The following is a 115,343-nucleotide window of genomic DNA, read 5'->3' as shown; positions in this document are numbered from 1 at the left end:
AGTGTCTGTAGATCTTGTGAAATTTAATGAAATTTTATTTGCGACTTCTTGATTAAAACTTAGGTCACCTAGCTCTAGACGGGCAGCACTCTGGTGTAATCCATCAGAAAATAATTCTGATACATTAGGCGAGCGTGATGCTAGTGCATAGTTTAAGGAAACCGTAGTCGCATCATTTACCTCATAAGAGGCTCCTGCTGTTGCTGAGAAATTATGATACTCAAATTCTGGTTTTACAAATATTTGATTTTCAAATTCTTCAACAACAAACTGAGCAAAGTTTACATCATATTCCCTGGCTTCCCAGAGGCTAGTGATGTAAAACTTCTCTGCATTGATGCGGTTGTAATCATATCTTGCTCCTGCTTCTATAGTCCACATTCCAAAGTCTTTAGAACCTAACACATAAATACCAAAATCATAACCTTGGTAATCTGGTATTAGTCTCCTCACTCCGGTAACGGGGTCAGGAAAGTGATCTTGGTACCTTCCAGAAATACCCACCTTTGCGGTAATGGTATTATCTGCCGTGTAGTCAAAATCTATTTTCCCTCCTATAGTTTCAAGTTGTAAATCAATAGATGGTCTTAAGTCATCGCTATCGCGACGTATGTCAAACTCTAGTCTGTTATTGCGCTGGTAATCTACCTGAGCACTTAACTTCCCAAAGTTATCAAAGCGATAAAATGACTTTAGTTTTGCAATCTGATGTTTTACTTCCTGTCTAGGGGCATTAATATCATACGTAAATGGCTCCACTACAAAGGGCTCTTGGCTGTTTATAGCAACCGAGAGATCTGCAGCATTACCTACGTGCGATGAGCGTAAAATACCAGATTCTTTGTCAAAAATCGAGTAGCTAGCCTCTACACCGTAACGATATTTATTAACTCCTATACGTACAGAAAGGTCTCTCTCATACAGAGCTGTGTTACTTAGTACATAATCTGGCGCTTCAAAATCCCCAAATCGTTTCAAAGTTCCATTTATGCCTCCATACCAGCCGTTATTATATGATTTTATTAAAGAAGTAGTCAGAGAACCTCCACGACCATTGGTCGCTCCGGTTATAATTGTTCTTCCAAAAAGGGTATCCTTTACAGGTACCTGCTCTGGCTCTATGATAATGGTGCCTCCTATAGCATCACCACCATATTGCAATCCTGCTGCTCCTTTAATAACTGTGACTTCACCAGCCGCATTTACATCTATATTAGGAGCATGTTCTACACCCCATTCTTGATCTTGCAAGCGCGTGCCTTCTGTAATAAGTACTACCCTGCTGGAGTGTAGTCCCTGTATCACAGGCTTTACAACAGAGTTACCCGTGTTTAATGAGGTAACACCACTTAGATTTTTAAGCGCATCACCTAGTGATGCTGCGCTGTTATTTTCTAAGATGTTGTGGTCTACCACACTCTCTGTCGCTGTACGGCTTTTACTTTTATGAGCGTGTGCAACAACCTCTACATCGCCTAGAGACTCTAGGTGATGCTCCATATTAATAGTGCGAGTTGTATTACCGCTTAAAGTTACTTTTACAAGTTGTGTCTCACACGCAGGATGAGATACCTGTAGTGTATACTGGTCCTCACAAAGATCTGTAATCACATATTTTCCTTGGGCATCTGTTCTCACAGATCGCTCAGAACCTACTATAATAATGGTTGCTCCTTCAAGCACTTCATTATCGTGTAAATCTATAATGTATCCAGATAAAGTGTACGAGCACTCTTGTGCTGTAACTGTAATGCTCAGCAAGGCAATGCTAAGCCATAAATAAAATTTCATAAAATTTGTTTTGCTAATTATTGAATGTTATTCAATGCTTAACAAGACGGTGGTCCACGGTCTGAGGAACTTAGGACAATGTTTTTGTAAAATGCTTTAGGTAAAACATCTACTTCTTTTAAGTTGGGTAATGTGATTGTTTTGTACGCTTTCGCGAAAGCGTAAACTCCTACTTTAACAATATGAAGATCTCCTAGATCACAATCTAGAGTCTTCTCGTGTACGTGAGTTTTATTACCAAATGAACAGGTGTCGTAATGTGTGTGATTTTCTGTACTATGAATGAAAGAAACAATTGCAGGCAGCATAAATGCAAACATTACAAGTAATGCAGCTGCGCGATAAAAAGTATGTAATTTATGTTCTTTCAAAATCTACTTTGAGAATATAAAGCCTAATCCCATTCTCGAAACCATTTTTGTAGCAAACGCCTTAAAGAATGTATACTGACCAAATAACCAACCAAATATCACTAAAAGCACTTGATAAATAGGAAAAATTAACAAGATTCTAACAGGCCAATAGATCCAGCCGCTTGTGACATCTTTTCCTAAGCCTATCAAATCCATTAACGGATTTGATAACCTACCTGCTGTTGAGCCAGTTACGGCAAAAGCAAGAAATATTGCAATAAGTTCCCAGCGATATGTTACTCCCCATCTAGAATAGAGTTTTTTAAATAGCCAAAGCGTTATCCAAACAATAAGGAAAGCAATGGGCAGACTGAGTAAAATAGTTGCTACGGGTACAGAAGTGTCATATGCCGGCACATAAATAGCTCGAGCAATTAAATATGCCGAAAAAAGAGCAGCTATCAAACCGAGAATAATATGTATAAATTGCCAGTTTTGAGTGATTTCCCAGCGTTTTTTAAAGTCTTTCATAACGCTGCAAAAATACGATTATCGTAGTTTCTGATTGTTGCGTTCTTGAAAAAATTCGAACCAATTATATAATAGATAATTAACTTCATACCCATAATCGGTATTTGAATTATAATCTATGCGCTGGATATATAGATTAGGGTCGTACTGTGTTAGGTTATTTACTCTATTATTATATTCAGTAACATAAAATCTATTTTTGTTTTCTAAGAAAAACTGACCATAAAACCCTCTAGGACGTTGTGTAACGAGCCATGTATTAAAACCAGGTTCAATGATAATAATTTCATATTCGAGACTGTCATTTGCAATTCGTATTGTATCTGATGCATTATCTGCAGTATTGCCTATATCTTTTGTTCCACTTGTGGTTGCACAACCTATTATGGTTGCGGTGAGAATTGCTAAGTAAATTATCTTTTTCATATTCTTAAAGTTAAGGGTTTTACCTTGGATAGATATCTATTTTATCGAAGTGTTAACTATAATCGGTATGCATTATAAACTTACAGAGAAGAAATTTTTATTTAAACCTATAATGAGCAAGTGATACCTCTCACTGAGTAAACAAAAAAAGAGTGCCTAAAAGGCACTCTTTTTATAGGAATATATGGTTCAATAAATTATTTTCCAAAGAGTCCTCCTAGAAGTCCACCTATACCACCTTTTGCTTTATTGCTTCCTAGTACCATTCCAGCTACGTCATCTAAGATGCTTCCGTCGCCGTCAGAATCAAGTAATGTTGTAATAAGACTTTGGTTTTCTTGAGGTTGTCCTCCTAGCATGCTTCCTAAGAGCGCATTCATACCGCTTCCGTCACTTACGTTATTTTGCTGTGTTTGTTTTCCTAACACACCCATAAGTACTGGCGCAGCAACTTTAAGTATTTGTGCGATAGATCCAGCATCCATACCTGTTTTGCTACTTAATGCATTTTCTACTTGTGGCTGGTTACCACCTAGTAAGTGTCCTAAAATTCCAGCACCATCATTTACTACTTCGTCACTAGGTCCTCCGTTACCCATAAGATCTCCTAGTTGATCAAGAATACCACCACTATGTTTTCCACTTAAAGCTCCCATTAATCCAGCAGCACCTTCTGGAGTTTGTACATTTTTTTTCATTGCACCCATAAGTACTGGCAAAGCCATACTTAATACGTTTGCAGTATCTCCTTCAGATTGTCCAGCTTTTGCGCTAGCTCCTTGGATGAGCGTTTTTCCTATTGGTCCATTAAGTAGATCTAGTAATCCTGACATATTATTTTTAGTTTAAATTGTGAGATTTCAATTTACGAATTAATATAACTGGTTTTACAAACAAGTATAAAAAAAACACCCAAGAGGGTGTTTTGATTAATATTGTCGATAAAAAGCAAATTATGATAAGTTAGAAGTCAAATGTTTGATCTCGCTGCATTATTTTAAAATGCTCATAATCTGGTCTGCTAGCTCTGTACCTATGCGATCTTGAGCACCACCAGTTGCCGCACCTATGTGTGGCGTAAGGCTTACCTTAGGATTCATAAGTACTTGTACCGCTGGAGTAGGTTCGTTCTCAAAAACGTCTAGACCTGCAAATGATAATTTACCACTGTCTAAAGCTGCTATAAGAGCTACTTCATCAATAACGCCACCACGAGCTGCATTTACAATTGCTGCACCATCTTTCATAAGTTCAAACTCTGGCTTACCTATTACATAGTCTTTTTGTGCAGGAACGTGAAGAGTCACAAAATCTGCAGATTTTAGCACATCTTCCTTTGAAGAAGATTTTATTGTAAATGAAACCGACTGTCCATCAAAGAAAGGAACTTCAACAGTAGCCTCTTCTGTAAATGGGTCGTGAAAGATTACTTTCATCCCTACACCTAAAGCAATTTTTGCAGTTTCTTGACCTATACGTCCAAAACCGATAACACCAAGTGTTTTACCACGTAGCTCGGTTCCTTTCGCGTAAGCTTTCTTTAAACCTTTAAATTTTGTATCACCATCTAGAGGCATATTTCTGTTTGAGTCAAACAGAAAACGTACACCATTGTAAAGGTGAGCAAAAACAAGCTCTGCAACAGATGCCGAAGATGCTGCCGGTGTATTAATCACGTGAAGTCCTTTATCACGTGCATATTGTACATCAATGTTATCCATACCTACACCACCACGGCCTATAACTTTTATAGATGGGCAAGCGTCTATTAATTCCTTGCGCACTGTAGTTGCACTACGCACAAGTATAACATCTATTTCATTTGTGTTAATATAGTTCTCAAGTTGATCTTGAGCTACGTTTGTAGTAATTACTTCAAAGCCTCCTGCGGTAAGCGCGTCAACTCCTGTTTGTGATATTCCGTCGTTTGCTAATACTTTCATAGTATATAGTGTTGTATGCGTTTTTTTAATTATGCTTTTCTTTCTAGCTCGCTCATTACGTCTACTAGTACACCTACACTGTCCATAGAGAGGGCGTTATACATAGATGCTCTGTAACCTCCTACACTTCTGTGTCCATTAAGACCGTTTATACCGGCTTCTTTCCACATGGCGTCAAAGGCATCTTTAAGATCTCCATCTGTTAGTGAGAATGTAGCGTTCATTGTAGATCTATCTTCTTTGGCAGCAAATCCTTTAAATAATGGGTTAAGCTCAATCTCACTATAAAGCAGTGTTGCTTTTTTATTATTGATTTCTTCAATCGCTTTTACACCACCTAGATTTTTAAGCCATCTCATTGTAAGCATAGATACATATACTGCATAGACTGCAGGTGTGTTAAACATACTTCCTTTACTTATATGCGTTTCATAATTGAGCATAGAAGGTATTTGACGTGTCACTTTCCCTAAGATGTCTTCACGTATTACTACTAGTGTAGTACCTGCTGGTCCCATATTTTTTTGAGCACCTGCGTAGATAAGATCAAATTGTCCAAAATCTATCTCTCTAGAGAAGATGTCACTACTCATATCACATATAAGAGGACAGTCTACTTCAGGAAAATCTTTTATCTGTGTCCCGAAAATGGTATTGTTACTGGTAAGGTGCAAATAATCTAGTCCTTCTGGAATTGAGTATCCTTTGGGGATGTAATTAAAGTTTGCCTCTTTACTTGATGCAACCTCTACAATCTCTCCAAAAAGCTTAGCTTCCTTTATTGCTTTATCACTCCAAGTTCCAGTATTTATATAACCAGCCTTAGATTGCAATAAGTTATATGCAGTCATTAAGAATTGTGTGCTCGCACCTCCTTGTAAAAAGAGCGCTTTATAACCTTTACCTTCTAGACCTAATAGCTCTAAAGCCAGTTGTCTAGCCTCATCCATTACATCTACAAAGTCTTTACTTCTGTGAGAAATCTCCAGTATGGATAAACCAGAATCGTTAAAGTCTAATATAGCTTGTGATGCTTCTTTAAAAACATCTTGAGGTAAAATACAAGGTCCTGCGCTAAAGTTGTGCTTCTTCATGGTGTGCGTTTTTATGCGTTTTGTGCATTACAAAGATGCCCAAATCGTTAGAAAAACCCACAGATAAATCGATAAAATATTGGCTATAATGTTGTCAAAAATGTAATAGTATCAACCCCATCAGCATAATCATAAAGCTCAGGTTTTTGAGTTTTTCCGATAGGAGTGAGCTCCTTCACTTTTCCTTCAAGTGCAATATTTCCTACTACACATTGTATACGATCTTTATCTTTTTCAAGCTTTTCAACTAGGCTTTCTATCGATTCGTATTTTTCATAAAATAGCGAAGCAATAGGTGAGCCGTAGTTTTCATCTTCTTTAAGCATTAAGAAACCATTCTCTAACAGCTCAAAAAGGCTCATCAAATACACGGCTTTATTGTAGTCATAATTATTTGCATACTTTGCACCGTTCATGATGTCATTCCAGTGATAGATAGCCTTAAAAAAGGCGTCAAAATTATAATCAATAGGAACATAGAGTTTGGCTACGTTGCGGCATCCTAAACCGTAATATCTAAAAATATCTTCGCCTAATGCGATAAGCTCGTCTTCTGTTTCATTACCGGTGAGTATGGCAACAGAATTTCTGTTTTTACGAATAATATTAGGCTTTTTACCAAAGTAATATTCAAAATATCTAGCGGTATTGTCGCTGCCAGTTGCGATAACGGCGTCGTGCGCTGGTAATTTATCTTCGGTGAAGCTTATGGTTTCTTTAAAAGCAGGCTCTGCATATTCTAGATATTTTGCAAGAAAGGGGAGAAGATGCCTATCATTAGAGGATTGTTTACCTACAAATTTATGTCCGGCAATTAATACGCACATAAAGTCATGGAAACCTACTAATGGAATATTCCCAGCCATAATTACGGCAACGGTTTGTTGTGGTTGCGCTTTCGCGAAAGCGTTATCATACCCACTAAGCCACTCGGTAAGTTTTTCTTGAGTAAGGGATTCTGCCCATCCTTCAAGTGCAAAAAGTATATTTTCTTTAGTAAACCAACCGTTGTTTTCACTAGCTAGTTTAAACTGATGCTGCATTCCGTCAAAGAAAAGGTCATTATGTAATACTCCCTCTTTCCTTGTAATTGAGTCACGTGTAAACTGACTTAAAAATTTTCCTAGCTCAATAAAAGCGTTAATTCGTAGTTGAAGCGTCATAGGTTTTGGCAAATCGGTGTCTAGGCGTTATTTTTGTGCAAAGTTACCCAAAAAGAAAACTATGGCAATTATCATAACAGACGAATGTATAAACTGTGGAGCTTGCGAGCCTGAGTGTCCTAACACTGCCATTTATGAAGGTGCAGACGACTGGCGCTATGCAGATGGAACAGATCTAGATGGAACTGTTGTACTTCCTAACGGAAAAGAGGTAGATGCAAACGAGGCGCAAGAGCCTGTGAGTGATGAGATTTACTACATCATTCCAGATAAATGTACTGAGTGTAAAGGTTTTCATGATGAACCTCAATGTGCGGCAGTATGTCCGGTAGATTGCTGTGTTCCAGATGATGACCATGTAGAAACAGACGAAGTATTACTAGCTAAACAATCTTTTATGCATAAAGATGCGTAACAAGATTTATAAGTATAGAAAAAAAAAGTCACTCATAACGAGTGACTTTTTTTATATAATACTTTGACCTTAAATCAGTTTTACTAAAACTATGTTGTTTTAAGATAAATGATGGAGCTATTAAAGCTTTAAATATGCCGCATATTGTTCTTTAGTCAGAAACGTTTGCATGTTACCGTCTTTACGTTTGGCAAGTTTTGCAAGCTCTTCTTTCTTATCTGCAGCACTAAGACCTCCGGCTCTAAGTCTATCTTCTGTAGATTTAAAAGCTTTTATAGTCTTAGAAATATTTGCTACTTGCTCTGGACTAAGATTGAGTTTCTGTGTAAGCATATCAATCTCACTCACTTTTTCTGTATTTACAGTATTTACGCTAGGGCTTTGCGCTTGAACATTTGACATTCCAACAAAGGCAAAAAGGACTACTGCGATAATTACTTTCATATTATTTATTTTAAAAATTATAAGCTCAAGAGCTTTTCTATATTTTCTAGAGGTCGTCCAATAACGGCCTTTTTTTTGAGAACTACAATGGGACGTTCTATTAATTTAGGATGTTGAGACATTGCAGCTATAATTTCTAGATCACTAAGTTCTTTTCCTCTATAATTTTCTTTCCAGATAGCTTCGCCTTTTCTTACCAGTTGCATAGGTGTAATATCAAGCATTTTGATAATGGCAGTAAGCTCTTTATCTGATAGAGGATTGTCTAGGTATTTTATAACCTCAAATTCTTTTCCAGATTCTTCTAGCAATGCTAGACCTTGTCTACTTTTTGTACAACGAGGATTGTGATATATTTTAATCATTATATAATTATTGTAAAGTTACGTGTACACCTAGTGTTCTAAGTTGTACAGCTAGTGTTTTTGCATTTTTAAAGTGAATTCCGGCTATGCCAGAGCGTTTACAGCCCTCAATATTGTTAAGACTGTCATCTATAAAAACAGCCTCTGCTGGATTAATATTATACCTGTCTAGCATAAGGTCGTAAATTTCTTTAAAAGGTTTGCGTGTACCTTCATCACCAGAGACCAGAATTCCTTCAAACCACTGCAGCCAATGAAACTTTTCGAGCGCAACAGGAAAGGTTTCTCCGCTCCAGTTTGTTAATGCTAGCACTCTATAGTCCGGATTATCTACTAGTTCTTTTAATATTTTGAGCGTGTCTAGGTGTGTAAAACCGAGCATCTCCTCCCAGCGACCGTAATACATTTTTATGAGATCTTCATACTCCGGAAACATTGCGATGCGCTCTTGGGTTGCTTTTTCTAATGAATAGCCCGCATCTTGATTTACATTCCAGTCCCAAGCACAAATGTGTTCTAAAAACCAGTCCATTTTCTCTCTATCGCCTCTAAATTCTTTGAGATATACATACTCGGGGCTCCAGTCTATGAGAACGCCTCCTAAGTCAAATATGACGGTTGTGATTTTTGAATTTTCCATATTATTACTTTGTTATGAGGTGCGGTACATCATCTAGTTTCCAGTCTATCACTAATCCTCCGGCTAGTGATCTTGCAATTTCTGCCCCGTAAAGAAGTTCGGTGAGATAGAGAGCGGCTTCAAAACTTTTAGCACCTCCAACAGAGGTGATATACTTCCCATCGTGCACAAATAATACATTTTTTCTAATATCAAGATTAGAAAACGTCTCACGCATCTTATCGATGTCACTCGGGAAGGTCGTTGAGACACTGTTGTCTAGTAAACCTGCCTTTGCTAGTACAAAAGCACCATCGCAATGTGAGGTTACATACATAGCTTCTTTATCTACTTGTTTTACAAAGTTAATGAGTGCTTCATCCTCCAGATCTGTATCCAGGTGATGCTCTGCACTTGGTACAACTAGTATATCTATTTTAGGTAGGTCTTCGCTAGTATAGTCAAAGTCTGGTAGGAGATACATCCCCTCAAAGGTACGCACGGGTTGTAGGGTATTTGCTACTGTAAAAACATTCATCGCTTTTATATTCTCTCTGTAAATAGTATGCTGAAAAATGTCAAAAGGTGCCGTAAGCTCCGTGTTAAAAGTGCCATCCATAATTAAGAAGGCTACATTGTAGCGCGTTGAGTCTAGTACTGGTTTTGCTTTCGCGAAAGCGTTATCAACCTCATTAGTAACAGCGGGCTGTTCTATAGTTTTAGGTTCTGTATTGCAACCTATTAATATAAGCGTTGTAAGTAGTAGTATATAATATTTCATTAGGTTCTTTTTTTAATGATAAAGATACGAGTTCTCATAGGGTTTCTTTGGCAAGCATTCTCTTTACAATGTAGAGTAGGAGCCAGGCAATAAGTGTGAGCCCTATCAAAAATATCCAAGTGGTCTGAAAGCCATAATATGCAGTAATTTGCATCCCGCTGTTGTGACCAAAAATATGGGCTACAGAAAATGACATACTGTAAACACCCATATATGCTCCTTGTCTCCCTAGCTTAGATCTGTCTAACGCAAATTTGTTGCTAAAAGGGAAGGAAATCATCTCTCCAAAGGTTGCGATTACCATACCTATCACAACAACACCTACCCAAGTCTCCCACAGCAGTAATAGAAAACTTGCGCCCGTCATAAGCAAACCTACAATGGTACTTTGCACGTTAGTAAGCGCCTTTTTTTCCATCCAGGCTATGAGTGGCATTTCAAACACAACAATGAGTGCGCCATTAAGCGCTAGTATGAGACCTATGGCGTCTTCATCAAGTTTATAGGCATCCTTGTAATAAAGCGGTACAGTAGAAAAATATTGTACAAATATGATCCCAAAAAGCGCAAGTGCTATTAAGAATAATACATAAGGCGTATCCTTAAGAGGTTTTACTGGGTTCTGAACAACTACTTCTTTATCTAACTCTTTAGTCTTTTTAGGATTGAGTACTTGCATCATAAGTACACCCGCAAGCAAGCAGGTGATACCGTCTACATAAAACAATGTCTTATAGCCAGCGAGTGCTATAAGAAAACCACCTATAGCTGGCCCCACAGAAAAGCCTAGATTAATTGCAAGCCTAATGAGTGTTAATGACCGCGTTTTATTTTCTGGTTTTGAGTAGGCGCTTAGTGCTACAAAAAAAGCAGGGCGTCCCATATCTGCCACTGCAATAAGAACAAAGAATGAAATACACATCATCCAGAAACTCTCTACGTGCATTACCCATAAAAAGTTAATACCAGTGAGTAACAGGCTTAATAAGATGACTTTATAATACCCTATTACATCACTTAGTTTACCGCCTATCCAAGCACCAGCAAAAGAACCTAGACCGTACGAAGTCATTATCCAGGCGACGTCTTGTAGGCTAAAATGTAAACTCTTATTGAGGTAAATAGACAAGAACGGGATAACCATCGCCCCAGATCTATTAATGAGCGTGATGAGTGACAACCACCAGATCTCTCTTGATAGGCCATCAAAGGTTTTAAGGTAATTGCGTAGCAGTGTTTTCATACAGTTGGTTGGTTAGCTTGTTAAGACCTACGCTTGCCCATAAATATAAAGAGTCCAGCGTGGTGGCCGGACTCTTTAATATCGTTACTTCTTATAATCATATAGTGACAACATATCAAGTCTGGCGCAGCAGTGTGCACGAGGTATGTTTATATGTTGTGACTAAATTCATAATGTGGTGTAAAGTTATAAAAATAATTGAGTTGAGTACGCTTTCGCGAAAGCGTAATACGTTTCTATTTATAATGTCTCCTCTCTCTTTATTAATTCTGCTTTGATTGCTTTTTTAGACATAAACTGCATAGGCAATGTTGCCGAACAGCATAAGCCTACCGCTAGGGTTGCTATAAATGTGGCATTATCGTCCTTTGTGAGCATACCATAAATAGATATGCCTATAAGTAATGATAAGATGATGAGTAGGGCAACAATGAGCACCTTAATCATATTTAAGTTAGAGAGCAGTTGTGCCGTGGTTTTTGTTGAATAATCTATTTTCATTATCTGAAATTGAGTTTTTTTAAATAAATATTACATCTCGCTCCCGAAGAAAATAGCGTTCATAAGCAGTTTGTTTGTTCCATACCAGAACGCTCTAAAGTTTGTGTTATCTGTAAATAAGATAACCTCACCACGACCGGCACTCTGATGTACAAAAGGTCTTGTCTCTGGGATAGCCTTAAGATTAATCTTAGAGATGTAACCAGCTTGTAGCGGTGACTTAGTATACTGTATAGGGTTCTTGTAACTTGTAGAGTCTGCTTTTATAAATAGCGTAGTGTTTCTAAAAAGAGATACTTTATCACCCGTATATCCAAAGTTAATAGGGTGTGAGCGATCTTGCTTTGCTTCAAAAATTGCACCTCCTATTACTTGTGCTCCTGTAAAATCTCTACGTTGCTCAAAGCTCACGTTTTTTGCAGGGTTTTTAGTTTTTACAAAATCTATGTCTAGCATCTTATTTCTTTCAAACCAGTTTGCTACGTTTTTATAACCTATGAGAGTTCCTCCAGATCGCACCCATTGTTTTATCTTATCTGTGTTGCCTTTATTTATAGCATTACCCCATAAATTAGGTAAGATAATATCTGTGTATCTAGACAAGTCTGCGCGACCTAAATCTTTAGTATCAATTTTTGTGATACGCATATTGTAACGCGTGTCAAATAGGTGCCACATCTCTCCCGCATCATACGGGTTGATACCTTCACCTACTATCATTGCCACGCGAGCAGGCTCTAATGCTCTAAACTGGTTACTACCAAGATCTATACCTTTTGTGAGGCCAGTACTTACTGCCTTGATGGTGACATTTGCATCTTGTGCCACTTCGTTTATAAAACTAGCTAGTTCTTGCTTATTAAGCGATTGATTTTGCACAGGTATCATAATGGTACCATAGTCATAAGAGATACCTTCTACGCTAAATTTTTGCATACCCACCTTTGCTCTTATACCTTTATTAAGTATGGTGTTGAGCGCCTTAGGAGTGTAGTAATCGTGCCACTCCATAAGGTATGCATAGGTACTAGTACCTACAGCTGGGGTAGGTTTTCTTTTTAAATCTTGTATCTCGTTGCCAGCTTTGCTTAAAGATGCATTTTCTGTAAAATCTACACCAAAAGAGAGTGGGAAAGACCAAGCACTTATATCATAAAACAAACTATCTTGAAAGGTAGTACGCTTTTCAAACATCGCTTTGATGAGGCGGCTCTGTCTTTGGTTTTTTGGGACGATGTAGCTCATTCCTTTTTTAAAGTTTGCTCCATCTTGCGAGAAGTCTTGTGCAACCTCGTGTACTTTTATTTGATGTCTTTTAAGCACCTCTGCTAGGTGATATGCGCTACCTGCATCTTTCTCACTACCAAAAGCATATGCGCCACTTCCTTTTTCGCCTCGAGCGTTCTTAAAAAAGTCACGTTGGTAGTCTAGTAATTGCTTGCGCATACCTTGTGCAGCCTCAAGGGTAGATAATATTGCTGTAAACTGGTTACGTATCGTAAACGGAAACTCAAGTAAACCGTTTTCTGTTTCTTGCGCGTGGCCACGGCTACTTCCTTGCTCAAAGAGAATACCTATACCACCATTTATGTCTGGAAAGGTAGATCCTTTACCATAGTAAAAATCATCAAAACTCTCTTCTGTATAGTAAAAGCTACCTATTTTATCTAGTGCTGCTGCGTGGTAGTTTCCTATTTGCTTTGTGAGTTCTTGGTTAAGCGCAGGTGTGAGTGGGTGTGTACGAGATTGTATACCTGGCTGAAAGAAAAAGCTACTGTTAGATCCCATCTCGTGATGGTCTGTAAGAATGTTAGGATACCAGTTATGAAATGTCTTAATACGCGCTCTTGACTCTGGTAGTTGTACTGGAAGCCAGTCTCTATTCATATCGAACCAGTAGTGGTTAGTGCGACCACCTGGCCAGACCTCGTCATACTCGCGGTCTTGAGGGTCTGCATTTACGTTTATGCTCTTATTTGTATTTGCCCAGTAAGCAAAACGTTGTAAACCATCTGGATTAAATGATGGGTCAAAAAGTATAATGGTATTATCTAGTAGTGCATCTATTTTAGGTCCTTGAGCGGCAGCGAGATAGTATGCAGCTATAAGTCCTGCGTTTGCGCCAGAAGGTTCATTACCGTGTATAGACATCCCTTGGTATACTACAATAGGCATACTGCTTGTGCTCAAGCTAGCACTGCCATCTTCTACCAGTTTTACGTGTTCTTTACGTATGTTTTCAATATTGGAGTGATTACTAGGTGAGGTGACCGTTAGTAATAAAATAGGTCTTCCCTCAAAGGTAGTCCCTCGACTTTCTATAGTGATACGGTCACTTGCTGCTGCAAGCGTGCGCATATATTCTGATAACTTGTCGTGACTCACGTGCCACTCTCCAGGTGTGTAGCCTAAAACACTTTCTGGTGTAGGGATATTTGGATTGTAAGTGACATCTGTAGGTAAATAGTAATCCATATCTACCTTTCCGCTTTGTGCGAGTGTAGATATGCTACTTAATAGTAGGGTAGTAAGTACGAGTAATAAGCGCATTCTATAAGCTATTTTTTGAGTGTTAGACTCTAAAAATAAGCAAAAGAAGTAACGCCTGCACGTAACAATTGTTAACTAAAAGATGTGGTAGTAGGAGATCTGTATACTAGACTAGCGTTCTAGTTTATCTAGATAGCCACAAGCAGCTCCTATAATGCCAGCGTGATTCTTAGTTTTTGCCGCAACAATAGGAATATCTGTAGTAAGATATCTTTCAAATTCTGCCATATGCTTACTTATACCACCGCCTATTATGTAATGGTTAGGTGTACATATTAACTCTACATTTTTGAGAAAGAAATTAAAGCGCTCTGCCCACTCTTTAAAAGTGAGTTTTTCTTCCTTTCTTACAGAGTTTGCTGCATACTTTTCAATAGGCTTTTTCTTATATGGAATGCGACCAAATTCAAAATTTGGGATGAGTTTACCGTTATAGCAAAGTCCAGAGCCTATACCTGTGCCTACTGTAATCACAGCAACCAGGCCTTTTAAATCTTTTCCCGCTCCGTATCTAACTTCGGCGAGACTTGCGGCATCTGCATCGTTTATAACAGAGCAAGGTAAACCAGTTTTTTTAGAAAAAAGTTCATCTATCTGTACACCCATCCAGCTCTTGTGCATATTACCATATGCCATAGCTTTACCATCTACGATAACGGTAGGAAAGCCTATTCCTATAGGTCCTGTCCAGTTAAAGTGATCTACGAGTTGCTGTACACAATCTGCTACAGCCTTAGGTTTTGCAGGGCGCGGGGTTTCTATTCTAAAACGTTCACCAATGTACTCTTCTGTTTCCAGATCTACAGGGACACCTTTTATTCCCGTTCCGCCTATGTCGATACCTAATATCTTCATCTATGATGGTTTTTGTGTGGCGAAAGATAGGAATTTTTGAATAATATAGAAGTAGGGTGGGTGAGTCCGCTTTCGCGAAAGCGTAACCTTATAGAATCAGATACTTAGAGTACTTCTTCTTGTTCTGAAGGTTTTTCTTTACCATATTCTTGTTTGTAAATTTTTACAATAAGTAGAAAAATACTCACTACAATAGGTCCAAAAATGAGACCTATAAATCCAAATAAAGGTACCCCTACAATAACCCCTATAATAGTAATAAGTGGGTGAACGTCTGCCAGTCGCTTTTGAATCACGAGTCTAAAAAGATTATCTGTAGAGCCCACTACGACCGTACCATAGATAATCATCACGATGGCTTGCCAGATGTCACCAGCAGCGTATAGAATGATGCAAACAGGTACGATACCTAAGGCGGTACCTACAAATGGTATCATAGACCCAACGGTGACAATTGCAAACCAGAAAAAGGGATCTTCTACGCCAAGTATTAAAAAGCCTATAAGTGCCACAAGTCCCTGTAGTAATGCTACTAGTGGTATGCCTATGGCATTTGACTTTACAAGCTCCTGACTATCTTTACCTATGAGTTTTAAGTTTTTCTCACTGAGGGGTATATACTCTAGCATAGACTCTCTAAAAGTCCTTCTATTAGTAAGCATATAGTACAGCATAAAATACATAAGACCTATGGCGATAAATACATTAAAGGTCCCACCGGCTAGCCCTTGAAGGTTACTACTTATCCAGTCTGTTACAGAACTGGTGTCTATGGAGCTTGCGATATCGAGACCAAAGCGAGACTCTATATCTGCCATTTCTGTTTTTACAATGTTTATGACTTTACCACTATTTTCTACCGCTTTACTAATTTTTGAGGTGAGCATTAATACAAGTCCAGCAATAGGTACTAGTATTACAAGAAATGACCCTGCCATAAGAACGCAAGCGGAAACGCTAGAGTTCCATTTTCTTTTTTTTACTAGATATTCTTGCCACTTACGTAATAAAACAAAGAGTGTAATCGCACCTAGTATACCTGATAGATAGGTTGCCATCTCTTTAAATATTAACCACCCAAATAGGATGATTAAAAAGATGATAAAGAACTGTCGTAAAAGGTTAGGTTTGAGTGTTTGCATATATTATTTGGCAAATATTTGAGAGTCGTTTCTAAAGGCTTTAAACTCAAGCGCGTTACCACAAGGGTCATAAAAGAACATTGTAGTTTGCTCTCCAGTTAGACCTTTAAAGCGTACATAAGGTTCTATTACAAAATCTACGTGTGGTGCTATTTTTTCGGCAAATGCTTCAAAATCTTCCCAAGCGAGTACAACTCCAAAATGAGGCACAGGTACCGCTTTACCATCTACTTCATTATGCACTTCATCTACAGTAGATTTTTCCTTGTAATGAATCACTAGCTGGTGTCCAAAAAAGTTAAAATCTACCCAGTGGTCGCTGCTGCGGCCTTCAGGTAGATTTAAAATATCTCTATAAAAAACTCTTGCTTTCTCAACGTCATCTACGGGAATAGCAAGATGAAATGGTCGTACTGTCATAATCGATGTTTTGAAGTACTAATTTACACCATTTTTTTTAGGTTATTTATTTATCAGATGCAATTGCGTCTGTATCTTTTCTATGTTTTAGTAATGAGATGCCCGCAAAGAAAAATATTACACCTAGTATTGTAAATGCCCACGGACTCATACCAGTACTTAAACTTCCAAAGATTCCCATAACTCCGAGGACTAGCATAATAGCTCCTGCAACAAGCGCTATTACTCCTATAATCTTAATCATAACTTAATTGTTTTTATTATTTGGAGTATAAAAGTAATTGATTGGCGGAGTGAAGCTTTGCTACTTAACAGCACATTACCACAGTTTTAATAGGAGTTTATGAATGTGAGTTATATTTTGGCAGTCTTTAAGAAAAGCAGTTTTCATTTTGTGGGGTAGTAGCGGCACTTTTGTATAAATTTGCATCCTTAAAACTAATCTTTTATACGCGCCACGTGATTACAAAAAGAATTATCCCTTGTCTCGATATTAAAAATGGTAGAACCGTAAAAGGAACTAACTTTGTAAACTTGCGTGATGCCGGAGATCCAGTGGAGCTAGCAAAGCTATACTCTAATACAGGAGCAGATGAGCTAGTTTTTTTAGATATATCTGCAACAGAAGAACGTCGTAAGACCCTTGCAGATCTAGTATTAAGAGTTGCTTCACAGGTAAACATACCATTTACAGTAGGCGGAGGAATATCTTCTGTAGAAGATGTCGATATTTTATTACAAAATGGTGCAGATAAAGTTTCTATAAACTCTAGTGCTGTAAAAAGACCAGAACTCATAAATGAGCTTGTAGCAAAATTTGGCTCACAATGTATTGTTGTCGCTATAGATGCGAAGTATATAGAAGGAGAGTGGATTGTACATTTAGTGGGAGGAAAAGTACCTACAGAGCATAATCTCTTTGACTGGGCAAAAGAAGTAGAAGAGCGTGGTGCTGGTGAGATCCTTTTTACCTCTATGGACAATGATGGTACAAAAGATGGTTTTGCAAACGAGGCACTAGCTAGACTTTCTGAAAGTCTAAATATCCCAATAATTGCAAGTGGAGGAGCTGGAAATATGCAACACTTTGCAGATGCTTTTACAGAGGGTAAGGCAGATGCAGCTCTTGCAGCAAGTGTTTTTCACTTTAAGGAAATAGAAATAACAGATTTAAAACAAGAGTTAACCACGCAAGGTATTGCGATGAGATCATAACACTCGTTCATAATAAAAAGTAATGGAAATAGATTTTAAAAAATACGAGAATGGTCTCGTGCCAGCAATTATTCAGGATTCAAGAACTAAGAATGTCTTGATGCTAGGTTTTATGAATAATGAGGCTTACGAGAAAACAATTGCTACAAATAAAGTGACATTCTTTAGTCGCTCAAAGCAACGACTATGGACAAAGGGAGAAGAGACTAAAAACTATTTACACCTAGATACTATTGCGGTAGATTGTGATAATGATACTTTGCTGGTACAAGTGACTCCTCAAGGGCCTACTTGTCATACAGGGACAGATACCTGCTGGGGTAATAGTAACAAAACAAACTTTGGCTTTTTATCACATCTAGAAGAAGTCATAGAAGATCGCTGGAATACTAAAGATACTGCAGACTCTTATGTCGCGTCACTCTTTAGAAGTGGGATCAATAAAGTAGCTCAAAAAGTAGGAGAAGAGGCTGTAGAGGTGGTTATTGAAGCAAAAGATGATAACGATCATCTATTCCTTAATGAAAGCGCAGATCTATTGTTTCACTATATGGTTTTATTACAGGCAAAAGGGTTTCACCTGCGTGATATAGAAAAAACACTTATGTCAAGACATAAGTAAAAATCAATGGAGAAGTAGTACTATCAAGACTATTTCTCCAGTTGACCAGCTATCACACTCTTTGCTAGTTGATGTTCTTTATTATATCTAAAGTCTGAGTAACCCAATCCTCGTCAAAGCTTAATTTGATATCTGGGATGATACCTACATATTCATAATTTAGATATTTATGAAAATTCATATCTGTAGGATAAATTGCAAACTGGCCAGATGGTGTTTCTATTAGTTTGCCATAATTAGAGCCATAAGCAAGGGCTCCATACGTGCGCTGGCCTAGATGTTTTGCATTTTTTAACCCTTTTAGCTTGAGGGTAAATTGCTCACCATTACTCGCGCACCAGAAATTTGTAATGACATACACATTCATTTTATTCTTTTTAAATATTTTGTAAAATGGATCGGAGTACTTAGAGTTTCCTCCAGAATTATCACGTAGATCTACAATAATATTTTTTGCAGTAAACTTATCTTTAGTTTCCTCATAAAACTTTTTAAAAGCCTTTACATTATTGCGGCTATTTGAAAAAGTCCCCATATACACATACTGAATATCTGGTGTAAGTTGTTTGAAATCCCAAGGAGATTGATTCACACTCATTTGTGAAATAGAGTTACTAGCTTCTTTCTTCAAATGCCATAAACTTCCATTAAAATGTAGTAATCCTCTTACAAATCTTAATTTACCACCAATGATATCACTGGTAAGAACATCATACATATTTTCTCCGTTAGGAATAATTTTATAAGCAATCTGTCCAGGAGCCCAGACTTTGTTATCTGAAGTAAGTACAATACCTTCGTATGTGCTGCCTGTTTTTACAATGCCTATAGTTATGCCATCCTTTTTCTTGTAAATGCCCTCTATGTTCTCAAAAGACTTCTCAGATAATTTCTCTATGAGCTTTTCAACGCTTATGTTATTTTTAGGATGATTCTTAAATAGTTCGCTTTCGCGAAAACGTTCTAATTCATCACCTTGTTCCATTATCTCGGAGGTAATTACAGGCTTCATGTGACGTATGTGTGCATGTTTATCCTTTACAACAGATAGCAGTTCATTGAGTTTGGAAAAGCAATCTGTCACACTCATTTGTGAAGTAACTTCTTGCTCTAATTGATTTAAGGTAGTTGTGTACTCTGAGAGTTTGTCTCCTTTCATTTGTTTCTTAAAAGAAGTCATTTCTTTTATTTGTTCATTAATAAAAGAGAGTTCCTCTACACAATTGCATGTTTGGGTAGATTGCGCTTTCGCGAAAGCGGAAAAAAGAAAAACAATAGCTACTAAAAGTGTGATACGTCTTTTCATAGTACATGATTTTAAAAGTGAATTGCAAATTATCTATGAAACAAATCTAAAATCACTAAATCAGAAAGACCAGTAAATACAAGGTTTTGGGATGAGATGCCTTTAATTTGTGGTAAAATTTAAGGTCTCTTTTGTGATACTCGTATATGTTTTTGATACAGGTATAAAAATCTCATGCGAAAGGATTAGACCTAACTTACCAGCATCTGTTTTGTATGATAAGAAATGCATCGGGTTTATCAAATACGATCGATGCGTTCTCATCATAGTAGGTAATGATTTTTCTAAGTGAGATAACCGAGCTCTAATTAATTGCTTTTTGTAGGTTCCACTATCTTGAAAATGAATTTCTACATAATTATCTGATGCCTCTAGAGCTATTAAATCTGATAGCAACAATCTTATTCCTTCGTAGTTTCCATCACCTTTAATTTCTATTTTCTGTTCTTCTATCTGTTTGTTTTTATATTTTCCAAAACCAAAACGTCCTATCAATACGATAGGAAATATTGTAAGAACTGCTGGAAGAAAAATAGAAGTTAGATAGTAATAGAGAGAGTATGGATTAGGTTCGCCACGCACTACGACATACAGATAAAAACTACGCATTACTAAAAATGACCAAATTATAAACACAAGAAAAAAGCTTATCTCATGTACAAATAGCCATCTTTCTTTATTGTTTTTGAATAAGTAATATTGAATTGGAAGAATGCTCACATAGCATAGTGCACCTAGAAGTCCATAAAGAGCTAAAATAAATAAACGTTCATTATCATATAGCTCAGAAACGTCAAGTGGCTCTGTAAAATAAAGAAATGTAAATATCCATAAAGCCATACCTATGGCTATAATAAGTTGATGCTTTATGGAAGGATCAAAAGGGTATTCTTTTTTCAATATCAATAGCTTAAGTTTAGAAATTTCAAAAAATAGAAATGCAACTATCATTCAGCAGTTGTACAATTTTTAAAGGCAATATGCATTAATCACATTGCAATAGCTCTTTAAACTTAAGTATTAGTGTTTTTACCACCAAACCACAAAACATTTTTCTAAAAATCCATCTGTTTTTTTAACCCATATCATAGGAGCTCTTCTATCGCGATGCTTCTCGTTTATTTGAGCAAGAGCAATTTCGTGCTTTACAAATGGTCTTTCTAAATGCGGCTCATGAAGCCACTCGCTTTTTAATGTGATGTAAAAAGATAGCTCCTTAAAATGAGATTTATTAAAATCATTTAGTCTTATCCAATACCCGACTATGCAGTCCTTATTAAGTGGTCCTATGGAAGGCGATTGCTGTGCATAGGGTTTAAAAAGTTGAGCTAAAAAATAGGTTTGTTGCTCTAAATTTTCAGGATTGATACCTAATGTTGATAGGGTAGTGCGTCCTTCTGGAGTAAATATAAGAGGTAGTTGCTGGTCTCTTGTCTTTTCCATTTTGGCGTAAAACATATCTTTTCTATTAGGACCTATAAGTCTGTGTGTGGGCACTTCTATTGTAGGATCTATTAGATAAAATTTATAAGTAAGCTCGATGTGTATTTTTATGCTTTCGCGAAAGCGATCTGAAACTATAAAATCTAGTTTACCTAGTGTAATCTTGTCTTTTTTAATCTGAATATTATGTGCTAGAAGAGTATAGCGCTCTGAGTGATCAAGAAGTTGTTTGAAAATATGTTCTATTTGATGCCCTAATCTAAGCCTAGCAGCAATGGGTTGTGAGACAAAATTTGACAGATCAATAGTAGGCATTTCAAATTGAGTAAGTCCAAATTGCGATTTTGCCCAAAGAGGAAGCGTAGCCAGAAAACCTTTGATATGTTTCATAAGTTAAAAATACAGATTATGCATCCATAACAAACAAAAAGAGCTATCGCATTAAATGGGATAGCTCTTTAAATGAAGTGATGTGAGGCTTACTTGAGCCATCCTCTTGATGCGCTATAACGACTCCACCAGTATTCAAAAATCGCAAGTACAATAATGACAAGTGGAAAAATTAGGCCTTCTCCAACGCCAAAAAGTTCCATGGCATCAGCAAATCCTATATTGTAAACTGTGTGTATAATTATTGCAATAAGTGATATTGCATATACTTTTATAGCACTTGTTTTACGAGTAATTAATAGTATAGCGGCTACTAGACCGCCTATAGTTGAGATACCATATAATACTTTTGACCAAATGGGTGTTGCGTTAATGGCGTTCATTTGTTCTTCATTATAAGTGCCAGCAAGAGTATCTGTAAAGAAGGTGTCTACTATAAAAGCACTTGCTCCCATAAGATTCCATAGGAGTAGTACAATGGCAATAATCCAAAATAGTGTAGAAGGTTTTTGTGAGGTTGTCATAGAGATTGGTTTTGAGATATTTGTGTTTTAATTTACAATTATTTTTTAATTATCAAACTTTAATTGATGTAAGGCAATTACTTTTGAAGAATGTTTGACAAGCGCTTTTATTACCTTCTTAAGATTCAATATTTAGGATTTCGTTATCATGGCTGGCAGAAACAGCCAGATGTTCTCACTGTAGAGCGTATGATGGAACGTACTTTTTCATACGTATTAGACCGTAAAAACTTCAAACTTCTAGCATCAGGTAGAACAGATGCAAAAGTCTCTGCAAATGTTGCATACGTTGAGTTATTTTTAAATGACAGTCCGCTCCCTGAGGAGGGATTTCTCACACTTCTTAATGATAATTTACCTCAAGATATAAGATGCCTTGAGATAACTCAAGTAGATAAAAAATTTAATGTAATGGATGCTCCTTTATCTAAAGAGTACGTCTATCTCTTTTCTTACGGAGAAAAGAATCATCCATTTGCTGCACCATATATGATTAATATCGCTGGTTCTTTAGATATTAACTTAATGCAAGAGGCTGCTAGATTATTTGAAGGTGAACATGATTTTAGATCTTATGCTTATAAGCCCAATCCGGAGACTAAGACGATAGGTACTATATCTTCTTCTGTAATAGAGCCAAACGAACTATATACAGCAAATTTCTTTCCTAAGGAAAGCTTTGCCTTTCGCGTAAGCGGTAAAGGTTTTAAAAGGCATCAAATAAGGTTGATGATGGGTATGCTGTTTGATATAGGAGAGGGCAAAGCAGATTTAGATTTTTTCAAGAAAACCTTGGACGCTGGCAATGACATTAAATTGACTAGAATTGCTCAAGCCAGCGGTTTGATGCTTCAAAATGTTCAGATTTAACAATCTTAACAAAAGATCCTTCACATTAATAAAGGTTTAACCACAACACTATTTTTCTTATCATCTCATTAACGAAGCTAGCTCAGGCCTCCTAGTATCTTTGTATCATAATTAATTGTATAACCAAAAGATAGAAAGATTATGAATAAGAGAGTAGCAATATTAGCAACAGACGGATTTGAAGAAAGTGAGTTAAAATCACCTATGGAGGCTATGAAAGCCGAAGGATTTACCGTAGATATTATAAGTGAGAAATCTGGAACTATAAAAGGATGGGCTGATGGAAATTGGTCTAATTCTTACGATGTAACAGATACATTAGATAATGTAAGTGCAAAGGATTATAATGCATTAATGTTACCAGGAGGAGTAATTAATCCTGATAAGTTAAGACGTAATGATGATGCGCTCATTTTTATAAGAGACTTTTTTAAACAAAGTAAGCCAGTAGCAGCAATATGCCACGCACCGCAATTGCTAATTGAGGCAGATGTAGCAAAAGGAAGAACGATGACGTCGTTTAACAGTATAAAAACAGACTTGCAAAATGCAGGAGCACTATGGGTAGATAAAGAAGTCGTAGTAGATGAGGCCTTAGTAACAAGTAGAAATCCAGATGATTTACCAGCATTTAATGATAAGTTAATTGAGGAAATCAAAGAAGGAAAGCACGATTTACAACATGCATAATTTAATCTAATATAGATAATTTTAAAAACCATCATTTTATTATGATGGTTTTTTAATGCAATTATTTTAGACAATTTACTCTTTCCTTCATACAGTATTGCAACTCTATAAATTGATGGCTAATTTAGTAACTCAGCAAAATGAACATATGACTTCTTCGATACCTAAATCTACTTTATCTTTTCTTAAATCATTACGTGAGAATAATTCGCGTGAGTGGATGACAGAGCATAAGAAAGAGTACCAAGCTAGTGAGAAAGCCTTAAAGCAGGTTTATGCATCTATAGTGAATGGACTTAATGAAACTGACGAAATTGAAAAACTCAAAGTGTTTCGTATCAATAGGGATGTAAGGTTTAGTAATGATAAAACACCTTACAACGTGCATCGCTCAGCAAGCTTTAGTAGGGCTGGAGCACACCGTCGTGGTGGGTATTATCTGAGAATTGAGCCCGGTAATAAATCTGCAATAGCTGGCGGCTTTTTTAATCCAGAACCAGCAGATTTAAAGCGCATACGCACAGAATTTCATCTAGATGCTAGTGAGATACGTGAGATACTCTCAGATACCGCTTTCGCGAAAGCGTTTGGTGGCTCATTTGAGACACGGAATGCGGTTAAGACAGCACCTAGGGGCTTTGACGTAAATGATCCCAATATTGATCTCATAAGACTTAAAAACTTTGTAGTTAGGAAGAATTTTACAGACAAAGAAATCACCTCTCCAGATTTTACGAAGATTGCTTTAAATCACTTCAGACTACTGCGACCTTTTTTTGATTATATGAGTGATGTATTGACAACTGATCTCAACGGGGAGTCATTACTTTAGATTTATTTCTGTTTATTCTTATTTTTGACTCTTCTTCTATTTACGAAGTAGACTATAATTAATAGAATAGGTAAAATTATAAAAATAAAAAGCTCAATAGGCGATGAGGGATCTATTGGGCTATTATTTTGTGGTTTTGGTACATCAGTTGGTATTTGCATAATTATATGGTATCTGCTATTTCTTTAGGTATATCAAAGAGTTGTACTTGACTAATAAGACGCTCCCTTATTAAGTTTGCAATACGTTTATTGTAGGCAGACGAATCGCTTTTATATTGCATATACTCGTCTACAGTAAAGTGACCTACAATCATACCCCTTACACTATTGCGGAATTTCATATCCTTATTAACCGCATTCTCAATATAAGATAGTCGTTTTTCTAGACTTAAATTATGAAAGACATTCTTTCTCTTTACTATATATGACTTAAAAACTTCGATTAGCAGCGGATTTTGAAGTTTTACAATGGGTCTAAGCGTAGCGTTCTGAAAACGCTCTTCATCACTCATTTGGTCATGTACTTGTGCCTTAGGTATTTCCGGTCTGATCCTTTTAATATCGTTTGGTCTATCATTCATAACGCTTTGTTTTTATCTAAAGTTAAGGAATGATAGGTGGGTTAACAATTGTTATCTTATAACTTCTCAACATATTATTAACGAGCAAAGCCCCCGATAAATCGGAGGCTCTGCAATTAACACTTAAAGTAATCTTTCGACTAGTTAAGTTTAAAAGTAACTCTACGTACTAACTGACGAGCAGGAGCAGAGTTTTTATCTACTGATGCATCTTCACCGTTTCCAGTTGCAGTAAGACGGCTAGCAGAAATACCTGCAGCTACCATAATATCTTTTACTTTTTGAGCTCTTCTTTCAGAAAGACCTTGGTTAGAAGATGAATTTCCAATCTCATCAGCATATCCAACTAATTGAGCAGATACATTTGAATTTTCATTCATGTACTTGATAAGGTAGTTAATAGACTCTAAGCTGTAAGTTTCTGGCTTAGTGCTATTAAATTGGAAGTATACGTTTACATATCCATCGTCAATAAGTTTTCTGATTACATCACCACCACTTTTGATTTCTGGCTGTGTTGTGTTCATTTCACCTTTCTTAGCATAACGTGCATCTAAAGAAGATTCTAATTCATCAGGAACTCCGTTTGCGTTTTTATCTACAGCAATACCTTTAGTATTTACAGCAACACCAGAAACAGTATTTGGCTCACGATCTAAGTAATCTGCAACACCATCTTGATCAGTATCGATAAGATCTGTTTCTACTTTAGTGAGACGGTTTTGTAAGTCTGCAAGTTCTTCTTTTGTAGTATTTGCACTAGAATAGAAATCTGCATGCTTCTCTGCTTTACCTAAGTAAATGTTAATACCAGCAGTTGCGTTTACATAAAAACCATCAAATCCTCTCGTTCCTCCAGCTGGAGTACCGTTGAATGTTAAGTCTTGACGTACATTTCCTACAGCAGTAAGATCTGCTACAAGTGCGATTCTGTTTGAAAGCTTAACCTGTGGAGTTACACCAACCATGAAGCTTAACATTTGGTCTGCATCACCGAAATCTCTTTCAACAGCAGGAGCGTCAGTCGTTAGTGCAGAATATCCCATACCACCATGTACAAGTACATTGAAAGTATCTGTCCATTCTCTGAAACCAAGAATGTTACCAGCATTTACAACACCTTCTAAAGAGAAGTTGTAAAGTGCAGTATCAAATTCGCGGCTTTCATCATCATTCTTAAAGCTGTTGTAAGCAACACCTCCTTTAAGTCCAAACTTTTCATTGAACATGTATCTCGCACCACCAGTAACAGTGTAAAGAGATGGAGTGTTAGAGAAAGCTCCAGAAGACAATGGTCTTACAGGTTTGTTTACACCACCAGTAAGCTCTACAGACCACTTATTAAAGTCGTTTGTAGGAGTATCAAGTGTTTCTTGTGCATTTGATGCTAATTGCATTCCAACAAGGGCAACTATAGCAAGTGAAATTTTTTTCATAATAAAGTATTTGTTTGAAATATTCAAGCTGCAAAAATAGGAATATTTATAACCTAGTCAAGGGATTTGGCAATTATTAACTGCTTATTATCACAAACTTAACACAAAGTATATATTTGGCCCATTGTGATAAAATAATCCGCTTTTTTTTGCATTATTTGTAATGAAACCCATAATTATTGATAGAGACTAAATTTAATTTTGATTTTTGTTAATTATTATTAAATATCTGAGCTATGTCGGCTCATAAAAATATTTTTGTAAAAAAAGAATTATGAAAAAAGCAAATACCGAATTTGAAATACTTCCCATTTTAGCAAGTAGATGGAGTCCAAGGGTTTTTACTAATGACAAGATAAGCGAAGAAGAATTGCGCACAATGTTTGAGGCTGGTAGATGGGCTGCGAGTTCTAATAATTTACAACCTTGGTTAATTATTTGGGGTATTAAAGGAACACCTGCTTTTGACCGTATTTTTAATTGTCTTGATGAGTTTAATCAATCTTGGGCAAATAATGCTCAAGCATTATTTTTAGGAGGTTATAAAAAAACTAACGATGACGGTAAAGAGAGTTTTCATGCTTTACATGATTTAGGACTTTTTATGGGTAATGTTTCTGCGCAAGCCGAACATATGGGTATTGCATTACATCAAATGGCTGGTGTGGATTACAAAAAAGCAATGTCTGAATTTAATGTGCCAGATGATTATCATATTGCAACTGGTATTGCTGTAGGATATTATGGAGGGGATATTGAAAAACTTCCAGAAGATTTACAAGGAGAGGAGACAAAAACGCGTTCTAGAAAAAACCAGAAGTCTTTCACTTTTAATGGAAACTTTAATGAAGATACTTTTAAAGGTGAATAATTTTTAAAATTGTTCCCATAACTAAAAGAGCCACATAATTTAATATGCGGCTCTTTTTTATTTACTGCAAATTCAATTAATCAACTTGATGCTCGTTATCAGTATTTGAAGAAATCTCAGGGCTTTCGCCTACATTGTGTTTTTCAAGACCAGCAGAGTCTACTTCTATAAATTGCATTGCTTGTGATGGTGTTGTAATCTGCTTTGCTCTTGTCCCTTGTATAAGTATAGGGTTCTGTATCGCATTTGGATTATTCTGTATAAATTTAATCCAGTGATCATCACTCATAGTTGCATCTTTTACAAAATTATCAACCTCAGGATGATCTTTAGAAACGAGTTCATTTATACTCACTCCTAGTAAATCTGCCACTTCACTCCACTGCGTTCCCGTAAGTCCTGCATCTGAGATGTTGATTAAATTTAATTTTGCATCGCTACTTTTTGCATAAACAAGGGTTTGTTTTCCAATACTTGATTCAGAAGAGTAGATTACTATTAATTCGTTATTGTCTGTTGCTAGTGTCATATCAGTTGGCATAGTGATTTATATTAGTGGTGAGACTGCATTTTTTCCTTCTTTTTTCTTAGTTGGCGGTCTACTTCATTTATCGCTTCTTTTAACGAAGGATAAAAATCGTCTGAGCTATGTTCGGCAAATAGCCTTGGACCAGGCATACTTATTTGTACTCCCGCTATTTTTCCAGTTTCATCACTTGAAGTGTTTTCGGTTTTGAAGAAAACATCTGCTCTGTGAGCAAATTGATATTTATCTCCTAATTTTTTTAATTCCGCTTTCGCGAAAGCTTCTAATTCTGCACTTGCAGTTACATCGTGGTATTCAAATATTACTTCCATAGTATTGATTTTTATTTATGATAATTATTATTTGTCAGAAAACTGACGAAGGCTAAGTGGAAATTCTTTCGCACCGCCATAGAGTTTAATTTCTTGTATATCTGCCGGCATATAATATCCAGCATCTTCTAATGCTTCTTTTACATTACGCACCACATTTCCTTTTGTAATTAGTGCTTGTTTTCTAAAGTCCTTAGTATCTACCCAAAAGAAAACTTTTAAGTTTACAGTACTTGTTGCAAGCTCATCTTCAATAACAAAGTTTTCATGTATATCGTCGTTAATAACGCTAGATTCTTTGGCTAATGCTTCTAGTACTGTCTCTTTTGCTCCCTCTATATTATCTTCATAAGCTATTCCTATAATAAAATCCCATCTGAAAAAGCCGTCCTCTGTGTAATTTGTTACAGGTTCGGTGAGCACATCACTATTGGGAATGTAAACATCTTTACCGTCAAAGGTTTTTAACTTTGTGTACCTGAGATCAAGGGTTTTTACTTTACCGAAATTTGAACCTATTTCAACAGTATCGTCAACATCAAAGGGTCTATTAAAAGCGAGAATAATTCCAGCAATAAAATTTTCGCCAATATCTTTAAAAGCAAATCCCAAGACAACGGCACTAGCTCCTGCTGCTGTAAGTATTCCGGCTGCTATACCTCCTAGACCTGCAGCTCTAAGCGCAAGCATTATTGCGATTATTATAAAGGTGTATCTTATGGCTGTTCCTAAAAACTTACTCATCAAAGGATCTTCTGTTCTAGCAGAAATTCTTTTTCTAGCAAATCGTCCTATCCATCCAGCTATTAAAACTCCTAAAACCACAATAAGAATACCCATCGCAATCTGGGGGAGTTGATCTATAAAGTCGCTCACAGAATTTTGAAATGCTTCTGTAATGGTTGTTTTTGTACTTTGTAAGGGCATAATTTTGATTGGTTACCTAAAAATACTGCTCTTAGCTGCATTTATTCTTAAAACCTTATCAATTCACATTTTGTTAAGACCTTTTAGTCCCCACAAGTTAAAATGCTCTTAACCTTTATCCTTAAACAATCTGCACGGAGTAACTTTATAAAAAAATGACCTATGAATATAGTATCTACAAATCCGTATGACGGAACAGAAATAGCCAAAATAAAAGCCCTTAACTTAAAAGAGATAGACGATAAAATTGAAAATGCACAACAAACCTTTCTTTCTTGGCGTAATACCACTTTTGCAGAGCGTTCGGAACATCTTAACAATGTGGCAAAGGAATTAAGAAAGAATGCTCGAGAATATGCAGAAACAATGACTAAGGAAATGGGTAAGCCCATTACACAAGCCATTGCCGAAGTAGAAAAGTGTGCTTGGGTATGTGAATATTATGCAGAAAATGCACCATCACAACTAGCACCTAAAGAGATAAAAACAGATGCTTCAAAAAGTTATGTGAGATACGAACCTATAGGTGTTGTACTTGCCGTAATGCCGTGGAATTACCCATTCTGGCAAGTCTTTAGATTCATTGCTCCAGCTCTTATGGCAGGTAATATAGGTGTGTTAAAGCACGCGAGTAATGTTATGCAAAGTGCAGAAAATATTCAAAAAGTGTTTGAACGTGCAGGACTTCCTAAGGGGTGTTTTCAAAACATGGCCGTAGGCAGTGAGCGTATAGAAAATATCGTTCGAGATTCTCGTATTAAGGCAATAACACTTACTGGTAGTAAGCCAGCAGGAGCAGCAGTAGCTAGTACAGCAGCAAGCGAAATTAAAAAATCTGTCCTTGAGCTTGGAGGTAGTAATGCACTCGTAGTTTTTGACGATTGCAATTTTGAGGAGACGGTACAAACGTGTGTACAAGCGCGTTTTCAAAATACAGGGCAGAGCTGTATCGCTGGTAAGAGACTCATCATCCATGAAGGTATTAAAGACAAGTTTTTAGATGCTTTCGCGAAAGCGGTGACAGAATTAAAATCTGGTGACCCTATGGATGAAGATACCTATATAGGAGTAATGGCTCGCGAAGACCTTGCCGAAGAGTTAGAAGACCAACTAAATAAATCAATTGCCGAAGGAGCAAAAATATTAATAGGTGGGCACAGACAGAAGGCTTATTTTGAGCCAACGATAGTTACAGGAGTGACACCAGAGATGACAATATTTAAAGAAGAAACCTTTGGGCCTGTAATAGGAGTCACCGCATTTAAAACTGACGAAGAAGCGTTGAATCTAGTAAATCAATCTGATTTTGGTTTAGGCGTATCTATTTTTACAGAGAGTGAAGAACGCATGGAGACCTTAATACCGCAGTTTGAAGATGGTGCTGTATTTGTAAATGATATGGTCAAGAGTAACCCTAACCTTCCTTTTGGAGGTACAAAAATTTCGGGATACGGTCGCGAACTCTCCATAGATGGTATTCAAGAGTTTGTAAATAAAAAGACGGTATATATTAAATAATAACCCGCTTTCGCGAAAGCGTAAAACATAAATAGCCGATTCATAATTTTATGAATCGGCTATTTTATTTTAAATAATGTACAATGAATTGTATAGATACATGAACGTTTTAAAGGTTTTATGGATGAGTTTATATATTTCTTTGTTTTAAAGTTGACAAAAGGAAACTAAATCTATTATATAGATATAAGAGTTTAGCAAGGTGTGCTTTAACGGTGAAATGCAAGCTGCTCAACTCATGAAATATTTATAAAAATAGTATATGAAGCCAAAAAAAGATTTTGAAATTTGTGTAAACTCTTTAGAGTATAAAGTATTATCATTTTTGAACAATTCTGATAGTGGTACTTATTTAGATATGTCCAATTTTATTGAGGATAAAAACCTCTTAAAAATTAAGCTACAAAATTTAGCAAAGGAAGGATTCATATATTTTGATGGAGGATGTCATATATCTTTTGGAGATGGAGGCGATTTCGTGAGAGAAGCATGTTTAGCAAAGATAAATGCTAAAGGGAAAAAGTATTTACAATCCCCTAAACAGACAAATAGTGTCAGTAACCATTACTACAATAATGTAAATCAGGTAATTCATGGTTCTGATTTTTCAATTGGTCAAAATAATAACAATACGAAGCAAGATGATAAATCTATATTAGAAAAAATACTTCATTTTCTATCCTCTAAGAAATTTATATTATCAATTCTTGGTGTCTTTATGGATGAGCTAATTAAAATACTACTCACCAATAAATGATATTTCAACTCTAAGTTTCACAGTAACCTTATATTAGCTAAACTTATGAAAGTTTTAAAGTAACACAATCAATACAAGAGATGCTGTGTTCATTAAAACACTTCTAAAGAATGATGTTTGTCCTTTATCACATGGACGATTGAGTAAATACAGTATGTTAATGAAGAATGTATACATAGTTATGGGCGTTTCCGGTTGCGGAAAAAGCACCATTGGTAAGATGTTATCTAAGCAATTACGAGTTCCTTTTTATGATGCAGATGATTTTCATCCCCAAGTTAGTGTAGATAAAATGGCATCTGGCATACCCTTACAAGATGAGGATAGATGGCCGTGGCTCGACAGTCTGGCTGGAGAGATACAGCAGTGGTCAAGTGATCAAGGAGCGGTTCTTGCTTGCTCAGCACTCAAGGAGATTTATAGGGAACGCCTATTTTCTCAATCTGCTTTTGAAAAAGCAAAACAAAACTTTATCTATCTTGATGCAAACTTTGAAGCACTGAGTAAACGGCTTGCTTCTAGGAAGAATCATTTTTTTAACCCTTCGTTATTACAGTCTCAGTTTGATACACTAGAAGTACCACAATATGGTATTCATGTGGCAGCTACTTTAGCAAAAGAAGACATCATAAAAAGAATACAACAAATTATAGAACAATAGGTTTATGGATTATCAACTACTACTAGCAGTAATTGCTGGGATTTCGGTCTTACTTCTTTTAATCCTTAGGCTCAAAATTCAGGCGTTTCTAGGTTTGCTTATTACTTGTATTGTAGTGGGCGTAATTGCTGGCATGGAGCCGAAATCTATACTGGATTCTGTAAAGAACGGAATGGGGGGAACCTTAGGTTTTGTAGCCACGGTAGTTGGGCTGGGAGCGTTATTTGGCGCTATTTTAGAACGATCAGGTGGAGCACAGCGACTAGCAGAATCCCTACTTAAGAAATTTGGAATAGATAAATCTCCTTGGGCAATCATGCTCACGGGATTTTTTGTCGCCATTCCCGTATTTTTTGATGTAGCATTTATCATTTTAATACCTATTGTTTATGCCTTACAGAAGAAAACGGGAAAGTCCCTACTTCTTTATGCTATCCCGCTGCTTGCAGGACTTGCAATCACACATACCTTTATACCACCCACACCAGGACCTATTGCTGTGGCCGAAATTTTAGGAGCCGATCTTGGCTATGTCATAATATTTGGCTTTTTAGCCGGTTTACCTGCTGCAGTTATTGCTGGGCCATTACTTGCAAGATATTTATCAAAAAGGATGCATATCACATCGCCTGAAGATATGGTGACCGAAATGGAAGTACCAGTAAATGCACCAAGTGCCGGAACTATTCTTCTAATAATCGCAATCCCTATTTTCTTAATCGTTTGTAATACCGTACTTAACAGTCCGCTATTTGAGGAAGGAGCTTTACCTAGTTGGCTCATTTTTGGAGCAGATTTACTTGGTCATCCATTTGTAGCGCTTATCATTGCAAATGTAGTTGCTTGGTACTTCTTAGGGATTAGAAAAGGATTTACTAAGGATGAACTTCTTGATTTTTCTACCAAATCTCTATATCCAGCTGGAGTTATTATTTTATTAACCGGTGCCGGTGGGGCTTTTAAACAAATACTAATTGACACCGGTGCAGGAACAATGATTGCCGAGAGTTTAAGTGGCGACTTCTTTCCTCCTGTGGTTTTTGGTTTTCTCGTTGCAGCTATTGTAAGAGTGTTACAAGGTAGCGCAACGGTTGCTATGATTACAGCTGCTGGAATAACAGCTCCGTTGTTAGGACTAACGGAAACTAGCGCGCCACAGCGAGCAGTGCTTGTGATTGCAATAGCTTCAGGAGCAAGTATATTTTCTCATGTAAATGACAGTGGCTTCTGGCTTGTAAAGCAATACCTAGGTCTCACAGAGAAAGAAACATTTAAGTCATGGACAGTCATGACCTCCCTTATCGCAATTGTAGGACTTATTGTCTCTACAATACTTTGGTTTATAGTATAGTTGAGATTTTCCTGATACATCAAAAAAAAGGGATAAGCACAATGCTTATCCCTTTTGTAATTTTAAAACGCTTTCGCGAAAGCGTACTACTATATCCCCGTATAATTTTGAGGAGTGATTGCTTTCAATTCCTTTTTAATAGCAGCGCTTACCTCAAGTGTATCTACAAACTCAGCCATAGACTTTTTTGTAATCTTACTGTTCACTCTCGTAAGTGCCTTAAGTGCTTCGTAAGGATTAGGATATCCCTCTCTTCTTAAAATAGTCTGGATAGCCTCTGCTACTACAGCCCAGTTATTCTCTAAGTCGGCAGCGATTTTTTCTTCGTTTATTAATAGCTTGTTCAATCCTTTTACGGTAGAACGTAATCCTATTAATGTATGTCCTAAGGGAACACCTATGTTTCTTAATACCGTACTATCCGTAAGATCTCTTTGTAGTCTTGAGATAGGTAGCTTTGCAGAAAGATGCTCAAAAATAGCGTTTGCAATACCTAAGTTTCCTTCACTGTTTTCAAAGTCAATTGGGTTCACTTTATGTGGCATTGCACTAGAACCTACTTCTCCAGCTTTAATTTTCTGCTTGAAGTAATCCATAGACACATAGGTCCAGAAATCACGATCAAGATCAATTAAAATGGTATTAATACGTTTAAGTCCATCAAATAATGCCGCCATGTGATCATAGTGCTCTATTTGTGTAGTAGGGAAGGAGTGGTGCATTTTAAGCGTGTCATGTACAAATGATTTACCAAATGCTCTCCAGTCTATAGATGGATATGCTACTTTATGTGCGTTGAAGTTTCCTGTAGCACCACCAAATTTTGCAGCACTAGGAATATCATTTAATAGATTAAGTTGCTCCTCTATACGAACCACAAAAACCTCAATCTCTTTTCCTAGTCGAGTAGGAGAAGCTGGTTGTCCATGTGTACGAGCTAGTAAAGGAACGTTTGCCCACTCATCTACAAGTTGTTTAAGGTGATCTACAACCTCCAATAGTTCTGGAATATATACTTGATTCATCGCGTCTTTAAGAGACATCGGGATCGCAGTATTATTAATATCTTGAGACGTTAATCCAAAGTGGATAAACTCTTTATATGATGCAAGATCGAGTGCGTCAAATTTTTCTTTGATAAAGTATTCTACCGCTTTTACATCGTGGTTTGTTACTTTCTCAATGTCTTTTATTGCCTGCGCATCTTCTGTAGTGAAGTCTTGGTAAATTTCGCGCAAAGCGGTAAAAACACTTTTATCTACATCCTCAAGTTGTGGGAGTGGTAACTCACATAGAGCGATAAAATATTCTACTTCTACTTTTACTCTGTATTTGATAAGTGCGGCTTCAGAAAAGAAAGGAGCTAAAGTTTCTGTTTTTGAAGCATAACGACCATCAATAGGTGAGATGGCTTGAAGTGGTGACAACGACATTTGTTGTGATTTTAGTTAAGGGACAAATATATATAGAAGACTTCGTCTATCCGAATTCTAATGCAAAAATCGACAGATTATAATAGGCCTCTTGCTTTAATTTCTAGATATTTATTAATAGTACTTACCGTGAGGTCATCTGGCTTAGTTAATATGGTTTGAATACCGTATTGTTCAAGTCGTGCAACCATTACTTTTTTATCAAGATCTGCTTTTTGGGCAATCGTTTTATGATACACCTCTGGAAGTGTTTCGGCAGGTGTTGCAATAAGCTGATCGAGTTCCGTGTTTTGGAAAAAGATAACTACCAAGACATGTTTTCGCGAAAGCGCTTTTAAATAAGGTAGCTGTCTTTCAAGCGCAGTTATGTGCTCAAAATTTGTGTACAATAGTAGTAAGCTGCGCTGTGTGATTTTACGTTTTACTTGGTTGTATAACGCACCATAATCATTGTCTAAAAACTTAGTGTCAATATTGTAAAGCACCTCTAAAATGGTCTGTAAGTGTGTTTTCTTACTACTCGCAGGAAGGTGGTTTTTAATAGTCTCTGCAAAAGTGAGCATCCCAACTTTGTCTTTTTTCTTTAAAGCAATATTTGAAAATGCAAGCGTACTGTTAATCGCATAATCTAATAGCGTCAGGCCTTTAAAAGGCATCTTCATCACACGACTAGCATCTATGAGCGCATATACAGGTTGCGACTTCTCATCTTGAAACTGATTTACCATAAGGCTCGCACGCTTTGCCGTTGCTTTCCAGTTAATGGTACGTGCATCATCACCAGGGACGTAGTCTTTAATTTGCTCAAACTCCATCGTGTGTCCCAGGCGGCGTATTTTTTTCATGCCGTGCATAGTAAGTCTATTGTCTAGGGCAAGAAATGCATACTTTTTCATCTGGATAAAGGATGGATACACCTTTACCATCTGATCTTTCTCAAAGCGGTAGCGACGTTTTACAAGTTTTAGCTTTGTGCTCACGTACACATTGAGATGCCCAAAGGTGTACTCACCGCGCTCTGTAGGACGCAAGGAATATACAAATGACCTTGTTTCTCGTGCTGGGATCTCAATTACTTTACTAAAATCACGTTTTTGAAACTGCTCTGGTATTTCATCTATAATATCAAGCGTAACTGCAAATGGGTATTTATTCTCAAGAACTACAGGAAGCTCGTTTGCATCACTGTTTGAGAATTTTTCTGGAAGCTCTCTTGCGCCTTTTATTTTTCCGCTTGCGCGAAAAAGGACTAATGCATCCACAAAAAATGCGAGTACCAGTACTAGTAGTAAGATATTAGTAATTCCAAAAAGGCTATTAAACCAATAGGAAATTAAATAAAGCACACCTATAAATGCCAGCGCATAGAATAAACGCTGGTGAACAAAAAAACCTTTTATAAATTTTATAATAGCCACTCTTAACGTGGTATTTCTACAGATTGAACAATCATGTCGATGACTTGCTCTGTGGTCATTCCTTCCATTTCACGCTCTGGAGCGAGTATAAGGCGGTGACGCATTACTGGTATAACCGCACGTTTTACATCTTCTGGAATCACAAAATCTCTACCTGCAATGGCAGCAAATGCTTTTGAAGCATTCATAATTGCTAGTGAGGCACGAGGAGATCCTCCAAGGTATAAATGTGGGTGCGTTCTAGATTTTACAACAATCTCTGCAACGTAGTTTAAAATTTTCTCTTCTATAAGTACTTCTTGCGTTTGCTTTCTAAAATCTGCTAGTTTTACAGGATTAAGTACGGCCTCAATACCTTTTTGTGGGGCACCACCTTTACGGTCATGATGGTTCTGCAGTATAGCAACTTCTTGTTCTAGCGTAGGGTAATCTACTTTGATTTTAAATAGAAAACGGTCTAGTTGTGCCTCTGGTAGTGCATATGTACCTTCTTGCTCTACTGGGTTTTGAGTTGCAAGCACCATAAAAGGAGGTTCCATAGTATACTTTGTACCATCTATAGTAATCTGGCGCTCTTCCATAGATTCAAAAAGTGCAGCTTGTGTTTTAGCTGGTGCACGGTTAATCTCATCTATAAGAACAATGTTTGAAAATATAGGACCTTTCTTGAATTCAAATTCGCTAGTTTTCATATTGAGAATCGAAGTTCCTAATACGTCACTTGGCATCAAGTCTGGTGTAAACTGTATACGTCCAAACTGCGTGTCAAGCGTTCTTGCAAATAATTTTGCAGTTACTGTCTTTGCGATACCAGGAACTCCCTCGATGAGTACGTGACCGTCAGAAAGTAAAGCCACAATGAGGAGCTCTATAAATTCGTGTTGCCCAATTATAATTTTACCAAGCTCTTCCCGTATTGCTTCGGCGGCATTGCGTAGCTCTTCTAATGGAATCCTGTTAGTAAACGCGATTCCTTCATCTGTTTGATTTACATCTTGCGATGGAGTAGGAGTAGCATTAGTGATTCCATCTGTTGTATTTTCTGGATCTTGTGGTGTGATATCGTCCATTATTTTTGATTTTTAAATGCTTCTATGCGTTTATTAAGTTCTAATAATTCTTCCTGACTTATAATTTGCTTAGCTCTTAAAGCCACCATATAATTAATCAGTGATTTAGTTTGTTCTAGTGTATTGTCACTTTTAGAGGCTAGCTTATTGATAAAACCTTCATTAATCACATTTGTGTCAAGAGCATAATTACTGCGTATGAACTCTAGAAAATGACTTATTTGATGGCTCACAATACTCTTGTGATCTTTCTTGTCAAGATACATTCCCGCAATAGTCTTTGTAAATGTGAGCGTCTGGTTAGGTAGTGGTTTTATAATTGGGATGGCTCGCTGCTTGCGTCTTCCTTCAAATACTACCCATAAAAAGGCACCTATGAGCAAGATGTAATAAGCCCACTTCAAATATCTATTTTGAAAGAATATATACAACGGACTTGTATAAATAGTTTTACCATTCTTATAGTGATTATCCCAGTAGAGCACATCATCTTGATCTAGATAGTAGAGTACATTTTTTGTGTATGTATAATTATCCTCTCTCAGTATAAAATAGTTTGTAAACGTCTCAGGCATTAGATGGATGACAATCTCACCTTTGCCAAAATCTTGTTTAACAAAATTTATTCTAGGTTCTGCTACAGTTATGGTGTCTTTATTAACCATAAGGCCAAATTCTCCTAAGGCAACCGTATTTGTGGTATCTACCTCTTCAAAAAAGCCAGCGGTAGTCTCAACGTCATGATAATATGGAGTTTCTCTACGTAAGCTTGGGTTTACAAGATTTACAAGTGGCTTGCGCTCAAAATTATCATAATCATAATAGAGATCAGTTTCTAGCGACAAGGTATCTAGTATAGTCTCTCCAATGCCTCTCGCTGCAATAAATAGCGTGTTACCCTCACTTACCCATGATAAAAGTTTGAGTGATTCATCTTCACTAAAAAGGATGTAATCATTTACAAACAAATATGTACCACGCGCATCCGTACTATCTGACATAAACTCATAAGGAGGTATGCGCACTTCCTTAAACTTATCCTCTTGCCAGTTATTTTCTAGTAGGTCATGTAACACATACGTTCCGTAGGGGATTTTATCTGTCTTTGTATAACTAGGATACCAGTTTATATCTTCCTTAGTACTTGACTCCATATAAATAACGAGTGCAAGAGCAAGTAGCAGCACACCAGCAATTACTTTAAACTTATTGCTCATAGCTGATTATTTATTTGGGTGAAAGAGGTTTTTGCTTTCGCGAAAGCGGTCTCATCGACCTCAAAATTTCCATACCAGATATAGTCGTAAATATCTGTCACTTTTCTGAACTGGCTTCTTAAACTAAGGTCTTCTATTTCAAATAAATAGTCATGATTTGTCTTTTGTACTTGCCAGTCTATAAGATCTTGTTCACTCATTTTCTGAAGTATACGTAGATAATAAAAACGCACAGCTAGTCTATAATTACCAGCAGCAATTGCCTGCTCAATGAGTTGGTCTAAATCTTGTCGCTGTATCAGTTCTTCATCATCTGATAGTAAGGTCTCAGGAGCTTTTATTTTTTCCATTAATAAGGAACCGCTATCTATTTTCATAAATAGCCATACAAAGAACACTAGTAAAGCTACGATGAGTATGTAGGGTAGTAGCTCTACTATAACTGCCCAAAAACCCGTAGCCTCGTTGCCACCAGTGAGCCAGCGTATGAACGCGTTATATAGATCGTTAATTTTTCTTTTAAAACGTGACCACAAAGTATCTTCTGGAGTGGCTTCTTTATAATTGAAGTCGTCGTCTTGTTTATATTTATCAAGACTATTTTCAGTGATGGGTAGCGGTGTTAGTTTTTCGTTGTCATAAGTGACAATACCACGAGGATCGTGATAGGTGTTTTCGGGATAGATTACTTCCTCTTCAACGATTTCCTCTGCTGTAGTTTCTTCCTGAGTTTGTTGTATAGCGGTAGCTTTCGCGCAAAGCGAACACAAAAAGAGCATACATAGCAGCAATACTTTATGCATTATTGCTACCTATATTGTTTATTTGATCAAGACTTCCCGTCTGATTTTTACGCTCGTTAAGGTTGAAGTAAATGAAGTTTACGGAGATGGCGAGTATGGTGTATAAGATATAGTTCATTGCAGAGGCTAGGACCTGTAATACTAGGTATACATTGTCAAAAAGTGCTGCTGGATCACCCATTGAGCCAGATTGTACACTACTTATGGTCTTGATAAGCGTATAAATAAGTACTGGAACTTGAAAAACAAAGCCAATTACCCCAATTAAAAACCCAAGGATGATTATCGTTATAAAAGTCATCCACCACTCGCCTTTAATTAAGTTTGCACTTTCTTTAATACTTTCTTTTATGCTAAGATTCTTGTCTATAATAGCAGGAAAGATGACACTAAGCTTGACATAAACATAAAGCAAAGGAAAGATGGCTAGTACAACAACTAAGACGCCTATGGTTTCTGATCCGGTTGAAAATATGGCGCCACCTAATACAACTGGAACTAACGCTACTACTAGCACAATTAATAAGTTTGTAAAACCCAATCCTAAAAAAGTGCCAGTCTTGGATTTAATGGTATCTACCACTGCAGTAGTGTCTGGAACGTCACCTCCAGCGATGTAAGCTTTAATATATTCAGAAACGCTTCCGTAAAGCATTGAATTGTAAATTATACCTACAATGGCAAGGCATGCAACAGAGATGAAGAAGCTACTCATATCTGATCCGTCACCAAAACTTGTTAAGAAATTTGCTCCCGCCGTCGCGTTCGTGTAGAACCCTACAGCAACAATGAGAAGTATGAACGGTATAGCACAAGTGCGAACAAGTACTTTGAGAAGTGGTTTTGCATTACGGCGTAAAAAGGTGAATGTATCACTTATGATCTGGCCAAGTTCACGCTGTTTTCTAAATTCCACTAGTTTAGTTAAGGTCATTAATTATAAATTTTCAAGATTAGGAATAAGCGCTAGTCTAGCAGCTTCTTCTTTATGTTTTTTAATAGGGTAGTACACGTAATAAAATATGATTAAAGCGAGAGAGCTTGCAATAATTACAATTGTAAGCCAGTCTGGCATTTCTGTATGTCTTGTTACAAACCCTTCTAGAAAACCTGCTATTACAAATAGTGGTATGGTGCTTACAACGATTTTGAGACCATTTTTCATTCCTCTTTTAAACGATTCTAGGCGCGTGTATGTCTGAGGAAATAAAATAGAATTACCTAGCACCATGCCTGCGCACCCTGCTATGATTATCACTGAGATTTCTATAGTACCATGTATCCATATGGTACGCACAGACTCCCAGCCTACGCCTTGCTCAAAAAAGAAGTATTGAAAACTGCCTAGCATGATAGCGTTGCGCATGATGATATACAACGATCCTATTGTTAAGAATATCCCATAAACAAAAGCCATCAATGCTACTTTTATATTGTTAATGGTAATTCCTAAAAACATATTGAGCTCACCTTGTTTCTTATAAACACCCATGGGATCACCTTTCTCAATGTTACTGAGTGTCATGTTTACATAACCATCACCCATAATACTTCTTACAAAAGAGCCATCATTTGCAGCACTATATGCGCCAATAAGGCTAAATAATAAAAAGGTTAAAAAAGCGATAAGCAGTTGTCGCTGGTAGCGATACATAATAAGCGGGAACTCCTCTGTAAAGAATGTTATAAAGCGCTTGCTTGACTCACGCTTTGTCTTGTATATGATTTGATGTGACTGAGAGGCAAGGTGATTTAAATACTCTAAAGTCTTGCTTTGAGGATAAAATGTTTGCGCATAACTAAGGTGATCTGTCACTTCCATGTAAAGACTAGATAGCTCATCTGGATGAATCTGATCTTTGTTGACCAGAACACTTTCGAATGTTAACCATTTATCCTTATTTTGCTTGACAAAAGCAGCTTCACGCATTTTCAACTTGTTATAGAGGTAAAGAAAAAGAATATATGGATAACTTTCAAATAGAAACCGCCCAAAATGTAAGTATTTATCAGAATGTTGCGAGTATAGGCGATCGCATTCTTGCATATCTAATCGATGGTGTAATTTTGATTGCTTATTGGATTCTTTCTTTGTTTTTGATTGCACAATTTGGGTTAGACTCACAGTCTATGGGCGATATTTGGGCTTACTACTTGGTTTTGGGCTTACCTATTTTTCTTTATTACATTCTTTTTGAAACATTCTGGGACGGAAAAACACCAGGTAAAGCAGCCATGAAAATTAGAGTAGTCAAGCTAGATGGTTCAAAACCAGGGTTTGGAAGTTACTTTGTACGATGGATTATGCGCATTATTGATATTGCGGGTTCCTCTGGGGGAATTGCCGTGGTAAGTATACTTATAAGCGAGAAGGGGCAGCGCTTAGGAGATATGGCAGCAGGTACTACCGTAATAACAGAAAAGAAACGTGTACGTCTTTCTGATAGTCTCATAGTAGATATTCCCGTAGATTACGTGCCTACCTATCCTCAAGTGACCGTTTTTAATGATAAAGATGTACAGCTTATTAAAACACTATTTTTAAATGCTAAGCGCAATGGTAATCACAATGTGATTGTAAAGCTAGCAGATAGGCTCAGGGAGAAAATGGATGTAGCTACTCCAGACGAGAATAATATTCAATTTGTAGAGCGTGTCCTTGCAGATTATAACTACTACACACAGCAATAATGGAGATTACTACAATTATTGATATTCTAGGTACGATCTCTTTTGCGATATCCGGAGCGCTCACGGCCATGCGCAAAAAGATGGATGTCTTCGGAATTCTTATTATAGCACTAGTCACCTCTGTAGGGGGAGGTACCTTGAGAGATATACTCATAGGGAAAACCCCTGTGAGCTGGATGCTTAACATAACGTTTGTATACGTGATTTTTGCTGCTACTATTGTAGCAATTATTTTTAGAAGTCAGCTTAAGTATGTGAGACGTTCTTTGTTCTTGTTTGATACCATTGGTATTGCTTTATACACTATGGCTGGAGTACAAATTGCAAGTGCAGCAGGGTTACATCCCGTAATCTGTGTAGTGCTAGGTACTATTTCTGCATGTTTTGGTGGTGTATTGCGTGATATATTATGTAATGAAATTCCTGTGATTTTCCATAAAGAGATATATGCCACTGTATGTATACTAGGAGGAAGTATCTACTTGTCACTTGAAACCTACGGCATGCCTAAAGTTTATGCTATGCTTGTTGCAGGCAGTATCACTATTCTTATAAGAACCCTTGCTGTAGTAAGGAAATGGAGTTTACCTAGTGTTTATAGAAAACAACACGCATAAAAAAAGGTTTCTGCGCTAGCAGAAACCTTTTAAAACCTAATAGACTCTTTAGAAAACAGGTTTAAAATATTTTAAAGGCTAATTCAAATAATTTATAAAACCAAATACTAGTTCTAGTGTTGAGACTACAGTATATACTTATAGACGAGAAAAAGTGAGCAAAGTTTCAAGGCAAGGATTGAATTAACAATATTTTAACCAAGGAGGATGTATTTGGCCTGAAAAGCCTCAAAAAACAAAATCCCGAGACTCGAGTTCTCGGGATTTCTTTGTTAGGTATCGTCTTTAATAAACACTAACCATCAAAACGAATTAAAAACGTTCCTAACAAATAAGTTAACTTACCCTATAGACGGTTTAAAAGAGTCAACGTTACACCATAATTATTATTTAACTTTACCTTATGTTAAAAGCAACCATGGTTATAGGCGCTTCATTGAAGCCACAGAGATATTCACATAGAGCAATCATACGTCTCAATGCTCAGAATCATCCCGTTATTGCGGTTGGGTTAAGAGGAGGAAAGGTAGGTGATATAGGGATTATCACTTTCGATCAAGCATTAGAGACAGTAGATGAGCTTAAAGAAGATTTAGATACTATTACACTATATCTTAATCCGCAGCGGCAAGAGGCTTATTATGACTTCATAATTAACCTGGCTCCTAAGCGCGTAATCTTTAACCCAGGAACAGAAAATCCCGTTCTTTATAAAAAGTTACAAGAGCACAATATAGAAGTTGATGTTGCTTGTACACTAGTATTACTAGCCACAGACCAGTATTAAATTTTTCTCGTTTTTATACGTACGCTTTCGCGAAATCGTAATAAACTACTTTCTTATAAATAATAATCCTAAAAAGGTCAAAGCACCGTTTAAGATTAATATAAAGAACCCAAATTCAAATCCCACTCCTGCCGAAAGCGTACTTATGATGTATGCAAGAATAGGCGATGCAATGGCAACTACTGGGACAAACTTGTCTTTTACATTCCATTTTGTAAAGAGTCCGTAAGCATACAGGCCTAAGAGAGGTCCATATGTATATCCAGCAAACGTAAATAGTTTTGCGATTACTGTAGCATCTGCAATTACGTATTTAAATATGATGATCACGGCAATGAGTAAAAGCGACATTACAATGTGGATGCGTTTGCGCACTGCTACTTGCTTTACGGCATCATATTTTTTTTCGATGTCTAGTATGTCTATACTAAAAGACGTGGTAAGTGATGTAAGTGCGCTATCTGCACTTGAATATGCAGCTGCAATTAATCCCAGTAAGAAAACAATAGCGAGTCCTATTCCCAAGCCACTATTTACAGCAATTGTAGGGAAGAGTTGGTCTTTGTGAGCATCGATTCCATTTTGAGAAGCATATACAGTGAGTAATAATCCTAGTGCTAAGAATACAAGATTTACAATGGTAAGTACGATAGTAAACCAAAACATATTTTTTTGAGCATCACCTAGATTACGACAAGTAAGGTTTTTTTGCATCATATCTTGATCTAGCCCTGTCATTACAATAGAAATAAAAGCTCCAGATAAAAATTGCTTTACAAAGAAGTCACCACTTTTCCAGTCGTCAAAAAAGAAAATCTGACTCATATCGCTATTAGAAATGAGATCTAAAGCCGCTCCTGCATTGAGACCCATCTCATCGCTCACAAAGTAGATAGCCACACCCACCGCGATAAGCATAAAGAGTGTCTGTAATGTGTCTGTCCACACAATAGTTTTGATACCAGCTTTAAAGGTGTATAGCCAGATAAGGATGATGGTGAGGGTTACTGTTACAAAAAATGGTACACCCATCTCATCAAAAACGAGTAGCTGTAATACGTTTGCAACTAGGTACAATCTAAAACTCGCACCTATAATTCTGCTTAGTAAAAAGAAAGAAGCTCCAGTCTTATAAGAATAGGTGCCAAATCTTCCTTCTAGATAGGTGTAGATAGAAGTAAGGTTCAATTTATAGTAGAGTGGGAGTAGTACGAGGCCTATTACCGCATAACCCACAGTGTAACCAAGTACGACTTGAAAGTAACTAAAGCTTGATGCCTCAATCCATCCAGGTACAGATATAAAGGTAACTCCAGATAGTGAAGCTCCTATCATGCCAAAAGCAACAAGGTACCAAGGGGATTGCTTTCCTGCTTTAAAAAAATCTGTGTTAGAATCTCCTCTACTTGTAAGGTAACTTATAAGCATTAAGACACCAAAGTATCCTCCAATGAGAAGTAAAATATGAATGGGTTGCATACATGAATCGTTAGGTCATACGAATATAGCCTTTTGATAAATAATTGCAGATTGTAAGAATAAAATTATCTAGATAATTACCACCTACTACTCGTAACGCAATGACTCTACTGGGTCAAGCTTAGCAGCTTTTATAGCAGGAAATAATCCGGATAGAATAGCTATGACAAAAGTGATAATTGTGGCCGCAATGATTGCTCCCCAAGGAGTTGTAAATACAAACCCAGCGACAGAGGCTATTAGTGCTCCTATACTTATACCAAGTATGATTCCTAGAAGTCCGCCTAGCTGTCCAACGATAATTGCTTCATAAAGAAATTGTGCAGCAATTACAGATTTTTTAGCGCCCAGTGCTTTTCTCACACCTATCTCCCGTGTACGCTCCGTTACAGAAACGAGCATAATATTCATAAGGGCAATACATGAACCAAAAATGGTGATAATACTAATTACCCAGGCGGCAACACCTAGTACACCAGTAATCTCACTAATCTGATTAATCAAGTCGTCGCTACGGCCTATACCAAAGTTATTATCTTCTACAGGTGAGAGACCACGTATGTTTCTAAAGGTGAGAATGGCTTCCTCCTCAGCGCTGTCTAGCAGCTCTGTGTCTTCTACCATTACACTCACGTTGTAGTTTATGTTAGGTTGGGTAAACATCGTTCTCGCAACTTGTATAGGGATAAGTACTCGTAAATCTTGATTGTTCCCAAAGGTGGCACCCTTTTCCTCTAGCATCCCGATTACGTTAAATTTGGTGCCTCGTATACTTATGGTTTTCCCTATGGGGTTATCATCCTTAAATATATTTTTATAAAAGTCACTCCCTAATACACAAACTCGTGTGTTGTTATCAATATCAAAAGAAGTAAAGTTTCTTCCTTTTTCTAGTTTGAGTCCAGAGTTGTTTAAAAAGTTTTCATTCACACCTACCACACTTGCTTCTGGATCTGTTTTGTCACTTTCGTACTTCACCTCAGCACTACGTGTTCCTTGAAAAGAAATAGCCGTAAGCGCAGTAGGGTAGTTATATTGTTCTGTAAATTCTTTTACTTGACGATAGCCTATAATCGGGTTAATGACTTGCTTCTCATCAGAGCGTCTAGAGGTAAACTCATAACGTTGCAGGTTAAAGGTATTACTTCCCATACTTGCAAAATCTGAGCTTATTGTATTCTCAAGCGCCTTTACAAGGCTAAGTATACCTACTAAAGCCGTAATTCCTATCGCAATAATAAAAACGGTTAAGACAGTTCTAAGAAGCTGACTTTTGATACTATCAAAGGCAATACGAAGATTCTCGCGGAAGAGTGAAAACATATTTTTAGATCAGAATTGGTTGGAACAATTTACAATAAGACTATCAAGTGGTCAAAACGTTACCATTATTTCTAGATTCTTTTTTGTTTTAGCTTTTAGGAGCGTATTAAGTTCTGTGTATTTGCTAGCGTTTCCTCCCGCTTTCCGTTGCAATTCCTCAGCATGGCCACGCCATTGCTTGCGGGATTTACACTACAATCGGGGCTATAGAGCACTGTTTTTGAATAGCGACTTACAAGAGAAGAAGAGAATGAAATAAGAAGTCTTGTCAAAGTTTCAAAATCTTGCTCGCAACCCCTCATTTTTTAAGATATTTGTGCAATGCCGTTTGGTAATGTTGGTAGTGGATTTGCAGAGATTTGACGGTAAACATCTTCTCAGCAATGATTAATGTAAAATAGCTTTTGGTGGATGTTTATCACATTTTCGCGAAAGCGTAAACAGATCATTTTCCGCAACAGTATTTCTCTATGAAGAGAGAGTCAGGTAGATGTAAGCAAGAGTAATAGCCTCTAGCATAATTAAAATGTAGGTGATATTCTAATAGAATCAATTACCAGATTACCAAAATATAAACGTAAAGGATTAACGTCTAACATATAATATGAGTACAAAACCTTCTATACCTAAAGGAACCAGAGATTTTTCACCAGAAGAAGTTGCAAAGCGCAGCTATATTATGAACACCATACGCACGCAGTTTCAGCGTTTTGGTTTTCAACCTATCGAGACGCCTAGTTTTGAAAACAGCAGCACTTTGATGGGAAAGTACGGAGAAGAAGGTGATCGCTTGATATTTAAGATTCTTAATAGTGGTGACTATTTACGTAAGGTGAAGGATGACGCTTTCGCGAAAGCGGACTCAACAGCACTCACACCACAAATCTCAGAAAAAGCACTTCGTTACGATCTTACGGTACCTTTTGCGAGATACGTAGTACAACATCAAAATGATATTGTATTCCCATTTAAGCGTTTCCAGATGCAACCCGTATGGAGAGCAGACCGTCCACAGAAGGGACGTTTCCGCGAGTTCTATCAGTGTGATGCAGATGTGGTAGGAAGTGATTCTCTATGGCAAGAAGTGGAGTTTGTACAGTTATATGATGCTGTCTTTAGCGCATTAAAGCTAGAAGGAGTGACTATCAAAATGAACAACCGCAAGGTACTTTCTGGTATTGCAGAGGTGATAGGCGCAAGTGATAAACTCATAGATTTTACCGTAGCGCTAGATAAGCTTGACAAAATAGGAGAAGAGGGCGTTACTAAAGAAATGCTTGCCAAAGGCATTACTCAAGAGGCGATAGATAAGGTAGCACCGTTGTTTACACTATCTGGTTCTTTTGGTGATCAGCTAGCAACACTTAAAACCTTGCTTGCAGATTCTGAGATGGGAATGGAGGGAATTAACGAACTGCTATTTATCAATGATGCCATTGAGAACTTAGGTTTACAAACCGCAACACTACAACTAGACGTAACCCTAGCCCGCGGACTCAATTATTACACGGGAGCTATTTTTGAAGTAAGTGCTCCAGAAGGTGTAAAGATGGGAAGTATAGGTGGCGGTGGTCGCTATGCAGATCTTACAGGTATTTTTGGGCTTAAGGATATGAGTGGTGTAGGGATCTCTTTTGGTCTTGACCGTATTTACCTTGTAATAGAAGAGCTAGGCTTATTTCCAGAAGAGGCGACAGAAGGTGTAAAAGTGTTTTTTGTAAACTTTGGTGATCAAGAAGCGGGTTATGCAATGCAAGCGATAAGCAAGCTACGCCAATCAGGAATCTCAGCCGAGTTATATCCAGATGCTGTGACGAGCAATAAGCAAATGAAAAAGCAAATGACCTATGCAAACCGTCGTAATATTCCTTATTTAGTACTAGCTGGAAAAGAAGAGATGGATGCAAAACAATACACGCTCAAAAATATGGCAGAAGGCTCACAAGAGACTGTAAGCATAGATGAGCTAGTAGCAGCTTTGAAATAAAATTTTTATTTCCCCAGCCCTAAAGGGAGTAAGAATTATAATGAATAAACCGAGCTACTCTTTAGGGACGGGGAAAGCTCGGTGAGAAATTAAAACAGAGCCACCCTTCAAGAACGGGAAGCTCGGTGACTAACGACTATTGACATAACACCTATGAACATCGATTTTAAAAAACTCCTTCCGCATATTCTAGTTGTACTTGGCTTTATAGTCGTGGCGCTGGTTTACTTCAATCCGGTGTTATCTGGAAAGCGCATTTATCAAAATGATATCAAGCTCTATGAAGGGATGGCAAAGCAGCATCGAGATTTTAGAGCAGAGACTGGTGAGGAGACCTACTGGACTAATAGTGCCTTTGGAGGGATGCCTACCTACCAGATGGGAGCGAGGTTTGAGTATGATATGATGGATAAGTTGGACCGTGTGATTCGCTTCTTACCACGCCCAGCAGATTATCTTTTTCTATATTTTATTTCTTTTTATGCGTTAATGCTTGTGATGCGCGTTCCTTGGAAGCTTGCTGTAGTTGGTGCGCTTGCCTTTGGCCTGTCTACCTATCTCATTATCATTATAGGCGTAGGGCATAATTCAAAGGTGCACGCCATAGGTTATTTTCCGCTCGTACTTGCGGGTATTATACTCACGTATCAGAAACGATATCTCTGGGGATTTTTACTCACTGCCGTTGCAATGGGGCTAGAAATACAGGCTAATCACTACCAGATGACCTATTATCTAGGGTTGCTTTGTGTGATTTTAGGGATTGCATACCTCATAGATGCTATCAAGAAAAATCAACTTCCACATTTCTTTAAAGCTTCGGGAATACTAGTAATTGCCGTACTATTAGGTCTCGCTACAAACGCAACCACCTTACTTGCTACTGCAGAGTATGCAGAGACAAGTATACGTGGCGAGCAATTATTAAAAGATGATCTAGCAAAAGACGCCGTAGAAGACGGTCTTGGCTTTGATTACATAACGCAGTGGAGTTATGGAAAGCTAGAGTCTCTCAATCTCATTGCATCAGATTTTATGGGAACCGGTACTGCTGCCGATTTGGGTCGTGATTCCGCTTTCGCGAAAAAGTTAAGCGAGTTAGGAGTGCCTCCTAATGAAGTAAGTTACTATGCGCAAGGAACAAGATTGTACTGGGGAGAACAACCCTTTGTAGAAGCTCCTCCATACCTTGGAGTAACCGTTTTTGCACTTGCATTATTAGGACTGTTTCTAGTAAATGGAAGATTGCGCTGGTGGTTACTAGCAGGTATGATGGTATCGCTCGTGTTAAGTTGGGGAAAAAACGTAGAAGGAATTACACGTTTCTTTATTGACTACATTCCGTTATATAATAAGTTTAGAGCGGTTACGAGTATACAGGTGATTTTAGAATTACTGTTACCTATCGCTGCAATGGTAGGGTTACACAGATTTTTAAACGACCGAGTAGATCAAGCCGAAAAGCAAAAGAAGTTGCTTATCGCTATAGGTTCGCTAGCAGGTCTTTTTGTGATACTCTACCTTTTTAGCGGAAGCTTATTTAACCTACGCTCTGCCGCCGAAGGACAGATGGCCATCGAGCAACCAGAAATATTAAATGCCATAAAAGAAGATCGCCTCGCTGTATTAAAAAGTGATGTGTTGAGGTCTTTACTATTTGTGCTTTTTATAGGAACCGCTCTGTGGTTAACGCTCAAGAAAAAGATTTCAGAAAACATTGCAATAATCACCATTGGTGCGCTCATAGTTTTTGACCTTGTAGGTGTAGATAGACGTTCTGTAAATGAAGAAAACTTCATCACCCAGCGACAATATGATCAAAACTTCCAGATTACTCCAGCAGATGAGGAGATGCTTAAGGATGATAGCTATTTCCGTGTGATTGATCTTGCTCGAGGATTTAATAATAGCCATACTTCGTACTATTTCAATTCGCTTAACGGTTATTCTGCTGTACAACCGCGTACGATTGATGATTTATACAATCAGCAGATTGCTCAGGGTAATGCTGAGGTGCTTAATATGTACAATGTAAAATACATCCTTCAAGATAGTGAGCAGGGTATGGGGATAAGCAAAAACCCAGAAGCAAACGGTCCAGCTTGGTTTGTAAATGAGATACAGTACGTACCAGATTATAATGCAGAGTTTGATGGTCTCACAAAAGTAGACACAAAAAATACAGTACTCATCCGTGAAGAATATCGTGAGGAACTAGGAAACTTCCAGCCTCGTAGAGATAGCACAGCTGTGGTACAAACTAAAGAGGTACAACCTAACAAACTCGTGTACCAAGTAGAAAATGGAAGCGATGGCTTTATGGTCTTTGCAGAGAACTATTACAAAAATGGATGGATTGCTACTGTAGATGGTGTAGAAACTACCATTTTGCCAGTAAACTATGCCTTGAGAGGTATAAAGGTGCCTGCAGGCGCTCACGAAGTGGTGATGACTTTTGAACCACAAGTGGTAAAAACCGGAGGGATGATTATGCTAGGCAGTAGTTTATTACTTTTCTTACTAGTTGCGGGAGGAATATTCTACACGGTAAAAAACCGTGATACAGAAGCACAGGCTTAATGAATAACAAGGTACTCATCATCGCATATTATTGGCCGCCTGCTGGTGGTCCCGGTGTGCAACGATGGCTCAAGTTTACAAAGTACCTACCAGAATTTGGCATAGCACCTATTGTTTACGTTCCAGAAAATCCTAGTTATCCTATTATAGATGATTCTTTGGTTGCTGAGGTTTCAGATAAGGTGACTGTGATTAAACAACCTATTAAAGAGCCGTATGGGTGGGCGAGTACGCTTTCGCGAAAGCAAACTAAAACCATTTCATCGGGCATTTTACCTAAGGAAGGAAAGCAAAGTTTGTTACAAAAAGCGATGCTCTACGTGCGTGGAAACTTCTTTGTGCCAGACGCAAGAGTAGGGTGGGTAGCACCTTCTGTGGAGTACTTGAAAAAGTACGTCGAAGAAAACAATATTGAAAAAATCATCACTACAGGACCTCCGCACAGTCTACATCTTATAGGTAACCAACTCAAAAGCTGGAAACCCAACCTAAGTTGGTTAGCCGATTTTAGAGATCCGTGGACGACTATTGGGTATCACGATAAACTCCGAATGACCGCCAAAACAAAAGCGCGCCACAAGCAGTTAGAAAAGCAAGTACTCACCACTGCAGATCATATCATTGTAACCAGCCCAGGAACAAAACGAGAATTTCAAGCGCTTACCGAAAGATCTATTACCGTTATCACAAATGGATTTGACGATAGAGTAATCACTCTGCATCAACCTACAGAGCGGTTTGTACTATCTCACATAGGTTCTTTACTCTCAGACCGTAATCCGCAGTTGTTGTGGAAGGTGTTGAGAGAATTATGTGATGAGTTACCAGCCTTTTCTAAAGCGTTAGAAATACAGCTTGTAGGGAAAGTAAGTCAAGAAATCATTGACGCAATAACGGCAGCCGGTCTAGAGTCACAATTAAACCTTGTAGGTTATGTAAGTCATCAAGAAGCACAACGATTACAAGAACAAGCAAATGCCTTGCTCCTCATAGAAATTAACGCCAATAAGACGAAAGGCATCATAGCAGGAAAACTTTTTGAATACCTAAGCGCACAGCGACCAATAGTCGCGATAGGTCCTAAGGGAGCAGATATAGGAGCTATTATAGAAAAAACAGCAACAGGTAGTTTTGTAGATTACAGTCAAGAGAAAAACTTGAAATCAGTAATTGAAGCGTTATTTACTGGTGACTTCAATTATGAAAGTAATACAACAGAAGTAGCCAAATATCATAGGAGAGAGCTCACAGCACAACTGAGTAATTTAATAGCGCAACTATAAAAGAAAACTGTGGGAATCGTATTAAAACAATCTTTTCAGAATCTTATAACGACCTACTTAGGTTTTGGTTTAGGTGCCGTAAATACACTGTTTTTGTACGTAAACTTTATGAGCGACACCTATTATGGGTTAGTGAGTTTTATTCTGTCTACCGCGTTTATTTTAGTGCCTTTTCTGGCTTTTGGGGTTCAAAATACGATAGTCAAGTTTTACTCATCTTTTGAGGGAGAAGATCAAGATCGGTTTCTAAGTTGGATGCTGGTTTTACCACTATTTTTAATTTTACCCATTACTGGAATCACGTATTTCTTACATCAACAAATTGCAGATTTCCTTTCGTCAAAAAATGAGATTGTTTCTGGCTACGTGTGGTATATCTTCATTATCGCCTTATCGTCGGCTTATTTTGAGATATTTTTCTCTTGGTCTAAAGTGCAGCTCAAAAGTACGTTCGGTAATTTTTTAAAGGAGGTTTTTCATCGTTTGGGCGTGACCTTACTTCTTGTGTTACTGGCTTTTTCTATCATAAATGTGGATACTTTTTTAGTGCTTACGGTTGCAATCTACGTAGTGAGAATGATTGTGATGCTGCTCTATGCCTTTGGACAACGAAAGCCTGTTTTTACGCTTTCGCGAAAGCGTAATCCCTCAAAACTTGATAGACAGCGCACCGCTATTATAAAGTACTCAACGCTTATCATAATTGCGGGTTCTGTGGCGACTTTGCTTATCGATATAGACAAGTTTATGATAGGTAAATATGTGGCGATAGAAAATGTAGCTTACTATGCAGTAGCTATCTACATCGCAACGGTGATAGGTGTGCCTGCGAGGGCAATGCACCAGATTACGTATCCGATGGTGGCAGGTATGCTCAATAATAAACAGTGGGAGGAAATGCGCATACTTTACAAGAAAAGTAGCCTGAGTTTATTAGTAATTTCTGGCTTGTTATTTTTACTGATATGCTGTAATATCAAAAGCCTTTATCTCATTGTAGGTCCAGCCTATGCGACGGCACTTTATGTAGTACTTTGTATAAGTGCTTCAAAACTTTTAGATAACTGTCTGGGTATAAATAATGCTATTGTATTTAATAGTGATTATTATCGAATTGTACTGGCAATAGGTGTTGTGGCGGTAATTGTAGCAGTAATTTTAAATATGGTGTTAATTCCCACACTGGGGATAAATGGTGCAGGAGTGGCAACGCTTATCGCAACGGTAGGCTACTCGCTTGCCAAATTACTTGTGGTGCAAGCCAAATTTAAAATGCAACCATTTTCTAAAAAGTCGCTATTAACCTTTGGAGTGATTGCTACCTTGTTTTGTGGGTTTTACTTTTGGGATTTTTCTTTTAATCCGCTAGTGGCAATTGTTGTAAAAGGCACTATGTTAGGAAGTATATACCTCATACTTTCTTATAAGCTTGAACTTTCTTTAGATATCAATAACGCGATCGATAGCGTGCTTGATACTGTGTTTAATAGATAGAAACTTTGCTTAATAACATAGAAAAACCCCGATTTACAATTGTAAATCGAGGCTTTAACAAACCAACCAAAGTTATCGTTAGTATTTGAGGATTAACAATTATCCTCGTACACGTATTTTTTTATTCTTCTTAATCTTTATATTTCTTCCGTTTGCACGCTGTGCTCTGTGTGTACGGTAGTTATAATCTACAAGATCTACAATACGACCTCTTCTGTTATAAATCACCTTCATATCTCCTACACGATCTAGACGACCATTATTATATCTTAAGGCAACAGAACCTATCTGTCTTACTTTACCACGACGGTTGTAATCTATGAGATTGCGACCTACTTTATAAATTTCACCTTGACGGTTATACTTTACAAAAGTGTTATTTCTGTAAGGATATGTTACACCATAGGCGTGTCCCGGCGTACCTTGATTAAAACCTCTGCGCCCTTGTGTGCGAGTTTGATATCTATTACCACGTTGTGTAAAATCAAACTGTCCATTTGTATATACCTCAAAGGTGATACCTCTCTCAGTAAATGTGATAGACTGTGGTACATTGTAACGTGGCCCTCTTTCTGTAGTGTGATCGAGATCTGTCACTGTGTTTGCTTGTGCAGTCATTCCTCCTAGAAACAAAACTGCGATTAATAGCTTTTTCATAATATAAAAGTATTAGGGTTGATACGTTACCGTCTTTCGGTGTACGCTTGCTAGTTAGTTTGCAATCAGCGTGCCAGAAATAGAAAAACCTTGTTACGTACAGTGTTTATAGGTGTTTACGCTTTCGCGAAAATGTACTCGGTATGAGTCTTAGAAATTAAAAAAGCGCTATTTCAAAACTTTTATAATCAGAAAAGCGTTATTTAATGATATAAATAACGCTTTATTTTTAATAATGATTTTCACTACATAGGTGTAGTGTCCAAAAACTTACTCTTAAGTTCTGGAGTAGGAATCATACAGGCTTCTTTTTTGCCAAACCATTTATAGCGATTACGGGCAATAAAATCATAAACCGCATCACGAAAGAATTTCGGAAGAATTAGAAACACAGCAAGCAAAGGCCAGCCAGCAGATAGTTGCTTTGCAATGTGAAGCGCCGCCGTAGATTTTGCATAGGCTTTATCTTCAGTCACTAAAATGATAGAGTCTACCTTATCAAGATCTATATGATGTTTTGCAGCAAGTTCTTTTCCTATCTCGCTTTGCAATGGAGCATATCTAAATAGATCCTTCTTATCACGCTGTATGATAAAGGTGATCGCCCCGTTGCACAAATTGCAAACTCCGTCAAAAAGGATGATTTTTTTAGTCATACTAATGATAGGCTATTACTTAGCATTCTTCTTTTTGCGTTGTACGAGCTCTAGTTGTTCTAGAGAAACATTTGTGGTAAACATCCCGTAATCTACGGTGGCTTTGCCTTTTTCTATACTATCTATCACTCCCACAGCCTTACCGTCAAACATACGCACGCGATCTCCTTCTCTTAAAATCACCTTTGGTTTTACAACCTCTGGTGCTGTTTTCTTAGCCTCTTTCTTTTTCTCACGTATGACTTTTACGTGCTTTTCGGCTTCTTTTTTTGTGGCGATTGCTTTGGCTTTTTCTGCCTTGGCTTGTTTTGCACTTTGTTTCTTACGCTTACTATTTTCTATCTGTACGATTTTCATAAACTCGGCTACGAGTTCGCGTTTTTTCTTATCGTGATAGAATTTCTTGCTTATGCCATCTAGCTTTGTACCTAAGTAAATCAAGCGCTGGTTGCTGTCATACAGTTCTTGGTAAGCCTCTAGCTTACTTTGTACCTTCTCATTTATTTCTGCGAGTTGGGCTTTTTCTTTTGCGGCTTGTTGTTCTTTCGCTTTAAGCGAACTAGTAGTTTTTGAGAGTTTGCTGCGCTCCTTTTGTAGGTTTGCAATACTCTTGTCAAAACGTATTTTTCCACGCTCTACCTTTTTCTTAGAGCGGTTTATAAGCGAGTAGGGGATGCCATTTTTTTGTGCCACCTCAAAGGTAAAAGAGCTTCCCGCTTCTCCCATATGTAGCTTAAATAGTGGCTCCAGTGTGCGTGCATCAAAGAGCATATTTGCATTTACAATCTCTGGCGTCTCGTTTGCCATCATCTTGAGATTTGCATAGTGCGTCGTGATAATACCAAAAGCCTCACGCTCGTGAAAAACCTCAAGAAACGTCTCTGCCAGTGCACCTCCCAGCTCAGGATCTGATCCTGTACCAAACTCATCTATAAGAATAAGCGTGTTTTTATCACACTTCTTAAGGAAGTAGTTCATATTCTTAAGGCGGTAGCTGTAGGTACTTAGGTGATTTTCTATACTCTGGTTATCACCTATATCTGTAAGAATCTTATTAAACAGGCACATTCTAGAATACTCGTGTACCGGTATAAGCATACCACTTTGTAGCATTACTTGCAGCAGCCCTACGGTTTTTAGAGTGATACTCTTACCGCCGGCATTAGGCCCAGAAATCACAATAATGCGACTCCCTTGATCTAGATGTATGTCTTGAGGATACGTCTTCTCATTTTTTGCATTATTATTAAGAAGAAGTAGCGGGTGATAGGCATCTTTTATGGTAAGTTCTCTATCTGTAGTAATTTTAGGAAGTAGGCCATTCAGCTTTTCGGCATACTTCATTTTTGCGGCTATTACATCTATGTCACTCAGTAGCTCTTGATACTCCTCAAATAGCGGGATGAAAGGACGCATCGCATTAGTAAGTTCTTTAAGAATACGTTTTACCTCTTCATCTTCCTCAAAAATAAGGTTGTTGAGTTCGCGCTGCGCCTGTAGCGTAGCTTCTGGTTGTATATAGGTGATGCTCCCCGTCTTTGAGCTACCCATAATAGAACCTTTTACCTTACGTCTATGCATCGCAGTTACAGCAAGTACACGCACATTATCTACTATAGTCTCGCGTATGTCATCTAGATAGCCATAACCAGCATACTGCCCTAGTGCGCTAGAGAAGCTTGAGTTTATACGACCTTTAGTTTGGTTAATCGCTCGGCGTAAGGTGCCTAGGGTAGGTGTTGCATCATCGCGCACCTCGCCATACTTATCTATTATTCTTGTGACAGCATCTATAATCGCTGTGGTATACTCTGTTTCCCTTACAGTACTATAAAGCGTAGGGTAGAGTTCTTCAAACTTTTTAAAAAACTTGAGGTGAATATTTACCGTCTCAGAGATGCTAGATAGTTTTTTAAAACTCCCTTTCTCAAGGGTACTATCTTCTATGGCTAGGTATTTTAACTCGTGGTCAAGACTATCAAAGCCGTGATTAGGTATTGCACTATCTGCCGTTCTAGAAGACAGGTACTCATTAGTCTGATGAAGGCCAAAAAGCGCTTGTTTAGGTGTAGGGTAGGGCTCTATGGTGAGCGCTTTTGCTTTACCTTTTTCTGTCGTACAACGCTCAGAAACCTGCTCACAAACAATATCAAATTCTAAGTCTTGAAGTGTCTTTTTATTGATTTTTATCATAGGGATCTCGCTTTCGCGAAAGCGTAATAGAACCACAACGGCTCTGTAATTATTTCTTTTTTCTCTAGCTTTGAGTTGTCTAATAGCAATGACAAACTCTTATACAAAAATACGGATTATGCACGTAAATATAGAAGACAGCTGGAAGCAAGAACTCACTGCCGAATTTGAGAAGCCTTATTTTAAATCGCTTACCACATTTGTAAAGGAGGAGTATGCTACCCACACGTGCTATCCGCCGGCTGGGGAGATTTTTTCTGCCTTTGATCATTGCCCTTTTGATAAGGTAAAAGTCGTGATTATAGGTCAAGATCCTTATCACGGAGCTGGACAGGCTAACGGACTTTGCTTTTCTGTGCAAGATGGCGTAGCGCATCCTCCATCACTTAAAAATATCTTTAAGGAGCTAGAAACAGATATGGGACTACCTACACCAGTATCTGGTAATCTAGATAGATGGGCAGCACAAGGAGTGTTACTTCTTAATGCAACGCTTACAGTAAGAGCAGGCGAGGCAGGATCTCATCAAAAGCAAGGCTGGGAGCAGTTTACAGATGTGGTGATAGATACGCTTTCGCGAAAGCGTGAAAACATTATTTTCTTACTCTGGGGAGGATTTGCCAAAAAGAAAGGTAGAAAAATAGATGCGTCAAAACATTTTATCCTACTCTCTGGACATCCATCACCACTAAGCGCAAACCGTGGTTACTGGTTCGGTAATAAGCATTTTAGTAAGGTAAATGAGATTTTACTGAGCAAAGGAGAAGCGCCAATAAACTGGTAAAACAAGACATAAAAAAAACGACGCCGAAAATTTGAATTAGCTTTCAGCGCCGTTTACTTTAAAGGTTGAATATTATTCTTCTTCCTCTGCTTCAGGTTCTGCAACTTCATTGCATGAAAATTGCAATAGCAGGAAATTGATAGCAATTAGGATTGCCATCACAATAAAAAAAATGGTCATTAAAAAAAATAAGTAGTTTGTTCCCTATAGATACATATCAATGGGAAAGGTTGCGTGCGTGCTTAATAAATTTAAAGAGATTTCTTGAAAAGACTCGCATCAAGCTGATTATCTATCATTTTTAAATCTGATAGTCTTGATTGAATACGCACAATTTCCTTGTCTGTAATCTGATCTTGAGACCAAGTGGTCATTGTGAGCCATTTTTGAATATCTTCTAGCTGCTGCTCATACCTATTTGCAAGTGTGCGGTCTATGGAAGGTATATTTTTAAAATCTGCAGATACTGTATTAATAGTTTCTAGTACGACTTTGATAGCATCATTGTTTTGAGAAACAAAATCTTCCCTACCTGCGATTACAAAGCAACTCCAAGGTGTAGGAAAATCACCTAATCTCTTGAAGACTCCTTTATCTACAATAGGTTTTGTAGTAAAGTGTTCCCACATGAAATAATCTGCAGTACCTTCTGTAAGTGCTGTAATAGCGCCATCTAAGGTGTTTATTACTTCAAATTTAAGCTCCTCTGTATTCCAGCCTCTTTGCTCTGCTTGAACGTGAGCCATTACGTGAGATCCAGAGCCATAGCGGCTTATTGCACATACTTTGTTCTCAAGTTCTTCTAGGGATTGTAAGGTGCTATTACCAGCAACATGCACCCCCCATTGTAGTGGAGAAGAGACAAATATTTGTAAAATCTTTGATGGATTACCATTTGCGATGTCCTTAATGATCCCGCCAGTTAAAATAACTGCTAGATCAATCTCGTTATCACGCAAAGCTTTATTCATAGCACCTGTACCTTCTGGAAAATCTATCCACTGTACATCTACTCCCTGTTCTTTAAACATTTCATCTTCTATTGCAAGATGCCAAGGAAGGTTAAAATGTTCTGGTACTCCACCTATTCGTACTGTAGTCATATGCTTAATTGTGCTTCGCTTTTAGATAGTCAAAAATAGCATATTGTGATCTAATTTTTGGTGTTTCTTTTTCTGCTTTCGCGAAAGCGTTATTCTCTTCTTTATTTTGAATACGAGCCTTTACATTATCTGATAGCTGAATGTTAAAAATCTCCATCAACTCTTTACGACAATCAGCATCTGTAATGGGCACAAGAACTTCAATACGTCTATCTAGATTTCTTGTCATCCAGTCTGCACTTCCCATAAATAGCTGCTCATCACCATCATGATTAAACCAGTAAATACGGCCATGCTCCAGATATCTATCTAAAATTGAGGTCATGTAGATATTCTCGCTCAGCCCTTTTACTCCAGGGATAAGAGCGGTAAAGCCGCGCACAAGCATTGTGATTTTTACCCCAGCTTGACTTGCTTTGTAGAGTAATTTAATCATATCCTTATCCTCAAGACTATTCATTTTTATTTTTATCTCTGCATGTTTGCCAGACTGAGCAAAATCAATCTCATCATTAATGAGCTTTTCAAAAGTGCGTCGTGTTGTAAAAGGAGAGACAAGCAAATGCTTGTTACGAGGTACAATGAGGTCTCCTTCTAGTACTTTAAAGACTCGGTTTAATTCCTTGCCCAGTTTTTTATCTGCCGAAAAGAAGCCATGATCTGCATAGATTTTTGAGGTTTTTGCATTAAAGTTACCAGTACCTATATAGATGTATCGACGGTTTTTTCCTTCCTCTTTGCGCTTTATAAGTAATATTTTAGAATGTACCTTGATACGCGGGTAGCTATAAATAACGGTAGCTCCTTTCTCTTCAAAAGTGCGTCCCCAAGTAATGTTATTCTCTTCGTCAAAACGAGCTTTTGCTTCTATAAAGATGAACACCTTTTTACCATTATCTAACGCCTTAAGTAGCGCCGAAGTAAGTGGAGATTCACTTGCTACCCGATATAGGGAAATCTTTATTTCTGTTACATCTTTATCTTCTGAGGCTTGCTCTATAAAACGCTCCACATAGTTAAATGACATAAACGGAAAATGCACCAGATGATTTCTGTCTCTTAATACTTTAAAGTAATCTGTAGCATTCTCGAGAGCATTATGTTTTATTAATGGTTTCTTTTCAAAATGTAAATCAGGATTTTCGGTAGGGTCTGGAAACTGAAAAAAGTCATTAAAGTTGTGATAGCGACCGCCTGGCATCATGTCTACCTTACCTACACGCAAGAGTTTTCGTAATTTCTTTGCATCATCTTTATCCATAGATGCATCATAAAGCAACCTCGTAGGTTGCCCTTTGTGTCGTCTCTTTAAAGACTCATAAATACGGTCTGCAAGAATACCATCTAGCTCATCATCTAGATATAACTCAGCATCTCTAGATATCTTTACTTCAAAAATGCCACGTATTTCCTCATTAGGGAAAATTGTGTCCATTTTATAGTGGATAATATCGTCTATAAAAGTAAGATAATGCTCTCCACTTTCCTTGAGTAGGTGTACAAAGCGATCTACTTTATGAGTAGGGATTGTTACAAATCCCACCTTTGAGTTGTCCTTAAAGAGAACGTAAAAGTATAGTGATTGGTCTTCTAGAAAGATATCATTCTTTGCTCCAACATCAACCTTTTTAATATCAATATGCTCTCTTATGGTAGAAGCATACCAGCCATCTGCAAGAATTTTGTGCTTGTCTGTATAAGTTTTTGAGGTAAGGATGTGGATATGGTGCTTTTCTAGCTCTGGGATAATCACTTTTCTAAAAGTGTGGCCAAAACGTTGCTGTTGCTCATGCACCGTTGCTTTGATCTCCTTAACAATCTTATTAGGTTTAAGGGATAATTGCTTTCTAATTTCTTTTTTTACTCTTTTGAGTTGGCGCAATTGTGACACGCGAACTCTAAAAAACTCATCTAGATTAGTGGAATATATCGCTAGAAATTTGAGACGCTCATACAGCGGATTATTCTCTACATCTTCGGCTTCTTGAAGTACACGCTCGTTAAAACTAAGCCAGTTTAAATCTCTATGTCTAAAATTTTCGTCGGTAAGTTTAATCATCTCAGAGTATTTACTCAAATGTACAAAAGCACTCCCCTGGAAGGATTAAGTCTATGTTAAAAGAGGAGCAGTAAATGCTCCTCTTAAAGAAATGATATTAACCTAAAACGTATTAATCTTTTGTGAGTGCATCAAGTGTATACTGGATAAGAGCTTCGGTTTGCTCAGTAGGTTTATCGCTAAAAGTCATATTTGCTCTATTGGCAATAATACAATTGAGAGATACAGCACGGTGTCCTAGTAATTTTGCTAGGCCATATATTCCAGAAGTTTCCATCTCTAGATTAGTAACCTTAAGCTCTTTGCTAGTTGCGCTTTCGCGAAAGCAAAAAGTTCCTAGCTTCTCATTCATGGTAGCGTCTGTTGTTTTGAGTCTTAACATTCTTCCCTGTGGACCATAGAATCCAATGTTTGTAGCAGTAAATCCATCCACCATTGTATCTGAAGCAAATTTTGCTGCAAGTTGCTCATCACAAGAAACTACGTAAGGTTCACTTTTTTCTGGAGCCCATGACATGTGCTCTATAAAAGCTTTTTGTATTACTGGATGCTGTACGTGTTTACTATCATAAAAGTGGAGTAGGGCATCCAGACCTATCGCATAACGGCTCATTAAGAAGGAGTTTACGGGTATATCTGCTTGAATAGAACCACTTGTGCCTATGCGTACAATATTTAAGCTAGTATGCGTTTCGTTGATCTCTCTTGTTTCTAGGTTAATGTTAACCAGCGCGTCAAGTTCGTTGAGTACAATGTCAATGTTATCTGTGCCTATTCCAGTAGAAATAACTGTGATTTCTTTTCCTTTATAAGTTCCGGTACTTGTTTTGAATTCGCGCTTTTGTGTTGTAAAACGCACACTATCAAAATATTTTGTAACCGTATCTACACGATCAGGATCTCCTACTGTGATTACTGTAGGAGCAAGATGCTCTGGACGTAAATTAAGGTGATAAATACTACCGTCTGGATTAAGTATAAGTTCTGATGGTGCTATTGCCATGTATTAAGTTTTTGTGAGTTGATGGTTATCGTCGTTGTAAACATATTCATATTTTGATGCACCTCCTAATGTACAGGGGTACTTCATTTCTTGAAATACATTAATTGAATTGTCTAGAATGTTATTTGCTTTCTCTGTTAAAACGAGACGATTGTCTATGTTTTCAAAAAATGGAGACATACGAGTTATCATTTTCTTGATTTGTATATCACCGTAGCCATAGTACCCTTGATAATTGAGCATATAGCCACATAATTGATGTTCTGTCTTGATGTTGTATGTCCTTATGAGTCTAAGCATATTTGTCTCTAGCGTATTGAGACCTGTAATTGCGCTAGGAAAACGTTCTTTATGAGCACTTATGCAATTAGACAAGTAAATAAAATTAGAATCTTTGGCTCTTTTTGGATCTAACTTAAGTGGGTCTTTACCACAATAAAGTCTCCATAAGTCATCTGCAATAAAAAGATCATGATTAGTAAGAAGTACTTTATCTTTATAATGAATCAGTAACTGCTTTTGAGATAGTTGAGATAGGGCAAATAGTTCCTTTTCTCCAGAAACCCTGCCGCTACATACTAGGTAAACATTTGCTTTGTACCCTTGAGATTTTATAAAACTTATGCACGCAAGCATATTTATATGACAAAAAAGATCATATTCAAACCACAATACAATCTCTTCATATTGATGAGCATCTGCAATAATGGCTAGCTGACTACCAAATATTTCGTCATAACCTCCTGCTTGGTCAGGGTAGTTATTTTTAAAAAAATCAACACGTGCTTTTCTAAAAGCCCTACTTGTAAGATCTACTATAGTTTTCCCCTCACAAAGCATCTCTCTCCATACTGCATAATCTCCCTCTATTTTCATGGTTAATAGGCGGTCATTAAGACTGTCACCATTAGTAACGTGCAACGTTTTTTTCATAATACGGAGGGATAATTAAAAAATAAAAACAGTTAAAAATAGATTTATTAACCGCCTACACGCTTTGTTTTAAAGCCTTTCTCTTTTAAAAAGCTCATAATGCGATCTCTATAATCGCCTTGAATGATAATACTTTCATTTTTAAAACTTCCACCTACACCGAGCAAGACTTTAATCTCTTTAGCAAGAATTTTAAAATCTGATGTAGCTCCAGTATAACCTTCAATGATTGTAATGGGCTTACCTTTACGTTTCTCATATTTACAGATGAGAGGATCGTCTTGTATCCAAAGCGTATCTTCTATATCAAGATTTTCGATAGGATCTTTTTCCGGAGTATGATCCGGAAAAAGATTCTTTAATTGATCGCCTAAGTCCATAATTATTCTTTAATCAGTCCTATTTCTACTAGGCGCTGGTGTAAAAAGTCTCCAGCAGTAATATCCTCAAACGCCTTAGGGTGTTCTTCACTCACACACTCATCAAGACAATTCAGTTTCATATCTGATCTCGGGTGCATAAAGAAAGGAATACTGTAACGAGCGGTTCCCCATTCTTCTTTTGGCGGATTTACCACTCGGTGTATTGTAGAGCGTAGTTTGTTATTAGTATGGCGCTCTAGCATGTCACCTACATTTATTACTAGCTCATCTTCATTAGGAATCGCGTCTATCCACTCTCCGTCTTTGCGTAACACTTGAAGCCCTCCAGCAGATGCTCCCATTAATAAAGTAATCAAGTTGATGTCTCCGTGTGCTCCTGCACGTACGGCTCCCTTAGGCTCTTCACTAATAGGTGGGTAATGAATAGGGCGCAAGATGCTATTACCATTATTTGCCCAGTGGTCAAAATAGAACTCATCAAGGCCAATGTATAATGCAAGTGCTCTTAATACGTAAATACCTGTCTTTTCTAGCATGCGGTATGCTTCCATACCTTTTTCATTAAATTCAGGTAATTCTTTTACTTCAATGTTTTCTGGATACGCTTCGGCAAGGTTTGCGTCTTCGTCTGCTTCTTGACCAAAATGCCAGAATTCTTTTAAATCTCCCTCTTTCTTACCTTTTGCATGTTCTTTACCAAAAGAAATATACCCACGCTGGCCACCGCCTCCTTCTATTTCATATTTTTTCTTAGTATCCTCTGGAAGTGCAAAAAAGTCCTTTACATTTTTATATAATCCATCTACAAGTTGATCATCTAGAAAGTGATTCTTTAATGATACAAATCCTATCTCTTCGTATGCTTTTCCTATCTCTTGTACAAACTTCTGTTTACGAGAGTTATCCTCGCTTAAAAAGTCTGCTAAGTCTACACTTGGTATATTATTCATCATTATTAATTTACTGTTGTCTTACGAAGATAGTTAAATTTAGGGGGGTAACGGCGTTATTGACAATTTGGGATGCAAAATTGTTAGTAACTTTTTGTGCGCTTTCGCGAAAGCGTAATAAGTCAACTTTAAAGCTATACTATGTTAAATTTATTAGTAATTGATAGTCAAAAAGATAGTTTCATATTAAATTCAAGTTAAACCAAATGCTCTTATGGAGTTAGAGCCTATTATCTTTCTATCTTTAGGTTATGGAAAAGATATTAGTAGCAGGTGCCCACGGTACCACAGGAAAAAAAATAGTTAACCTTTTAAATGAATCTCAATACTTCACACCGATTGCAATGGTGCGTAAAGAGGAGCAAAAATCCTTTTTTGAATCGCAAGGTGTTGAGACAGTTATGGGAGACCTAGAAGAGGATGTAAGTCCAGTTTTTAGTCAACCATATGATAAAGTACTTTTTGCAGCAGGATCTGGTGGAAAAAAAGTAGTAGCAGTAGACCAAGAAGGCGCAAAGAAAATGATTGATGCTTCAAAAAAGAATAACATCAAGAAGTTTGTAATGCTAAGCTCCATGGGAGCAGATAATCCAGAAGAGGCAGAAGACTTGCAGGATTACCTAAGGGCAAAACATAATGCAGATGTATACCTAAAAGAAAGCGGACTCAATTATGCGATAGTGCGTCCAGGAAGCTTGACAAATGATGAGCTTACAAATAAAATTGAGCTACAAGAAAAGCTTGGAAAGCACGGAGAAATAAGTCGTAATGATGTAGCGCAAACGCTGGTACGCTCTCTTAATGACGATGTAGCAAACAGAGAAACTTTTGAAATTATAAAAGGCGATACGCTCATAGCAGATGCCTTAAATAAAGTAGCAGTACATTAAAAAAAAGTACAGCGGATTATAAAAATGCGACTCCCTTCGGTGAGTCGCATTTTTTTTGCTTTTAATTTCTGGTTATAATTTTTTGTCATGTTTGAGGAGCTCATTAAGAGCTTAATCGTTCTATAATTTTATCAGCAGTTTCATTTGCCGATGAAATTGCACCATCCATATAACCCGGAAAGTTTTTTGCACTTTCTGAACTTGAAATAAATAAATTGTCGTCCCATAGAGACTCTCGAAACAAAGGATTCCCATTATTTTGATGCGGAAATAATGGACTCTCAGATACTACATGAGTGTGTGACTCCTTGCTCCATACACATTCATGGTATGCTGTATACTCTTGAGCACTTGTGCCAAAAACATTCACCAGCTGATTTATAACTAGTTTTTTACGTTCTTTGTCACTCAGTTTTTTATAAGAGGCATTTATAAAGCCACAGAGAGCAAATTTTGATTTTTCAACATTTTCATGATTGTAAAATTCTGTAACTGGTCCTATGTTGCTAAAAAGAGTACTAGGCTTTTGCCCTGCTTCCCAGAATGGAGTAGGGTATGTGATTGCAACCTTTATAGAGTCTTCCATCCAAGTATGTGTTTGCAGTGCGAGCAGAGACAATTGAGATGGTAATGGTGGTGTAAAAGTAATTTGGGAGACCCATAACTTAGGTGGTAAAGCGAGAACTACTGCATCTGCTTCAAAGGTATCTTTGCTTAAAACTAGAACCTTATTGTTTATATACTGCACAGATTTTACAGATTGGTTGAGTAAGATATTTGTACTATCAAGCTTGTTGTAAATTGCGTCAATCAATGCAGAGGTTCCGCCTGCTATTCTATAGCTAGCAGCTTGTGATGGGATTTCTATTTGCTGAGCTCCATTACTCCCTACGGGTTCGTAAAAAACAGTAGCATCCATGTGCTGTTTAAACCTCGAGATGTTTAACTCTTCTAGAAGACTTACAACCTCTGTGTGATAATCTCCAAACCACGTTGCGCCCATTTCTACGGGAGCTTGCTCTTCATTGTAAAGAGTGTGGATTCTACCGCCTATGCGAGATCTTGCCTCCAGAACGGTATATGGTATTCCTTGTTTTTGTAATCGATATGCAGTAAGTAACCCTGATAATCCAGCTCCTATTATTATAACCATAACACAAAAGTAGAGAAATCATAATCACTAGCGCTTTCGATGACTTAATTCGCTACATTTGAGGTAATAGACAACAACCTAATGGCGACTACAACAAAATCTAACATACCCTTTACTTACAATAGAGCATCTTTAGAAAACGATACCTTACTTAAACTATATAGAGCAATGCTTAAACCTCGTTTGATAGAGGAGCGCATGCTTATTTTACTAAGACAGGGAAAGGTGTCAAAATGGTTTTCTGGTATAGGTCAAGAAGCAATCTCCGTAGGAGTCACTGCTGCGATGAAGCCAGAAGAGTATATATTACCTATGCACCGTAACCTCGGTGTTTTTACTACTCGTGAGATTCCTTTATATAGATTATTTACACAATGGCAAGGAAAGATGAGCGGCTTTACTAAGGGACGCGATCGTAGTTTTCACTTTGGCACGCAAGAATTTAATATTGTGGGTATGATTTCTCACCTAGGTCCACAACTTGGTGTAGCAGATGGTATTGCACTTGCACATAAATTGCGCAATGAGAAAGCCGTAACCGCCGTTTTCACTGGGGAAGGAGGTACAAGTGAGGGAGATTTTCATGAGGCTCTCAATGTTGCATCTGTATGGCAATTACCTGTACTATTCTGCATAGAGAATAACGGTTATGGATTATCTACTCCTACAACGGAGCAATATAACTGTGAGCATCTTGCTGATAGAGCAAAAGGTTATGGGATGGAATCTCACATTATTGATGGAAATAATATTTTAGAGGTATACACTAAGATTTCAGAAATTACAGAAGATATACGTAACAATCCGCGTCCAGTTTTAATAGAGTTTAAAACGTTTAGAATGCGTGGTCATGAGGAGGCAAGTGGTACTAAGTATGTTCCTGAGGAATTAATGGAATCATGGGCAGCAAAAGATCCGCTACTTAACTTTGAGCAATATTTGATAGAAGAAGGGATTCTTTTTCAAGATACTAAAGAGTCCTATGAGATTTCTATTAAAGAGGAAATTACAGAACACCTCGATAAAGCATATGCAGAGGATAATATTACACCTGATCTAGAAACTGAGATGAAGGATGTGTATGCTCCGTTTAGCTTTCGCGAAAGCGTACCTACCAAAGACACAGAAGAGCTACGCTTAATAGATGCTATATCTCAAGGACTGAGACAGTCAATGGAGAAATACGATGATCTTGTCATTATGGGACAAGATGTAGCCGAATACGGAGGTGTTTTTAAAATCACCGATGGATTTGTGGAGCAATTTGGTCGTGATAGAGTGCGTAACACACCCATTTGTGAGAGTGCCATTGTAGAGACTGCTATGGGTCTTGCTATCAATGGTAAAAAAGGATTGATGGAAATGCAATTTTCAGATTTTGCAACTTCTGGCTTTAATCCTATTGTAAATTATCTCGCAAAATCACACTATCGTTGGTCTCAACCCGCAGATGTGGTGATACGTATGCCTTGTGGTGCTGGTGTGGCTGCTGGACCTTTTCACTCTCAAACTAATGAAGCCTGGTTTACACATACACCAGGTCTTAAGGTGGTTTTTCCTGCTTTTCCAGCAGATGCAAAGGGATTACTTGCAACGGCTATAGAAGATCCAAATCCCGTGCTATTCTTTGAGCATAAAAAGCTATATAGAAGTATAAGACAAGAAGTGCCTACAGATTATTACACAATCCCGTTAGGTAAGGCTGCACTAGTAAGAGAAGGGTCACAGCTTACCATCATCACCTACGGAGCAGGGGTGCACTGGGCGCTTGACTTATTAAATAAAAGAGCAGAACTATCTGTAGATCTTATAGACTTGAGAACACTACAACCACTAGATAAGGAGAGCATCATCGCATCTGTTTGTAAAACGGGTAAGGCATTATTACTTACAGAAGATTCTGGCTTTGGGTCTATTATGTCAGATATTTCGGCCCTTATAATGGAATCTTGTTTTGAGAAGCTAGATGCACCGGTAAAACGTGTGACAAGCTTAGATACTCCTATTCCTTTTGATGCAAATCTAGAGCAGCAGTACTTACCATTAGAGCGTCTAGAAGGTGAGCTTCAAGAGCTCATAGACTATTAAGAATTTACAATAGATTATTATTTAAAAAGGGCTTCATATATGAAGCCCTTTTTTTATGGGATTGAAAATGTTAATGTTTTAAGTAAAAATGAGTTAAAAGCTGGAATCTTGGCTATCGGTTAACATTTAGCCGTTAAAGGCTGCTAAAGAATAAAAATAAAGCGGTTTATCTAGATACTTTTACATCATACTAATCAATAAAAACAATATATTATGTTACGCTGGACAGTTATTTTTATCATCATTGCAATCATCGCAGCAGTCTTCGGATTTGGCGGAATCGCTTCAGGTGCGGAAAGCATTGCAAAAATATTATTCTTCATCTTTATTGTACTCTTCTTACTTTCTTTAGTAAGTAGATTATTCAAGAGATAAGACTATTTAAACATACTTAAAACGCAGCCTTTCATTTACGAGAGGTTGCTTTTTTTAATTTAATCCTAATTATTATGAACTATATAAAGTCAATTATACTCGTGGTTTTTATAGCTACACTAGCAAGCTGTGGACCATCTCAAGTGGTAAAACAGTCTAAAAAAACTCTCAAAGGAACTTGGACACTTAACGAAGTAAGTTATGATCGACAAGGAACTTTTAATATCAACCTTTTTAATGACGCATCGCAAGAATGTATGGAAGGAAGTACATGGCGTTTTATCCCTAACAACAACTTTGGAAATTATGAGCTTTCTGGAGTAGGTTGTGATGTAGAGAAGCGATATTTCGTATGGAGTATACCAGACAACGAAGGTGATGATATGAATTATAATATTCTTGTGAAGCCAACAGATGCTAAAATGAAGTCTGAAACTAACGCTGGCTTTAGAGTAGCACTTTCTTACCTATCTGAAGACCAATTACAAATGTCGCAGACAGTGAGCGTAGAAGGAAAGCCCTTTAATATTACAATGAACTTTACAAAAATTGCAGAGTAATCTGTGGTCAACAATCAACCTAAAGAATTAAGATTATGAAAAATATAGTAAGAAAAATTACAGTAATAGCATTAGGAGCAGCTATGCTCACGGGTTTCACAAGTTGTGAGGCCACAAAAAATGCAAATAACAAACAAAAAGGAGCAGTTATAGGTGCAACTGGAGGAGCTATTCTTGGAGCAATTATTGGTAACAATGCTGGTAAAGGTGGCAATGGAGAACTAGGTGCTGTTATAGGTGGCGTAGTAGGTGGTGGAGCAGGTGTTCTCATTGGTAACAAAATGGACAAGCAAGCACAACAAATAGAGCAAGAGCTTCCAGGTGCAACGGTAGAGCGTATAGATGACGGTATCGTGGTGACCTTTGATGAGAACTCAGGTGTTTATTTTGATACTGCAAAATATAATGTAAACCCAGAAAGTCAGACATTGCTTAACAAGCTATCTAATATCATGAAAGAGTATAACCAGACTAACGTGGTGGTGGCAGGACATACGGATAGTGTGGGATCTGACGCAAATAATATGACTTTATCACAAAACCGAGCAAATGCTGTGACTAACTATATGGTAGGTACAGGATTATCTGCAGGGAGATTTACTACGGTTTGGTATGGAGAAGCGCAACCAGCAGCTAGTAATGACACTGCAGAAGGTCGTGCCCAGAACAGACGTGTACAACTTGCTATCGTTCCTAATGAAGAGATGAAGCAGGACGCGGTGAAAGAAGCAAACGGAAGGAACTAATTCCTTCTGTTAAACAGAAATCACAAAATCCTCAAAACTTATGTTTTGGGGATTTTTTATGCGATCTAATCTGTAAATTCACATAGTGGAACAAGATTGCGATATCATAATAATAGGTGGGGGTCTGGCGGGACTTACAGCCGCTGTACATTTATTGCAAGCTGGCTTCTCTGTGATGCTTATTGAGAAAAACACATACCCTAAACATAAGGTTTGTGGCGAGTATGTATCAAACGAAGTACTACCTTATCTAGATGAGTTGGGTGTTTATCCCATAAATAATGGCGCTAAGAAGATAAATCGTTTTCAATTTTCTGGACTCTCTGGCAATGCACTTGAAATTGAACTTCCTTTAGGAGGTTTTGGTATCAGTAGGTATGCACTAGATCTAGCTTTGTATGAACGAGCTATAAGCCTAGGGTTGGTATTTGAGCAGGCAACCGCTACAAATGTTACTTTCGGGAGAGAGCAGTTTGAGGTTACCACAAAAGATAAAAGTTTTAGAGCACCCTATGCTCTTGGAGCCTATGGTAAGAGGAGCGGATTAGATATTACGCTTTCGCGAAAATTTATAAGTACAAAATCCCCTTGGATGGGTGTAAAAGCACATTATGCTGGACAATTTCCTGATGATTTGGTGGCATTGCACAATTTCTCAGGAGGTTACTGCGGATTATCAAAAGTCGAAACAGATGCAATAAATGTTTGTTACCTAGCAGATGTAAATTCGTTTAAGAAACACAAAGATTTAGATACATACCGAGTTGAGGTATTAGAGCAGAATGGTTATTTAAAAGATTTTTTCGCGCAAGCGGAACCTATTTTTGAAAAACCACTCACCATTAGTCAGATCTCATTTCAAGATAAATCTGCGGTGGAGAATCACTTATTAATGATAGGGGATAGTGCAGGACTTATACATCCTTTATGCGGTAACGGTATGGCTATGGCTATACATAGCGCAAAGATCGCAAGTGAGTGTCTTATTAATCACTTGACAATTTCAAGAAAGCGGGAGCATCTAGAAAAAGAATACACAAAGCAGTGGAAGCGAAACTTTGCGAGAAGAATGCGCAACGGTGCCCTTATACAACGTGGGTTGCATAATGCAACGATTACTAGACTGGGTGTGAGGATTCTTCAAAAGTCGCCTGGTTTATTAAGTAGTGTCATACAGTCTACACATGGAAATCTTATAGCATAATGAATTTTGAAAATCGTAGCACAACTCCTGAGTTAATGGATGATCCTAATCTTCCTGAGGCAGATTTGCTTCTAGCATTAAAGGATCTTGCTATTGTAAATAAATACTTAGGTGGTAATCATATTACAATAAACGCGCTAGAAAAACTAATAAGTGCACATCCCGAGAAAAAGAAGTGGCGTGTAGTAGATGTGGGTTGTAGTGATGGAGAGGTATTAAGGCACATAGCAAAGCACTTTAAAAATAGCGCTGTTGATATTTCATTTTTTGGGGTAGACATTAATGATAAAAGTATTGATAGTGCCCGAGAGAAATCAAAGGACTTTGATAACTTGAGCTTTAGCCGTCAGAATATATTAACGATAGATGATACTACTTTTGAATGTGATGTGATTATTTGCACCTTAACAATGCATCATTTTTCTGATGAACAACTACTTGTGTTTATGGAGAAATTTAAAAAATTGGCAAGTATTGGTATCATAGTAAACGATTTACAGCGAAGTAAGATAGCGTACCGTTTATTTCAGCTTTTTAGCGGTATATTTATGAAAAGTAAAATTGCTAAATACGACGGAAGAGTGAGCATTGCCCGCTCTTTTAGGAGAAAAGAATTAGAAACCTATTCAAAACAACTTGCACTAGACGACTATTCCATACAGTGGAAATGGGCGTTTAGATATTTGTGGGTGATAAAAACTATATGAGCGTAACCATTACGACGGTAGCAAAACAGTTACCACAATATTCACGTACTACAGCAGAGATAATACCTTTTCTAGACGTATGGCTAGATGGGCAAGAAGATCGTTTTAAACGAAAGGTTAAGAAGATTTTTGGTAATGCTGCCGTAGATAAGCGCTATAGTATTATGGCGCCAGAAGAGGTATTTACAGCCACTAGTTTTCAAGAGAAGAATGACATTTATACTCGCGAGGTTGTAAAGTTAGGAGAGCAGGTACTATCTAAAGCGCTTACTAAAGCTTCATGGGATGGTACTAGCCTTGATTATATTATTACGGTAAGTTGTACGGGGATTATGATTCCTTCGCTAGATGCATATTTGATTAATGCACTTAAGTTACGCCAAGATATTGTACGATTACCGGTAACAGAGATGGGTTGTGCTGCTGGAGTGAGTGGTGTGCTCTATGCAAACGAATTTCTTAAAGCAAATCCTGGAAAACGAGCAGCTGTTATAGCAATAGAAAGCCCTACGGCTACTTTTCAACATGACGATTACTCGATGGTAAACGTGGTGAGTGCAGCTATCTTTGGTGATGGTGCGGCTTGCGTTCTCATGTCAAGTAAAGAAGAAGATAGCGGACCGCAAATAGTTGATACAGAAATGTATCACTTTTATGATGCTCAGGAAATGATGGGCTTTAAGCTTGTAAATAGTGGTTTACAGATGATTCTAGATCAACAAGTGCCACAACAGATAGCAGATAAGTTTCCAGATATAATTCATCCATTTTTAGAGAAGAATGGATATAGTATAGAAGATGTAAATCATCTCATATTTCATCCAGGAGGACGTAAGATTGTAGAAACGGTTGAGGATCTTTTCGGTAAGCTAGGTAAAAACATAGATGATACTAAAGAGGTGCTAAAGTTATATGGAAATATGAGTAGTGCTACTGTATTGTACGTTTTAGAACGTTTTCTTGATAGAGAATGTGAGGAAGGTGATCTGGGAATTATGCTAAGTTTTGGCCCAGGGTTTTCGGCGCAACGTGTATTATTAAAATGGTAAGTGATGAGTCAATCTTATAAGAATAAATACGCAGTAATCTTAGGAGGTAGCTCAGGTCTTGGGCTAGCCACCGCAAAGAAACTAGCGCATGAGGGAATGAATATTATCATCATTCATAGATCTCGTCGTAGTGTGATAGCAGCTTTTGAAGACGCTATGCGCGAGATGGAAGTGTCTGGAGCGACCATCTTGTCATATAATACAGATGCCCTTAATGCAGATAAGCGCCAAGCTACTATCTCAGAAATAAAGAATACTGTAGGCGCAGGTGCTATAAAAGTAGTGGTGCATAGCATCGCACGAGGTAATTTAAAGCCATTATATTCAGAAGACGGAGCTACCCTTAGTAATGAGGATTTTAAAGGTACACTTGACGCCATGGCGGTGAGTTATTATGATTGGGTATCCGCTTTCGCGAAAGCGGAATTATTTACCCCATCTGCTAGAGCCATTGCATTTACAAGTGAAGGAAGTAGCAAAGCATGGCCACAATATGGTGCAGTTGCTGCAGCCAAGGCAGCTCTTGAAGCCATTTCTAGAGGGATTGCACTAGAGTTTGCGCCACTTGGGCTTACGTCTAACTGTATTCAAGCAGGAGTGACAGATACAGAGAGCTTGCGCCTCATACCAGGGAGCGAGCATATGAAAGAAATGGCACAGCAACGTAATCCTTACAAGCGGTTAACACTACCAAAGGATGTAGGTAATGCTGTGTATTTGTTAACACGTGATGAAGCAGCCTGGATTAATGGTGCTGTGATTCCCGTAGATGGAGGAGAGCACATACGATGAATAGTGAAGAGATTATAGCATTATTGCCTTATACGGCGCCTTTTCTATTTGTAGATCAAATAGAAAAGCTGGGTGACTCTTATATTGTTGGTTCTTACACATTTTCTAGAGCATCTTATTTTTATGAAGGACACTTTAAGGGTAATCCTGTTACACCTGGAGTGATACTCACAGAATGCATGGCGCAAATAGGTTTAGTAAGTTTGGGTATTTCTAAGTTGGCAGATCAAGATCTAGCTGCTTTAAAAGTTGCCTTTACTAGCGCAGATGTCGAGTTTTTAAAACCTGTGATGCCTGGCGAGAAAGTGACTGTTGTATCAGAAGAAGCCTATTTTAGATTTAATAAATTAAAATGTAATGTGAAGCTTCTTAATGCGCACGATGAGGTGTGTGTGCAAGGAACACTTGCAGGAATTTTTAGCACAAAATAATGAAACATAGAGTAGTCATAACTGGAATGGGCGTTTGTGCACCTAATGGAATAGGTCTCAAAGCATTTTCTGATGCCATTTTCTCAGGTAAAAGTGGGATTAAATTTCACCAGAAATTAGCAGACCTTAATTTTGGGTGTCAGATTGCTGGACAGCCAGAAATTCCAGAAGGAATGCTTGAAAACTACTTTACAGCCCTACAGCTTCGAGATTTACAGAGCTCTGGTATTGAGTACGGAATGATAGCAGGAGTGGATGCCTGGACAGATGCTGGACTTGCGCCTACAGATAAAGATACTGTTGATTATGATAGCGGAATCGTCTTTGGTGTTTCACTCTTAGGCGCCGAAAAATTTAGAAGTGCTATTTACCTAACTGATGAGGGCAAAGTACGCCGCTTAGGTAGTACTTCTGTGGTACAAACGATGGCAAGCGGGATTAGTGCATATTTAGGAGGATATTTAGGTTTAGGAAACCAAGTGACTACAAATTCTAGTGCCTGCACTACAGGACTAGAAAGCGTACTTATGGGCTATGAGCGTGTGCGCAACGGTGATGCAGTGCGAATGCTCGTGGGTAGTTGTAATGATAGCGGCCCTTACATTTGGGGCGGTTTTGATGCGATGCGTGTGCTCACAAAAAAATATAACGAAGATCCAGAAGCTGGAAGTAGGCCGATGCAAGAAGATGCAAGTGGTTTTGTGCCAGGCGCTGGAGCCGGAGCATTAGTGCTAGAAACGCTCGAAAGTGCACAACAACGAGGGGCAAAGATATATGCCGAAGTTTTAGGTGGTGCAGTAAATAGTGGAGGACAGCGTAATGGTGGTACGATGACTGCTCCTAATAGTGAGGCTGTACAGCATTGTATTAAAACCGCCGTAAAAAATGCAGGAGTATCTGCGACGGAAATTGATACCATAAATGGGCATCTCACTTCTACAGGGATGTGCCCAACAGAAATTGCAAACTGGAGTGAAGCTCTTGAATTGAAAGGAAAGGATTTTCCTTATATCAATTCGCTTAAGAGCATGACTGGACATTGTCTCGCTGCGGCTGGGAGTATTGAGACCGTAGCAACTATTTTAGAACTTGAAGAAGGTCGTATTTTTGGTAATATCAACTCGGCTACTATTCATCCAGAAATACTAGAGCGAGTAGCCCAAGATAAAGTACTTGCAAAAACTATTGATATGCCTGTAAAAGTAGCGGCAAAAGCTAGTTTTGGTTTTGGCGATGTTAATTGCTGTATGATTTTTAAGAAATTTGAATAACTAAAGATTTAAAACAATATCCTGTGGTAATTATCACAGCTTACACATAAAATTATGAATAACGAGCACTACGAAGCACTAAAGAATATCATCAAAATTTACTTACCAGAAGACGTGTCTGTAGATGATATAAAACCTACAAGTCACTTAACTCAAGAGCTTAATGTAAACTCTGCAAACCTAGTAGATATCGTGCTTGACGTAGAAGATCACTTTGATATTACCATAGAGGACGATGAGATAGAAAAAATGGAGACAGTACAGTCTGCTATCGAAGTTATCGAGGCAAAAGTACAGTCTTAGGTTACTTTATTTTATAATTTGAGTAGTCGTAATCTGCTCTTAGGTATTGTCTCACTTTTAAAGAATCTGTGCGGTAACTAGTACGCTTTCGCGAAAACTGGAATCCATCAACCTCAGTCATTTCATTATTAATGACGAGGCTATAATGGTCTGAAGTTTGCACCCAGTATCCTAGCCATGTAAACGTTTTTGGTTCATAATAAAGACTCCAGACATCCTTGCTGCCTGTAAATGTAACGACCAGTTTATGTGCTTTTGCGCCTTCAAAATCTTGTAAGCCATTGTATACTTTTGTCGAACTATCACTGTCTAAGGTATAAGGCAATCCTAAAACGAAGGTTGCTGCATTCAATTTATTTTGTAGTGCAATTTTGGTAATAGTAGTGTCTGGGATATCATTTATAGTCTGGTATAAGTCTGTTCCTCTCTGTATGATTTCATACTTTCTCTCACCAGAAAACCAACTTATGCTGCGACGAGTCTCATCGCTAAAGTCATAATCATGTAACTCGACACGATCTATTTCTACAGTGCCGTCTTCTTGGTATAGATGAAAAGATTTTTTAAAACTTATGCTTTTTATGTTGTTGTAACGTTCTTTTCCGCCACTGACTTTCATTACTATTTTCAATAAATCATCGGCAGTTTTGATATGAGGTGATGCTGCTTTTTGATCTCTATAAATGAGTAATATAGTTATAGCGCCGCCAACAAAGGCAATTAATAATAATCTGCGATTTAATCCATTTAGTACTGCCATTAAATTTAAATTTGTAAGGAGAGAAAGGTACAAATTGAATGATATTTAAAGAAAATAAGAGGAAATAATTCAATCAAATTTTCGCGAAAGCTTAAAGAATTAGGTAATCAACAAAGCCAATTTTAAAATTGTTAATTATTTCTCTATTTTGAGGTTCTTTAACCCATCGCAAGTCCTTATATTAGCGACTCCACGACATTTTATGGCTCAAGAAACACAATACAACGAAGATAATATACGCTCCCTCGACTGGAAGGAGCATATCCGTATGCGTCCCGGGATGTATATAGGTAAACTAGGAGACGGCTCAAGTGCAGATGATGGTATCTATATCCTTGTAAAAGAGGTGCTGGATAACTGTATAGATGAATTTGTAATGGGTGCGGGTAAGACCATTGAGATTTCTATACAAGGCGAAAAAGTAATTGTACGCGATTACGGCCGTGGGATTCCGCTAGGAAAAGTGGTCGATGTGGTTTCAAAAATGAACACGGGAGGTAAGTATGACTCGCGTGCATTTAAGAAATCTGTAGGACTTAACGGTGTAGGTACAAAGGCGGTAAATGCACTTTCTAATTATTTTAGAGTAGAGTCTACCCGAGATGGTAAGTCTGCAAGTGCAGAGTTTGAGCGTGGAGAGCTTACAAATCAAGATTTACTAGATGAGACTTCACGTAGGCGCGGGACTAAGGTTTCGTTTGTGCCAGATAGTGAGATATTTAAGAATTTTAAGTTTCGCTCTGAATATGTGGAGCGCCTTATAAAGAACTATGTATACCTTAATCCGGGTCTGACAATTGTTTTTAATGGTGAGAAGTTCTTTTCTGAAAATGGATTAAAAGATTTACTATCTGAGTCTATAGCAGAGGGGGATAGACTTTATGATATTATCCATCTTAAAGGTGAAGATATTGAGGTTGCTATAACACACAGTAAAACGCAGTACTCAGAAGAGTATCACTCTTTTGTAAACGGGCAGCATACCACTCAAGGAGGTACACACCAAGCAGCATTTAGAGAGAGTATCGTGCGTACTATACGAGAGTTTTATGGTAAAAACTATGAAGCTTCAGATATTAGAAAGTCCATTGTTTCCGCTATAAGTATCAAGGTAATGGAACCGGTTTTTGAGTCGCAGACAAAGACCAAACTAGGTTCTACAGATATGGGAGGAGATCTACCTACGGTAAGAACCTACATAAATGATTTCTTAAAAACCGCCCTTGATAACTTCTTGCATAAAAATCCGCCAGTGGCAGATGCTTTGCAACGTAAGATTTTACAAGCAGAGCGTGAGCGTAAAGACCTCTCTGGAATAAGAAAACTTGCAAAGGAGAGAGCAAAAAAAGCGAGTTTACACAACAAGAAATTAAGAGATTGCCGTATACACCTTACAGATAGTAAGAAAGCCCGAAACCTAGAGACTACACTGTTTATCACAGAGGGAGACTCTGCATCTGGATCTATAACAAAGTCACGAGATGTAAACACACAAGCGGTATTTAGTCTTAAGGGTAAGCCTCTTAATAGCTACGGTCTTTCTAAAAAGATTGTTTACGAAAACGAAGAGTTCAACCTATTACAAGCAGCACTTAATATAGAAGAGTCTATTGAAGATTTGCGCTATAACAATATTGTAATCGCTACCGATGCCGATGTAGACGGTATGCACATACGCCTGTTGCTAATTACATTTTTTCTTCAGTTTTTTCCTGAAGTAATTAAAGAAGGACATCTGTATATACTAGAGACGCCACTTTTTAGAGTACGTAATAAGAAAGAAACCATATACTGCTACAGTGATCAAGAAAAGGCAGATGCGATGGCAAAGCTAGGCGCAAAGCCAGAGATTACACGATTTAAGGGACTTGGTGAGATATCGCCAGATGAGTTTCAGTTTTTTATAGGAGAAGATATTAGGCTAGCACCAGTAATGCTTGACAAAGCACTTATGATAGAAGATCTTCTCTCTTTCTATATGGGTAAAAACACCCCAGATAGACAGAAGTTCATTATTGAGAATCTCAAGGTAGAACTAGATAGAGTAGTAGAGGAGTAAAAGAATAACGCTTTCGCGAAAGCGTAAAAAAAATGATTGAGGCAACCATTATAAGTTTTTAAGCGTCTATAGTTATAGAAAGAACATTAAAACAAACAAGTTATGGTTAAGAAAATTGCAGTTTTGGTTAGTCTAAGTATACTATTATATGGATGTACGACCGCAGGGTCGTTAGTTGGAGTGAATACAATAGGTGAAAAGCGTATTGCAAAGGAAATTATAAATACTAAGATTTCAGACACGGATATAAACGATTTTGATATCTCTGATTCTTACAAGGAATATATTAAAAGTCCTGAAGGACGACAATATTATGAAAACGTAAGAGATGAAATGGGGTCCTTGGAAAAGATGAAAATACTAGCGGTTGTAAAACCTTCGAATGATACACTTATTCATGTTTTTAAGGGATATTTTGAAAATGCGGAAACTAATTCTAAAGTTGAAATAACTAGAATTACTAATGAAGGTATTGTGAAAATTGAAGTACGTCCAATGTGGATGAGTAACTAGTGATTTAAAAATTAATGAGCGAAGAAATAAACGACCATAACGAAGACGAAGAATTAAACCCAGAAGCACTTCCAGCAGAAGTAGTAGATGGTGGTGGAGAGACCATTACTCGTGTCTCTGGGATGTTTGAAGATTGGTTTCTAGACTATGCATCTTATGTGATACTTGAGCGTGCTGTACCTGCAATAGAGGATGGCTTTAAGCCTGTGCAGCGACGTATTATGCATGCACTTAAGGAGCTAGATGATGGCCGTTATAATAAAGTAGCAAATGTAGTAGGACACACAATGCAGTATCACCCTCACGGTGATGCGAGTATAGGTGATGCAATGGTGCAAATAGGTCAGAAAGACCTACTTATTGATACACAGGGTAACTGGGGTAATATTTTAACCGGAGACCGCGCGGCGGCATCTAGATATATTGAGGCACGCCTCTCAAAATTTGCACTAGACGTTGTTTATAACCCAAAGATTACAGACTGGCAGGCCTCTTATGATGGGCGTAAAAAAGAGCCTATAAACTTACCGGTAATGTTTCCTCTATTACTTGCTCAAGGAGCAGAGGGAATTGCTGTAGGGTTAAGTACTAAGGTAATGCCTCATAACTTTATAGAGCTTATAGATGCTTCTATAAAACATCTTAAAGAAAAGCGATTTACTATTTATCCAGATTTTCCTACGGCTGGTATTGCAGATTTTACAGACTATAAAGATGGTTTAAGAGGCGGGAAGATACGCTGTCGTGCTCGTATGAGCCAGCAGGATAAAAACACGCTAGTAATTACTGAGCTGCCTTTTGGACAAACTACTACATCGCTCATAGATTCTATCCTTAAAGCAAATGATAAGGGTAAAATCAAGATAAAAAAGATAGAAGATAATACCTCTGCAAATGTTGAGATACTTGTGCATTTGCCTAGTGGTATTTCTCCAGATAAAACCATAGATGCATTGTATGCATTTACAAATTGTGAGACATCTATATCACCACTAGGTTGTGTTATTGAAGATAATAAGCCACTTTTTGTTGGAGTGTCAGAAATGCTACGTAGATCTACAGATCGTACAAAAGCCCTTCTTAAGTCTGAGTTGGAAATCCAGCTTGGAGAATTTGAAAACCAATGGCATTATGCTTCACTAGAACGTATTTTCATTGAGAATAGAATTTATCGTGATATTGAAGAGCAAGAGACTTGGGATGGCGTAATTAAAGCTATAGATGAAGGTTTAAAACCTCACATAGGTCACTTAAAGCGTGCTGTGACTGTAGAAGATATCACACGTCTTACCGAGATACGAATTAAACGTATTTCTAAGTTTGATATAGATAAAGCACAGCAGAAGATAGATGCTCTTGAGGATCAAATAGCCCAAGTAAAGTATCATCTAGATAATCTCACGCAATATGCGATAGACTACTTTACGCGTCTCAAAAAAGATTATGGAGAAGGAAAAGAACGTAAAACTGAGATTAAAATATTTGATGATATTCAGGCAGCAAAAGTTGTGCTCAGAAATACTAAACTTTATGTAAACAGAGCAGAGGGCTTTGTAGGTACTTCTCTTAAAAGAGATGAGTATGTTGCAGACTGCTCAGACATAGATGATATTATTGTATTTACAAAGTCTGGATCTATGATGGTGGTTAAGGTAGAGTCTAAAACCTTTATAGGTAAAGATATTTTGCACGTCGCTATATTTAAGAAAAAAGATAAGCGTACTACCTATAATATGATCTATAGAGCGGGTAATGGATTACCTACGTATGTAAAGAGATTTAATGTTACTTCAGTAACACGTAATAATGAGTATAAGTTAGCTGGTGATCAAAAAACAGCCCAGGTACTATATTTTAGTGCAAATCCTAATGGTGAGGCAGAGCTTGTGACAGTTTACTTAAGAGCTGTTGCATCAGTAAAGAAATTACGTTTAGAGATAGACTTTGCAGATGTACTTATAAAAGGTAGATCGTCTAAGGGTAACATCGTTTCAAAAAATGCGGTAAAATCTGTTGAGCTCAAGGAAAAAGGATTATCCACTCTTAAGCCTCGTAAAATATGGTTTGATAATACTGTACAGCGTCTTAACCTAGACGACCGTGGAGATTTGCTGGGTGAGTTTCGTCCAGATGATCGTCTTCTTATCATTAATCAGCATGGGAATGTACGCACTATAATTCCAGAGGTTACACATCATTTTGATGAAGATATGATTGTATTAGAAAAGTGGAATCCTCAAAAACCTATTACGGCTATTTATTGGGACGGTAATAAGGATCGCTACTACGGTAAGCGTTTCCTTATAGATTCTCCAGATAAAGAAGAAACTTTTATATCTGATCATGAAAATAGCGTGCTAGAACTTGTGTCTACCGACTGGAGACCAGTGGTCGAAATGATATTTTACAAGCAACGAGGTAAAGACGCCAAGGAAAATGAAATAGTATCCATGGAGGACTTTATTGCTGTAAAAGGAATAAGCGCGCTAGGTAATACCTTTTATACAGAAAAGCTCAAAGGTTTGAACTGGATGGAATCCTTACCCTACGAAGAAAATATTGAAGAGGAAAAAGAAAATAATGAAGTGATAGGTGAAGATGAAGACGCTCAAGAAGACAGTTCTACCCAACATATTAAAAAAGCAGAAACCGAAAAAAGTAGCGATGATGATGATGAGTCGCAAACTTCTTTGTTTTAGAGGTCGTTTTTGTGTTGAGTCATTAAGGTGATTCAACTATATACATGCTTTTTTCTACATTATTTTTAAATGCCTTGTCAATATATTTGAGGGGACTTGATTTTGAAAACTTTGCGGAATGAATATAAGCGGTAGACAAGGGTTGCTTAGGTGCTATTTAATAGCATTATTTTGTGTTGTTCATATTTTCGCGAAAGCGGCCATTCAAGACAGTAATTGTGCACTGCTTATTTCTCCAGCAGAAGGAGAGACCAATGTATCTGTAATCACAGCCATAAATTTTGAGCCAGTACCAGGAGCGGTAAGTTATTTTGTAGACCTAGGTACCACGGCGGGAGGAACAGATATTCTTAATAACTTTAGCGTAGGTCTCACTGCTAGTTTTGTCCCACCGCAAGGATTGCCGGAAAGTACGGTTATTCATCTTACTGTACGAGCTTTTTTTGTAAGCGACTCGCAGTCGTGTAATAGCCAATCCTTTACTACAGAAGATGTCACGATTATCCCGTCATGTACGCAAGCTAGCTTCCCGGTAGATGGGGCAACAGGCGTATCTTTAAATACGACCATATCTTGGGCTTATGCGGCTAGGGCTACGGGTTATATTATAAACATTGGTACTTCCCCGGGCGCTGTAGATGTAGTAAATGGTCAAAACTTAGGGAATGTGTTGACCTATAATAACGCAGGAGTTTTTGAGGCTGGAACTACATATTACGTTACTATAATTCCTTATAATGAAAATGGGCAAACTATAGGTTGTGTGGAGAGCTCTTTTACAACAGAAACTATTACCACAGAGGTGCCAGATTGTACGCAGCTTATGACACCTGTAGACGGCGCTACTGAGGTTGCGCTAACGCCCATACTCGAGTGGCCGGCAGTGACTAATGTAGAAGGTTATCTTATAAGAATAGGTACAATCCCGGGAGGATCAGATGTACTCGCAAATACAGATATTGGTCTGGCTACCTCTACAGCTGTTTTAGACTTTCTTGAGGGAACTACATATTATGTAACCATAACTCCTTTTAATGCGGCTGGTGAGGCGCAAAATTGCACGCAAACAAGTTTTACGACTACCTTCGGGTGTGGTCCTTATACAGATGGTATTACAGGGGAAATGGTGGATTTAAATCCTGTAATTACGTTAGATGAAAATTATCAAATTTGCAGAGACAATGCCCCTTTGCGTTTAGAATATCGAGATCCGTATGAGCGTATAGTGTGGAGTTCTGTAAACGATGGCGAAATGACGACTATCTCTTCAGAGTCTCAAGTGAGCATAAATGAACCTGGGGTTTATATGGTAGCAGTGAGTACAGAGAGTATGATTGAGTCAGGAACTATTATTTGTACGGCTACACATTCTTTTGAGGTTTCTATAATTGATCCTCCTATTATTGAGAATTTAGTGATTTCAAATCAGAGCAACACAGTGAGTGTTCTCGTAGAACTCGCTGAGGATGGTGATTTTGAGTATTCAAGTACAAGTGAGAATGGTCCTTATCAATCTAGCGCATTGCTTACAAATATTGATGTGACAGATATTCAAGTCTATGTAAGAGACCGCAATGGTTGTGGAAATGCCAGTAGGCGTATAAAACCTGATCCTGGTTTTCCAAAATATTTCACACCTAATGGAGATGGTATAAATGATACTTGGCAAGTGAGGGGAGCTGTGGTAAATGGTGAGACCGTTACGAGCATAGAAATTTATGATCGATTTGGAAAACTTCTAAAGACTATCACACCTTACGAGCGGGGTTGGGATGGAAGCTATCGAGGTAAAATGCTTTTTAATGGTGGTTTTTGGTATAAGGCAAATACGCTTTCAAACGCTACGTTTACTGGTTATTTTGCTTTAAAGAGGTAGGGGAAGTGCAACGCTTTCGCGAAAATGTAATTTTTTTTTAATTTTTTCAAATGATAAATTCTGAGGTTAGCATCTGATTTTTAATTCAATAGAACGTCATAGCTGATGATCTTAAATTATTTTTAAATTAAAGTTGAAATTATTCTTGTTTTCTTCTCTTTGTTGATGTAAATTTGCATCCGCTTACAACAAGCAAGTTCATTATTTTATTAAAGGAGAGGTGCCTGAGTGGCCGAAAGGAGCGGTTTGCTAAATCGTCGTAGGTGGAAACACTTACCCAGGGTTCGAATCCCTGTCTCTCCGCAAGTCATAACAAAACAGATGAGTAACCATCTGTTTTGTTATTTAAAGATTTATACACTCAGTGTATATTTCGGGGTATAGCGTAGCCCGGTTATCGCGCCTCGTTTGGGACGAGGAGGTCGCAAGTTCGAATCTTGCTACCCCGACTTATTGTTGATTAGGGCTCTTAGCTCAGCTGGATAGAGCACCTCCCTTCTAAGGAGGCGGTCGAAGGTTCGAATCCTTCAGGGCTCACATCACTGTAGAACCACATTCTTTTTTAGAATGTGGTTTTTTTTGCTTTAACCTCATTTATAGTGACTATAGTGATTCGGCTCAATTCTATTTACGGAATGTTGGATTAATCTAAATTGGTGTATTTATGGAATTGAATCATGTATATCTAAAAAGTATATTTAGTGTAAATCAGAACTCCTCAAAATATGTACTCGATGATAAACTAACTTTGAGATGTTGATTGTCTTGCTGTTTAGTCACTGTCTTATTTATTTTTAAGTGAGTTCATTGTTGATTGTATTTGTATATGCATCGCTGGATTCATTCTAGCGCTTCATTTGGGCTTTTTAGTGGTGTCGTCTCAAATTATCCTTAATCACATGACAAGTGAGGAAGACGGGCTTTTTTTTAAGCTTATGCTGTAATCCATCCTGAGTAGTCAAGTTTTTTCAAACCGTTTTGTCTAGCACTTACTTTGTTTTATAGATAATATCTCTATTCTAGCAGATTGTTCTTCGCGGCTATTGTTAAGCAACTACTGGTTTCGAGAAGGGCTAACAGATGTAGAGGAGCTAGGAATACAAAGAATCGTAAATTATTACTTTATATTAGGGCGATAATCAATCGTCATCAAGATGTAGAAAAGCCCACAGTGTGTTACTGAGGGTTTTTTCTGTATTGATCTTTATGCTAGATAATTAGTAATCTGTTAAGCAATCTTAGCGTTTAGATAAGCTTTAACGCTTTATAATGCATGGATTATCTAATTCTCTGCGTGAGGGATAGCAGTGGTTACCTTGCAGTGCTGTGGAGCTATAGCGACACATCACGAAACGTAAAAAAGTATAGCCCGGTCACTACTAGGCTTTAGATATAAAATGAATGAAGGGTAGGGGCACGCCCTGAGGTAAGGAAAAAGTATTATAAAAATATTTGATTATCTCTTAGAGTATAGCTAAGGTGTTATTGATTAATCCTCTAGCTCGTCATCTACTTCATCATCATCTACCTCTGGTAAATTAAGTGGAGAGTCTGCAGGGATTTTTACAATTTTTCCATTCCAGCGAACACGTTTTAATTCTTGATCTAGATCTACTCCGTATAAACGGTCGAAGATTTTAGTTCTTATGGTGTAGGATATAGCAGCAACAATTGCGATTAGAGGTATTACAATATAGATTTCTTCTGTATCTGAAAATAAAATATCTTCATTTAATGTACTGTATATTTGAAATATATACATAGCCATTGGGACTAAGATAACATGATACCACCAATGCTTGCAGGTGAAAAACCAAATAACCAATAATAAGAACGGAATAAGTTTTCCATACAAGACCCACATGAATACTTGTATGTTTTCATAATATTTGCTATCGTAAGTACCCAAAAAGGATTCCCAAGTTTTAGAAGTTGGGAATCCTTGATAAGAATAAAATAAGACAGGTGTCATTAATATCAAAAGTGCTATTAATGTACCTAAAGATAGAACTTTTCTTTTAGCCGTTTTTTGGTATTCTGATATCTCTTTTGTCAACTGCTTGTCCTGCATTTTCTTTGATTGCTGTGTACGATAATGCTGTTGCACCAGCGATCACTAGTGCTAAAAATAAAGCTTTAATTTTCATAATTTAGAGTGTTTTGAGTAATGATTTGTTGCTGCAAACATCATCTAAAACTCTTAAATTATTGCCAATTAATTTTTTATGTATATTCGCGCCCATTTTCAAAAAAAAGGCACCCAGTATTATATATGTACGGTTTAAGGGGTTATCTACTAAATTCTCAATTTTCGTTTAAAGGTTTTAACCTTTGTTTTTTGCCTTTGTTAAAAAAACCTTAAAGAGAAAATTCTTACAATTTAAAATAATCGCTTTAACATTTTTTTAACACATCTAATGTAATGTCAATTGTCTTTTATCTGCACCTATTGTGGTAATCGTAATTTTTTGTGCATTTAATGGTAAAAAGGAGGTGATTTTTTCCGGCCATTCAATAAAAATCCAATCTCCTTGAGTTAAATATTCTTCAAAACCGAGATCCAAAGCCTCTTCTTCTTTTTCTAGTCTATAAAAATCAAAATGGTATATCACTTTATCATCGTTAGATATATATTCGTTAACAATTGAAAAGGTAGGGCTACTTGCAGTCTCTTGTACGCCCAGTTCTTGTGCCAGTGATTTTATAAGTGTAGTCTTTCCTGCTCCCATTTCTCCATAGAAGAGAAGGATATTACTTTTTGAAGAAGAGATTATTGTTTTTGCAATATGCTCAATTTCAGATAAATTATATATCATCTGCATTAGCTGGGTATTTAAGGGTGTTGCGAAGATAAGAAAATCTTAAAGTTTTAAGATTTTAATTTTGAAATGGATAACTTTTGAGCTCTTTAACGACGTTTTGTCGCTCTTCTAGGATATATACTTAATTCTACCTTTGAGAAGTAGAGTGTTTTGTCATTGAGATAGAAAACTAGAAAGTTGTAATGGAGAGGAAGTGGGGTGGAAATAAAAATCGATGTCAACCTATATATAGGTTTGAAGAGAGTAATAATACATTCTTCCTAATTACTAGTTAAAGTGCAAACCCCTAAAATGTAAATTTTAAACTAGTTGTTAAACACCGATTTTAATCTTTCTTGCTTGTTATACATTAATGAGTGCTTGATTAAACACATAATGAAGTAAGTTCGTTTTTTGATTGATGAACGAATAGCTGTTTGAATAGCAAACGCTATTGTTGATTGATGGTGTAAAAGTCAGCTATACTTAAGAGGATATCAAGATTTGTGTAGGAACATTCATAAATTTTACCTTTAAATTTATGATTTTTCCCATATTTATAAATCTTCCCTTTAATTCTTCGTTTTTTAAGGGTGCCTATCATAAAATTGAGGAATTTAGTAGTCATGAGATTTAATAATAGCGATATAAACTTTAACTTGCAGCCCGCTTAAATTAGCTTAAAACCATTTTTAATATATAAGGAGTAAGATTTTTCTTAGAAAATAGTATTCCCAATCGTTTCGTTAATGATTACAAAGTCCCCTTTATTTATAGTAATCTTTATGTGCTCTTTTTTCTCTATAAGTGCACAAGAGCTTCCATATCTATCAGATATTGTTGTACCTGATTCTATAGCTGTAAAAAGTTACCCTGTATTAAGAACTGAGTTTTTTGCTCTTTCCAAGTTGAATAACTCTTCACTTGATTCGTTAGTGCTTGAATTACAAGGAAAAGAACTCATAAAACGAGCTACACTTAGTGAAAACAAATCTGACGTAGCAAAGATTTATTTGACATTAGACGATGCTAGAGATGGTGTTTTGGATTTACTGGAATATATACTTGAATATACAAAAACGAATAACCTTAGCAATTCTTACGAAGCAGCTTTACTTCATAAGACGGTATTGTTTTATAACAATGATAGGATTGATGAGGCTTTAGCTGTAGCACAGAAAGCGTATGATTTTTCTCTAAAGACTCAGAACTTATCAAATAGATGGTTTCTCAAGAGGCTTATGGGTCTCTTGCAGGCCAATTATGGTAATGTTGCTGTGGGATTACAAAATCTAAAAGAAGTGGAATCTATTTACGTGACTGGGGAAGTCAAGGAAATACATATATACAATACAGACTTTTATAATAGAGGTGTACTGGCAGAATTGAGATATTCCATAGCAAAGACATATTTTGAAATTGATAGTCTTGATGAGGCGGATGACTATATTGAGAAAGTTAAAGAATATGCTGAATCAGCAGGGAATACAGATTATTTAGATTCTTACCTTGGTTTAAAAGCAGGAATACTAATCAAACAAAAAAGATATACAGAAGGGTTAGATGTAACCAATCAATATATTTCTAATGACTATGAAAAGGAAGATGATGAGTTGTCTCATTCTTTTGCAATGAAAGGTATTGCCTATGAAGGGTTGAATTTAGACGAAAAAGCAACTACTTCTTTCCTTACTGCTGATAGCCTTTTTGTAGCTGCAGGATCTGATTATTACTATAATGAACTAAAGTATATATTTAATTATTTGCTGAATCATTATAAGAAAAAAGGCAACACAGACAAGCAAATAGAGTACCTTAATAAAATGATTTCCTATGAGGAATCTGTAGGTAATATTAAAGAATCTGTAAGCAACGGTGTGTCCACTATGTATACTATCCCAGAACTTACGGCTGAGAAAGAACTTTTAATACGTAAGCTAGAAAAAGAAAAGTCAACTAGTCAAGCTGGAGTTATTCTATTCTTAATCTTGAGTTGCATAGGAGTAATCGTCGCGATATTTCAATACAGAAAAAGACTTATTTACCAAAAGAGATTTGATAAGCTCAGAGTAACACTCGAAAAGCGTATTAAAAACGAGGTGTCATCTCCTATAAATACTACAAGTGCGACTGAGAAAATTATTAAAGACCCTGTACCAATATTAAAGTCTACACAAGCCGATAAAATAAAAGCTGGTCTCAAAACTTTTGAAGACACATTAATGTTCACAGAAGAAAAAATAACACTCAAAAGTCTGGCTCTTCAAGTAGGTACTAATTCATCATATCTGTCTAAGTATATTAATGATGAGAAATCAGAGAACTTCTCTGTTTATATCAATGACTTGCGCATTAATCATGTGCTTAAACTGCTCTATAGTTCTCAGAAAATAAGAACGTATACAGTGAGTGCGCTGGCCAAAGAGGTTGGTTTTTCTAATCCAAAATCTTTTTCAAATCACTTTAAACGCATCACTGGGCTTTCGGTTACTTACTTTATAAAGAATCTTGAGGATGTTAAAGAGCCTATGGCGAAAGCAAAAGATGATAATGTGATTGATTTTTTAGAGCGAATTAATAAAACGGGTTAAGCAGTTTTTATGTTGGATTTATATTTTCCATCCTAAAATAGCGATACACTAAATGTTCCCTTTAGATTTATGAATCTTCCTTTCAATTCTTTACTTTTTAATTATGCCAATCATAAAATTGAGGAATTTAGTAGTCGTGAGATTTAATAATAGGGATATAACTATTAAATTGCAGCCCGCTTAATTAGGTTTAAAGCCATCTTTAATATAAAAAGGAGTAAGATTTTTCTTAGAAAATAGTATTCCCAATCGTTACGTTAATGATTATAAAGTCCCCTTTATTTATAGTAATTTTTATGTGCTCTTTGTTCTCTATAAGTGCACAAGAGCTCCCATATTTATCAGATATTGCTGTGCCTGATTCTATAGCGATAAAAAGTTATCCTGTGTTAAGAACTGAGTTTTTTGCTCTTTCCAAGTTGAATAACTCTTCACTTGATTCGTTAGTGCTTGAATTACAAGGAAAAGAACTCATAAAACGAGCTACACTTAGTGAAAACAAATCTGACGTAGCAAAGATTTATTTGACATTAGACAACGCTAGAGGCGGTGATTATGATATACTATATTATATACTTGAGTATACAAGAGCTAATGAGTTAGATGATAATTATGAGGCAGCTTTGTTGCAAAAAGCTATTGCTCTTTATTATGATGAGCGAATTGAAGAGGCTTTAGCAGTAGCAGAAGAAGCGTATGAATTTTCTAATAAAACTCAGAATATATCCAATAAATGGGTCTTGAAAAACCTAATTGGTACTTTACAAGTTGATTATGGCAATGTATCCACTGGATTGAAAAATTTAAAGGAAGTAGAGTCTATTTTCACAACTGGAAAAGTTAAGAATATTCACATCTACAATAGTGATTCTCAGAATAAGAATATTCTTGCTTCCGTTAGATATTCTATTGCATCTTCTTACTTTGATATAGATAGTCTAGATGCTGCAAGCGATTACATAGAAAAAGTGAAGATTTATGCTGATACTGATAATGATAAAGAGTATCAGAACACTTACTTAGGGCTTAAAGGGGCTATTTTAATCAAACAAAAAAAATACCTAGAAGGGTTAGATGTAACCAATCAATATATTTCTAATGAGTATGAAAAGGGAGATGATGAGTTGTCACATTCTTATGCTATGCAGGGTATTGCATATGAAGGGTTGAATTTAGACGAAAAGGCAACTACTTCTTTCCTTAACGCTGATAGCCTTTTTGTAGCTGCAGGATCTGATTATCACTATGATGAGCTCAAGCATACGTTTAAATATTTGCTTAATCATTATAAGATAGAAAGAAACACCTACAAGCAAATAGAATATCTAAATAAACTGATTGCCTATGAGGAAACGGTAGGTAGTCTTAAAGAATCTGTGACTAACGGGGTTGCTTCTATGTATACTATCCCAGAGCTTACAGCTGAGAAGGAGCTTCTATTAAATAAACTAGAAAAGGAAAAGACAATAAGTAATGCAGGTATTATTCTATTTATAATCTTGAGCTGCGTAGGAGTTATTGTAGCGATTTTTCAATACAGAAAAAGGCTTATTTATAAAAAGAGGTTTGATAATCTTAAAATAAAGCTTGAGGAACGCATTAAAAACGAGGTGTCATCTCCTGTAAAGGATTCTAGTGCGACTGAGAAAATTATTAAAAACCCTGTACCAATATTAAAGGCTACACAATCAGATAAAATTAAAACTGGTCTCAAAAATTTTGAGGACACATTACTGTTTACAGAGGAAAACATCACGCTTAAGAGTCTAGCTCTCCAAGTAGGTACTAATTCAACATATCTGTCTAAGTATATTAATGATGAGAAATCAGAGAACTTCTCTGTTTATATCAATGACTTGCGCATTAATCATGTGCTTAAACTGCTCTATAGTTCTCAGAAAATAAGAACGTACACAGTGAGTGCGCTAGCCAAAGAGGTTGGTTTTTCTAATCCAAAATCATTTTCAAACCACTTTAAACGTATCACTGGGCTTTCGGTGACCTACTTTATTAAAAATTTGGAGGAAATTAAAGAGAGTCCTTCAAAAGAAAAGGATGATAATGTGATAGATTTTTTAGAGCGAATTAATAAAACAGGCTAAGTAGCTTTTGTCTCCATACATAATCATAAAAAAACCACAGCTTATATTGCTGTGGTTTTTTTGTTTGTGTTTACGATTTCGCGAAAGCGTAACATCTCTATTTAGGTTCAAGCACCACAAAAGGAATCACCATCTCCTCAAGGCTTACGCCTCCATGTTGATAGGTGTTTCTGTAATAACTTACGTAGTGGTTAAAATTATTAGGGTAAGCAAAAAATAAATCTCCTTTTGCAAAAATGAATGAACTACTCATATTAATAGTAGGTAAGTGTATCGTGCGAGGATCTTCGGCAGCGAGTACGTCCTTATCTTCATATGTAAGACTTCTTCCGGTTTTGTATCGCAGGTTGAGGCTTGTATTTTTGTCCCCTATAACTTTTGATGGATTTTTGACATTAATGGTACCGTGATCTGTAGTAAGAATTAGTTTCATGCCTAACTCTTGCGCCTGCTGTATCATCGTGAGGAGTGGTGAATTTTTAAACCAGCTCTCTGTGAGTGATCTATAAGCCTTATCATTGCTAGCAAGCTCTTTAATTACCTCCATTTCCGTCTTAGAGTGCGATAGCATATCTACAAAGTTGTAAACGACTACCGTGAGATCATTGTCTTTTTGCGATTTAAAATTATCAGCTAGTTTTTTTCCATTTTTTAAATTGGTGATTTTGTGATATTCCCAGTTTAGGTCAAGACGTAACCTTTTAAGTTGTGCCTCTAGAAAATCTGCTTCATGCATGTTTTTTCCCCCCTCATCTGTGTCATCAAGCCATAAGTCTGGATGCTTTTTTTTCATTTCTTCTGGCATAAGCCCAGAAAATATAGCATTACGAGCATATTGAGTTGCTGTAGGTAATATACTATAATAAGGTTCTTCTTCTATTTTTTTATAATGAGCATTAAGGTGTGGCTCAAAAGCCTTCCATTGGTCATAACGCATGTTATCTATAACAATGAATAGGGTAGGAGTGTCTTTTGTAAGGTGTGGTTGTACTTTGTCTTTAAATAAGGTATGAGACATTGTAGGCCCTTCGTAGCCATTGAACCAATCTGGGTAATTTTTATCTATAAATTTACAGAACTGATTATTTGCTTCAGATTTTTGAGATTCTAATATCTCAAACATTCCCGTATCTTCTATTCCCTCAAGCTCCATCTCCCAGTAAATAAGCTTTTGGTAAAGCTCAGACCACTCTTCAAAACTATTTACCATAGATAAATCCATAGCAATCTTGCGAAATTCTTGCTGATACGAAGAGGTAGTTTTCTGACTTATTAATCTACTATGATCAAGATTTTTCTTTAAACTTAATAATATCTGGTTAGGATTTACGGGTTTGATAAGGTAGTCTACTATTTTAGAGCCTATCGCCTCTTCCATAATATACTCTTCCTCACTTTTTGTAATCATAACCACAGGTACATTCTCACGTTTATTCTTGATTTCGCTTAAAGTTTCTAGACCGGATAAGCCTGGCATATTTTCATCAAGAAAAATGATGTCAAAGTTTTGCTCATCTATCATTTCTACGGCTTCGGCGCCATTATCACAAGTTGTTACGCTATAATTCTTTTTCTCAAGAAATAAAATATGTGGTTTGAGTAAGTCAATTTCGTCATCTACCCAAAGTATTTGTATGTTGCTCATATAATTAGTTAAGTATGTTAGTCTTCAAGAGGCCCCTAGTTTGCAAGGCGAAACCTTATATTTGTACGTATTACGCTTTCGCGAAAGCGTAAATTATAGAAATCAAAAATTTTTAATATTGAAGTCTCCCAAAGTTACAATTATTAACGACCCTATTTATGGGTTTATTACTATACCTAATGGTGTAGTCTTTGATTTGATACAACACAAATACTTTCAGAGACTTCGACGTATTACACAGATGGGGTTATCATATCTTGTCTATCCTGGAGCGCATCATACTCGTTTTCAACATGCGATAGGGTGTCTTGGTGTAATGCAAAAAGCCATAAAAGTCCTTGAAGACAAAGGCGTTGAGATATCAGCCGAAGAAAAAGAAGGCGTATTTATCGCAATCTTACTTCACGATATAGGTCATGGTCCTTTTTCTCATGCAATGGAGCACAGCATTGTAGAAGGTGTGAGTCATGAGCATATTTCTACCTTATTTATGGAGGCGCTCAACAAGGAGTTTAACGGAAGTTTAACGCTAGCAATAGAAATTTTTAAGGGGTCTTATCACCGCTCATTTTTAAATCAGCTGGTTTCTGGTCAGTTAGATATGGATCGCACTGATTACTTAAAGCGCGATAGCTTCTATACTGGAATGGCTGAAGGCAATATAAACACTGAGCGTATAGTTGCAATGCTTAATGTGAAGGATAACAAGCTTGTAGTAGAAGAAAAAGGCGTGTATACCGTAGAGAAGTTTCTTGTAGCTAGAAGGCTCATGTACTGGCAGGTATACCTACATAAAACAGGGATTGTAGCAGAGCAGTTGATAACAAGGGTGCTTAAGCGCGCAAAAGAACTCTCTCATAATGGCACCGTGCTATCTTCAAGTAACGCTTTGCAGTATTTTTTACAACATAGAATAGATAGCGATACTATTAAAAATAGTCTTGATACGTTTGCTCAGCTAGATGATTATGACATTGTATCTGCTATGAAAGAATGGTGCTCCCATGATGATTTTGTGCTTACTGAGTTGTCTAAGGCAATTATAAATAGAGATCTTTTGAATGTAAAAATTAAAAAGAAACCTTTTGCAGCATCTAAGCTTGAGCAACATAAGTCGTCGTTAATGCAAAAGTTTGAGATAACAGAACATGAGGCATCTTACTTTGTATTTACAGGTACGATATCAAACCAAGCTTATAATTATGAGAAGGGGGGAATTAATATTCTACTTAATAATGGTAAGATTGTAGATGTAGTGAAAGCTAGTGATCAATTGAGTTTAAAGTCACTTACTAAAGAAGTAGTTAAAAACTATCTCTGTTACCCAAAACCTAAACGTTAATTTTTCCTATTTTTGTCATCCATGAAATTTACCGCAAACCAAATCGCAGGAATACTAGAAGGAACTATAGAAGGTAATCCTGAAGTAGAAGTATCAAAGCTCGCAAAAATAGAAGAAGGAATCCCGGGATCTCTTACGTTTCTTGCAAATCCTAAGTATACATCATTTATATATACTACCGAGGCAAGTATTGCCATTGTAGGAAATGATTTTGAAGCAGAACAACCTGTTAAGCCCACGCTTATACGAGTAGAAGATGCATACAAGTCATTTTCAAAACTACTAGAATATTATAATCAAGTAAAGCTTAATAAATCGGGAATAGAGCAGCCTTGTTTTATTTCTGAAACAGCTACTTATGGTGATGCACTTTATCTAGGTGCTTTTTCATACCTAGGAGAGAACGTAACTATAGGGAATAACGTAAAAATTTACCCTAACGTTTATATAGGAGATAATGTAACTATAGGAGACAATTGTGTGCTTTTTGCAGGATCAAAAGTGTATTCTGACAGTGTTATAGGTAACACGGTCTACATACACAGTGGTGCAATTGTAGGTGCAGATGGTTTTGGCTTTACACCCAATGAAAAGGGAGAGTATAGTAAAGTGCCTCAAACGGGTAATGTGATTATCGAGGATCACGTAGATATAGGGGCAGGAACTACCATAGATCGCGCAACATTAGGATCTACAGTAATTAGAACAGGTGTTAAACTTGATAACCAGATTCAAATAGCACATAATGTAGAGATAGGTTCTCATACAGCTATTGCAGCACAAACAGGTGTTGCTGGTTCTACAAAAATAGGTAAGCATTGCCTTATAGGTGGTCAAGTAGGTATCTCTGGACACCTAACTATAGGGGATAATGTACGCATACAGGCACAATCTGGAATAGGAAGAAATATAAAAGATAACGAAGTGCTACAGGGATCTCCATCATTTAATTATTCTGATTGGAATCGTTCATACGTTCACTTCAAAAATTTACCAAAAATCGTACAAACGGTAAACGAATTAAAAAAACAACAAAATAATGAGTAACGCTAAAGCACAACAACGTACGATAGCTAAAGAAATAAGCTTACAAGGTGTGGGTCTGCATACAGGTGCAGATGTACTAATGACCTTTAAGCCAGCTCCAGAAAATCACGGCTATAAATTTAAACGCCTTGATCTTGAAGGAGAGCCAGTACTTAATGCAGATGCTTCTCTTGTAACCAATACACAACGAGGAACAAACCTTGAGAAAAACGGTGTTTCAATCCAAACTACAGAGCACGTACTTGCTGCTTGTGTAGGTCTTGAGATAGATAACCTTCTTATAGAACTTAACGCTTCTGAGCCTCCTATTATGGATGGTTCTTCTAAGTTTTTTGTAGAAGCACTTGAAGAAGCTGGTATTTTAGAGCAAGAAGCTGTACGTGATGAATATATCGTTAAGGAAATTATTACATATCTAGACGAAGAGTCTGGAAGTGAAATTATTTTAATGCCTGCAGATGAGTATCAAGTGACTACTATGGTGGACTTTGGTACTAAAGTGTTAGGTACTCAAAATGCAAGCATACAGCACATTTCAGAATTTAAGGAGGAAATTTCAGATAGTAGAACCTTTAGCTTTCTTCATGAAATAGAAATGTTACTTGAGCACGGCCTTATTAAAGGTGGAGATCTCAACAATGCGATTGTATATGTAGATAAGGAATTATCTCCTAGTACAATGGAAAAGTTGAAAGTAGCTTTTAACAAAGATGATATTGCGGTTAAACCTAATGGTATTTTAGATAACCTCACTTTACACCATGCTAATGAAGCGGCACGTCATAAATTACTTGACGTGATAGGTGATCTAGCACTTGCAGGAACGAGAATACGTGGTAAAATCATTGCAAATAAGCCTGGACACTTTGTAAACACCCAGTTTGCAAAGAAGCTTCAGAAAATTATTAAGAATGAACGTCGTAACTATTTTCCAGATGTAGATTTACACGCTACACCTGTAAAAGATGTAAATCAAATCATGGAGATGCTTCCACATAGGCCTCCTTTCTTGCTTGTAGATAAAATTTTAGAGCTTACTAAAGAGCATGTGATAGGAGTGAAGAATGTCACAATGAATGAACCATTCTTTGTGGGTCACTTCCCTGGATCTCCAGTGATGCCTGGCGTACTTCAAATAGAAGCGATGGCTCAAACGGGAGGTATTTTAGTATTAAGTACCGTTCCAGATCCAGAAAACTACCTCACTTATTTGCTCAAAATAGATAAGGTAAGATATAAACATCAGGTGGTACCTGGTGATACCCTTATTTTCAAATTAGACCTAATGTCACCTATACGTAGAGGAATCTGCCAGATGCAAGCTCGCGCTTATGCAAATGGTAAACTTGTCTCAGAAGCCGAAATAATGGCACAAATAGTAAAAGTAAAAAATCTCTAGTATGAATCAGCCATTAGCATATGTGCACCCAGGTGCAAAAATTGCAAAGAATGTAGTTATAGAACCATTTACAACGATACATAATAACGTTGTAATAGGTGAGGGTAGCTGGATAGGGTCTAACGTGACCATTATGGAAGGCGCGCGCATAGGGAAGAACGTAAGTATCTTTCCTGGAGCAGTAATCTCTGCAGTGCCACAAGATAAAAAGTTTAATGACGAAGATACTGTTACCATTATAGGTGATAATACTACAATACGTGAGTGTGTGACTATTAATCGTGGTACCTCAGACCGTATGAAAACTCAGGTAGGAAACAATTGTTGGATTATGGCATATTGCCACATTGCACATGATTGTATCGTGGGTGATAATTGTATCTTTTCTAATAATAGTACACTTGCTGGTCACATTACCGTAGGTGATCACGTAGTGCTAGCTGGGATGGCTGCAATACAGCAATTTTGTACTATAGGAAGCCATGCTTTTGTTACTGGTGGGTCTTTAGTCCGTAAGGATGTACCTCCTTTTGTAAAGGCAGGTCGTGAGCCGTTAAGTTATGTAGGTATTAACTCTATAGGACTACGTCGTCGCGGATTTACCACAGAAAAAATTCGTGAAATACAAGATATTTTCCGCATCTTGTATCAAAAGAATTACAATAACTCACAAGCGGTAGCGATTATAGAAGCAGAGATGGAAGCCACTCAGGAGCGAGATGAAATATTGCAATTTATACGTAACTCTCAACGTGGTATCATGAAAGGATACTTTAACTCATAAGTTTTCTTTTACGCTTTCGCGAAAATTTGACAACACGACAATCATGCTTTGACCAAACATAGGTCAAGCTGAGAAATTCATAAAACGGAGAGATTGATAATCTTTTCATATTTTCGCGAAAGCGAGATTAACTTTTAAATAAAGAAGAATTCTGTATTTGCAGAAACTTAACACTAGATATGGCAACAACATCAGACATACGCAACGGACTTTGTATTAATTACAATCACGATATTTATAAAATCATCGAATTCTTACATGTGAAGCCAGGTAAAGGACCTGCTTTTGTAAGAACAAAAATGAAAAGTGTAACCTCAGGTAAAGTTCTTGATAATACATTTTCGGCTGGTCATAAGATTGATGAAGTACGTGTAGAAACACATAAATTCCAGTTTTTATATAATGATGCAGAGGGATATCACTTCATGAATACAGAAGATTATACGCAAATCGCTTTACAAGAGACTGCGCTAGATCGTTCTAATTTATTGAAAGAAGGAGAAGTTGTTACTGTGTTAATTAATACAGAAGATAATGCACCACTTTCTGTAGATATGCCAGCATCTGTAATTCTTGAAGTAACACACACAGAACCTGGTGTGAAAGGAAATACGGCTACTAATGCGACAAAGCCAGCAACTGTTGAGACAGGAGCAGAAGTAAACGTTCCTTTGTTTATAAATGAAGGTGATAAGATAAAAATAGAAACCGACAAAGGGACCTATAAAGAACGCGTTAAGGAATAGATAATTTACCTACCAACTTATTATATAAATCCCGTCAAATGACGGGATTTTCTTTTATATTCGTAATCGTGAAATTTAAAAAACAACATACACTTCAAGAAATAGCAAATCTTCTTAACGTTACTTTTGTGGGTGATCCTTTGTTTCCAGTATTGGGCATGAATGAGATCCATGTAGTAACTCCAGGAGATATTGTTTTTGTAGATCATCCTAAATATTATGATAAGGCACTGCAAAGTGCGGCGACTATTGTTCTTATAAACAAGGAGGTAGCTTGTCCGGAAGGCAAAGCACTCCTTATAACAGACGATCCTTTTAGGGATTTTAATAAGCTTACTGATCACTTTAAGCCTTTTAAAACTGCAGCAGCTGCCATTGCAGATACAGCAACTATAGGTGAAGGAACCGTTATACAGCCCAATGTGTTTGTGGGTAACCATGTAGTTATAGGTGATAATTGTACCATACATCCTAATGTATGTCTGTATGACAATACTATTATAGGAGATAACGTTACCATACATGCTGGAAGCATACTAGGTGCAGATGCTTTTTATTACAAGAAGCGTCCAGAAGGTTTTGACAAACTTAAATCTGGTGGCCGCGTTGTGATAGAGGATCATGTAGATATAGGAGCTGGCACAACTATAGACAAAGGCGTTACTGGTGATACTACTGTAAGGAAAGGGACGAAAATTGATAATCAAGTTCATGTAGGGCATGATACCGTTATAGGAGAACGTGTGTTGATTGCTGCTCAAACTACCATAGCTGGTTGTGTAGTTATAGAAGACGAAGTGACCTTATGGGGACAAGTGGGAGTTACCAGTGGTATATCCATAGGAAAAAAGGCAATCATCTCTGCTCAGAGTGGAGTAAGTAAATCTCTTGAAGGAGAAAAAAGTTATTTTGGGTCACCAGCTGGAGACTTCAGAACAAAATATAAAGAGCTTGCAGCGTTGAGACAAGTGCAAGAATTATTAGAAAAACTAAAGCAACAATAATGGCTAAGAGTAATAAGAAAATCGTAAAAGAGTTTTATAGCTCAGACTTTTTTAATGACACATCTGCTTTTGATGAGTATATTCATCCTGATATGCAGCTTTTTTGGAATGCAAAGACTGGCTACAATCACATGGAAATAGCAGGTTTAAAGGAAATGGCAGCAGAGGCTGGTAAATCTTTTGACGCAGTACGTCCAGAGATTACACACCTTCTTTCTAAAGAAGATCAGGTAGTGATAAGGTTTACTTATTTTGTGACTACCATCGAGCAACCAGATACAGAGCAGCCTATGGCACATTTTATGGCTATATGGGAAATGAAGGATGGTTTGATGTACAGAGGGTATCAAATGAGCCAACCAGCAGAGGAAGCAAAAGAGAGCATGAAATCTTGGAAGTAAATTTCATTGTTTTTACTTCATAATACTTAACCAAACTGTTATTTTTGCAGTGCAAAATTTTAAAACAAACCGATGAGCGTTTTAGTTAATAAAGATTCGAAAATAATTGTTCAAGGATTCACAGGTAGCGAGGGAACTTTCCACGCGGGCCAGATGATTGATTATGGAACAAATGTAGTAGGTGGTGTAACTCCAGGAAAAGGAGGGCAAACACATCTTGATAAGCCTGTTTTTAATACCGTTCAAGAAGCAGTAGAAAAAGTAGGAGCAGATACTACTATTATTTTTGTACCGCCAGCATTTGCTGCAGATGCAATTATGGAAGCTGCAGATGCAGGTATCAAAGTGATTATTACAATTACAGAAGGTATTCCTGTTGCAGATATGATTAAAGCTTCAGATTATATTTCTACAAAAGAATGTCGCCTTATAGGGCCTAACTGTCCAGGAGTTATTACTCCAGGTGAGGCAAAAGTAGGTATCATGCCAGGTTTTGTATTTAAGGAAGGTAAAGTAGGTATTGTTTCAAAATCTGGAACACTTACTTATGAAGCTGCAGACCAGGTTGTAAAACAAGGTCTTGGTATTACAACAGCTATTGGTATAGGTGGTGATCCAATTATTGGGACAACTACAAAAGAAGCTGTAGAGTTACTAATAAATGACCCAGCAACAGAAGCTGTCGTAATGATAGGTGAGATAGGAGGTCAACTAGAAGGTGATGCTGCAAAGTGGTATAAAGAAAGTGGTAGCAAGAAGCCAGTAATAGGTTTTATCGCAGGTGAGACTGCACCAGCTGGACGTACTATGGGGCATGCAGGGGCAATTGTAGGTGGATCTGACGATACAGCACAAGCTAAAAAAGCAATTATGAGAGAATGTGGTATTCACGTTGTGGATAGCCCAGCAGAAATAGGTAAAAAAGTTGCCGAAGTTTTAGGTAAGTAATTTTACGATACATTATAAAAAAAACCTCCTTTTTTAGGGAGGTTTTTTTGTTTCTAGTCGGTGTCGTAATTCTTATATTTGAGTAAGGAAAATTAGCATTGTATGCTTTCGCGAAAGCGTAAAGATTCAGCCTAACATTTAGACTAATTAGATCAATAAAAACAACCTGAGACAGTAATCTTAAAATTTATCTGTCCATTCATAGCATTTATATATGAAAATATTAGAAGGAAAAACCGCTATCATCACTGGTGCTAGCCGTGGAATAGGAAAAGGAATAGCAGAAGTATTTGCACAACATGGAGCAAATGTTGCTTTTACATACAGTTCGTCATCTGCAGCGGCAGATGAACTAGAGAAAAGTCTAGAAAATACAGGTGTAAAAATTAAAGGATATAAAAGTAACGCAGCAGATTTTGAGCAGGCTCAGGAGCTTGTGAAGAATGTACTTGAAGATTTTGGAACTATTGATATTCTTGTAAATAATGCAGGTATTACTAAGGATAATCTTCTTATGCGTATGTCTGAAGAGGATTTTGATAACGTTATAGAGGTAAACCTTAAGTCTATTTTTAATATGACTAAAGCGGTGCAGCGCACGATGCTCAAAGCTCGTAAAGGAAGTATCATTAACATGAGTTCTGTAGTGGGTGTAAAAGGAAATGCTGGTCAAGCAAACTATGCTGCCTCAAAGGCTGGAATGATAGGTTTCTCTAAGTCTATGGCGCTTGAGCTAGGTTCTCGTAACATACGTACAAACGTGATTGCGCCTGGTTTTATTGAGACGGAGATGACAGGAAAACTAGATGAAGCTACTGTAGATGGATGGAGACAGTCTATACCATTAAAACGTGGTGGAAGTCCAGAAGATATAGCAAACGCTTGCGTATTTCTTGCTAGTGATATGAGTGCATACATCACAGGTCAAGTTATCAATGTAGATGGAGGTATGCTTACGTAATTTACCAGCTAACTAAGCACTACTAATCATCAAGTATTTTGAGATAAGAATTACCACAACATTTGCAAACAGAAACATTATTACTAATTATTGGAGCTGCTATTCTCGCCTTGGGAATAGCGGTTTTCCAGTACTTTTATAAGGCAAAATATAAGACCGGTCGGAATAAGGTTTATGGACTTATTAGGTTTTTATCTGTTTTTGGATTGCTTCTTCTTTTAATAAACCCAACCTATAAGCAGGTTACGTATGTTACTGTAAAGCCATCACTTGCGGTGGCCTTAGATAATACTTCAAGTATTAAACATTTGGGATATGATGATGAAAGTGAAGATTTAGTATCACGCTTTCGCGAAAGCGAATCTTTAAACAACACTTTTGACGTACAGTATTATAGTTTTGGTCAAGAATTTAAACGTTTAGATACTTTAGATTTTAAAGAAAAGCAGACTAGTATTTCTAACGTTCTCCATAGTCTTGAGGACATTTACGGAACAGAAATAGCACCAGTAATCCTACTCACCGATGGAAATCAAACCTATGGTGAAGCTTATCAATACACTTCAAAAAACCTTAATCAACAGATATATCCCGTAGTTTTAGGAGATACAGTTACCTATGATGATCTCAAACTGGGGCAGGTAAACGTAAATAGATATGCGTATATCAATAACAAGTTTCCGGTAGAGATTTTTGCCTCTTATAACGGTAACAATACTGTAAACTCGCAATTAACGGTAACCTCTGGAGGTAAAGTACTGCATTCTGAGCGAGTTGCTTTTAGTCCACAAAGGAAATCACAGGTTTTTAATTTATTACTACCCGCAACCAGCGTAGGAGTGAGGCAATATAGTGTGCAGCTAACCGCTACTGCATCAGAAAAAAACACAAAAAACAACAGTAAGAATTTTGCAATTGAAGTTATTGATCAAAAGACAAATGTTCTTATTGTGAGTAACATTGTGCATCCGGATGTGGGTATGCTCAAAAAAAGTATAGAGAGTAACAGATTGCGCACGGTTACTTTTTCAAATGCAGTAGAAAGCATAAGTAAACTCAATGATTACGAGTTAGTAATATTGTACCAGCCAGATGCTAGTTTTAAAAGCGTGTACGATCAACTTGATGGATTATCAAAAAATAGTATTACCATCGGTGGAGCAAATACAGAGTGGAATGCTGTAAATACCTTCCAGAATACCATTAATCAAGAGGTTACTGGACAGCAGGAAGAAGTTCAAGGAGCGCTCAATGTGAATTTTTCTGCTTTTGTGATAGAAGATATAGGATTTGCTGACTTTCCGCCGTTAAAGACAAGCTTTGGTGACGTTAATTTTAAGACAGAAGTAGATGTTGCACTGACCCAGACTATAGGATCTTTTAATACAGAAAATCCACTTATAGCAACTACTGATACAAATGGACAGCGCGAAGTATACATTCTAGGAGAAGGATTATGGAGGTGGCGAGCACAAAGTTTTATAGATAATAGCAGCTTTGAAAAATTTGATAATTTTATTGATAACCTTGTACAGTATGCTGCGTCTAATAAGAAAAAAAGTCGCCTTAATATAGACTATGATTCTTTCTATTATGGTAACGGTGATGTTACTTTATACGCTCAATATTTTGATAAAAACTACACTTTTGATTCACGAGCGCGTCTATCAATACGTGTAATTCATGAGGATACTAAAAAAGTGACAGATATACCTTTGTTACTTAAAAAGAACACGTACCAAGTAGCTATGAACAATCTCGAGCCTGGTAACTATAAGTTTACTGTATCTGTTGTAGATCAAGGCCTAGCTCGTTCCGGAAGTTTTACGATTATTCCTTTTGATATAGAGCAGCAATTTTTAAATGCAAATGTAACAGACCTACGTGCTTTAGCCTCTAATACAGAAGCAGCTCTTTATACGAGTGCAATGGGAGATCAGCTTATAGACAATCTCGTGCGAGATACTCGATACAAACCGGTACAGAAAAGCACAGAAAAAATTGTACCTTTAATTGACTGGAAATGGTTGTTATTTATGATAGCTTCATTACTTTCTATTGAGTGGTTTATGCGCAAGTATAACGGACTTACTTAAACAAAAATTCAAAAAAAATTATGGAAAAATTACCAAAGATTGGAGTGCCTATAGTGATAGGTATTATTATTTTATTAGTACTAATAACAAAATCTGCTGTAACTATAGATTCTGGAGAGGCAGGGGTGTTATTTAAAACATTTGGCAATGGTGTGGTAACAGATGAGCCTCCTATGAGTGAAGGTTTTCATCTAGTAGCGCCTTGGAATAAGGTATACGTCTATGAGGTAAGACAGCAAGAACTCTTTGAAAAAATGAAAGTGCTTTCTTCAAACGGATTAGAGATTCAAATTGATGCCTCTGCCTGGTATGAACCAGTATATGATCAATTAGGAAACTTACATCAATCTCTAGGACAAGATTATTTGCAAAGAGTAATACAGCCTGCTATTAGATCTGCTGCCCGTAGTGTGGTAGGTAGATATACTCCAGAGCAATTATACTCGAGTAAAAGAGATGCTATTCAAGACGAAATTTTTGCAGAAACTAAGACTATATTGTCAAAGCAGTATGTACAACTTAATGAGGTATTAGTAAGAGATGTAACGTTACCTATCACTATAAAAGAAGCTATTGAGCGTAAACTTAGACAAGAACAAGAATCTCTTGAGTATGAGTTTAGACTTGTAACAGCTTCAAAAGAAGCAGAGAAAGTACGTATTGAAGCGCAAGGTAAAGCAGATGCAAATAAAATTTTAAGTGCATCTTTAACAGATAAAATTCTTCAAGATAAAGGGATTGATGCTACTATCGAGTTATCTAAATCACCTAACTCTAAAGTGGTGGTTGTAGGTTCTGGTGATTCTGGACTACCTTTAATTTTAGGAAATAATTAGAATACAACATAAAACTATAAGAAAGCGTTAAGAATACGCTTTCGCGAAAGCTTATATCTTTACAATCCACGCGAATTCACGTGTGGATTGTAAAGATTTTTTTATGTATAGATATCAGAAAATACTTTTCTTGTTTGGATTCATACTTGCTATAAGCTGTGGTCAAAACGTAGAAAGTCAAAATAGCAAAAAGGGTTATGCGCCTGAAGCAGTAAAGAAAACGTTTCAAGCAAAATATCCAGGAGAGAATGATCCAGACTGGCACGTTGACTCAAATGGGAATTATGAATCTAGGTTTAGAATAGATGGAGTACGTCACAGAGCAGACTTTAGTCCTAACGGTTCATGGATTGAGACAGAGGTAAGTATCGAGAAGGACGATTTACCTAAAGTTGTTCAAAGAGCGATAGATGATAATTACTCAGACGAAGAAATAACAGAAATAGAACGCGTTCAAAGCGCCGAAAAAGGATTGTTTTACGATGTAGAGTTTAAGAGGAAAGGAAAGAATATGGATATTGAGTTTAATGAATCTGGAGTTAAGATTAATTAAGACTAGACAACAATAGTAGTTATAAAAAAACCACCTAATAGGTGGTTTTTTTATGTTTCATCTTTTTTTTTGGGTCGTTTGCATCGTTGGCCAACTGTTCCTTTAATCTGATGGCTTTGGCTACCCAGCGATCATTTTTAATTCTATCTGGGAAGAACTTAATGAGCTTAGTGATAATTTCAATATCTTCTTTAGTTAAGCGGCTTATTTGATCAAATGTATAAATCCCTAATTCATTTAATTTGGCTTCTGTGTAAGGTCCAATACCTATTATTTTTTGAAGTTCATTTTTATCAGATGCTTGAGCCGTGCCTATTCTTTCAAAATTAATAAGGTCCGTGTAGTCTTTCTCTACTACTTTCTCAGAAATTACTTCCTGAGAAAAGGCTCGACTTCTCACTTTTATGTGATCAAACTCTTCATCCATCCTGTCTTTTCTAAAAACACCATCAGCTTTACGATCTAACTCATCCTGTAAATTATTAACAGTCTCTTTTAAAGTATTTATGCGCTCATTTTGTGCCTCGAGATTCTTTTTAAGAACAATTTTACTATATAAATGAGAACCTATATACCCAATTAGAAAAGCAACAAGGGTCATCACAAACGTTTCTAAGTATGCAACAGGTATTGATATAGCGTCTTGTGATACTGTCATGTTAATCTACTATAATTTCTATTCTGTTATTTTCTTGTCTGCCAGATAAGGTTTTGTTAGTTGCAATTGGTTCTTCCTCACCTCGAGAAGTTGCTGTTATTTTGCGTCTTGGTATACCTCTTCTTGCTGTAAGGTACCATTTTACTTGTCTGGACATTTTGAGCCCTTGATTAAAATTGTCGACACTACTTCCCACATTATCAGTATGGCCTAGTATGGTAACTTTTTTATCTGGATTTTCTTTTAGAATCTTTTTAAGTTCTGTCGCATATACTACTAATTCCTTATCAAGTATAAGATCTGTATTATTATAACGAGGGTAAAAGACATTGCTAGAAAAAGAAGGTCCCATAAATGAGTTAAGCTCTTTTTCTAACTCTAGTATAGGTTCGTCGCTAGTGATGTCTATCGTGTCACTAATTGCGATAGATTTTTGAATTTCTTCTGCAAGCAGGGAAGAGGTTTCGTGTTCAATTCCATATAGATCTAAACTGTCTGGAGCAAAACTGTTAGTAGGTGAGTCTGATTTTGTGGCAATAACAACGGGTGGTTCTTGATCTTTTGTTTTAGGGGTGTTTTTTTCTAAATTATCTTTCTCGTTAACAATTTGTTGTACAGAACTGTCACTCGCAGCCTCTCTAGTACTTACAAAGTAAATACAACCAGAAGTCCAAATTAAAAAAACGAAGAATGCCCCAAAAAATCCCTTCATTGATAATGTTAAGCAAGCGCTATTGTCTTTAATAAACGCTAACTTCAAAGTTACAGAAAAGTTGTCGATGTTAAGAAATAATAAAATCAGGTTATCCACTTGTTTTTAACAAAAGACTTCTTAAATTTGCTACAGAAATGAAATTGAACAAAACACATCATCACCACACTACAGCAATCGCTCAAGCGAGGTAGTTTGGTATGTAAATAAATCATATAAAACCCGTTTGAGATACTCAAACGGGTTTTTTCTTTTTTGGGTACTTTAAACACAAACCAACAAAAATGAGTCAAAAAATTAGAATTGCTATTCAAAAATCTGGACGTCTTAATGAGGAATCACTACAACTATTAAAAAATTGTGGTGTTTCTATTGATAACGGTAAAGATCAACTCAAAGCAACTGCTAGAAATTTTCCGCTAGAAGTTTTATACTTACGTAATGGTGATATCCCACAATACTTAAGAGACGGAGTGGTAGATATCGCAATACTTGGAGAAAATACTCTTATAGAAAAAGGAAAGGATCTTCCTATTATAGAGAGACTAGGTTTTTCAAAATGCAAGGTGTCACTAGCAATCCCAAAAGGACAAGAATACAACTCTGTAAAAGATCTTGAAGGTAAGCGCATTGCAACTTCATACCCTAATACAGTAAGAGAATATCTAGCCGAAAAAGGTGTAAACGCAGAGCTACACATCATTAACGGTTCGGTAGAAATTGCTCCAAATATTGGACTTGCAGATGCTATCTGTGATATAGTTTCTAGTGGTAGTACATTATTTAAAAATAATCTTAAGGAAGTAGAGCAAATGCTCACCTCTGAGGCTGTTCTTACTGCGTCACCTACTATTTCTGACGAGCGTAAAGAGCTATTAGAAACACTTAAATTCCGTATACAATCTGTACTTGCAGGACAACGCAGTAAATATGTACTTATGAATGTGCCAGACGCAAAACTTGATGATGTTATCGCAATGCTTCCAGGTATGAGAAGTCCTACGGTTTTACCACTAGCACAAGAAGGCTGGAGTAGTGTACACTCAGTGATAAATAAAGATAGCTTTTGGGATGTGATAGATAATCTCAAAAAAGCAGGTGCAGAAGGAATACTTGTATGCCCAATCGAAAAAATGGTGCTATAATTTTACGTTGCTATGAATAAGATTTATAATCCAGAAAGAAGTGAGTGGGCAGAAATTTTAAAAAGACCTACTCAAACTGTAGATGATATAGAAGCCACCGTCACCGATATTTTTAAGGAAGTAAAGGAAAAAGGAGATACTGCGGTAGCAAAGTACACAAGCATCTTTGATAATGTGACTCTTGAGAGCACTGCGGTTACTGATACAGAAATAGAGGAAGCGCAAGAGCTTATATCTACCGAGTTAAAGGAAGCCATACAACTTGCAAAAGGTAATATTGAACGTTTTCACACAGCTCAAAAAACAGAGAGAGTAGCTATTGCTACTACAGAAGGTGTAGATTGCTGGCAAGAAAAAAGACCTATTCAAAAAGTGGGGCTTTATATACCGGGAGGTACAGCGCCATTATTTTCTACTATCTTAATGCTTGCAACGCCAGCAAATATCGCTGGTTGTAAAGAGATAGTATTATGTACACCACCAGATAAAGAAGGAAAGGTAAACCCTGCCATTCTTTATACAGCAAAGCTAAGCGGAGTTACAAAAATCTTTAAAGTAGGAGGTATTCAGGCTATTGCTGCGATGACCTTTGGTACAGAGAGCGTTCCTCAAGTTTATAAAATATTTGGACCAGGTAATCAGTTTGTGACTGTTGCAAAGCAGCTTGCTACAAAGCACGGTGTAGCTATAGATATGCCAGCAGGCCCATCAGAATTACTTGTTGTGGCAGATGATGCTGCTCAGGCAAGTTTTGTAGCTTCAGACTTATTAAGTCAGGCAGAGCACGGTGTTGATAGTCAGGTGATCTTGGTTTCTACATCAAAGGATTTGATAGACGAGGTAGAAAAAGAAGTAGAAGAGCAGATGAGTACGCTTTCGCGAAAGCGTATTGCTGAAAAAGCTATTGATAATAGCAAGCTCATTTATGTAAAAGATGATGAGACGGCACTCGCGCTGATAGATGAATACGGTCCAGAACACTTTATAGTTTGCACCTCAAATGATGACTACTATGTAGATAATATAGGGAATGCGGGGTCTGTTTTTATAGGCAACTATACGCCAGAAAGCGCTGGAGATTATGCATCTGGTACAAACCACACCTTACCTACAAACGGTTATGCTAAGCAGTACAGCGGTGTAAATCTAGATAGTTTTATGAAGTCTATGACATTTCAAAAAATATCTGAAACTGGAATAAAAAATATAGGTCGTGCTATAGAACTTATGGCAGAGGCAGAGGGTCTTGATGCTCATAAAAATGCGGTAACTCTTAGACTTAACGCAATAAAATAAAGCAGTAAAGATTATTAAGTACGTATAGCACAATGAACAAATTTGACATAAATAAGCTCGTAAGAGCAAATGTTGCAAGAATGAAACCGTACTCTTCTGCGCGAGATGAGTTTACAGATTTTGATAAAGAAATGGTTTTTCTAGATGCAAATGAAAATCCGTTTGATAATGGTGTAAACCGTTATCCAGACCCGCAACAGCGTAGTTTAAAGAGTTTGGTAGCCTCTCAAAAAAAGGTCTCAGAATCTCAGATTTTACTAGGTAACGGAAGCGACGAGGTGCTCGATCTTATTTTTAGAGCATTCTGTAATCCTGGAGTAGATGGTATTATTACGGTACCACCTACTTACGGTATGTATAATGTACTGGCAGGTACAAATGACGTAGCAAATACAGAGGTACTTCTTACCGAAGATTTCCAACTGGATACTAAAGGTATTCTGAATGCTGTGAGTGATACTACAAAGCTCATTTTTATATGCTCACCAAATAATCCTACGGGTAATATGATCAAACCGGATCTTATTATTGAGGTTTTAGAAAACTTTAATGGGTTAGTAGTTCTTGATGAGGCATATATAGATTTTGCAGCAGCAGAGAGTTGGATATCACAGTTAGAAAATTATCCTAACCTTGTAATCACTCAAACGCTTTCTAAGGCTTACGGTCTTGCTGGTATACGTCTAGGTTTATGCTTTGCAAGTAAAGAAGTTATTGCGATTCTTAATAAAATTAAGCCTCCTTATAATGTAAATGCATTAACGCAAGATCGCGCTTATGATAGATTGAGCGATTTACGTATGATTCATAATGAGGTAGATACCTTACTTGATAATAGAAAAACACTAGCAGCTGTGCTTAAAGATGTGGCTTTTGTAGAAAAAGTATATCCGTCTGACGCAAACTTTATTTTAACTAAAGTAGACGATGCAAACAAGCGTTATAACCAGCTTATAGAAAAAGGGATAGTTGTACGCAATCGCAGCACACAGGCGCTTTGTGAGAACACACTACGTTTTACAGTAGGGACCAAAGAAGAAAATACAACACTAATAAACGCATTAAATACAATACAGTAATGGCAAAAAAAGTACTTTTTATCGACCGCGATGGTACAATGATTAAAGAAACGGTAGATGAACAAATCGATGCGTTTGAAAAAATGATTTTTTACCCTAAGTGTTTTACTTGGTTAGGTAAGATTGCTCAAGAGCTCGATTATGAGCTAGTGATGATCACAAATCAAGATGGTTTAGGTACAGATTCTTTTCCAGAAGATACATTCTGGCCAGTGCACAACTTCATTATGAAGTCTTTTGAAAATGAAGGTGTTGTTTTTGATAATGTATTTTTAGATAGAACTTTTCCGCACGAAAATAAAGACACTAGAAAGCCTGGAACCGGTTTACTTACACAATACTTTTCTGAGGAGTATGATCTCAAAAACTCTTTTGTAATAGGTGATAGACTTACAGATATGCAACTAGCGACAAATCTGGGAGCCAAAGGAATCTATATAAATGATAACACAAACCTCGGTACTGGTGAGATTACCATATCTGAAGATGAGCTCAATAAAGACATCGCGCTAGAGACAAACGACTGGCAAAAAATATACGAGTTTTTAAAATTAGAAAGTCGTGTTGCTACGCTTGCGCGAAAAACTAATGAGACAGACATAAACATCACCCTTAACCTAGACGGTACGGGTAAATCTAGCATAGATACAGGTCTAGCTTTCTTTGACCATATGCTTGACCAGATAGCGCGTCACGGGCAAATGGATCTAGACATTCAAGTAAAAGGAGACCTTGAGGTAGATGAGCACCACACTATAGAAGACACGGCAATCGCACTAGGAGAAGTGTTTGCCATTGCTTTAGGTAATAAATTAGGAATAGAGCGTTACGGTTTTTGCCTGCCTATGGATGATTGTCTTGCACAAGTTGCCATAGATTTTGGCGGTAGAAACTGGCTCGTATGGGAAGCAGATTTTAATCGTGAGATGATAGGCAAAATGCCTACAGAGATGTTTTACCACTTCTTTAAATCATTTACAGATGGTGCAAAGGCAAACCTAAATATCAAAGCCGAAGGAACAAACGAGCACCACAAGATTGAAGCTATCTTTAAGGCATTTGCAAAAGCTATTAAAGTAGCCGTAAAGCGTGATGCAGATAAAATGATTCTTCCATCTACAAAAGGAATGTTATAATGAAAATTGTGATCATTAATTATGGCGCTGGAAACATCCAGAGCATAAAATTTGCCATAGAGCGCCTTGGTTATCAGGCGGTCTTAAGTGATAGTGAAGAAGAAATACGTAGTGCAGATAAAGTCATTTTTCCTGGAGTAGGTGAGGCGAGTAGCGCTATGAGTAAATTACGAGAGACTGGTCTTGATAAAGTGATTCCTACACTCACACAGCCTGTGCTGGGTATCTGTCTGGGTATGCAATTAATGTGTACAGGTTCAGAAGAAGGAGATACTATAGGACTTGATATTTTTAATGTAGATGTAGTACGCTTTCGCGAAAGCGTAAAAGTCCCACAAATACAGTGGAACACCATTAATAATCTATCATCACCACTTTTTAATCAAGTAGCCGAAGATTCTTTTATATATATGGTGCACAGTTTTTATGCTCCCGTAGTAGAAGACACGATTGCGACTACTACGTACGGACTTCCTTACAGTAGTGCTCTTGCCAAAAATAATTTTTATGGAACTCAGTTCCACCCAGAAAAAAGTAGCGCTGTAGGAGAGCAAATACTTAAAAACTTTTTAGAATTATGAGAATAATACCTGCTATAGATATCATAGATGGTAATTGTGTGCGACTCTCAAAGGGAGATTATAACACAAAGAAAATATATAATGAAAATCCGCTGGAAGTTGCAAAGCAGTTTGAGGCACACGGTATCACGCATTTACACCTTGTAGATCTAGATGGCGCAAAAAGCAAGCACATTGTAAACCACAAAATTCTTGAGCAAATAGCTACAAAGACTGCGTTAAAAGTAGACTTTGGAGGAGGTCTTAAAACAGACGAAGATTTACGCATTGCCTTTGAGAGCGGAGCTTCTCAAATAACTGGTGGTAGTATTGCTGTGAAAAATCCAGATACGTTTAAAAGCTGGTTGTCAAAATTTGGCAGTGATAAAATTATCTTGGGAGCAGATGCTCATCATCGTAAAATTGCTATCTCTGGCTGGCTAGAGGAGTCTGATGATGATGTGGTGGAGTTTATAAACGCTTATCAAAAAGAAGGTGTCTCTTATGTAATCTGTACAGATATAAGTAAAGATGGTATGCTAGAAGGGCCTAGTTTTGACCTCTATCAAGAAATACTTGCTAGCACACCAGACTTAAAACTTATAGCTTCTGGAGGAATTTCTACCTTTGACGAGTTGCCAAAGCTTGCAGAGATGGGCTGTGAGGGAACTATTATAGGGAAGGCAATCTATGAGAATAGAATCTCATTGAAGCAACTAGAAGATTTTATACTAAGTTAGAACGTATAGATATGATTAATACCTGGCATCAAGATTTTAAGGACAATGCTATTTTTAGACTAGAAGAGAATGTGCGTATGATAAGTATTGCGCTTTCTAAGGTGGTAGAAGAGGAGTTGTGGACAAAGCAAAACCAGAGTCTCAATACACTTGGTAACCAGTTATTGCATATCTGTGGGAATATGACGCAATATATCGTTTCTGGACTAGGAGGTAATCCAGATGAGCGTAATAGAGAAGAGGAGTTTAGTACCGAAGATGGTTTTACAAAAGATGAGTTGCTACAACGACTTTTACTTACGGTTCAAACTTCTACTACTATTATTGATGATGCTACACCAGAAAATCTTTTAAAAAAGAGAAACGTACAAGGTTTTGAGCTTTCTGGTACTGGTATCGTATTACACGCAGTGGAGCACTTCTCATATCACACGGGGCAGATCGCTATGCAAGTAAAACTTGTTATAGACCAGCCCCTTGGGTTTTATGAGGGAATGAACTTAAACACTCTTAATGAAGAAGATTAAAACTCTTTCTTTAAAAATTTAATAATTTCAGATCTTACTTCTTCTTGATAAAGTGAGTGACCAAAACCTTCGGTCTCAATGTAGGTGCTTCCTTTCCAGTTTTTATGGATGTTTTGTGAGGCAGATACAGGAGTGATTTTATCAAACTTATCGTGGATTATTAAAGCAGGTAGGGTAAGCTCTTTTGCAAAAGCTGCACCAGAAAAACCTTTAAAATCGAAACCAAATAACTCCTTTACGAGCTGTTCAAGAGAATTCATCGTTCTATTGTTGAGTCCAAGTATAGCTCTGTAACCTACCATTATCTCACTAAGCTCTGATGCAGATCCTAGTATTACTGCAGATGTAAATTGTGTAGGTTTATAAGTATACTGATGAAAAACCGTAGCTAGCCCACCTATAGAATGTCCTATAATATGGTCCGGTTGGTATCGTTGTACCGCTTCTTCTATGGCTTTTGCATAACGAGGCACATTGAGCAATGTCCCTGTAGAGTTACCGTGAGCCGGTGCATCTATGGCATAGATGTCATAGTTTTCTTGCTGTAGTTCTTCTACTAGTTTAAACCAGCGATGCGTGTTGCTCTCCCAGCCGTGTATGAGAAGTACTTTTTTACCAGTGCCTTCCCAGCGATATGCTTGTAAATCACAGGATCCAGAAGTAAAGCGCTCATACGTAGCTTTATTAAGGTAATCTATTTGATCACCATAAGGTTTTCCTTTGCGCGGAGTACAAAATATATTAAAAGCTTGCTGTGCCGCAGCTTTTGGGTTTGCTATACTTAGTGCGTTGATTTTTGCTCCTATTAATTTAGGAATAAATCTTTGTAAAGTCTTTTTCAAAATTTTTATTCTTCTCGGTAAACAGAATCTGGTGAAAACGCAGGAGTACAAATAGCCATATACTCACACTCTGCATCAAAGGGATTGCTGTATTGCACTCTCGTGTTACGATTGATCTTAATACTTTGCCCTGCGTGTAGTACAATAGTGTCTCCGTCTATAATAAACTGTTTTTTACCTTTTATGATATACGTGTACTCATCAAACTCTGGAGTTTGAAATGGCTCACTCCACCCAGGTGGAGCAATCATATGAGCGATGCTTATATCATTATTGCCATCTGTCGCTTTTCCCCAGTGCTCCTCTATGGTTTTACCATCTGTAGTAGGCACAATAAAAGGGCTTTTTTGAATCTTATAACTCATATTACCAGCTTATTTGGACATATTTGATAGGAGCGTCATCCGGAATTTGGGAGAGCTCTACTTTAGATTGTGTGTCAAACATAAGCTCAGATGGAAGGTGCTTTTTATCAATTGTAAAAAAGATGTCATTATCCTCGATAAGCACCACAATAGTAGAGATTAAGTTATCTATGCGTTTAATCTTATAACCGTCTTGAATATCCTTAAAGGTACTTTTGGTTGTAACGCCTTCAGTTGTTTTATAGCGCTCATCATATACTCGAATATAGTTAATGGTCGCATCACTTTCACTTGAGCTTGGACCTAGTTCTAGTAGCTTTTTACCTCCTTTTTCAAATACAGTTACATATCCTTGTGGCGTCCTAAAATCTGTACTTCCACTAGCATCTACAAGACTGTCATTTACAAAAGTTGTTTTTAGTTCGCTTACCTTGGTTGTTTTCGTAAGAGGTCCTACAGTCTCATTAGAGATACTGAAGTTGCCAGAATCGCTACAACTTGCTACAATAAGGCCTAATAGTGATAATGTTATAAAGTGTTTTTTCATAAAATATGGATGCACATTAAGTGCAATAAGTGATATTATTTATTTTAAAACTAACGTTAGATTAGTTTAAAACATTTTAAGAATTTGTAGTTTATTTGAGCATTTTACCAAGTATACCAAATACTCCACGTATTACTGTAGCACTTGTAAGTACTTTGATTAACGCTTTTGCACCAGCGCTTTGTGTACTTTTCGAACTTGATGATCTCGAAGAGCTTTTTGTTGCTTTTGCTCGCTCTTCTTTTGCTTTTTCCTTTGCTTCAGATTCGTTTGCTTTATCAATCTTTTTCTGTAAAAGTTCGTAAGCACTCTCACGATCTGTGAGTTCGCTATACTTTTCTACAAGTTCAGATCTGTCGTTGAGACTATTAATTTCTTTTTGAGTAAGCACGTCCATACGGGACATAGGAGCACGCAACATGGTTGCCGCAAGTGGAGTAGGGCGACCTTTCTCATCAAGAGCAGATATTAATGCTTCACCTATACCTAACGATGTTAATACAGACTTGGTATCATAATATGGAGAATCTGGATAGTTTTCGGCAGTAAGTTTTATTGCTTTTCTATCTTTTGCAGTAAAGGCACGTAATGCATGTTGCACTTTTAGACCT

The 115,343-nt window shown here is 37.2% G+C and carries 114 protein-coding genes and 3 tRNA genes (2 of these 117 cut by a window edge); 59 read left to right on the top strand and 58 right to left on the bottom strand.

Annotation, left to right across the window (positions count from 1 at the left end; genetic code table 11):
* The 8 genes from SJY23_RS13635 to SJY23_RS13600 form a co-directional block, all read right to left on the bottom strand.
* Positions 1-1,791, bottom strand: partial view of a TonB-dependent receptor gene (locus SJY23_RS13635; protein WP_396596762.1) — the 5' portion only. It extends 606 nt beyond the left edge of the window; 1,791 of the gene's 2,397 nt are visible here — the first part of the coding sequence; the start codon lies at positions 1,789-1,791; its stop codon lies off the left edge, out of view.
* Positions 1,792-1,829: 38 nt separating this feature from the next.
* On the bottom strand, positions 1,830-2,162 hold the full coding sequence (locus SJY23_RS13630; protein WP_396596761.1) for a hypothetical protein: 333 nt from the start codon (positions 2,160-2,162) through the stop codon (positions 1,830-1,832).
* A gap of 3 nt (positions 2,163-2,165) precedes the next feature.
* Positions 2,166-2,675, bottom strand: a complete 510-nt coding sequence (locus SJY23_RS13625) for a DUF6787 family protein (protein ID WP_035336655.1) — start codon at positions 2,673-2,675, stop codon at positions 2,166-2,168.
* Positions 2,676-2,693: 18 nt separating this feature from the next.
* Positions 2,694-3,101: a DUF6146 family protein gene (locus tag SJY23_RS13620; protein ID WP_035336656.1), complete on the bottom strand. Its 408-nt coding sequence runs from the start codon at positions 3,099-3,101 to the stop codon at positions 2,694-2,696.
* A 197-nt stretch (positions 3,102-3,298) separates the two neighbouring features.
* Entirely contained in the window at positions 3,299-3,934 is a 636-nt protein-coding gene (locus SJY23_RS13615) for a DUF937 domain-containing protein (RefSeq protein WP_035336657.1), read from the bottom strand.
* Between the two features lie 159 nt (positions 3,935-4,093).
* Positions 4,094-5,044, bottom strand: coding sequence for a D-2-hydroxyacid dehydrogenase (locus SJY23_RS13610; RefSeq protein ID WP_035336659.1), 951 nt, complete (start codon positions 5,042-5,044; stop codon positions 4,094-4,096).
* 29 nt (positions 5,045-5,073) lie between these two features.
* A complete protein-coding gene (gene serC / locus SJY23_RS13605; protein ID WP_396596760.1) occupies positions 5,074-6,138 on the bottom strand; it encodes a 3-phosphoserine/phosphohydroxythreonine transaminase in 1,065 nt (354 codons plus the stop codon).
* Positions 6,139-6,221: 83 nt separating this feature from the next.
* A complete protein-coding gene (locus tag SJY23_RS13600) occupies positions 6,222-7,301 on the bottom strand; it encodes an acyl-CoA reductase (protein WP_396596759.1) in 1,080 nt (359 codons plus the stop codon).
* A gap of 61 nt (positions 7,302-7,362) precedes the next feature.
* Between SJY23_RS13600 and SJY23_RS13595 the strand changes: the two genes are divergently transcribed.
* On the top strand, positions 7,363-7,716 hold the full coding sequence (locus SJY23_RS13595; RefSeq protein ID WP_035336662.1) for a 4Fe-4S dicluster domain-containing protein: 354 nt from the start codon (positions 7,363-7,365) through the stop codon (positions 7,714-7,716).
* A 120-nt stretch (positions 7,717-7,836) separates the two neighbouring features.
* Here the strand turns inward: SJY23_RS13595 and SJY23_RS13590 are convergent, their stop codons facing one another.
* From SJY23_RS13590 to SJY23_RS13540, 11 genes are all read right to left on the bottom strand, one after another.
* On the bottom strand, positions 7,837-8,160 hold the full coding sequence (locus SJY23_RS13590; protein ID WP_035336664.1) for a hypothetical protein: 324 nt from the start codon (positions 8,158-8,160) through the stop codon (positions 7,837-7,839).
* A 17-nt stretch (positions 8,161-8,177) separates the two neighbouring features.
* The gene (arsC, locus tag SJY23_RS13585) at positions 8,178-8,525 is read right to left on the bottom strand and encodes an arsenate reductase (glutaredoxin) (RefSeq protein ID WP_396596758.1); all 348 of its coding nucleotides are present in this window, start codon (positions 8,523-8,525) and stop codon (positions 8,178-8,180) included.
* A 7-nt stretch (positions 8,526-8,532) separates the two neighbouring features.
* Entirely contained in the window at positions 8,533-9,165 is a 633-nt protein-coding gene (locus SJY23_RS13580) for an HAD family hydrolase (protein WP_396596757.1), read from the bottom strand.
* 4 nt (positions 9,166-9,169) lie between these two features.
* Positions 9,170-9,925 carry a DJ-1/PfpI family protein gene (locus tag SJY23_RS13575; protein WP_396596756.1) on the bottom strand — a complete coding sequence of 252 codons (756 nt, stop codon included), beginning with the start codon at positions 9,923-9,925 and terminating at the stop codon, positions 9,170-9,172.
* A gap of 34 nt (positions 9,926-9,959) precedes the next feature.
* A complete protein-coding gene (locus SJY23_RS13570; RefSeq protein ID WP_396596755.1) occupies positions 9,960-11,168 on the bottom strand; it encodes an MDR family MFS transporter in 1,209 nt (402 codons plus the stop codon).
* Between the two features lie 240 nt (positions 11,169-11,408).
* A complete protein-coding gene (locus SJY23_RS13565) occupies positions 11,409-11,669 on the bottom strand; it encodes a hypothetical protein (protein ID WP_021778858.1) in 261 nt (86 codons plus the stop codon).
* Positions 11,670-11,699: 30 nt separating this feature from the next.
* Positions 11,700-14,219, bottom strand: coding sequence for a M14 family metallopeptidase (locus tag SJY23_RS13560; RefSeq protein WP_396596754.1), 2,520 nt, complete (start codon positions 14,217-14,219; stop codon positions 11,700-11,702).
* A 111-nt stretch (positions 14,220-14,330) separates the two neighbouring features.
* On the bottom strand, positions 14,331-15,074 hold the full coding sequence (ppgK, locus tag SJY23_RS13555; protein ID WP_035336672.1) for a polyphosphate--glucose phosphotransferase: 744 nt from the start codon (positions 15,072-15,074) through the stop codon (positions 14,331-14,333).
* A 104-nt stretch (positions 15,075-15,178) separates the two neighbouring features.
* Positions 15,179-16,216: an AI-2E family transporter gene (locus tag SJY23_RS13550; RefSeq protein ID WP_021778861.1), complete on the bottom strand. Its 1,038-nt coding sequence runs from the start codon at positions 16,214-16,216 to the stop codon at positions 15,179-15,181.
* Positions 16,217-16,219: 3 nt separating this feature from the next.
* Positions 16,220-16,636, bottom strand: coding sequence for a VOC family protein (locus SJY23_RS13545; RefSeq protein WP_035336674.1), 417 nt, complete (start codon positions 16,634-16,636; stop codon positions 16,220-16,222).
* A 46-nt stretch (positions 16,637-16,682) separates the two neighbouring features.
* The gene (locus SJY23_RS13540) at positions 16,683-16,880 is read right to left on the bottom strand and encodes a hypothetical protein (protein ID WP_035336675.1); all 198 of its coding nucleotides are present in this window, start codon (positions 16,878-16,880) and stop codon (positions 16,683-16,685) included.
* Between the two features lie 215 nt (positions 16,881-17,095).
* On the opposite strand from SJY23_RS13540, the gene hisF reads away from it, so the two are divergent.
* Together hisF and hisIE are read left to right on the top strand one after the other, a co-directional pair.
* Positions 17,096-17,851: an imidazole glycerol phosphate synthase subunit HisF gene (gene hisF, locus SJY23_RS13535; RefSeq protein ID WP_396596753.1), complete on the top strand. Its 756-nt coding sequence runs from the start codon at positions 17,096-17,098 to the stop codon at positions 17,849-17,851.
* A 22-nt stretch (positions 17,852-17,873) separates the two neighbouring features.
* The gene (hisIE, locus tag SJY23_RS13530) at positions 17,874-18,473 is read left to right on the top strand and encodes a bifunctional phosphoribosyl-AMP cyclohydrolase/phosphoribosyl-ATP diphosphatase HisIE (RefSeq protein WP_396596752.1); all 600 of its coding nucleotides are present in this window, start codon (positions 17,874-17,876) and stop codon (positions 18,471-18,473) included.
* Between the two features lie 64 nt (positions 18,474-18,537).
* Here hisIE and SJY23_RS13525 read toward each other — a convergent pair whose 3' ends face one another.
* From SJY23_RS13525 to SJY23_RS13510, 4 genes are all read right to left on the bottom strand, one after another.
* Positions 18,538-19,779, bottom strand: coding sequence for a S41 family peptidase (locus SJY23_RS13525; RefSeq protein WP_396596751.1), 1,242 nt, complete (start codon positions 19,777-19,779; stop codon positions 18,538-18,540).
* A 102-nt stretch (positions 19,780-19,881) separates the two neighbouring features.
* On the bottom strand, positions 19,882-20,679 hold the full coding sequence (locus tag SJY23_RS13520; protein ID WP_396596750.1) for a LytTR family transcriptional regulator DNA-binding domain-containing protein: 798 nt from the start codon (positions 20,677-20,679) through the stop codon (positions 19,882-19,884).
* A 129-nt stretch (positions 20,680-20,808) separates the two neighbouring features.
* The gene (locus tag SJY23_RS13515; RefSeq protein ID WP_396596749.1) at positions 20,809-21,612 is read right to left on the bottom strand and encodes a DUF1853 family protein; all 804 of its coding nucleotides are present in this window, start codon (positions 21,610-21,612) and stop codon (positions 20,809-20,811) included.
* An 89-nt stretch (positions 21,613-21,701) separates the two neighbouring features.
* Positions 21,702-22,136 (bottom strand): hypothetical protein, encoded by a 435-nt coding sequence (locus SJY23_RS13510; protein ID WP_396596748.1) that lies wholly within the window; start codon positions 22,134-22,136, stop codon positions 21,702-21,704.
* A gap of 90 nt (positions 22,137-22,226) precedes the next feature.
* Here SJY23_RS13510 and SJY23_RS13505 point away from each other — a divergent pair, with 90 nt between their 5' ends.
* From SJY23_RS13505 to SJY23_RS13495, 3 genes are all read left to right on the top strand, one after another.
* Complete coding sequence (locus SJY23_RS13505; protein ID WP_035336679.1) at positions 22,227-23,006, top strand: tRNA pseudouridine(38-40) synthase TruA; 780 nt, start codon at positions 22,227-22,229, stop codon at positions 23,004-23,006.
* A gap of 141 nt (positions 23,007-23,147) precedes the next feature.
* Positions 23,148-23,696, top strand: coding sequence for a type 1 glutamine amidotransferase domain-containing protein (locus tag SJY23_RS13500; RefSeq protein WP_396596747.1), 549 nt, complete (start codon positions 23,148-23,150; stop codon positions 23,694-23,696).
* Between the two features lie 148 nt (positions 23,697-23,844).
* Positions 23,845-24,528, top strand: coding sequence for a DUF2461 domain-containing protein (locus tag SJY23_RS13495; protein ID WP_396598127.1), 684 nt, complete (start codon positions 23,845-23,847; stop codon positions 24,526-24,528).
* 163 nt (positions 24,529-24,691) lie between these two features.
* Here SJY23_RS13495 and SJY23_RS13490 read toward each other — a convergent pair whose 3' ends face one another.
* Together SJY23_RS13490 and SJY23_RS13485 are read right to left on the bottom strand one after the other, a co-directional pair.
* Complete coding sequence (locus SJY23_RS13490; RefSeq protein ID WP_396596746.1) at positions 24,692-25,111, bottom strand: glyoxalase; 420 nt, start codon at positions 25,109-25,111, stop codon at positions 24,692-24,694.
* Positions 25,112-25,251: 140 nt separating this feature from the next.
* The gene (locus SJY23_RS13485) at positions 25,252-26,547 is read right to left on the bottom strand and encodes an OmpA family protein (RefSeq protein ID WP_396596745.1); all 1,296 of its coding nucleotides are present in this window, start codon (positions 26,545-26,547) and stop codon (positions 25,252-25,254) included.
* Between the two features lie 274 nt (positions 26,548-26,821).
* Here SJY23_RS13485 and SJY23_RS13480 point away from each other — a divergent pair, with 274 nt between their 5' ends.
* Positions 26,822-27,418, top strand: a complete 597-nt coding sequence (locus SJY23_RS13480; protein WP_396596744.1) for a nitroreductase family protein — start codon at positions 26,822-26,824, stop codon at positions 27,416-27,418.
* A gap of 76 nt (positions 27,419-27,494) precedes the next feature.
* Here the strand turns inward: SJY23_RS13480 and SJY23_RS13475 are convergent, their stop codons facing one another.
* From SJY23_RS13475 to SJY23_RS13465, 3 genes are read right to left on the bottom strand one after another with little or no spacing between them, the layout of a single operon-like run.
* Positions 27,495-27,959 (bottom strand): arsenate reductase family protein, encoded by a 465-nt coding sequence (locus SJY23_RS13475; RefSeq protein WP_396596743.1) that lies wholly within the window; start codon positions 27,957-27,959, stop codon positions 27,495-27,497.
* A gap of 11 nt (positions 27,960-27,970) precedes the next feature.
* Positions 27,971-28,276, bottom strand: a complete 306-nt coding sequence (hpf, locus tag SJY23_RS13470; RefSeq protein WP_035336685.1) for a ribosome hibernation-promoting factor, HPF/YfiA family — start codon at positions 28,274-28,276, stop codon at positions 27,971-27,973.
* Positions 28,277-28,303: 27 nt separating this feature from the next.
* Positions 28,304-29,203: a mechanosensitive ion channel family protein gene (locus tag SJY23_RS13465; protein ID WP_035336687.1), complete on the bottom strand. Its 900-nt coding sequence runs from the start codon at positions 29,201-29,203 to the stop codon at positions 28,304-28,306.
* A 162-nt stretch (positions 29,204-29,365) separates the two neighbouring features.
* Between SJY23_RS13465 and SJY23_RS13460 the strand changes: the two genes are divergently transcribed.
* The 4 genes from SJY23_RS13460 (at position 29,366) to SJY23_RS13445 (ending at position 33,490) form a co-directional block, all read left to right on the top strand.
* The gene (locus tag SJY23_RS13460) at positions 29,366-30,721 is read left to right on the top strand and encodes an NAD-dependent succinate-semialdehyde dehydrogenase (protein ID WP_396596742.1); all 1,356 of its coding nucleotides are present in this window, start codon (positions 29,366-29,368) and stop codon (positions 30,719-30,721) included.
* 262 nt (positions 30,722-30,983) lie between these two features.
* On the top strand, positions 30,984-31,478 hold the full coding sequence (locus SJY23_RS13455; RefSeq protein WP_396596741.1) for a hypothetical protein: 495 nt from the start codon (positions 30,984-30,986) through the stop codon (positions 31,476-31,478).
* A 160-nt stretch (positions 31,479-31,638) separates the two neighbouring features.
* Entirely contained in the window at positions 31,639-32,139 is a 501-nt protein-coding gene (locus SJY23_RS13450) for a gluconokinase (RefSeq protein WP_396596740.1), read from the top strand.
* Between the two features lie 4 nt (positions 32,140-32,143).
* Positions 32,144-33,490, top strand: a complete 1,347-nt coding sequence (locus SJY23_RS13445) for a GntP family permease (RefSeq protein WP_396596739.1) — start codon at positions 32,144-32,146, stop codon at positions 33,488-33,490.
* A gap of 89 nt (positions 33,491-33,579) precedes the next feature.
* On the opposite strand, the gene purB is transcribed toward SJY23_RS13445, so the two are convergent.
* The 7 genes from purB to SJY23_RS13410 form a co-directional block, all read right to left on the bottom strand.
* On the bottom strand, positions 33,580-34,923 hold the full coding sequence (gene purB, locus SJY23_RS13440; RefSeq protein ID WP_035336693.1) for an adenylosuccinate lyase: 1,344 nt from the start codon (positions 34,921-34,923) through the stop codon (positions 33,580-33,582).
* 77 nt (positions 34,924-35,000) lie between these two features.
* The gene (locus SJY23_RS13435; RefSeq protein ID WP_396598126.1) at positions 35,001-36,335 is read right to left on the bottom strand and encodes a DUF58 domain-containing protein; all 1,335 of its coding nucleotides are present in this window, start codon (positions 36,333-36,335) and stop codon (positions 35,001-35,003) included.
* Positions 36,336-36,343: 8 nt separating this feature from the next.
* Complete coding sequence (locus tag SJY23_RS13430; RefSeq protein WP_396596738.1) at positions 36,344-37,411, bottom strand: AAA family ATPase; 1,068 nt, start codon at positions 37,409-37,411, stop codon at positions 36,344-36,346.
* Positions 37,411-38,628 carry a DUF4350 domain-containing protein gene (locus tag SJY23_RS13425; protein ID WP_396596737.1) on the bottom strand — a complete coding sequence of 406 codons (1,218 nt, stop codon included), beginning with the start codon at positions 38,626-38,628 and terminating at the stop codon, positions 37,411-37,413. Before SJY23_RS13425 ends, SJY23_RS13430 begins: the two co-directional genes overlap by 1 nt.
* Complete coding sequence (locus SJY23_RS13420; protein WP_396596736.1) at positions 38,625-39,431, bottom strand: DUF4129 domain-containing protein; 807 nt, start codon at positions 39,429-39,431, stop codon at positions 38,625-38,627. Before SJY23_RS13420 ends, SJY23_RS13425 begins: the two co-directional genes overlap by 4 nt.
* Positions 39,424-40,365, bottom strand: a complete 942-nt coding sequence (locus tag SJY23_RS13415) for a hypothetical protein (RefSeq protein ID WP_035336696.1) — start codon at positions 40,363-40,365, stop codon at positions 39,424-39,426. The genes SJY23_RS13420 and SJY23_RS13415 overlap by 8 nt, the downstream gene beginning before the upstream one ends.
* A gap of 3 nt (positions 40,366-40,368) precedes the next feature.
* Positions 40,369-41,361, bottom strand: coding sequence for a stage II sporulation protein M (locus SJY23_RS13410; protein ID WP_396596735.1), 993 nt, complete (start codon positions 41,359-41,361; stop codon positions 40,369-40,371).
* A gap of 35 nt (positions 41,362-41,396) precedes the next feature.
* Between SJY23_RS13410 and SJY23_RS13405 the strand changes: the two genes are divergently transcribed.
* The 3 genes from SJY23_RS13405 (at position 41,397) to SJY23_RS13395 (ending at position 43,526) form a co-directional block, all read left to right on the top strand.
* Positions 41,397-42,122: an RDD family protein gene (locus tag SJY23_RS13405; RefSeq protein ID WP_396596734.1), complete on the top strand. Its 726-nt coding sequence runs from the start codon at positions 41,397-41,399 to the stop codon at positions 42,120-42,122.
* Positions 42,122-42,739: a trimeric intracellular cation channel family protein gene (locus tag SJY23_RS13400; RefSeq protein ID WP_396596733.1), complete on the top strand. Its 618-nt coding sequence runs from the start codon at positions 42,122-42,124 to the stop codon at positions 42,737-42,739. Before SJY23_RS13405 ends, SJY23_RS13400 begins: the two co-directional genes overlap by 1 nt.
* Before the next feature lie 403 nt (positions 42,740-43,142).
* Complete coding sequence (locus SJY23_RS13395; protein WP_396596732.1) at positions 43,143-43,526, top strand: CoA-binding protein; 384 nt, start codon at positions 43,143-43,145, stop codon at positions 43,524-43,526.
* 45 nt (positions 43,527-43,571) lie between these two features.
* Here SJY23_RS13395 and SJY23_RS13390 read toward each other — a convergent pair whose 3' ends face one another.
* Complete coding sequence (locus tag SJY23_RS13390) at positions 43,572-45,005, bottom strand: sodium:solute symporter (protein ID WP_396596731.1); 1,434 nt, start codon at positions 45,003-45,005, stop codon at positions 43,572-43,574.
* Positions 45,006-45,092: 87 nt separating this feature from the next.
* Positions 45,093-46,328: an ABC transporter permease gene (locus SJY23_RS13385; RefSeq protein WP_396596730.1), complete on the bottom strand. Its 1,236-nt coding sequence runs from the start codon at positions 46,326-46,328 to the stop codon at positions 45,093-45,095.
* A 604-nt stretch (positions 46,329-46,932) separates the two neighbouring features.
* Between SJY23_RS13385 and hisS the strand changes: the two genes are divergently transcribed.
* The 4 genes from hisS (at position 46,933) to SJY23_RS13365 (ending at position 53,672) form a co-directional block, all read left to right on the top strand.
* Positions 46,933-48,315 (top strand): histidine--tRNA ligase, encoded by a 1,383-nt coding sequence (gene hisS, locus SJY23_RS13380; RefSeq protein WP_396596729.1) that lies wholly within the window; start codon positions 46,933-46,935, stop codon positions 48,313-48,315.
* Between the two features lie 153 nt (positions 48,316-48,468).
* Positions 48,469-50,895, top strand: coding sequence for a YfhO family protein (locus SJY23_RS13375; RefSeq protein ID WP_396596728.1), 2,427 nt, complete (start codon positions 48,469-48,471; stop codon positions 50,893-50,895).
* On the top strand, positions 50,895-52,178 hold the full coding sequence (locus tag SJY23_RS13370; protein ID WP_396596727.1) for a glycosyl transferase family 1: 1,284 nt from the start codon (positions 50,895-50,897) through the stop codon (positions 52,176-52,178). Before SJY23_RS13375 ends, SJY23_RS13370 begins: the two co-directional genes overlap by 1 nt.
* Positions 52,179-52,187: 9 nt before the next feature.
* A complete protein-coding gene (locus SJY23_RS13365) occupies positions 52,188-53,672 on the top strand; it encodes a lipopolysaccharide biosynthesis protein (RefSeq protein ID WP_396596726.1) in 1,485 nt (494 codons plus the stop codon).
* A 99-nt stretch (positions 53,673-53,771) separates the two neighbouring features.
* Here the strand turns inward: SJY23_RS13365 and SJY23_RS13360 are convergent, their stop codons facing one another.
* The 3 genes from SJY23_RS13360 to SJY23_RS13350 form a co-directional block, all read right to left on the bottom strand.
* The gene (locus SJY23_RS13360) at positions 53,772-54,329 is read right to left on the bottom strand and encodes a hypothetical protein (RefSeq protein WP_396596725.1); all 558 of its coding nucleotides are present in this window, start codon (positions 54,327-54,329) and stop codon (positions 53,772-53,774) included.
* 245 nt (positions 54,330-54,574) lie between these two features.
* Complete coding sequence (locus tag SJY23_RS13355; protein ID WP_396596724.1) at positions 54,575-54,985, bottom strand: thiol-disulfide oxidoreductase DCC family protein; 411 nt, start codon at positions 54,983-54,985, stop codon at positions 54,575-54,577.
* Between the two features lie 15 nt (positions 54,986-55,000).
* Positions 55,001-57,178: a DNA mismatch repair protein MutS gene (locus SJY23_RS13350; RefSeq protein WP_396596723.1), complete on the bottom strand. Its 2,178-nt coding sequence runs from the start codon at positions 57,176-57,178 to the stop codon at positions 55,001-55,003.
* A gap of 118 nt (positions 57,179-57,296) precedes the next feature.
* Here SJY23_RS13350 and SJY23_RS13345 point away from each other — a divergent pair, with 118 nt between their 5' ends.
* Complete coding sequence (locus tag SJY23_RS13345) at positions 57,297-57,962, top strand: uracil-DNA glycosylase (protein ID WP_396596722.1); 666 nt, start codon at positions 57,297-57,299, stop codon at positions 57,960-57,962.
* 251 nt (positions 57,963-58,213) lie between these two features.
* Here the strand turns inward: SJY23_RS13345 and SJY23_RS13340 are convergent, their stop codons facing one another.
* The 6 genes from SJY23_RS13340 to SJY23_RS13315 form a co-directional block, all read right to left on the bottom strand.
* Positions 58,214-59,065: a substrate-binding domain-containing protein gene (locus SJY23_RS13340; RefSeq protein WP_396596721.1), complete on the bottom strand. Its 852-nt coding sequence runs from the start codon at positions 59,063-59,065 to the stop codon at positions 58,214-58,216.
* A gap of 4 nt (positions 59,066-59,069) precedes the next feature.
* A complete protein-coding gene (gene ppk1, locus SJY23_RS13335; RefSeq protein ID WP_396596720.1) occupies positions 59,070-61,124 on the bottom strand; it encodes a polyphosphate kinase 1 in 2,055 nt (684 codons plus the stop codon).
* A gap of 112 nt (positions 61,125-61,236) precedes the next feature.
* Positions 61,237-62,127, bottom strand: a complete 891-nt coding sequence (locus SJY23_RS13330) for a nucleoside phosphorylase (protein ID WP_396596719.1) — start codon at positions 62,125-62,127, stop codon at positions 61,237-61,239.
* 3 nt (positions 62,128-62,130) lie between these two features.
* On the bottom strand, positions 62,131-63,060 hold the full coding sequence (locus SJY23_RS13325; protein ID WP_396596718.1) for a DUF1835 domain-containing protein: 930 nt from the start codon (positions 63,058-63,060) through the stop codon (positions 62,131-62,133).
* Between the two features lie 47 nt (positions 63,061-63,107).
* Positions 63,108-63,440, bottom strand: coding sequence for a translation initiation factor (locus tag SJY23_RS13320; protein ID WP_035336728.1), 333 nt, complete (start codon positions 63,438-63,440; stop codon positions 63,108-63,110).
* A 2-nt stretch (positions 63,441-63,442) separates the two neighbouring features.
* Positions 63,443-64,393: an isopenicillin N synthase family dioxygenase gene (locus SJY23_RS13315; protein ID WP_396596717.1), complete on the bottom strand. Its 951-nt coding sequence runs from the start codon at positions 64,391-64,393 to the stop codon at positions 63,443-63,445.
* A 251-nt stretch (positions 64,394-64,644) separates the two neighbouring features.
* On the opposite strand from SJY23_RS13315, the gene SJY23_RS13310 reads away from it, so the two are divergent.
* Complete coding sequence (locus tag SJY23_RS13310; RefSeq protein WP_396596716.1) at positions 64,645-65,283, top strand: SDR family oxidoreductase; 639 nt, start codon at positions 64,645-64,647, stop codon at positions 65,281-65,283.
* 103 nt (positions 65,284-65,386) lie between these two features.
* Here the strand turns inward: SJY23_RS13310 and SJY23_RS13305 are convergent, their stop codons facing one another.
* Positions 65,387-66,436, bottom strand: a complete 1,050-nt coding sequence (locus SJY23_RS13305; protein ID WP_396596715.1) for a flavin monoamine oxidase family protein — start codon at positions 66,434-66,436, stop codon at positions 65,387-65,389.
* Positions 66,437-66,517: 81 nt separating this feature from the next.
* On the opposite strand from SJY23_RS13305, the gene SJY23_RS13300 reads away from it, so the two are divergent.
* The 11 genes from SJY23_RS13300 to SJY23_RS13250 all read left to right on the top strand — a co-directional run bounded on the left by SJY23_RS13300 (position 66,518) and on the right by SJY23_RS13250 (position 75,962).
* Positions 66,518-68,524: a thiamine pyrophosphate-dependent enzyme gene (locus tag SJY23_RS13300; RefSeq protein ID WP_396596714.1), complete on the top strand. Its 2,007-nt coding sequence runs from the start codon at positions 66,518-66,520 to the stop codon at positions 68,522-68,524.
* Positions 68,525-68,737: 213 nt separating this feature from the next.
* Positions 68,738-68,899 carry a DUF1328 domain-containing protein gene (locus SJY23_RS13295; protein WP_013752004.1) on the top strand — a complete coding sequence of 54 codons (162 nt, stop codon included), beginning with the start codon at positions 68,738-68,740 and terminating at the stop codon, positions 68,897-68,899.
* A 74-nt stretch (positions 68,900-68,973) separates the two neighbouring features.
* Entirely contained in the window at positions 68,974-69,459 is a 486-nt protein-coding gene (locus tag SJY23_RS13290; RefSeq protein WP_396596713.1) for a lipocalin family protein, read from the top strand.
* A 35-nt stretch (positions 69,460-69,494) separates the two neighbouring features.
* Positions 69,495-70,205, top strand: a complete 711-nt coding sequence (locus SJY23_RS13285) for an OmpA family protein (protein ID WP_396596712.1) — start codon at positions 69,495-69,497, stop codon at positions 70,203-70,205.
* Positions 70,206-70,290: 85 nt separating this feature from the next.
* The gene (locus SJY23_RS13280) at positions 70,291-71,409 is read left to right on the top strand and encodes an NAD(P)/FAD-dependent oxidoreductase (protein WP_396596711.1); all 1,119 of its coding nucleotides are present in this window, start codon (positions 70,291-70,293) and stop codon (positions 71,407-71,409) included.
* Positions 71,409-72,116 (top strand): methyltransferase domain-containing protein, encoded by a 708-nt coding sequence (locus SJY23_RS13275; RefSeq protein ID WP_396596710.1) that lies wholly within the window; start codon positions 71,409-71,411, stop codon positions 72,114-72,116. The genes SJY23_RS13280 and SJY23_RS13275 overlap by 1 nt, the downstream gene beginning before the upstream one ends.
* On the top strand, positions 72,113-73,165 hold the full coding sequence (locus tag SJY23_RS13270) for a type III polyketide synthase (protein WP_396596709.1): 1,053 nt from the start codon (positions 72,113-72,115) through the stop codon (positions 73,163-73,165). The genes SJY23_RS13275 and SJY23_RS13270 overlap by 4 nt, the downstream gene beginning before the upstream one ends.
* A gap of 3 nt (positions 73,166-73,168) precedes the next feature.
* Positions 73,169-73,957: an SDR family oxidoreductase gene (locus tag SJY23_RS13265; protein ID WP_396596708.1), complete on the top strand. Its 789-nt coding sequence runs from the start codon at positions 73,169-73,171 to the stop codon at positions 73,955-73,957.
* The gene (locus SJY23_RS13260; protein ID WP_396596707.1) at positions 73,954-74,388 is read left to right on the top strand and encodes a 3-hydroxyacyl-ACP dehydratase FabZ family protein; all 435 of its coding nucleotides are present in this window, start codon (positions 73,954-73,956) and stop codon (positions 74,386-74,388) included. Before SJY23_RS13265 ends, SJY23_RS13260 begins: the two co-directional genes overlap by 4 nt.
* Positions 74,388-75,659 (top strand): beta-ketoacyl-[acyl-carrier-protein] synthase family protein, encoded by a 1,272-nt coding sequence (locus SJY23_RS13255; RefSeq protein WP_396596706.1) that lies wholly within the window; start codon positions 74,388-74,390, stop codon positions 75,657-75,659. The genes SJY23_RS13260 and SJY23_RS13255 overlap by 1 nt, the downstream gene beginning before the upstream one ends.
* A 54-nt stretch (positions 75,660-75,713) precedes the next feature.
* Positions 75,714-75,962 (top strand): phosphopantetheine-binding protein, encoded by a 249-nt coding sequence (locus tag SJY23_RS13250; RefSeq protein WP_298328049.1) that lies wholly within the window; start codon positions 75,714-75,716, stop codon positions 75,960-75,962.
* 1 nt (position 75,963) lies between these two features.
* Here the strand turns inward: SJY23_RS13250 and SJY23_RS13245 are convergent, their stop codons facing one another.
* Positions 75,964-76,722: a hypothetical protein gene (locus SJY23_RS13245; RefSeq protein ID WP_396596705.1), complete on the bottom strand. Its 759-nt coding sequence runs from the start codon at positions 76,720-76,722 to the stop codon at positions 75,964-75,966.
* 202 nt (positions 76,723-76,924) lie between these two features.
* Between SJY23_RS13245 and SJY23_RS13240 the strand changes: the two genes are divergently transcribed.
* From SJY23_RS13240 to SJY23_RS13210, 7 genes are all read left to right on the top strand, one after another.
* Positions 76,925-78,781, top strand: coding sequence for a DNA topoisomerase IV subunit B (locus tag SJY23_RS13240; protein WP_035336754.1), 1,857 nt, complete (start codon positions 76,925-76,927; stop codon positions 78,779-78,781).
* Between the two features lie 123 nt (positions 78,782-78,904).
* Positions 78,905-79,294 (top strand): hypothetical protein, encoded by a 390-nt coding sequence (locus SJY23_RS13235; protein ID WP_396596704.1) that lies wholly within the window; start codon positions 78,905-78,907, stop codon positions 79,292-79,294.
* A gap of 14 nt (positions 79,295-79,308) precedes the next feature.
* Positions 79,309-81,993: a DNA gyrase/topoisomerase IV subunit A gene (locus SJY23_RS13230; protein WP_396596703.1), complete on the top strand. Its 2,685-nt coding sequence runs from the start codon at positions 79,309-79,311 to the stop codon at positions 81,991-81,993.
* A 118-nt stretch (positions 81,994-82,111) separates the two neighbouring features.
* The gene (locus SJY23_RS13225) at positions 82,112-83,869 is read left to right on the top strand and encodes a T9SS type B sorting domain-containing protein (protein WP_396596702.1); all 1,758 of its coding nucleotides are present in this window, start codon (positions 82,112-82,114) and stop codon (positions 83,867-83,869) included.
* Between the two features lie 214 nt (positions 83,870-84,083).
* Positions 84,084-84,172 (top strand) — tRNA-Ser (locus SJY23_RS13220).
* Between the two features lie 71 nt (positions 84,173-84,243).
* Positions 84,244-84,318 (top strand) — tRNA-Pro (locus SJY23_RS13215).
* 14 nt (positions 84,319-84,332) lie between these two features.
* Positions 84,333-84,406: transfer RNA gene (locus SJY23_RS13210), tRNA-Arg, on the top strand.
* Between the two features lie 952 nt (positions 84,407-85,358).
* Here the strand turns inward: SJY23_RS13210 and SJY23_RS13205 are convergent.
* From SJY23_RS13205 to tsaE, 3 genes are all read right to left on the bottom strand, one after another.
* Positions 85,359-85,637 carry a hypothetical protein gene (locus SJY23_RS13205; protein ID WP_396596701.1) on the bottom strand — a complete coding sequence of 93 codons (279 nt, stop codon included), beginning with the start codon at positions 85,635-85,637 and terminating at the stop codon, positions 85,359-85,361.
* A 250-nt stretch (positions 85,638-85,887) separates the two neighbouring features.
* Complete coding sequence (locus SJY23_RS13200; RefSeq protein ID WP_396596700.1) at positions 85,888-86,016, bottom strand: hypothetical protein; 129 nt, start codon at positions 86,014-86,016, stop codon at positions 85,888-85,890.
* 267 nt (positions 86,017-86,283) lie between these two features.
* Complete coding sequence (gene tsaE / locus SJY23_RS13195) at positions 86,284-86,685, bottom strand: tRNA (adenosine(37)-N6)-threonylcarbamoyltransferase complex ATPase subunit type 1 TsaE (protein WP_396596699.1); 402 nt, start codon at positions 86,683-86,685, stop codon at positions 86,284-86,286.
* 734 nt (positions 86,686-87,419) lie between these two features.
* Between tsaE and SJY23_RS13190 the strand changes: the two genes are divergently transcribed.
* The gene (locus SJY23_RS13190; RefSeq protein WP_396596698.1) at positions 87,420-89,261 is read left to right on the top strand and encodes a helix-turn-helix domain-containing protein; all 1,842 of its coding nucleotides are present in this window, start codon (positions 87,420-87,422) and stop codon (positions 89,259-89,261) included.
* A gap of 419 nt (positions 89,262-89,680) precedes the next feature.
* Positions 89,681-91,363 (top strand): helix-turn-helix domain-containing protein, encoded by a 1,683-nt coding sequence (locus SJY23_RS13185; RefSeq protein WP_396596697.1) that lies wholly within the window; start codon positions 89,681-89,683, stop codon positions 91,361-91,363.
* Between the two features lie 97 nt (positions 91,364-91,460).
* On the opposite strand, the gene SJY23_RS13180 is transcribed toward SJY23_RS13185, so the two are convergent.
* Complete coding sequence (locus tag SJY23_RS13180; protein WP_396596696.1) at positions 91,461-93,008, bottom strand: PglZ domain-containing protein; 1,548 nt, start codon at positions 93,006-93,008, stop codon at positions 91,461-91,463.
* Positions 93,009-93,126: 118 nt separating this feature from the next.
* On the opposite strand from SJY23_RS13180, the gene SJY23_RS13175 reads away from it, so the two are divergent.
* The 12 genes from SJY23_RS13175 (at position 93,127) to SJY23_RS13120 (ending at position 105,125) form a co-directional block, all read left to right on the top strand.
* Positions 93,127-94,350 (top strand): HD domain-containing protein, encoded by a 1,224-nt coding sequence (locus tag SJY23_RS13175; protein WP_396596695.1) that lies wholly within the window; start codon positions 93,127-93,129, stop codon positions 94,348-94,350.
* A 21-nt stretch (positions 94,351-94,371) separates the two neighbouring features.
* Positions 94,372-95,397, top strand: coding sequence for a UDP-3-O-(3-hydroxymyristoyl)glucosamine N-acyltransferase (gene lpxD / locus SJY23_RS13170; RefSeq protein WP_396596694.1), 1,026 nt, complete (start codon positions 94,372-94,374; stop codon positions 95,395-95,397).
* Positions 95,390-96,796 carry a bifunctional UDP-3-O-[3-hydroxymyristoyl] N-acetylglucosamine deacetylase/3-hydroxyacyl-ACP dehydratase gene (locus SJY23_RS13165; protein WP_396596693.1) on the top strand — a complete coding sequence of 469 codons (1,407 nt, stop codon included), beginning with the start codon at positions 95,390-95,392 and terminating at the stop codon, positions 96,794-96,796. Before lpxD ends, SJY23_RS13165 begins: the two co-directional genes overlap by 8 nt.
* A gap of 1 nt (position 96,797) precedes the next feature.
* Positions 96,798-97,580: an acyl-ACP--UDP-N-acetylglucosamine O-acyltransferase gene (gene lpxA / locus SJY23_RS13160; RefSeq protein WP_035336767.1), complete on the top strand. Its 783-nt coding sequence runs from the start codon at positions 96,798-96,800 to the stop codon at positions 97,578-97,580.
* A gap of 179 nt (positions 97,581-97,759) precedes the next feature.
* Positions 97,760-98,326: an elongation factor P gene (gene efp / locus SJY23_RS13155; RefSeq protein ID WP_035336768.1), complete on the top strand. Its 567-nt coding sequence runs from the start codon at positions 97,760-97,762 to the stop codon at positions 98,324-98,326.
* 68 nt (positions 98,327-98,394) lie between these two features.
* Positions 98,395-99,330 carry a UDP-3-O-(3-hydroxymyristoyl)glucosamine N-acyltransferase gene (locus SJY23_RS13150; RefSeq protein ID WP_396596692.1) on the top strand — a complete coding sequence of 312 codons (936 nt, stop codon included), beginning with the start codon at positions 98,395-98,397 and terminating at the stop codon, positions 99,328-99,330.
* Positions 99,330-99,731 (top strand): nuclear transport factor 2 family protein, encoded by a 402-nt coding sequence (locus SJY23_RS13145; RefSeq protein ID WP_035336770.1) that lies wholly within the window; start codon positions 99,330-99,332, stop codon positions 99,729-99,731. Before SJY23_RS13150 ends, SJY23_RS13145 begins: the two co-directional genes overlap by 1 nt.
* A gap of 72 nt (positions 99,732-99,803) precedes the next feature.
* On the top strand, positions 99,804-100,679 hold the full coding sequence (gene sucD, locus SJY23_RS13140) for a succinate--CoA ligase subunit alpha (RefSeq protein ID WP_035336772.1): 876 nt from the start codon (positions 99,804-99,806) through the stop codon (positions 100,677-100,679).
* 214 nt (positions 100,680-100,893) lie between these two features.
* Positions 100,894-101,640: a 3-oxoacyl-[acyl-carrier-protein] reductase gene (fabG, locus tag SJY23_RS13135; protein ID WP_396596691.1), complete on the top strand. Its 747-nt coding sequence runs from the start codon at positions 100,894-100,896 to the stop codon at positions 101,638-101,640.
* 62 nt (positions 101,641-101,702) lie between these two features.
* Positions 101,703-103,736 carry a VWA domain-containing protein gene (locus SJY23_RS13130; protein ID WP_396596690.1) on the top strand — a complete coding sequence of 678 codons (2,034 nt, stop codon included), beginning with the start codon at positions 101,703-101,705 and terminating at the stop codon, positions 103,734-103,736.
* A gap of 20 nt (positions 103,737-103,756) precedes the next feature.
* Positions 103,757-104,572, top strand: a complete 816-nt coding sequence (locus SJY23_RS13125) for a prohibitin family protein (protein WP_035336775.1) — start codon at positions 103,757-103,759, stop codon at positions 104,570-104,572.
* Between the two features lie 103 nt (positions 104,573-104,675).
* Positions 104,676-105,125: a PepSY-like domain-containing protein gene (locus SJY23_RS13120; RefSeq protein WP_396596689.1), complete on the top strand. Its 450-nt coding sequence runs from the start codon at positions 104,676-104,678 to the stop codon at positions 105,123-105,125.
* A 34-nt stretch (positions 105,126-105,159) separates the two neighbouring features.
* Here SJY23_RS13120 and SJY23_RS13115 read toward each other — a convergent pair whose 3' ends face one another.
* Together SJY23_RS13115 and SJY23_RS13110 are read right to left on the bottom strand one after the other, a co-directional pair.
* Complete coding sequence (locus SJY23_RS13115; protein ID WP_396596688.1) at positions 105,160-105,783, bottom strand: hypothetical protein; 624 nt, start codon at positions 105,781-105,783, stop codon at positions 105,160-105,162.
* A 1-nt stretch (position 105,784) separates the two neighbouring features.
* Positions 105,785-106,495, bottom strand: a complete 711-nt coding sequence (locus SJY23_RS13110; protein ID WP_396596687.1) for an OmpA family protein — start codon at positions 106,493-106,495, stop codon at positions 105,785-105,787.
* A 284-nt stretch (positions 106,496-106,779) separates the two neighbouring features.
* Here SJY23_RS13110 and hisG point away from each other — a divergent pair, with 284 nt between their 5' ends.
* From hisG to SJY23_RS13075, 7 genes are read left to right on the top strand one after another with little or no spacing between them, the layout of a single operon-like run.
* On the top strand, positions 106,780-107,640 hold the full coding sequence (hisG, locus tag SJY23_RS13105; RefSeq protein WP_035336777.1) for an ATP phosphoribosyltransferase: 861 nt from the start codon (positions 106,780-106,782) through the stop codon (positions 107,638-107,640).
* A gap of 12 nt (positions 107,641-107,652) precedes the next feature.
* Entirely contained in the window at positions 107,653-108,936 is a 1,284-nt protein-coding gene (gene hisD, locus SJY23_RS13100; protein WP_396596686.1) for a histidinol dehydrogenase, read from the top strand.
* Between the two features lie 32 nt (positions 108,937-108,968).
* The gene (gene hisC, locus SJY23_RS13095; protein ID WP_396596685.1) at positions 108,969-110,015 is read left to right on the top strand and encodes a histidinol-phosphate transaminase; all 1,047 of its coding nucleotides are present in this window, start codon (positions 108,969-108,971) and stop codon (positions 110,013-110,015) included.
* A complete protein-coding gene (gene hisB / locus SJY23_RS13090) occupies positions 110,015-111,151 on the top strand; it encodes a bifunctional histidinol-phosphatase/imidazoleglycerol-phosphate dehydratase HisB (protein ID WP_396596684.1) in 1,137 nt (378 codons plus the stop codon). The genes hisC and hisB overlap by 1 nt, the downstream gene beginning before the upstream one ends.
* Positions 111,151-111,732, top strand: coding sequence for an imidazole glycerol phosphate synthase subunit HisH (gene hisH, locus SJY23_RS13085; RefSeq protein ID WP_021778957.1), 582 nt, complete (start codon positions 111,151-111,153; stop codon positions 111,730-111,732). The genes hisB and hisH overlap by 1 nt, the downstream gene beginning before the upstream one ends.
* Complete coding sequence (hisA, locus tag SJY23_RS13080; protein ID WP_035324881.1) at positions 111,729-112,451, top strand: 1-(5-phosphoribosyl)-5-[(5-phosphoribosylamino)methylideneamino]imidazole-4-carboxamide isomerase; 723 nt, start codon at positions 111,729-111,731, stop codon at positions 112,449-112,451. Before hisH ends, hisA begins: the two co-directional genes overlap by 4 nt.
* A gap of 11 nt (positions 112,452-112,462) precedes the next feature.
* Positions 112,463-112,978 carry a DinB family protein gene (locus tag SJY23_RS13075; RefSeq protein WP_035336782.1) on the top strand — a complete coding sequence of 172 codons (516 nt, stop codon included), beginning with the start codon at positions 112,463-112,465 and terminating at the stop codon, positions 112,976-112,978.
* On the opposite strand, the gene SJY23_RS13070 is transcribed toward SJY23_RS13075, so the two are convergent.
* The 4 genes from SJY23_RS13070 to SJY23_RS13055 all read right to left on the bottom strand — a co-directional run.
* Positions 112,975-113,820 carry an alpha/beta fold hydrolase gene (locus SJY23_RS13070; RefSeq protein ID WP_396596683.1) on the bottom strand — a complete coding sequence of 282 codons (846 nt, stop codon included), beginning with the start codon at positions 113,818-113,820 and terminating at the stop codon, positions 112,975-112,977. The two genes, SJY23_RS13075 and SJY23_RS13070, sit on opposite strands and share 4 nt — an antisense overlap.
* 5 nt (positions 113,821-113,825) lie before the next feature.
* On the bottom strand, positions 113,826-114,185 hold the full coding sequence (locus tag SJY23_RS13065; protein WP_396596682.1) for a cupin domain-containing protein: 360 nt from the start codon (positions 114,183-114,185) through the stop codon (positions 113,826-113,828).
* Position 114,186: 1 nt separating this feature from the next.
* Positions 114,187-114,732 (bottom strand): hypothetical protein, encoded by a 546-nt coding sequence (locus tag SJY23_RS13060; RefSeq protein ID WP_396596681.1) that lies wholly within the window; start codon positions 114,730-114,732, stop codon positions 114,187-114,189.
* Between the two features lie 91 nt (positions 114,733-114,823).
* A protein-coding gene (locus tag SJY23_RS13055) for a helicase HerA-like domain-containing protein (protein WP_396596680.1) crosses the window boundary here: on the bottom strand, positions 114,824-115,343 show its end. The gene runs 1,016 nt beyond the window's last position; only the last 520 of its 1,536 coding nucleotides appear in the window; the start codon falls outside the window, past its right edge; the stop codon is at positions 114,824-114,826.

Source organism: Dokdonia sp. R86516 (genome assembly GCF_044596715.1).
Classification (GTDB): domain Bacteria; phylum Bacteroidota; class Bacteroidia; order Flavobacteriales; family Flavobacteriaceae; genus Dokdonia.
The sequence above is the reverse complement of the archived record's forward strand: the minus strand, read 5'-3'. Positions and strand labels throughout refer to the sequence as shown.

Excerpts from the sequence above, each read along its gene's own strand:
- SJY23_RS13625 (WP_035336655.1), bottom strand. The coding sequence starts at position 2,675 with ATGAAAGACTTTAAAAAACGCTGGGAAATCACTCAAAACTGGCAATTT.
- SJY23_RS13620 (WP_035336656.1), bottom strand. The coding sequence starts at position 3,101 with ATGAAAAAGATAATTTACTTAGCAATTCTCACCGCAACCATAATAGGT.
- SJY23_RS13615 (WP_035336657.1), bottom strand. The coding sequence starts at position 3,934 with ATGTCAGGATTACTAGATCTACTTAATGGACCAATAGGAAAAACGCTC.
- SJY23_RS13610 (WP_035336659.1), bottom strand. The coding sequence starts at position 5,044 with ATGAAAGTATTAGCAAACGACGGAATATCACAAACAGGAGTTGACGCG.
- serC (WP_396596760.1), bottom strand. The coding sequence starts at position 6,138 with ATGAAGAAGCACAACTTTAGCGCAGGACCTTGTATTTTACCTCAAGAT.
- SJY23_RS13600 (WP_396596759.1), bottom strand. The coding sequence starts at position 7,301 with ATGACGCTTCAACTACGAATTAACGCTTTTATTGAGCTAGGAAAATTT.
- SJY23_RS13595 (WP_035336662.1), top strand. The coding sequence starts at position 7,363 with ATGGCAATTATCATAACAGACGAATGTATAAACTGTGGAGCTTGCGAG.
- SJY23_RS13590 (WP_035336664.1), bottom strand. The coding sequence starts at position 8,160 with ATGAAAGTAATTATCGCAGTAGTCCTTTTTGCCTTTGTTGGAATGTCA.
- arsC (WP_396596758.1), bottom strand. The coding sequence starts at position 8,525 with ATGATTAAAATATATCACAATCCTCGTTGTACAAAAAGTAGACAAGGT.
- SJY23_RS13580 (WP_396596757.1), bottom strand. The coding sequence starts at position 9,165 with ATGGAAAATTCAAAAATCACAACCGTCATATTTGACTTAGGAGGCGTT.
- SJY23_RS13575 (WP_396596756.1), bottom strand. The coding sequence starts at position 9,925 with ATGAAATATTATATACTACTACTTACAACGCTTATATTAATAGGTTGC.
- SJY23_RS13570 (WP_396596755.1), bottom strand. The coding sequence starts at position 11,168 with ATGAAAACACTGCTACGCAATTACCTTAAAACCTTTGATGGCCTATCA.
- SJY23_RS13565 (WP_021778858.1), bottom strand. The coding sequence starts at position 11,669 with ATGAAAATAGATTATTCAACAAAAACCACGGCACAACTGCTCTCTAAC.
- SJY23_RS13560 (WP_396596754.1), bottom strand. The coding sequence starts at position 14,219 with ATGCGCTTATTACTCGTACTTACTACCCTACTATTAAGTAGCATATCT.
- ppgK (WP_035336672.1), bottom strand. The coding sequence starts at position 15,074 with ATGAAGATATTAGGTATCGACATAGGCGGAACGGGAATAAAAGGTGTC.
- SJY23_RS13550 (WP_021778861.1), bottom strand. The coding sequence starts at position 16,216 with ATGCAAACACTCAAACCTAACCTTTTACGACAGTTCTTTATCATCTTT.
- SJY23_RS13545 (WP_035336674.1), bottom strand. The coding sequence starts at position 16,636 with ATGACAGTACGACCATTTCATCTTGCTATTCCCGTAGATGACGTTGAG.
- SJY23_RS13540 (WP_035336675.1), bottom strand. The coding sequence starts at position 16,880 with ATGATTAAGATTATAGGAGTAATAGCGCTTGTTGCAGGAGCTATTATG.
- hisIE (WP_396596752.1), top strand. The coding sequence starts at position 17,874 with ATGGAAATAGATTTTAAAAAATACGAGAATGGTCTCGTGCCAGCAATT.
- SJY23_RS13525 (WP_396596751.1), bottom strand. The coding sequence starts at position 19,779 with ATGAAAAGACGTATCACACTTTTAGTAGCTATTGTTTTTCTTTTTTCC.
- SJY23_RS13515 (WP_396596749.1), bottom strand. The coding sequence starts at position 21,612 with ATGAAACATATCAAAGGTTTTCTGGCTACGCTTCCTCTTTGGGCAAAA.
- SJY23_RS13510 (WP_396596748.1), bottom strand. The coding sequence starts at position 22,136 with ATGACAACCTCACAAAAACCTTCTACACTATTTTGGATTATTGCCATT.
- SJY23_RS13505 (WP_035336679.1), top strand. The coding sequence starts at position 22,227 with ATGTTTGACAAGCGCTTTTATTACCTTCTTAAGATTCAATATTTAGGA.
- SJY23_RS13500 (WP_396596747.1), top strand. The coding sequence starts at position 23,148 with ATGAATAAGAGAGTAGCAATATTAGCAACAGACGGATTTGAAGAAAGT.
- SJY23_RS13495 (WP_396598127.1), top strand. The coding sequence starts at position 23,845 with ATGACTTCTTCGATACCTAAATCTACTTTATCTTTTCTTAAATCATTA.
- SJY23_RS13490 (WP_396596746.1), bottom strand. The coding sequence starts at position 25,111 with ATGAATGATAGACCAAACGATATTAAAAGGATCAGACCGGAAATACCT.
- SJY23_RS13485 (WP_396596745.1), bottom strand. The coding sequence starts at position 26,547 with ATGAAAAAAATTTCACTTGCTATAGTTGCCCTTGTTGGAATGCAATTA.
- SJY23_RS13480 (WP_396596744.1), top strand. The coding sequence starts at position 26,822 with ATGAAAAAAGCAAATACCGAATTTGAAATACTTCCCATTTTAGCAAGT.
- SJY23_RS13475 (WP_396596743.1), bottom strand. The coding sequence starts at position 27,959 with ATGCCAACTGATATGACACTAGCAACAGACAATAACGAATTAATAGTA.
- hpf (WP_035336685.1), bottom strand. The coding sequence starts at position 28,276 with ATGGAAGTAATATTTGAATACCACGATGTAACTGCAAGTGCAGAATTA.
- SJY23_RS13465 (WP_035336687.1), bottom strand. The coding sequence starts at position 29,203 with ATGCCCTTACAAAGTACAAAAACAACCATTACAGAAGCATTTCAAAAT.
- SJY23_RS13460 (WP_396596742.1), top strand. The coding sequence starts at position 29,366 with ATGAATATAGTATCTACAAATCCGTATGACGGAACAGAAATAGCCAAA.
- SJY23_RS13455 (WP_396596741.1), top strand. The coding sequence starts at position 30,984 with ATGAAGCCAAAAAAAGATTTTGAAATTTGTGTAAACTCTTTAGAGTAT.
- SJY23_RS13450 (WP_396596740.1), top strand. The coding sequence starts at position 31,639 with ATGAAGAATGTATACATAGTTATGGGCGTTTCCGGTTGCGGAAAAAGC.
- SJY23_RS13445 (WP_396596739.1), top strand. The coding sequence starts at position 32,144 with ATGGATTATCAACTACTACTAGCAGTAATTGCTGGGATTTCGGTCTTA.
- purB (WP_035336693.1), bottom strand. The coding sequence starts at position 34,923 with ATGTCGTTGTCACCACTTCAAGCCATCTCACCTATTGATGGTCGTTAT.
- SJY23_RS13430 (WP_396596738.1), bottom strand. The coding sequence starts at position 37,411 with ATGGACGATATCACACCACAAGATCCAGAAAATACAACAGATGGAATC.
- SJY23_RS13425 (WP_396596737.1), bottom strand. The coding sequence starts at position 38,628 with ATGAGCAATAAGTTTAAAGTAATTGCTGGTGTGCTGCTACTTGCTCTT.
- SJY23_RS13420 (WP_396596736.1), bottom strand. The coding sequence starts at position 39,431 with ATGCATAAAGTATTGCTGCTATGTATGCTCTTTTTGTGTTCGCTTTGC.
- SJY23_RS13415 (WP_035336696.1), bottom strand. The coding sequence starts at position 40,365 with ATGACCTTAACTAAACTAGTGGAATTTAGAAAACAGCGTGAACTTGGC.
- SJY23_RS13410 (WP_396596735.1), bottom strand. The coding sequence starts at position 41,361 with ATGCGTGAAGCTGCTTTTGTCAAGCAAAATAAGGATAAATGGTTAACA.
- SJY23_RS13405 (WP_396596734.1), top strand. The coding sequence starts at position 41,397 with ATGGATAACTTTCAAATAGAAACCGCCCAAAATGTAAGTATTTATCAG.
- SJY23_RS13400 (WP_396596733.1), top strand. The coding sequence starts at position 42,122 with ATGGAGATTACTACAATTATTGATATTCTAGGTACGATCTCTTTTGCG.
- SJY23_RS13395 (WP_396596732.1), top strand. The coding sequence starts at position 43,143 with ATGTTAAAAGCAACCATGGTTATAGGCGCTTCATTGAAGCCACAGAGA.
- SJY23_RS13390 (WP_396596731.1), bottom strand. The coding sequence starts at position 45,005 with ATGCAACCCATTCATATTTTACTTCTCATTGGAGGATACTTTGGTGTC.
- SJY23_RS13385 (WP_396596730.1), bottom strand. The coding sequence starts at position 46,328 with ATGTTTTCACTCTTCCGCGAGAATCTTCGTATTGCCTTTGATAGTATC.
- hisS (WP_396596729.1), top strand. The coding sequence starts at position 46,933 with ATGAGTACAAAACCTTCTATACCTAAAGGAACCAGAGATTTTTCACCA.
- SJY23_RS13375 (WP_396596728.1), top strand. The coding sequence starts at position 48,469 with ATGAACATCGATTTTAAAAAACTCCTTCCGCATATTCTAGTTGTACTT.
- SJY23_RS13370 (WP_396596727.1), top strand. The coding sequence starts at position 50,895 with ATGAATAACAAGGTACTCATCATCGCATATTATTGGCCGCCTGCTGGT.
- SJY23_RS13360 (WP_396596725.1), bottom strand. The coding sequence starts at position 54,329 with ATGAAAAAGCTATTAATCGCAGTTTTGTTTCTAGGAGGAATGACTGCA.
- SJY23_RS13355 (WP_396596724.1), bottom strand. The coding sequence starts at position 54,985 with ATGACTAAAAAAATCATCCTTTTTGACGGAGTTTGCAATTTGTGCAAC.
- SJY23_RS13350 (WP_396596723.1), bottom strand. The coding sequence starts at position 57,178 with ATGATAAAAATCAATAAAAAGACACTTCAAGACTTAGAATTTGATATT.
- SJY23_RS13345 (WP_396596722.1), top strand. The coding sequence starts at position 57,297 with ATGCACGTAAATATAGAAGACAGCTGGAAGCAAGAACTCACTGCCGAA.
- SJY23_RS13340 (WP_396596721.1), bottom strand. The coding sequence starts at position 59,065 with ATGACTACAGTACGAATAGGTGGAGTACCAGAACATTTTAACCTTCCT.
- ppk1 (WP_396596720.1), bottom strand. The coding sequence starts at position 61,124 with ATGATTAAACTTACCGACGAAAATTTTAGACATAGAGATTTAAACTGG.
- SJY23_RS13330 (WP_396596719.1), bottom strand. The coding sequence starts at position 62,127 with ATGGCAATAGCACCATCAGAACTTATACTTAATCCAGACGGTAGTATT.
- SJY23_RS13325 (WP_396596718.1), bottom strand. The coding sequence starts at position 63,060 with ATGAAAAAAACGTTGCACGTTACTAATGGTGACAGTCTTAATGACCGC.
- SJY23_RS13320 (WP_035336728.1), bottom strand. The coding sequence starts at position 63,440 with ATGGACTTAGGCGATCAATTAAAGAATCTTTTTCCGGATCATACTCCG.
- SJY23_RS13315 (WP_396596717.1), bottom strand. The coding sequence starts at position 64,393 with ATGAATAATATACCAAGTGTAGACTTAGCAGACTTTTTAAGCGAGGAT.
- SJY23_RS13310 (WP_396596716.1), top strand. The coding sequence starts at position 64,645 with ATGGAAAAGATATTAGTAGCAGGTGCCCACGGTACCACAGGAAAAAAA.
- SJY23_RS13305 (WP_396596715.1), bottom strand. The coding sequence starts at position 66,436 with ATGGTTATAATAATAGGAGCTGGATTATCAGGGTTACTTACTGCATAT.
- SJY23_RS13300 (WP_396596714.1), top strand. The coding sequence starts at position 66,518 with ATGGCGACTACAACAAAATCTAACATACCCTTTACTTACAATAGAGCA.
- SJY23_RS13295 (WP_013752004.1), top strand. The coding sequence starts at position 68,738 with ATGTTACGCTGGACAGTTATTTTTATCATCATTGCAATCATCGCAGCA.
- SJY23_RS13290 (WP_396596713.1), top strand. The coding sequence starts at position 68,974 with ATGAACTATATAAAGTCAATTATACTCGTGGTTTTTATAGCTACACTA.
- SJY23_RS13285 (WP_396596712.1), top strand. The coding sequence starts at position 69,495 with ATGAAAAATATAGTAAGAAAAATTACAGTAATAGCATTAGGAGCAGCT.
- SJY23_RS13275 (WP_396596710.1), top strand. The coding sequence starts at position 71,409 with ATGAATTTTGAAAATCGTAGCACAACTCCTGAGTTAATGGATGATCCT.
- SJY23_RS13270 (WP_396596709.1), top strand. The coding sequence starts at position 72,113 with ATGAGCGTAACCATTACGACGGTAGCAAAACAGTTACCACAATATTCA.
- SJY23_RS13265 (WP_396596708.1), top strand. The coding sequence starts at position 73,169 with ATGAGTCAATCTTATAAGAATAAATACGCAGTAATCTTAGGAGGTAGC.
- SJY23_RS13260 (WP_396596707.1), top strand. The coding sequence starts at position 73,954 with ATGAATAGTGAAGAGATTATAGCATTATTGCCTTATACGGCGCCTTTT.
- SJY23_RS13255 (WP_396596706.1), top strand. The coding sequence starts at position 74,388 with ATGAAACATAGAGTAGTCATAACTGGAATGGGCGTTTGTGCACCTAAT.
- SJY23_RS13250 (WP_298328049.1), top strand. The coding sequence starts at position 75,714 with ATGAATAACGAGCACTACGAAGCACTAAAGAATATCATCAAAATTTAC.
- SJY23_RS13245 (WP_396596705.1), bottom strand. The coding sequence starts at position 76,722 with ATGGCAGTACTAAATGGATTAAATCGCAGATTATTATTAATTGCCTTT.
- SJY23_RS13240 (WP_035336754.1), top strand. The coding sequence starts at position 76,925 with ATGGCTCAAGAAACACAATACAACGAAGATAATATACGCTCCCTCGAC.
- SJY23_RS13230 (WP_396596703.1), top strand. The coding sequence starts at position 79,309 with ATGAGCGAAGAAATAAACGACCATAACGAAGACGAAGAATTAAACCCA.
- SJY23_RS13225 (WP_396596702.1), top strand. The coding sequence starts at position 82,112 with ATGAATATAAGCGGTAGACAAGGGTTGCTTAGGTGCTATTTAATAGCA.
- SJY23_RS13205 (WP_396596701.1), bottom strand. The coding sequence starts at position 85,637 with ATGGCTATGTATATATTTCAAATATACAGTACATTAAATGAAGATATT.
- SJY23_RS13200 (WP_396596700.1), bottom strand. The coding sequence starts at position 86,016 with ATGAAAATTAAAGCTTTATTTTTAGCACTAGTGATCGCTGGTGCAACA.
- tsaE (WP_396596699.1), bottom strand. The coding sequence starts at position 86,685 with ATGATATATAATTTATCTGAAATTGAGCATATTGCAAAAACAATAATC.
- SJY23_RS13190 (WP_396596698.1), top strand. The coding sequence starts at position 87,420 with ATGATTACAAAGTCCCCTTTATTTATAGTAATCTTTATGTGCTCTTTT.
- SJY23_RS13180 (WP_396596696.1), bottom strand. The coding sequence starts at position 93,008 with ATGAGCAACATACAAATACTTTGGGTAGATGACGAAATTGACTTACTC.
- lpxD (WP_396596694.1), top strand. The coding sequence starts at position 94,372 with ATGAAATTTACCGCAAACCAAATCGCAGGAATACTAGAAGGAACTATA.
- SJY23_RS13165 (WP_396596693.1), top strand. The coding sequence starts at position 95,390 with ATGAGTAACGCTAAAGCACAACAACGTACGATAGCTAAAGAAATAAGC.
- lpxA (WP_035336767.1), top strand. The coding sequence starts at position 96,798 with ATGAATCAGCCATTAGCATATGTGCACCCAGGTGCAAAAATTGCAAAG.
- efp (WP_035336768.1), top strand. The coding sequence starts at position 97,760 with ATGGCAACAACATCAGACATACGCAACGGACTTTGTATTAATTACAAT.
- SJY23_RS13145 (WP_035336770.1), top strand. The coding sequence starts at position 99,330 with ATGGCTAAGAGTAATAAGAAAATCGTAAAAGAGTTTTATAGCTCAGAC.
- sucD (WP_035336772.1), top strand. The coding sequence starts at position 99,804 with ATGAGCGTTTTAGTTAATAAAGATTCGAAAATAATTGTTCAAGGATTC.
- fabG (WP_396596691.1), top strand. The coding sequence starts at position 100,894 with ATGAAAATATTAGAAGGAAAAACCGCTATCATCACTGGTGCTAGCCGT.
- SJY23_RS13125 (WP_035336775.1), top strand. The coding sequence starts at position 103,757 with ATGGAAAAATTACCAAAGATTGGAGTGCCTATAGTGATAGGTATTATT.
- SJY23_RS13120 (WP_396596689.1), top strand. The coding sequence starts at position 104,676 with ATGTATAGATATCAGAAAATACTTTTCTTGTTTGGATTCATACTTGCT.
- SJY23_RS13115 (WP_396596688.1), bottom strand. The coding sequence starts at position 105,783 with ATGACAGTATCACAAGACGCTATATCAATACCTGTTGCATACTTAGAA.
- SJY23_RS13110 (WP_396596687.1), bottom strand. The coding sequence starts at position 106,495 with ATGAAGGGATTTTTTGGGGCATTCTTCGTTTTTTTAATTTGGACTTCT.
- hisG (WP_035336777.1), top strand. The coding sequence starts at position 106,780 with ATGAGTCAAAAAATTAGAATTGCTATTCAAAAATCTGGACGTCTTAAT.
- hisD (WP_396596686.1), top strand. The coding sequence starts at position 107,653 with ATGAATAAGATTTATAATCCAGAAAGAAGTGAGTGGGCAGAAATTTTA.
- hisC (WP_396596685.1), top strand. The coding sequence starts at position 108,969 with ATGAACAAATTTGACATAAATAAGCTCGTAAGAGCAAATGTTGCAAGA.
- hisB (WP_396596684.1), top strand. The coding sequence starts at position 110,015 with ATGGCAAAAAAAGTACTTTTTATCGACCGCGATGGTACAATGATTAAA.
- hisH (WP_021778957.1), top strand. The coding sequence starts at position 111,151 with ATGAAAATTGTGATCATTAATTATGGCGCTGGAAACATCCAGAGCATA.
- hisA (WP_035324881.1), top strand. The coding sequence starts at position 111,729 with ATGAGAATAATACCTGCTATAGATATCATAGATGGTAATTGTGTGCGA.
- SJY23_RS13075 (WP_035336782.1), top strand. The coding sequence starts at position 112,463 with ATGATTAATACCTGGCATCAAGATTTTAAGGACAATGCTATTTTTAGA.
- SJY23_RS13065 (WP_396596682.1), bottom strand. The coding sequence starts at position 114,185 with ATGAGTTATAAGATTCAAAAAAGCCCTTTTATTGTGCCTACTACAGAT.
- SJY23_RS13060 (WP_396596681.1), bottom strand. The coding sequence starts at position 114,732 with ATGAAAAAACACTTTATAACATTATCACTATTAGGCCTTATTGTAGCA.